Below are 115,343 nucleotides of genomic sequence, written 5' to 3' on the forward strand. Positions count from 1 at the left end.
GATTTATTATGCAAATTAAAAATTGAAAACTTTTCACAAAATCCGTATTATTTAGTAAAATACGCACCTAAAAAAGTAAATTATCAATCTTTAATGCGTGATAACACCTTTGATATAGTCTATATTGATGAAAAACATGTTTGGGAAAATGTTGCCGATATTATTTTACAAGGAAAGCATTTTGACAAATCAGGAAAAACCAAATTTAAACTGATTTAAGACATAGAAATTTAAGCTAAATTAAGTTATAATTTCCTTGCCTAAACAGTTTGTAGTATTTAAAGTGATCCAACACATTTTTATTAACTGCGATTGTGTGATTTACCGTGTTCTGTGGCGTCGTTTGAGCTTTGAAAAAAGCGAGAAGTTGCAGCCTTTAAAAATTACCTAGCGGTTTTCTTTGACTTTTTGGGGTCAATCTTTGTTAAACGACTGTTTGGGTTTAAAAGGAGATATAAATGAAAATAATGATTTTGGGTAGTGGTGCAAGAGAATATTCTATTGCTTTAGCCTTAAGAAGAGTAGACAAAAATTTAGAGTTTTATTTTGCTCCTGGAAATGGCGCTACCGAAAGTCTTGGAACAAATTTAAACCTAAAAGATCCAGTAGTTTTAGCAACCTATGCAAAAGAAAAAGGTTTTGATCTTTGTATAGTAGGAAGTGAAAGTTTTTTAGCTGAAGGGGTTGTAGATATTTTTAAACAACAAGGACTTGCTATTTTTGGGCCAAGTAAAGCTGCTGCAATGCTTGAAACCTCAAAATCTTTTATGAAAAGCTTTCTTAAAAAATACCGTATCAAAACAGCCAAATTTTTAAACACAAATGACATTGAAAAAGCAAAAAATTTTATATATAGTTTAACCCCTCCTATAGTAGTAAAAGCCGATGGACTTTGCGCAGGAAAAGGTGTTATCATAGCTAAAACTCATGAAGAAGCCATAGAAGAAACAGCTAAAATGCTGAGCGGAGAAAGCTTTGGAGATGCTGGAAAACTCGTTGTAATTGAAGAATTTTTAGATGGTTATGAATTAAGCATTTTTGCAGTATGTGATGGCAATGATTTTGTTTTACTTCCTGCAGCACAAGATCACAAAAAATTACTCGATAATGATCAAGGACCAAATACTGGTGGAATGGGTGCTTACGCTCCTAGCTCTTTGGCGAATGAAAGCTTGCTTAGAAAAGTTCAAAAAGATATTATTTTACCAACTTTAGCAGGTATGAAAAAAGAAGGAGCGGAATTTTGTGGTGTTTTATTTATAGGTGCTATGATCGTTGGAAATAAACCTTACGTATTAGAATTTAACGTTCGCTTTGGCGATCCTGAATGTGAAGTTTTAATGCCTTTAATCGAAGATCCTTTAGAGCTTATTTTAGCTGCTACTCAAAGACGCTTAAGACACTCAAAAATCAAAATCAAAAAAGAATTTGCAGTAGGGGTTGTATGCGCAAGTGAAAACTATCCTTACAAAAGTTCACCAAAAAGTGAAATTACTGTAAATAACATTCCTGAAAACTCTCATATTTCTTATGCTGGAGTAAGCCTAGAAGATGGCAAATTAATGGCTGATGGTGGAAGAGTTTTAGTTTGCGTTGGCACAGGAAAAAGTATAGAAGAAGCGCAAAAAAATGCTTATAAACTTTGTGATAATGTAAATTTCAAAGGAAAACAATACAGAAAAGACATCGCTCATCAGGTTCTGAAATGAAAGAAAATTTACAAGACCGCTTAGAGCGTGAAAATCTAAAAATAGCAAGTTTTGGAAAAAGAGTTCTAGCTTTTTTAATCGATGATATGGTTATTTCTTTGATTGTGTTTATCATTTTTTATGATCGTCTAATCCAAGCAAAAGATTTATTTGAAACAACTCAAATTGTAGGAAATTTTTACCTTGGCTTCATCTTGCTTCATTTTAGTTATCAAGCAATTTTTACTTATCTTTATGGGGCAAGTTTGGGAAAAATATTATGCAAAATTATCATCTTGGATGAAAATCTTCTTGATAAACCCAATCTCATTCAAAGTTGCATCAGGTCTGCCGTAAGACAAGTTAGTGCTATGGCGTTTATGCTTGGATTTGCTTGGGCTTTAAGCAATGATTTACGCAAAGCTTGGGAGGATTATCTAGCAAGGACAATAGTAGTCGATGTGGCGTAAATTTTCCCTATTGCTAGGAACTAGCATAGCTTTAAATGCAGCACAAGTTGATATTTACGCTCTTGATGCAAAAAAAGAAGGTGATATTCTTACTGCGAACAATGATGTTATTATTTTTTCTGATTTTTATTTCATCACTGCCAATAAAGCAATTTACAATGAAAAAACCGGAGATGTTGAGCTTTTTGGCGATGTTAACATCCTAAGGGGACAAAACGAAAGATCACATTCTGATTATGCTAAAATCAACCTAAATTCCAATCAAGCCGATTTTAGTAATTTTTTCTTTTCCAATAACAATCTTGAAGTATGGTTTCAAAGCAAAACAAGCCATCTAAATGATAAAGTCTTTGAAAGCAAAGTTTCAGCAGTTTCAAGCTGCAATGTTGAAGATCCTGATTGGGAAATTCGTTTTTCAAAAGGCTGGCTTAACCGGGAAACCAATTTTGTTCATCTTTACAATGCAAGATTATATGTTAAAAATACCCCAGTTTTTTATCTACCTTATTTTGGATTTAGCGCTGATACTCATAGACAAAGCGGGCTTTTAATCCCAAAAATCGTTTTAAAAAGTAGCGAAGGCTTATACTATGAACAACCTATTTATATAGCCACTCAAGAAAATTGGGATTTAGAACTTGATCCACAAATTCGAACAAACCGTGGTTTTGGACTTTATTCTACTTTAAGATTTCTTGATTCTCCATATTCAACAGGAGAATTAAATTTTGGTGCTTTTAGGGAAAATAGCTCCTATTTTCACGATGAAAATTTGAAAAATCAAACCCACTATGGAATAGAACTAAAATACTCAAGAGATGATTTAATCAAATCTTTACTCAGTGATAATTTTCAAGAAGGTCTATGGATAGATGCAACCTATCTCAACGATGTGGATTATTTAAATTTAGGAAGTAGGGATTATCGAGATCTTAACTCGCTTGTAACCTCCAAAATCAATTATTTTTTAGCTGATGAAAACAATTTTTACGGAGCTTATGCAAGATATTATATCGACACATCTAAACTTAGCAACAATACAACCTTACAAGAATATCCAAGCTTTCAATATCATAGATTTTTAAATAACCTTTTTGATGAACGCTTGCGTTATTCATTTGATGCTTCATTTCATAATTTTTACCGACCTGCTGGTTCTTATGCAAATGAGCTAAATTTAGACTTGCCTATCTCGTATCACAACGCTTTTTTTGGAGACTTTTTACACTTTACTTTTACAGAAAGATTTTATGCTTCTTTTATAAATTATAGCAACAATCCCGAAAGAAACCATGAGCATTATTTCAGAAACACTCATGATTTTAATCTCTACACCGATCTTTCAAAAGCTTATGGAAATTTCTTTCATACTTTAAATTTAGGGGTGAATTACATTTTGCCAGGAGCAAAATCAGGTAAAATCACGCAAGATTATCTTGAAGAATACGACAAAGAAAACGAACATACAAGTCTTTATGCTGTGCAATATTTCTATAACAACGAAGGACAAAAAAAACTCAAACACAGAATTTCGCTTGACTATCTCAATAAACAAAATGAATTCTATGAACTTGAAAATCTTTTAACTTATTATTTTAATGAAAACATCAATCTCAACAGCGAAGTGCTTTACTCTTATGAACAAAGTCGCTTTACCAATGTCATCAGCCAAATAGAAGTCAATACAAATTCAAAATTTAATTGGATGTTTTCTCATGCTTATCAAAACGATGAGTATGGAAAATATAGCTTTATTGGTACAAGAGCAAATTATATTGCCACACCTAATTACAATTTATTTGGTGGAATTTGGTTTGATACTCAAAGAGCTCATGCAAACATGTGGGAACTTGGCTATACCTACCAAAGAAAATGTTGGAACTATTCTTTAATGTATAGAGAAAGAATCGATCCACAACTCACAAGTGGTGGTATCACAGCTAAAAATCAAAGCGGAGTTTATTTTATTTTCAACTTCTATCCTTTAGGAGGAGTAAAATACGATTTCTCTTTAACAGAAAGTGAAAACAAAATTTAAAAAGGATGAAATTTGCTAAATATTTTAAAAAATTTTACGAATTTATTATCTGGTAAAAAAGGAAAAATAATGCAATACAGCATAGAAATTAACAAAAATACAGAAATATTTAATATAGACAAAGTCGCCAAACAAGCTGCCGGTGCTGTTTTAATGAGACAAGGCAAAAGCGTTGTTCTAGCTACAGTTGCAAGAGAAGAAAAACAAGTTGAAGAAGATTTTTTACCTCTAACCGTCCAATACATCGAAAAGGCTTATGCTGCAGGAAAAATCCCTGGTGGTTATGTCAAAAGAGAAACCAAGCCAAACGATGCAGAAACCTTAACAGCACGCATTATTGATAGAAGCTTACGCCCTCTTTTTCCAAAAGGCTATGCTTATCCGACTCAAATCGTTGTGATGGTTCTCTCAGCTGATCCTAAAGTAGATTTGCAAGTAATGAGCTTAAATGCCGCAAGCGTGGCACTTTATCTTAGTGATATACCTATGAAAGCTCCAGTATGTGGTGTGCGTATAGGAAAGATAGATGGAAATTTCATACTTAATCCAAACAATGAAGAGCTTCAAAATAGCACCCTAGATCTCTATGTAGCAGGTGTAAAAGATGAGCTTTTGATGATAGAAATGAGAGCCTTACCTGATCAAAAAGAAAATGAAATCTTTATCGAAGCTCCTTATGCTGATGTTTTAACTCAAACCACTTCACAAAATATGAATGAACTTAGCGAAGATGAAATTTTAGAAGCTCTAAATTTAGCTCAAAAAGCTATATTAAATGGTTCAAATGCTTATGAAGAAGCCTTTAGCAAACACAAAAAAAATTCTCAAATCGAACTAAAAAATGAGATTGAATATCCTGAAATTTTAGCTTTTATAGAAAATAATTTCCAAAAACAAATCAAAGAAGCCATCAACCAAATGGCAAAAAGCGAAAGAGCAAGCGAACTAAATAAAATCGCTAAAGAAATTTCAAATCTTGAAATCGCTAAAGACTGGAGTGAAGAAAGTGTCTTAAATACCTTAGCTAAAGTCAAACGCAAACTTATTCGTGAGCAAATTTTAAATGAAGGCAAAAGAGCTGATGGTAGAAGTTTAAACGAAGTGCGTCCTATTAATATAGAAACCAACATCTTACCAAACGCTCATGGTTCTTGTCTTTTCACTCGTGGACAAACTCAAGCCCTAGTGGTTGCAACCTTAGGCGGAGAAAACGATGCTCAAATGATAGACTTGCTTACAGAAAAAAATCCTATAAGCGAACGCTTTATGGTAAATTATAATTTTCCAGGTTTTTCAGTAGGCGAAGCAAGTCCTATCAAAGCTCCAGGAAGAAGAGAACTAGGACATGGAAATTTAGCCAAAAGAGCACTTTATCCAAGTGTGGATGAAAACTATCCTTATGTAATCCGCTTAGTCAGTGAAATTTTAGAAAGCAATGGCTCAAGTTCTATGGCAACGGTTTGCGGCGGATCTTTAGCCTTAAAAGCAGCAGGAGTGCCAAGCTTAAAACTTGTTGCAGGAGTAGCCATGGGGCTTATCTTTGAAGATAACAAGTATGCTGTTTTAACAGATATCATGGGACTTGAAGATCATGATGGGGATATGGACTTTAAAGTAGCAGGAAGCAAAGACGGCGTTACTGCTCTTCAAATGGATATAAAACTAGGTGGAATCGATCAAGAAACACTAAAACAAGCTTTATACCAAGCCAAAGAAGGAAGAATTCACATTCTAAATATCATGGAAGAAGCCGCCAAAAAAATCATAGTCAATGAAGAAGTTTTACCTAAACTTGAGCTTTTTAGCGTTGATCCTTCAAAAATCGTTGATATTATAGGACAAGCCGGAAAAACCATCAAAGAAATCGTAGAAAAATTTGGCGTTTCTATAGACTTAGATCGCGAAAAAGGTGAAGTAAAAATAGCAGGTAGTCAAAATGAGCAAATCAAAGCCGCAAAAGACTACATCATAAACATCACAAGCTCTCAAAAAGGAACTAAAAAAGGCTCTAAAGACAAAGATATATCAGGCTTTGAACTTGGGCAAGAATTTCAAGGTATTGTTAAAAAAATCGCTCCTTTTGGAGCCTTTGTGGAACTTAAAAATGGTGTTGATGGTTTATTGCATAGTTCAAAAAGCAAGCATCTTAATTTAAGCGAAAACCAAAGCTTAAAAGTTAAAATCAGCGAAATTAAAAACGGAAAAATTTCTGTGGATTTGTGTGAGTGAGTGAATTTCTAACTCATCCTTTTGAGCCTTTTTTTGACAAAGATTCTAAAATCTTAATTTTAGGATCTTTTCCTTCGGTAAAATCAAGACAAGATGGCTTTTATTATCAACACCCAAGAAATCGTTTTTGGCCTATACTAGAAACACTTTTTGATGTAAGATTAGAAAATATCACAGAACAACAAGCCTTTTTAAGAAAAAAACATATCGCTCTTTGGGATGTACTTCAAAGTTGCAAGATAAAAAATTCAGATGATAAAACTATAAGTTATGCAAAAGCCAATGATTTAAGCCCGATCCTTTCTCAAACCAAAATCCAAGCCATTTTTACTACTGGACAAAGTGCTTATAAAATTTTTTATTAAATTCCACCCCCGCTTAAAAGCCATAGCCCTACCCTCAACTTCTCCTGCAAATTTAAATTTTTCTTTTGAACAGCTTTTACAAAACTATGAAATAATCAAAAAATTTACAAAATAACAAACTAAGCATTACCCCCCCCCCCAAGTAAAACAAGAAAAAAGCTATTTAATATCTAGCTTTTGCGTGTTATCCTTGAATTCAAATTCCACTCTCTTAGCTCCAAAACCTTTAGCAATAGCTTCTAAAGTATCCTTAGCACTTTTATGAATTTTGCTTTCTAAATTTTGGATAAGATTTAAAGACAAGTCTTTAACCTCATCTTTGGCTTCTTTTATGAGTTTGTTTTTATCACTTTCGCTAAAACTAATCCCCGTACTATTGATAGAATCAGGCAGTAAAAAAGGTAAAAATTTAGCATTTTTTTCATCATAAAATTTCATATCTATGATGCTGTGTTTGTATCTACACTCTGGCATGATGATCTTATAAGCATCGTCCCCTAAAGGCAAAATATCAAAGTTTTTATCCCTTAAATCATACAAGAAAGTGATCTCAAATTCAAAAATCAAAGCAATCTGTCTTTCACTTAAAGACCATCCTAAAAGATTTTTCCAAATTCCATTAAAAGCACTATCTTTTTTAGTGACAATCTCTTTACTAAAAACTTGAAAAACACTTAATTCTCCTATGGATTTAAGCTGCATGATATCGCTAAAACTTTGCGTACTTTTTTCTTCTATTTTAGGGCTTTTATACTGCCTAAAAAGCACTACAAACAAAAGCACAAGCAAAATCATCACTAAAACAAATAAAATCATTTCCATTTTAAACCTTTCTAAATTTATAAACCTTGATTTGAAAAGATATATTTTTTCTCAAACGCCAAGAAAATAAAAGCATTAATGATAAAAATCAAACACACAAAAGTAAAAACAAATTCCACGCTAAAATGTGAAGCCATAATCCCTCCGCCAAAAGCTCCACAAAAATTTCCCAAAAATTGACAAGTTTGATTAAAACCAAAAATCACACTTAAATTTTTAGCACTCGCACTTTTTTTAAGCAAGGCATTCACACAAGGCAAAAGCCCTCCAAGTCCTACACCTATAAGTAAACGCACGAAAATAAGCGTATAAACATTACTTACTACAGCCTGCAAATAAAAGCAAATTCCACAAAATATCAAAGCTCCAAAAATAATCTTACTAGGCCCTATCTTATCGGCGATTTTTCCAAGTTTTGGTGCGAAAAAAAGATTGCTAATCCCACTTGCAGCCACTACTATACCCGCCCAAAGAGCCAAATTTCCACCTTGATGAATTTGCTCAACATAGATACTTAAAATCGGCATCACTCCAAAAGTACCAAATTGTATCACAAAAGTAGTGATAAAAAGAACGATAATAAGGGTTTTGTTTTCTTTCACTTTTTGAGTATTTTTCTTCGCCTCTTTTTGAATTTTTCTCTCATGGATGAAAAAATAAATCGTCACAAAAGAACAAGCGATCAAAAAAGCCACCATATCAAAAACCGTACTAATACTAAAAAATTCAGCCACAAAGCCACCAAACAAAGGCCCAAGCAAACTTCCACTTATAGAAGCCGTAGAAAGAGTTCCTAAAGCATAAGCCACTTTTTCTTTAGGTGCTATCACAGCGATAAACACAACAGCAGCAGAAGTAAAACCCGAAATTATCCCTGTTAAACCCCGCACAAAAACTACTTCTAAAGCACTATGAGCAAAGCTAAGCCATAAGGTTAAAACCGACATCCCAAAACTTGCACGAAGAAGCATATTTTTATAACCATACTTTGCACCCAAAAAAGCCCACAAAGGTGAAAAAACAGCCATAAAAAGTGGAGTGATCCCAAAAGCAAGCCCTGAGTAAAACGCTATTTCACTCGTATCAACATGTCCTAGTTCTTTGATATAAAAAGGCAAAATCGGAGCGATTTGACTAAGCCCCATACTTGTGGTAAAAACACCAAACCAACACACAAGCAAAGTTCTATTGAAATTTTCCATGGATTTATTGTATGATATTTTTTATAATTTTTAATTAAAACTCAAGGATAAAAATGAAAAAAATACTCTTTATATGCTTAGGCAATATATGCCGTTCGCCTATGGCAGAATTTATCATGAAAGATCTTGTCAAAAAAGCAAATTTAGAAAAAGAATTTTTTATAAGCAGTGCTGGAACTTCAGGAGAACACGATGGAGAAGGTATGCACTATGGTACCAAAAACAAGCTTACTCAACTTAACATAGAACACAAAAACTTCACAAGCAAAAAACTCACTCAAAAGCTTTGCGATGAAAGCGATTTTTTAATCACCATGGACAATTCTAACTTCAAAAATGTTTTAAAAAACTTCACCAACACCCAAAACAAAGTTTTAAAAATCACTGATTTTAGCCCTAGTCTAAACTACGATGAAGTCCCTGATCCTTGGTATAGTGGGAATTTTGATGAAACTTATAAAATTTTATCCCTAGCTTGTAAAAATTTACTTGTTTTTTTATCAAAATAATTTAAAACAACTATATATTACTTCTTGTTTACTTTTTAGGCTTATACTTCTAAACGAACCGAAAAACATTCATAAGAAAAACTCCTTAAAATTACACGCCTAGCTTAAATCCCTTTAGCTAGGCTTTTCTTTAGATGTTTTTATCCTTCGGATTTAAAATTTTTACTATTTTAAGTGCTTCTTAAGAAAAAACTCCAAATTTATGTGCTACAATTACGATGTTTTATTAATTTTTGACAAGGAGAATTCTCATGAAACTAGTTAAACTTAGTTTAGTTGCAGCTCTTGCTGCAGGTGCTTTTTCAGCAGCTAACGCTACTCCACTTGAAGAAGCGATCAAAGATGTTGATGTATCAGGTGTATTAAGATACAGATACGATACAGGTAATTTTGATAAAAATTTCGTTAACAACTCAAATTTAAACAACAACAAACAAGATCACAAATATAGAGCACAAGTTAACTTCGGTGCTGCTATAGCTGATAACTTCAAAGCTTTCATTCAGTTTGACTACAACGCTGTTGATGGTGGCACTGGTGTTGATAACGTAACAAATGCCGAAAAAGGACTTTTTGTTCGTCAATTATACTTAACTTATACAAATGAAGATGTTGCTACAAGTGTAATCGCTGGTAAACAACAATTAAACCTTATCTGGACGGATAACGCTATTGATGGTTTAGTTGGCACAGGTGTTAAAGTAGTAAATAACAGCATCGATGGTTTAACTCTAGCTGCTTTTGCTGCAGATAGCTTCATGGCTGCAGAGCAAGGTGCAGATTTATTAGGACATAGTAATATTTCAACAACATCAAATCAAGTTCCTTTTAAAGTAGATTCAGTAGGAAATCTTTACGGTGCTGCTGCTGTAGGTTCTTATGATCTTGCTGGTGGACAATTCAACCCACAATTATGGTTAGCTTACTGGGATCAAGTAGCATTCTTCTATGCTGTAGATGCAGCTTATAGTACAACTATCTTTGATGGAATCAACTGGACACTTGAAGGTGCTTACTTAGGAAATAGCCTTGATAGCGAACTTGATGATCAAGCACACGCTAATGGCAATTTATTTGCTTTAAAAGGTAGCATTGAAGTAAATGGTTGGGATGCTAGCCTTGGTGGTTTATACTACGGTGATAAAGAAAAAGCTTCTACAGTTGTAATCGAAGATCAAGGTAATCTTGGTTCTTTGCTTGCAGGTGAGGAAATTTTCTATACTACTGGTTCAAGACTAAATGGTGATACTGGTAGAAATATCTTCGGTTATGTAACTGGTGGATATACTTTCAACGAAACAGTTCGCGTTGGTGCTGACTTCGTATATGGTGGAACAAAAACAGAAGCTGCTAATCATTTAGGTGGTGGTAAAAAACTTGAAGCTGTTGCAAGAGTAGATTACAAATACTCTCCAAAACTTAACTTCTCAGCATTCTATTCTTATGTGAACCTAGATCAAGGTGTAAACACTAATGAAAGTGCTGATCATAGCACTGTAAGACTTCAAGCTCTTTACAAATTCTAAGAAGCTTTCAAGTCTAACTTCAAGGCGGAATTTTGCTCCGCCTTTTTTTATGCCTGATTTTTAAAACTTAAATTTATATAAAAAATTTTCCCAAGCTAAAACGCTTTAGGAAAATTAAGACTTAAACCAATTAGTGATTTTTTCAAAAAGCCCTTTTTGCTCTTGATGCATACCATCTTTGATGCCAAAACTTTCACTTAGTTTTTCTAAAAGTTCTTTTTGTTCATCGTTTAAAGAAGTTGGGAATTTGATAGAAATTTGAACGATTTGATTTCCCATGCGAGAACTATGAACATCTTTTACCCCTTCTTTTTCAAGAACAAATCTTTGTCCATCTTTAGCACCCTTTGGTAAATTTAAGGTCGCTTCACCGCGTATGGTGGGTACTTTTATACTCTCTCCTAAGATAGCTTGAGTAAAAAACACTGGAAATTCTATATATATATCATCATCATCTCTGATAAAAGTATCATCTTCAGCGGCGATGATCTTAACATACATATCCCCTCTAGTACCATTTTTTAAGATATTACCTTTAGCATTGACACGAAGCTTCATACCTGTATCTACACCTTCTGGGATATTAAGCTCGACACTATCTTTGCTTTCATTATAACCCAAACCTTTACAATCACTACATTTTTCACTAGCTTTTTCTCCAATTCCTTGACAATCAGGGCAAGTTTGTGCAAAAGTGATAAAACCTTGAGAAACCCCAACCTGTCCTCTACCTTGACACTTTGGACAAGTTTGAAGCTTTCCATCTTTAGCCCCTGTTCCATTACAAGTTTTACAAGAGCATTTATAAGTAAAGTCTATATTTTTCTTACAACCAAAAACCGCTTCTTTAAAACTTAATTTTAAATTAACGATAAAATCTGAAGGGATTTTCTCATCATTTGAACTTTTTCTACGACGCGATGAGCCAAAGCCTTCTCCAAAAAAACTAGAAAATATATCTCCTAAATCCTCAAAACCACCAAAACCTGAGCTACTAGAACCAAATCCACCGCCTTTTAAAGCATCTTTTCCGTATCTATCATAAATAGCTCGCTTTTCATCATTGCTTAAAACTTCATAGGCTTCATTAACAAGCTTGAATTTATCTTCTGCTTCTTTATCACCTTGGTTTCTATCAGGATGATATTTTAAAGCCATTTTTCTATAGGCTTTTTTTATGGTTTCCTTATCAGCATTTTGCGTGATTTCAAGAATTTCATAATAACTTATTTCCACATTATTCCTTTAAAAAATTTAAAATTTTACTAGAATTTTAATTTTAAAAATTCAAAAATATAATTTTAGCAAAAATAAAATCAATAATTTATCAAATTTTAAATAAAATTATGTAAAGATTTTAAAGACTACATAAAAATTTACAAGGACACTAGAATGATTAATGTGTTGATGATAGAAGATGATCCTGACTTTGCACAATTATTATCTGAATATTTAGCGCAATTTAATATTAAAATCACAAATTTTGAAAATCCTAAAAGTGCTTTAAATGTGGGTATTCAAGGCTATGATTGTCTGATTTTAGATTTAACTTTACCTGGAATTGATGGTCTTGAAGTTTGTAGAGAAATCCGACAAAAAAGCAATATTCCTATTATCATCTCATCGGCTAGAGGTGACTTAAGCGATAAAGTTGTGGGGCTTCAAATCGGTGCTGATGATTATCTACCAAAGCCTTACGATCCAAAAGAAATGTATGCAAGGATTATGAGTCTTATTCGTCGCACAAAAAGAGTTGAACACACTAATAATGAAAATATTAACTCTGCTTTCAAAATTGATGAAAGAAGACATGAGATCACCTATGAAGATAAGGTTTTAACACTTACTCCTGCTGAATTTGAAATTTTAGAATACCTTATCCAACAACACGGATATAGTGTTTCAAGAGAACAGCTTGTAAGTCGCTGTAAAAATCTAAAAGATAAAGATTCTAAAAGCCTTGATGTTATCATCGGTCGCTTAAGGGTAAAAATAGGAGATAGTTCAAAATCTCCAAAACATATTTTTTCTGTTAGAGGTATAGGATATAAACTGATAGGATGACAAAAAATTATTCTATTCATACCAAACTGATTATTTTATTTATTGTTACTTTTTTCTTGGTTTGTGTGCTTTTTATCGTTCTTTTAAAAATAGAAAGGAATGCCTATAATGAAGAAGAAAGTTTAAAACAAGAAAATCTTATAAAAAATTTACTCATCTCCTATGAAAACACTTCAGGTGTTGAAATAGGAGCTTATCTTGGAAACAGCGGTTTTAACGCTATACAAAATCCCAATCTTGTAAAAGCTATAAGAAATAATGGACAATCACTTTTTAAAGCAGGCGGAGAGCTTTGTACTCTTTCTTCTTTAAAATATCATAGCAATCTTTATTTTGATGTTCAATGTAAAGATTTTGATGGCTTGTATGAAGAAAATACTAGTGATAGGGTTTATAATCTTTTATTGATAGGATTTTTCTCTTTTTCTTTGTTGGTTGTTTTTATGTATTTTTCTGTATTAAAATCCTTAGAACCTTTAAAAAAATTAAGAAGACAAGTTGCCGAAGTTGCAAATGGGGAACAACCTGATTTTCTAGACTATCAAGAAGATGAAGTAGGCAAGATCGCCTTTGAATTTCAAAAAGCTTTCAAGAAAAATCAAGAATTAATCCAATCAAGACAACTTTTCCTAAGAACAATCATGCATGAGTTAAAAACCCCTATAGGAAAAGGGAGAATCATTTCTGAAATGATCAAAGAAGACAGACAAAAAGAAAGACTTATCGCTATATTTTTACGCATGGATTCTTTGATCAATGAATTTGCCAAAATCGAAAATTTATTTTCAAAAAACTACAACTTACACTTTAAACCTAGTCGTTTTAGCACTATACTTGAAGAAGCTAAAGAACACCTTATGATAGATGATTTTAATAAAGTTGTAAAAGTCGATATAAGATATGACGCTTTAATCAATGTTGATATGGAAATTTTCTCTGTAATTTTAAAAAATCTTATCGATAATGCCTTAAAATACTCAAACAATGGCACTTGTGAGCTTTTTTGTTGTAAAGAATGTTTTACCATTAAAAATCCAGGCAAACCTTTAGCAGAACCTATAGAGCATTATCTTGAAGCTTTTACAAGAGAAAAACACAATCAAGTCAAAGGTATGGGACTAGGACTTTATATAGTTTCAGAGGTATGTAAACTGCATAATTTTGATTTGATTTATTTTTATGATGATGGAAAGCATTGCTTTAAAATTTTCTTTGGAGATAAAGAAAAATAATGGTAAAAGGCCTGGAAAAATTCAATGAACTTGTTGAAAGTTTTGCAAATTTACCTACCATAGGAAAAAAAACCGCCATAAGGCTTGCTTATCACCTTTGCATAAATAATCAAATCGATGGTATGAAACTCGCACACAATATAGAAAATGCTATCCGCTTTATAAAACCTTGTGAGCAATGCGGTGCTTTAAGCGAAAATGAGCTTTGCGAAATTTGTAGCGATGAAGAAAGAAATAAAAACATTTTATGTATAGTTGAAAGCCCAAAAGATATACTAACGCTCGAAGAGAGTCAAAGTTACAATGGGCTATATTTTGTTTTAGATGAGTTAAATGAAGAAAAACTTGAAAAACTAAAGCAAATCATACTTAAGCTAAATATCTCTGAGCTCATTTTTGCATTGACACATAGCATTAATTCTGATGCAACTATCTTTTTTATAGAAGATAAATTTAAAGGCTTAAACCTAACTTTTAGTAAAATCGCTCAAGGAATTCCAAGTGGTGTGAATTTAGAAAATGTGGATTTAATCTCTTTAAATAAAGCTATGAATTTTAGAACAAAAATTTAGTAATTTTTATAAGAAATATCAGCTAATTCTTGCAAAGAAAAATCCGCAATCTTTTCATAAGCAAAACCTTCCTTGCTTAAAAAATCAAGTAAAGTTTTTTCCATGATTTTAGCCCCTTGTATAAGCTCATCTGAAAGCTTAAAACTCATCGCTTCAATACGCTTTGGCACACAAGCTAAGATGTGTGTTTTAGGCAAATCTCCTGCAAGTTCCATGTATTGTAAGGTTTGAAGCATTTCTATTTCATGGGCGCTTCCACTCCAGCTAATTTTATTAGGCATAGCATCATAAGGAAAGAAAAATACATCTCCTATACTCGCACCTTGCGCTTCTATACAGTCTAAAACGATAAGTCTATCGTATCGAGCGATGATATAGCTAAGCTGCAAAGCCAAAGTTCCACCATCAACAAAATCTAAAGTAAATTCAGAATGAGTGAATTTGTAGTTTTTTTCAAGTTGTTTGCAAAGATGAACGCCTAAGCCTTCATCCGCAAACATGATATTACCTATTCCAAGGACTAAGAATTTCAATGCTTTTCTTCTTTTACAAATTTATATCCGCTAATAATAGCATCCATAGCACCATCTTTACCTTTTACTGCGTTAAAAATCGCCATGTAAATATGTACTGGCACAAAAATCATAATCACCCACATCAAAATTCTATGATAAGTTCTTACATCGGCCAAACCGCCCATTGCAGCTTCAAGCGGTCTTAAAATATGATATAAAAGCCCACCTAAGCCCTCATGGTAAGTATGAGTATAAAGAATAAGCCCTGTAAGAATGATACCTAACATCACAAGATAAAAGAAAAAATAAGTTACAAATTGCAAAGGATTATAAACCCCTTTTAAATGCGGATGTTTTCCTAAGAAAATGTAAAATTTTACTTGTTCTATCCATAATTTGATATTAAAAATATCCCATACACTTCTGCGTTCTTTTGCGCTTACCTTATCGCAGAAAAACAAATATACTTTAAAAATAATACAAGCGATTAAAACAAAACCCACCGCTTGATGTACTAAGCGGTATTTTGCTTGCATAAAATTTACGGGTTCACCGTTACTAATAGGGCTTTGGAACACATAGGAAAGATAATACCCTGTGCCAATAAGAATCACTATAGCAATAGCTCTTACCCAGTGCGTTAAACGCAAACCTATGCTAAATTCATATTCAGCTTTTCTTTGCAATTTTTCTTCTTTGTTTTGCATGAAAGCCTCCTTATAAATTGACATTCACTTTATATTCACTTAGATTATTGCCCTTAGTATCCATTACATGCACCGCACAAGCAATACAAGGATCATAAGAGTGAATTTTTCTAATGATTTCAAGTGGTTGTTTTACATCAGCGATTTTAAGTCCTATCAAACATTGCTCATAACTTCCACCTACGCCATTTGCGTCTTTTGGACTTGCATTCCAAGTAGAAGGCACCACAGCTTGCCAATTTTCAATAACACCATTTTTAATTCTACACCAATGGCTTAATGTTCCGCGTGGCACATGCCCCATATAGCGTCCTTTGTATTCTTTAGAATTATCGATCACATAAGGAGCACAAGTACTCTGGTCTACTTTTAAATTTTCAACTAAATTATTAAACGCTTTTAAAGCATTATTTGCAACGATTTTTGCTTCAATACAACGAGCAGCTGTTCTTCCAAGTGTACTAAATACAGCATTTAAAGGAAGTCCTGTTTCTTTTAAGAACTCATCTACTACAGGAACAACATTTTGATTACCTTTAGCATAATTTACAACGATATTTGCTAAAGGTCCTACTTGCATAGGGTTTCCTTCATAGCGTGGAGCTTTAATCCAGCTATATTTACCCTTAGTATCAAACACTTTAGAATGGACATTATTTCCATGATGATCTACGCTTTCTCCATCTACAAGTCCTGTATAATTTGGATTTGTTTTGCCATCATAAGGATGTAAAGGTTCATTGTCTGCATACCAAGAATGAGTTGCCTCTTCAGTAATCTTATCTTCTTCTACTTCATAAACCTTGCTTAAATCTCCATTTTTGATAATACCACTTTCAAAAAGCCATTCATCTCTTCCGATTTGGAATTCTTTAAAGGTATAAAGATTATTTACCCCTATATCATTTAAAACACTTGCTTCATGTGCATAAGCTTTTCCTGCCATCACAAGATCAGGATAATACGCACGATTAACAAAGTCTTGCACTTCTTGGAATTTAACCATATATTCACCCATTCTTGCAGGATCGAGTAAATCCATAACGCAAGTTACACCACCAACGGTTAAGCTTTGTGGATGTGGATTTTTAGCTCCAAAAATCGCCATACATTGAGCAATGATTCTTTGAATTCTTAAACATTCTAGATAGTGAGAAAGAACGATTAAATTTTGCTCAGGACTTAAACGATAAGTTGGATGACCATAGTACGCATTAGCAAAAGGTCCTAAATTTCCTTTATCTACAAAAGTTTTAAGTCTTTGTTGCACTTCAAGAAGTTTATCCGCACCTGTTGCATAAGGATTTGAAGTGTATTTAAAAGCTTCATCGCTTGCTTTTTTAACATCAGCACTTAAAGCACTTACCACATCAGCCCAATCAAGCCCATGAAGTTGATAAAAATGCACAATATGATCGTGTAAAAATAAAGCCGCATTCATTAAAGTTCTTGTTAAAAGCGCATTTAAAGGCGGAGTAATACCTAAAGCATTTTCAACAGCAACTATACCTGCTTTATAATGTGAAAAAGTACAAACTCCGCAAATTCTTTGCGTCATAAAACCCGCATCTCTTGGATCACGCCCTTTTACTATGGTTTCAATACCACGCCACAAAGTAGAGCCCGCATAAGCTTCTTTTACCACATTGTTATCATCAACAACAACTTCAACTCTTAAATGCCCTTCAATTCTTGTAATAGGATCTACGATTATTTTTTGACTCATTTTTATTCCTTATCTTTTTGCATGGAAGATATAACTGCGTGTGCTGCTATAGCAACGCCTGTGAGTGTAAGCACACCTATACCGATTTTATCTGAAACACTATCCGCACCCAAACCAAAAACAGTATCAAATTTACGACTAGCCATAGGCTCTTCAAAAGGTCCCATAGTATCCCAAAAATTAGGCTCAGAACAACCTATACAACCATGCCCTGCTTGAATAGGCCAAGAAGTGTGCTGGTTAAATCTCTCTCTTGAGCAGTTATTAAAAGTATAAGGTCCTTTACAACCTACTTTATAAAGACAAAAACCTTGTTTTGCTCCTTCATCTCCAAAAGCATGTACAAATTCACCCGCATCAAAATGTCCGCGTCTTTCACAAAGATCATGAATTCTTAAACCATAAGCCCATTTTGGTCTATTATACACATCAAGTGCTGGTAACTCACCAAATAATAAATAATGAAGCACATTACCCACTATATTTTTTTCACTTGGAGGACAACCTGGAACATTGATCACAGTTTTACTTGTTACTTTGCTTAAAGGCTGCGCGTTGCTAGGATTTGGTCTTGCAGCTTGAATTCCTCCAAAGCTAGAACAGGTTCCTATAGCAAAAATCGCCAAAGCATTTTCACTTGCCATTTTTGAAAGCTCATAGCCTGTTTTTCCATGTGCACCTATGGTTAAAAAATGCTCCGTATCACCCATAGGGATACCACCTTCAACCATTAAAATGTATTTATTTTTATGCTTTTGAATGGCACTTTCTAAATTTTCTTCAGCTTGCCAACCTGCTGCAGCCATCACTGTTTCGTGATATTCTAAAGAAATATAATCAAAAATCAAACTATCAATCGTTGGAGTATCACTTCTTAACAAACTCTCACTACAGCCTGTACACTCAGCCATATGAAGCCACACAACAGGAAGCCTATCAGCAAGCTCAGCAGCTTTTGCCACCATAGGAGTAAAACTCGCTGGCAAAGCCAAAAATGCCGTCATAGCACCTGCCCATTTCATAAAATCCCTTCTAGAAAAACCTGACTTTTCTAATGCTTTTGTAATACTATCATTGTCTTTCAAAGAAGGAAGCTTTTCAAGAGTCGATAAACGCGACTCTATTTGATGATAATCAATCATTATATTTCCTTTACAACATGAAATTTATTCTCTATAATAATAAAATAAAGGAAGTTAAAATAAAGTTAAAAACTTACTATCATAAGCAAATATTAGCATCACTCTTAATTAAAGCTTAATCATAAGCCTTTTTTAAGTTTGCGAATCAAAAATCTTGCAGGATGAATAGCGTGGATGTATTTTTTTTCTAAACACAAGGGTTCATTATTTATCAATGCACACAAATACCTTGCCGCTAAAACACTTGTACTAAAACCCCTTGACCCATGAGCAAAATTAAAATACAAATTACAAGACATTTTAGCTGGTTTTTGCTCCTTATTTTTTGTCCATAATAAAGCTTTATATTCTTCTTTATAAAACGCTTCATCATAAGCATTTCCAACTATCATAAAGCGATCACTCGAATAAGATCTAAAACCTACTTTAGAACCTATGATTTCTAATTTTGTATTTTTATCCATAAAATCGGCTATATTTTCTATATTTTGTTTATCATCTTCTTCTTTTGATTCTAAACTTGCATTAAGCCTATCATAACTTGCACCAATTACTTGCAAATCATCTTTTACAGGGCAAATATAAGCCTTAGAAGATAAAGCAAATGGGGTATCTAAAAAAGGTTTTAGATGTGTAACTTGACCTCTTACTTTGCTTAATTTCATCTCATCATAAAAAACAAAGTCTTTTGCATCTGCACCCATAGCATAAATCAAAACCGCATAATCACTTTTAACAACATCATTTTTAAATTTTAAACTAAAACACCCATTTTCAAATTTATAAGCTTGAAATTCATGATTAAAATATATACAAGCTTTGCTTTTTTCAAAAAGATTTTTAACCAATTTTTTTGGAAAAATCACTCCACCCTCTTCTAAAAAAGCTTGATTTTTTGAAATTTTAAACAAAACATTTTCTCTTTGCGTGTCAAATCTTTCTTGCATTAAATCATTATGTGCAAACTCCACCACACCCTTAAATTCTAAATCTAAAATTTGTCTATAAAAACGACTTGCTTCTATAAAAGAAAGCTCTGAAAACTCCCCTAAATTTACCTTAGGCTTTAAGATTAAAGAGCTTAAAATTCCACTTTCATTTCCACTTGCACCCTTGCCTAATTCTAAATGTTTTTCAAAAATATCTATTTCAAAACCTCTTAAACTAAGCTCATAAGCTAAAACAGCACTTGATATACCTGCACCAATAATAGCTACTTTTTTATTTTTTAAAGATGAAAATGTTCTTGAAAAATACGCTTCTTTGTCTTTAAACTCAAGCTCATTTTCCAAATAAGCTTTAATCATTTCTCTTTTTCTAAAACCTTTGGTTTTTTCTACTCTAAAGCCATATTTTTTTAAATTTTTTTGCAAAAAACTTGCCGAAGAAAAGGTGCAAATTTGTGTATTTTTTTTAGAAAGCCTTGCCACTTCAAAGATTAAATTTTCATCAAACATTTGCGAGTTTTTATTTGGAGAAAATCCATCTAAATACCAAACATCAGCTTTAAAATTCAATTCTTTTAAAACAGCTATATCTTCAAAAACAAGATCTAAAAAACAATCTTCAAAATAAAAACGATAAATTCCTTCTTTAGCCTTAGGATAAAATTTTAAAAATTGTTCTAAAAGCTCTTTAAACTCTTCATAAAATTCTAGTTTTTGATAAATTTCTCTTAATTGTTCTTTTTCGATATAAAAAGCTTCTACGCTAATATAAAAAAGTTTTTTAGGACGCTTAGAAGGGGTAGTTTCTAAAAGGCGTTTCAAAGTAAGAAAAAAATTTAAACCTATACCAAAACCACTCTCTGCGATAATAAAATTTTCTTGATTTTTCCATTCAAAAGAATGAGTGTAAACAAATTTGCTTTCATTTAAGCCATCTTTGGAATTAAAATAAAAATCATCAAAATCCAAAGAAAAAGGAGTATTATCCTTAAAAATTAGCTTAGCTTTTTTCATCGGTTGTTATAAAAATAACTCTCAACTCCATCGGCAATACCCTTAACCAATAAATCTTGAAAAGCTTTATTGGCGATTCTTTTGCCTTCATTTGGATGTGTAATATAGCCAATTTCAATCAAAATTGCAGGCATTTGCGCACCTACTAAAACCCAAAAAGGTGCTTCTCTTACACCGCCATCTACAATTTTATACTTTTTGCGTGTTTGAGTGAGTATATTTTTTTGTACATCAATGGCTAGTTTATTTGAAGCAACGATTTTTTCACGATTTAAGAAATTTAAAATACTTTGTTTTGAGAAATAATTAATCTCTTCAAAATCCCCTTGATTTTCTTTTTCTGCTGCCTTTTTACTTCTTTCGCTTCTTGCAGGACTTAAAAAGAAAGTTTCCACGCCTTCGCTACTTTTGGCTTTTGTGGCATTTGGTGCTGCGTTAGCATGTATAGAAATAAACAAATCCGCTCTTTTATCATTGGCATATTTGGTTCTATCACGAAGATTGATAAATTTATCCGAACTTCTAGTATAAAGCACTTTATAACCGCGTTTTTTAAGTTCATTTCCAAGTTTTAAAGCCGTACTTAAAACTATATCTTTTTCTTTTAAACTTCCTTTTTTATCACTTAAAGCACCGCTATCTTTTCCACCATGCCCCGCATCGATAACCACAAGCTTTCCTGATTTGTAATTTGTATTTAAAGTTTTACTAGAACTTTGAGTTGCTTTTTTGTTTGCATTTTGATTTGTAGTTTGTATATAAAAACCTAAAGTGAGATTATTATTATCCAACTCCTTTAAAAGTTTAAATTCTTTAGGAGCACTCAAAACCACACGAACGGTTTTTGGATTGTATTGAGTAACTGTAATCACATTTTGTCCAAAAGTAAAGCTTTTTCTATTACCTTCTAACACACCCTTAAAACTTACAACATATCGGAATTTTTGATCTTTGGTATCAAATACTGCTATTTCTTTTTCATCTAAATCATCGCTTAAATTTAACACCACAGCATTAGAAATTTTATCCACATCTAAAATATATAAAGGTTTTTGATTTTCTTTTTCATTATTGGTTTTTTTATCTTGTTTTTTTGTTTCTAAAACTTTGGTTTTAATTTCTGTTTTTTGATCTTGCTTTTTCTCTGAAATTTTACTAATTTGCTCAGTCTTTTTTTGACTAGTAGTTTCTTTTGAAAAAATTATTTTTTCTTCTTTAAAAGATATATCAATAGGAATTTTTTCTTTAGCATAAACCACTATGCGTATGGTTTTGGGATTAAATTGTGAAATCACTAAACGATAGTCATCAAATTTAAACTCTTTTTTACCCCCTTCTAAAACCCCATCAAAATCACTAATAAAACGATAGTTTCCTTTTTCGTCTAAAGCAAAACTTTTTAATTGATCCTTATCCAAATCTGCATTTAGTTCAAACTCTACACCTTGGTTTGTTTTACTTGACTTTAAAACATAAATTTTATCATCGCTTTTTGCTTTAGAAACGATACTGCTCTTTGGTGCTTGCGAAGTTTTAGAATTTGTTTTTTCTGTATTTTTTATTTGTTCGTTAGATGATTTTTTTTCATTTTTTTGAACTGTTTTTATAGGTTCAAAAGTTGTTTTTTCAGTGTCTTGAGAAATATTTTGAACCTTAATATCTTTAATAACAGCCTTTCTTAAAGCATTAATACTTGCTTCACTTATACCACTTTCTTTTAACTCATTAGCATATGACTTGTCATCTAAATTTAAAGTATTTGAACTGATGATCAATCTTTTTAAAATTTCAATTTTAGTTTTTTCATCTTCATGAATAACACTTTGTATATAAAGGCTTTTGAGCTGATGGTGAAATTTTACTTGCACTTCACTTTTAGAACCGATAAAATTTTTATCAAAATTTGCAAGTTCATTTTCATAAGCTCCAAAAAGAGTTGTGAAAGCAAATACTAAAAATACAAAAATTTTAGCCATTATTCACCATTAACCAATTTTTCCATAAGTTCTTTAACACTGATAAGCTTATCTAAACGATATCCATTTGCACCTGTAAAGAAAAGTCCTGTTTCTTTTTTGCCTGACCACGCATCAAAAAGCCTATCTGCTATACAATACCCTACTTTAGTCGCCTCTTTTCCACGTCCACAAGGCGCTACACAATTGCTTATACAATTAATCTTTGGACCCATTCTTTTATCTACCAAATTTAAAAGATTGGTTCTAACTCCACGAGCAGGATAGCCCACAGGAGATTTAATAAGCTCTATATCTTCTTCTTTAGAAGCTAGCAAAACGCTTTTAAACTCTTCACTCGCATCACATTCAAAAGTTCCTATGAAACGCGTTCCCATTTGAACACCACTAGCCCCTAAAGAAATAGCATTTTCTATATCTTTTTTATCCCAAATTCCACCTGCAGCAATCACGGGAAAAGACCCCCAATTTTTAGCCTCTTCTACCACAGGAGCGATTAATTTTTCTAGCTGATAATTTGGATCTAAGCACTGCTCATAAGTAAAACCTTGATGACCTCCACTTTTTGGCCCTTCTAAAACCACTGCATCAGGCAAGCGATTGTAACGGCTTTGCCATCTTTTGCAAATAATTTTTAAAGCCTTTGCAGATGAAATGATAGGCACTAAAGCCACATCAGGAAAATCTGCAGTAAATTCAGGTAAATTTGTAGGAAGTCCAGCACCTGAAACAATCACATTAAAACCAACCTCACAAGCATCGCGTGCTATTCTTGCATAATCATTACTTGCACATAAGATATTACACCCCAAAGGTGCATCGCCACAAACTTTTCTTGCATTATTAATCAAAGCTTGCAAACCCTTGCGTGAGTAAAAATTTTCACTTCCATAAGGCTTAGCGTTTAATTCTTTACTTGCATACTTTCTTTCTTCATAATATCCTGTTCCCACAGAAGAAATAATCCCAAGTCCACCATTTAAAGAAACTGCAGAAGCTAATCTATCCCAGCTTATGCCTAGTCCCATTCCCCCTTGAAAAATGGGATATTTTATAGTATGTTTTCCTATTTGTAAGGGTTGTAAATTCATTCTTTTACCTTTAATTTTGCAAATTTTCTTTTACCTATTTGTAAGATGTATTCTCCTTGTTCCAAATACATTTGCTCGTCGCTAACTTTTTGAGAATTTACACTTACTGCATTAGCACTGATGCTTCTTCTTGCCGCAGAAGTAGAACTTTCCAAACCACATTCAACCAAAGCCTTAGCAAGCCAAATTTTTCCTTGTATTTCAAACTCAGCCATATCACTTGGCAAAGCATTTTGAGAATGAATTCTATCAAATTCAGACTTAGCATTATTAGCCTCTTCTTTGGAGTGAAAACGCTCTGTAATCTCTAAAGCTAAATTTTCTTTAGCTTTTTTAGGATGTAAATTGCTTTGTTCTATATCTTTTTTTATTTGCGCAATTTCTTCTAGACTTTTTTGACTTAAAAGTTCATAATATCTAAACATCAATTCATCACTAATACTTAAAATTTTAGCATACATATCATTAGCTTTTTCTGTAACACCAATGTAATTATTTAAACTCTTACTCATTTTGTTTACACCGTCTAAACCTTCGAGTAAAGGCATCATAATCACAGCTTGTTCTTTTCCTATGTTATAAACTCTTTGAAGCTGTCTTCCCATCAAAAGATTAAATTTTTGATCCGTTCCACCCATTTCAATATCGCTTTTTAAAGCCACACTATCATATCCTTGAAGTAAAGGATACAAAAACTCACAAATCGAAATAGGACTTTGCTCTTTAAATCTCTTGGTAAAATCGTCACGCTCAAGCATTCTAGCTACACTAAAAGTTGAAGTAAGCTCTACTATACCCGCAGCTCCAAGTTCATTAAGCCAAGTAGAATTAAACTTAATCTGTGTTTTTTCTTTATCCAAAACCTTAAAAACCTGCGTTTCATAAGTTTTAGCATTGATTAAAACTTGCTCTTTATCCAGCTTTTTACGCGTTGCACTTTTTCCACTTGGATCGCCAATTTGTCCTGTAAAATCTCCAATCAAAAACTGCACAATAGCTCCATGTTTTTGCAAAAAAGCCATTTTTGTTAAAACCACGCTATGACCTAAATGTAAATCAGGCGCTGTAGGATCAAACCCCGCCTTTATAAAGAAATTTTCACCCTTTTCATAATAATTTTTAATTAATTTTTCTATTCTTTCTTCATCAATAAGCTCTGCACAACCACGCTTAACTTCTGCTAATATTTTTTTTATATCCATAATAAACCTTTTTAACCTTCTTTATAAGCATCATTTAAAGATGTAAAATCTAAAATTTTACAACGAGATTTTAACCTATCCTTGACACTATCTGGATTGATATTATCAGGAATTTCCATTGTAATCTCAAAATAATCTACCGCCGAATTTAAATCACTTGATAAATTAATTGTTAATAAATTTATCTGCATTTTAGCTAAAAATGCCAAAAATTCCGCTAAAACACCTTTTTTATTTTCCAAAGAAAAAATCAATTTATAAGATTTAGGGATGTTAGAATCCCATTTTATAAATACCATATCTTGATTATTATCTATCATTTTATCAGCTCTATCGCAAAGCTTATGATGGACAATAGCGTTACCACCTTTAACAAAAGCTAAAACAGCATCACCTCTTTTTGGATGGCAGCAAAAATCAAAATCCACATTAGCGATTTTATGGTTACAATATAGAGTAAAATTTCCTATTTTTTGTTCTTTAATCTCATATTTATCAAACCAATATGACTTCTTGGCGTATTTTTTAAGACCATTAACTATATCTTTCAAATAGGCACTATCTGTTGCTACTTGTCTAATACGTCTGGCTAAATTTTCTTTTTCTATCCAAGTTTCAATTCTGTTTTTATCAACTCCAAAAATAAAACTTAACATATTAATAGAGCTTGCTAAATTAATCTCTCTGATTTTTTGCTTACAAAATTCCCTTATACTTGCTTTTGCTTTTCCTGTTTTAACACTATCTATCCAAGAACAGCGATAAAATTTATCATTGCTAGTAACCACTCGCACAATATCGCCATTTTTAAGCTCGGTTAACAAAGGCACTTTAATACGATTTACATAAGCACTTTTTGCATGAAGCCCTACTTTGGTATGCACTTCATAAGCAAAATCAAGAACCGTTGCACCACGAGGCAAAGTGAAAATTTCTCCCTTAGGAGAATAAACTGCGACATCTTCAACATAAAGACTATCTTTAGCATATTCATAAAGTTCAATAGCATTATAATCTTCTGCATTTTCAAGATTGTTTATACTTTGCATTGAAATATCTGTAAGCCAATCAAGACGAGGCGCAACCACACTGCCATCTTCTTTATATTTCCAATGCGCTGCTATACCAAATTCCGCAATTTTATGCATATCAAAAGTTCGAATTTGTGCTTCTATAATACTTTTAGCATCAAAAAGTGTGGTATGTATGGTTTGATAACCATTTTGTTTAGGCAAGGCTATATAATCCTTAAAACGCGAAACCAAGGGATTAAAATGTGTATGTAAAATTCCTAAAGCTAAATAACAATCACTTACTTTTTCAACCAAAATTCTTACCCCAAGCAAATCAAGAACTTCTTCAATACCAATGCCTTTTCTTTGCATTTTAAGATAAATAGAATAGCTATGTTTAATGCGTTTTTGAATTTCAAAACTACCTTGTCTAAAGCCATTGCTCAAAAATAAAAGTTCGATTTTGGAAATAAATTCATTTAAACCTAATTGCATTTCTTGATTATTGGAGTTGATATAATTGTCAATAAGCTTATACTCATCTGGCATAAGATATTTAAAACTAAGATCTTCCAAATAATTTTTTATGCTTGAAATACCAAGTCTATGGGCTATTGGGGCATATACAACTAAAGTTTCTTCGCTGATTCTTTTTTGCTTATCTTCTCTTAGAATATCAAGAGTAAGCATATTATGCAGCCTATCACATAACTTCACAATCAAAACCCCAACATCTTCAATGCTTGCTAAAAGCATATTTCTGAAAGTCAAGGCTGATTTAGTTAAACTTTTTTTAGATTTTGATGAAATGAGATTATCTTCTCTAATTTCTATAATTTTAGTAAGCCCTAAAACAAGTTTTAAAACCTCAGAACCAAACTGCTCTCTAAGTTCTTCTTTAGTACAGTTTGTATCTTCGATCACATCATGCAATAAAGCAGCTAAAATATTGCTTTTATTTTCACTTAAAAATCCAACCAGTGTTGCTACTAAAATAGGATGTACCGCATAAGGCTCTCCACTTTTTCTAAACTGCCCTTCATGGCAAAATATACAGTAATCTACCGCTTTTTCAAGAATGGCATCATGGCCACAAATTTCGAAAAGCAAAACCTTAGCAGCTTCTAAATCTTTACAATTTTTTACATTATCGATTAATTGTTCAAGCAATAATTCTTCATCGATTGGTTTCAACTAAACCCTCTAAAGTGATTTTATTTTCTGCAATTTCATATAAAGCTATATCTGCAAGTTTATTTTTATTTTTATCAAAGTCTACCAAAGGGGTTGCTCCATTTGCCAATTGTTCCGCTCTTTTTGCTACCACTAAAGAAAGGCGATATCTATCATTACCCATTTTTTCCAAAGCTTTTGCCGCTACTTCTTCTATTCTTTTATCCATAATTTTCTCCTTAATTATTTTTAACGGTTGAACAAAGGCTAGTATCACCTTGTATGATTTTAAGTAAATTACCCTCTTCAAACATATTACAAACCACAATAGGAAGTTTGTTATCTTTAGCTAAAGCTATAGCTGTATCATCCATCACTTTAATATTATCTTGCATAGCCTCATCATAACTCAAAGTATTTAAAAATACTGCATCATCAAATTGTTTTGGATCTTTATCATAAACTCCATTAACTTTTGTAGCTTTTATTACCATATCTGCATCAATTTCCACAGCTCTTAAAATAGCTGTTGTATCCGTAGTAAAATAAGGGTTTCCAGTACCTGCAGCAAAAACCACAACACGACCCTTTTCTAAGTGTCTTTGCGCTCTTCTCATAATATAAGTTTCACAAAATGCTTCCATCTGAATGGCGCTTTGAACCCTAACTTCAAGTCCAGAGCTTTCCAAAGCTTCTTGTATAGCAATAGCATTGATAACCGTAGCAAGCATCCCCATATGATCTCCACTTGTCCTTTTAATCAATCCGCCCTTAGCAGCACTTACTCCGCGAATAATATTACCACCGCCTATAACTATGCCTACTTCTATTTGATTTTTTATAAGTTCTTTAATCTCTGAAGCTATGAATTTTAAAATAGAATTTTCTATACCAAAGCCATTTTCACCTGCTAAAGCCTCTCCTGAAAATTTTACTAAAACTCTTTTTCTCTCTTGCATTATTTCTCCTTATTTAACTTGAAATTATATTTTAAATTCCATTAAATTTAGCTAATTTAAGCTAATGAGTTCCAAAGGATTGATATGAAAATTTTTTTGAGTTACTTCAAAAGTAAGATCATTTTTTATTCTACCCACTACGGCACCTTTTTTAATATTCTTACCAACTTTAATATTAGGAGCAATCTTATCTAAATGTGCGTATATTGTATGTATGCCATTATCATGTTCAACAATAACAACTCGAGCTAGCATACTAGTATCTTTAGCAAAAACTATTTTTCCATCTAGCACATTTTTAACAACTGCATCGCTTTTATTGCTTCTTAAAACTACATTCTCGTTAAAAATTTTAAGATTGTAAACAGGATCAACATAATTTCCAAATTTTTGCTTCACAGTAAAAGAATCCAATGGAGCTATGGTTTTTTTTCCTGTGTAACGCTTGACTGAACTTCCTTGATAGCTTGAACCTAATTGTCTTATTTTTTGATTATTTTTTACTATTTTAGTATCATTTTTGTTTAAATTTGCACCTTCTTTATTATTAATAATTTTTAATTGATTTAATGTTTTTCTAAGCTCTTCTTGCTGAGCTTGTAAGTCATCGAGTTTTTTTGCATATATGGTTCGATCTGTTTTTTGTTTATTAATTTCGCTAATTTGTTTTTGTTTTAAACTTTGAAGCTTGACTAATTGAGCGTTGTAATCCTTAAGACTATCATTGATTTTCTTAATCTGAGCTTGTTTATCATCAATAAGTCTGCTTACTCCCTCATAATCTTTAGAAATTTTAAAAATTTCTTCATTTAAAACTTTGTTTAAACTCCCTAAAATTTCAAAAGCCACAAAACTTTCTTCACTTTCGATATAGCCTTGAGGAATAGGTAAATCATAGGCAAAATCTTTAGCCATCAAAGATATAAGCTTACTTTCCATATTTGATTTACTTTTAAGCAAATCTTCATTTTGGCTTGTAAGGGTGTTTAACTCTTGATTTTGAGCCTTAGCACTTGCTTCAAGCTTAGAAGTTTGTGAATTTAAGCTTTCAATTTGCAAACTTAGATCTTTCAAACTTTTTTCACCATTTAAAATATCGCTAGCCAAATCTTCAAGTTTTTTATTTAACTGTTCTTGTATGCGTTTATTTTCTTCTAAACTTTTTGTTTTTTCATTTATAGCGTTTGCTAAACTTATATCAACAAACAAAAAAAAACAAAAAAAGATAAGAATATTTTTTCTCATCTTTTAACCTTAAACATAACCGTATTTACACACAACAAGCAAATAAACAAAGTAGCTAAAAAAATTAAAGTCAAATGTAAAATAAAATTAATAGGTGGAAAAATAATATCTACAGCCTTTAAACTTTCTTGGATAATAGAAAGATCAAAAATTTGGGTAAAAAAGGCAAGTAAAATAACAAAAGCAATAAAACAATCAACCACAACCACCTTATAAAGCATAAAAGATCTAAACCAAAACGGAGCTCCAAATAAACACATAATTTCAATACGATCGGTATGTTCATAAAGCCAAATTCTCATCTGTTTTAAAAACAAAACAAAGGCAAGTAAAATAATGATAAACAAAAATAACCAAAAAACAAATTTCATCAAAATAAGCAAAGAGTATATCTTATCATGGGTTTTGGAAAAAGTTTCAACCTTACTAACACCTACAATATTTAAAAGTTGATTTTTAATCGAATTTAGTTCATTTTGATCGGGTAAAGAATTTAATTTTAAAGTATAAAATTTTGGCAGAGAATCTTTTAAAACTTTCAAATTCTTTTCAGAAACATCATTTTTCAAACGATCAATTAAATCCTTAGGATCTAAAGATTCAAGTCCAGCAAAAAATGGTACTTTTGTTTTTACTACATTCTGATCAAGTTCAGTTTTGCTGACAACTATAATATTATAATCTTTATTAACAAGTTCTTCATAATGCTTTAAAGTTGCATTTGTAATCAAAATAAATTCAAAAGCAAACATCATAAAAAGTAAAGGTAAAATTAAAGATAAATGTGTTTTAAAAAATTTCATTCATTTTTCCATTTTCTATATTAAAACGACGATAATCCACTCTTAAATTACTAGGAATTCTATGTGTTACCACTATAACACAAGTTCCTAAAAGCTCTCTAGCAGACTTTAAAAGAGTCCATATAATATCAGAAGAATACTCGTCCAAATTTCCCGTTGGCTCATCGCAAAGCAAAAGCTTTGGATTATGAGCTAAAGCCCTAGCCATAGCGACGCGTTGTTGCTCACCACCGCTAAGTTGATTAGGCAATTTATCTGCTTTAAAAGTTAAATTTACATGCTTTAAAAGCTTAGTAGCTTGATCATGGCATACTTTTTTGCTATAACCTTTAATCATTAAAGGCAACATAACATTTTTTTCAACACTATATTCTTGTACAAGTTTATAATCTTGAAAAATAATCCCTATTCTTTGACGCAATTTTAAAAGTTCTAAATTTCCAATTTTATTCATCAAAGATCCACATACTTCAAGTTTACCAGAAATAGGTTCTAAATCTCCATAAAAAGACTTTAAAAGCGTACTCTTACCACTCCCACTTTTACCCGTAATAAAAACAAAATCATCATCCTTAAAAGCAAAACTTGCTTCTTTAATAACTAATTCATCATAACCTAAAGTAAGTTTATTTGCTTGGATTAAATTAGGCATCCTTTTTCCTTAATTTCCCTTTTTAAATTTTTAAATTATGCTTTATTTTTGCTTAATTTTCAAGAAAAATTATATTTTAAACTGAACTTTTAAAATTTCTTTTAATTCATTTATCGCTTTAATATTTTCTTGAATTTTAAATGGTTCTTTAAAAGCAAAATCGATCGTTTTATCAAGATGTAAATAACAATGTTCAGGCTTATTAAAAGCTCCAAAAGCAACCTTTAAAAGCAAATTCTCATCTTGTTTGTAGATGCTTTCAAAATGCAAGAAAAAATCATCTTTTTTTATAGTAATATTTTTAAAGTTCTGCTCTATTTTTTTCAAATCTTCTTTAGAAAATTCAACCGATGAGAGATTAAATTCATTTAACTCATAGTTTCTACACTCTTGATTAAAATTCCACACCCAAAGATCATATATATTTTTTTCTTGCTTTTTCCATCTATCTTCATATTTGCTTGAAATTTCTAAATTTTCATTTTTTCTAAGACTAAATTTTGGAACAGGAAAAGTCAAAAATTGTTCTAGAGTAAAATTAAAATACTCAAAACTATCTGTTCTAAGTTCAAAACGACCATTTTGGGTTAAAACCCTAGCACATTCTTTGCAAAAATCTTTCCCAATAACTCGCCTATGAGGCTTTTTGTCCCAAGGAACAGGAAAATGTAGAAAAATCTTTTCAACTGATTTTGATTTTAATACACTCAATAACAATCTCGCATCACTTTGGATTAGCAAAATATTATTTACATTTTGTGCTTTAGCAAGTTTAGCCACTTGAGTTAAAGCTGGGTTGTAAATTTCCACCCCTAAAATTAAAACATTTGGATTTTCTTTTGCTTGATAAAGCAAATGTCTTCCTGATCCAAAGCCTATTTCTATATAAATTTTACCTTGAAGCTTAGACAAAAGCTCATCAAAATTATCAACGATAAATGGTGTTTTTTCAATTAAAGCATTGTTTTTAAGTCCAAAAGCTTCATTGATAATATCCTCACAAAAACCTTCTTTAAAGATTTTTAAAGCCTTTTGCAAATAACCTATTTTAGAAGGTTTTGTATGTTTGTCGCCTTTAATCACAAAATCATTTTGTGCTTTTTTAATCTGCAGAAAAAAACTCTCTTCTTGAACCTTTGTATAAATAAGACTAACATTATCATTCTTAGCAAGCCAAAGAAATTCAACATCATCCTTACTATAAGGCAGATTTATTTCTTTGATCTTTTTACTTTTAAAATTTGGCACTACTGAGCCGCCTTAACTTTGCTTGAAGGTTCTGAACGAAGTCCAGCTGAATCAATAGCAATAACTTCATAACTATATTCCACCCCTGGTAAAGCTTTTACATCTTTTAATCGCTTTTCTTTAATGCCTTTAAAAACTGCATTTTGCTCCCCACCATAGCGTCTTATTTCATACTCAACAGCTCTAGTATCATTATCACTCCATTCTAAATTTATCCCTTCACTTGTGCTTTGGGTCAAAATAATACTAGGAGCCAAAGGGTTGCCTAAAGTTTTACCTTCTACACCATCTTTTGGCATAGGACTTTCAAGACCATCTTTATCGACCATTGTTACTTTATAATACTTGCTTTTACCTGCTCCTTCTACTATATCCTCATAAGAATTTTTATCAGTCTTTGCCAAAACATTAAAAGGAAGGAAACTTGAGCTCGTAGAATAAACTTTATAATAAGAAAAATCTTCATACGTAGGAGCATCCCAAGTTAAAATGATTTTATTAGAACCATCTGTACTAGCACTTAAATGCTCAACTTGAGGAGGTAAAGCCTTGCTTGTAGAACTTACAACTTGACTTGGCTCACTCTTTATCCCATTAAAACTCACAGCAATAATTCTATAACTTGAATTTTCATTAGGTTTTAAATCACTATCGATGTATTCAGCGTTTAAACGATTTTTTACTTCTGCAATTTTTTTAAATTCTTTATCATCACCTTTGGTTCTTTCAATAATATAAGAATCAACCCTAAAATCAGAATGCGGACGCCAAATAAGTTTAATACGATTAGGCAAATTAGTCACAGCTTGAACAAAAGGAACAGCTTCAAGTCTTGGAGCTGTGCTCACTTCTATAACCTTGCCATCTTCTGAAATTTGTCCTTGCTCATTAAAGCTTTTCATCATATAACGATACTTAGTACCAGGCTCTAATTTAGTATCTACATAATGGGTTTGAAACTTATCTTTAATAGTGCCTACAAGTTTAAAATCAGGATTTTCATCACTAGAACGATACAAATAAAATCCTTTAATATTTTCATTATATAAAGGCTCCCATTCAAAAGCAATATTACTCATATCACTAAGACTTTTTAAACTTTCAACCTTTGGCAAGCTTTCATTTACAGCAGGCTCTTTACTTGAAGCTAGCGAATTCATTTGCGAAACACTACAAGCGCTAAGCAAAAGAGTTAAAAAACTCGAGTAAAAACTCAAGCGAAATCTTTTCATCATTCTCTCCTAAATTAATTTGTTCAAACATAATATTTTTAAAATCTTCCATCAAAGGTGCTTTAACAAAAATTTGTTCTTTGGTTTTTGGATGGATAAAATACAAAAAATAAGCATGTAACATTATTCTACAATCATACTTACCCTTATAACCATACAAACTATCACCTAAAATATAGCGATTTAAACTAGCCAAATGCGCTCTAATTTGATGAGTTCTTCCTGTAAAAAGCTTAGCAGCCATCAAAGTTAAATTTTCAGTTTTTACTACATTTATAAAAGCTGATTTTGCGTTTTTACTGAATTTATTTTCCTTATCTATGGCTATTTTTTTAATAGCATTAGAAGGCGAACGCATTAAAAATTTTTCTACTATAATTTTATCTTCTTTTAGTGGCAAATCAATTAACGCAAGGTAAATTCTTCCCATGCTTTTATCTGCAAGCTGTTCACTTAATTTTTGATGGGTGAAATTATTTTTCGCTATTAGTATAGCTCCGCTTGTATCTTTATCTAATCTATGGACAAGACCAGCTCTTATCTCTCCTCCTAAATTTGATAAAGTATATTTTTTTTCTATTAACCAATCCACCAAAGTGGCATTTTTAACGCTACTTGCTCCATGAACGACTAAATTTGAAGGTTTATTTAAAACAAGCAAGTCTTCATCTTCGTATAACACATCAATATCAAAATCCACTTCAAACTGAGGTTTTATCTCATTGCAAAGCTTTAAACTTGCAATAGAAATAATATCACCATTTTTAAGCTTAAATGAATTTTTATCTTGAATTTTATCATTAACCTGTACACAATCTTTTTCTATAAGTAAAGCAACTTGATTGCGACTTTGGTTTAATTTTTTAGCCAAAAATACATCAAGCCTTGAATTTTCATCTACTAAAAAAGTTTGCATTTTTTCCTTAGAGGTTTTGATAAATTTAAAATTTTAGTTTATAATTATAGCTTTATATTACCAACTGAAGGCAAATTTTGTTTAGATTAGATAGAAGAATTTTAACTCATTTTGACTATATGCAACCCATTTTATTTTTACCCATAATTCTTATTTCATTTTTCTTGATCTTTGAAGCTAATCCTTTTTTAGCAGAAAAACAGTTTGTTTATGCCTGTGTGGGATTGTTTGCTTTTATAGTTTTTTTCTTCTTCCCCATAAGGAAATTTATTTGGATTATTCCTGTTGCTTATTGGATTAATATTTTTTTATTGCTAAGCGTAGATATTTTTGGGATTGAAAAATTAGGTGCTAAAAGATGGCTTGAAATTCCTTTCACTCACTTTACTATACAACCTTCTGAAATTTTTAAACCTAGTTTTATTTTAATGCTTGCTTATCTTATTTATCAAAATCCTCCTCCAAAAAATGGATACAAGCTTAAACAATTCATCAAACTTAGCTTTTATATCATCTTACCTTTTTTGCTAATTGCAAAAGAACCTGATTTAGGAAGTGCTATGGTTTTACTACTTGTTGGTTTTGGAGTGCTTTTTATCATGGGAGTTCATTATAAAATTTGGTTAAGTATTGTTATAGCTATAAGCGTTAGCTCTCCTATTATTTATACACATCTTTTAAAGCCCTACCAAAAGCAAAGAATTCATGATTTTATTTCAGAAAAACCAAGTTATCAAGTAACCCAATCAATGATAGCTATTGGAAATGGTGGTTTAACTGGAAAATCTCAAGATGAAGCTACACAAACTCATTTTAAATTTTTACCTATTTCAACTAGCGATTTTATCTTCGCTTACATGATAGAAAGATTTGGATTTATTGGGGGATTGACATTAATTATATTTTATATTTTACTTATTTTTCATCTACTTAGTTTAAATTATAAACTTAAAGATGATTATTTTGCTAGAGTTGCTATTAATTGCGTTGCATTATTTATTTTTATTTACGCGGCAGTAAATATCTCAATGACTATAGGTTTTGCACCAGTAGTTGGAATCCCTTTGCCTTTTTTTAGTTATGGTGGAAGTTCTTTTACTATTTTTATGATTTTTTTTGGAATTTTACAGCATTTAATCACTTTTAGATATTTTTGGACGGATATAAAGGCTAAATAAAATATTTTTAAGCATTAATAAGATATAATTTTATCTTTTAATTCAACTTAGGCGGATTTATAGCTCAGTTGGTTAGAGCAACCGGCTCATAACCGGTTGGTCGCAGGTTCGAGTCCTGCTAAATCCACCATTCTACATATAAGCTATAGACTCTTTCTTTAAAAAATAACTTTTAGTTCTTTAAATATTTCAATCTTATATAAAAAAAGTATGTGATGTGATTTTTTGAAAGATAAAGTGGTGGTTAGAGGCAGAATCGAACTGCCGACACGCAGATTTTCAGTCTGCTGCTCTACCGACTGAGCTATCCAACCACAATGTTTGATAAATTAAAAATGTAATTGTATCTTTTTTTCTTTAATTTAAGTTTAAATACAAAAATAAAATTTTATTTCCCTTAAAGTTTTAATAAGATAGAATACCCGCTTTAGATCATTATCAAATGGAAATTTTTTGAAACAATTTGGACTAGATAGACGAACTTTTAAAATTTTACTAGCTGGTTATATTATTATTGCATTGTTTGGGGCTTTATTGCTACATTCAAGCTGGGCACATACAACTCCTATTGATTTTTTAGATGCCTTTTTTACAAGCACATCTGCTGTTAGTATGACAGGATTAGTAGTTAAGAACACTGCGGTTGATTTTACCTTAGCAGGACAAATTATTATCTTAGCTTTGGTGCAAATTGGAGGCTTGGGATATATGGGTATAGGTTTATTTGTTTATATACTCATACGCAAAAAAGTTGGTTTTAGTGCAAGAAATTTACTAAAAGAGTCTTTATTTTATCCATCAATGGATGGTTTATTTAAATTTTTTAAAAAGGTTTTGCTGTTCATTTTTACTATAGAATTGATAGGTGCTATACTTCTTGCCATGCGTTTTACCCTTGAAATGAATTTTAAGAAAGCTTTATGGTTTGGAATTTTTCATTCTATTAGCGCTTTTAATAATTCTGGATTTACTATATTTGAACATGGACTTATAGCTTATAAACATGATATAGCAATTAATCTTATTATCACTTCTTTGATTATTATTGGAGGGCTTGGATATTTTGTTTTGGTTGAATTATACTTTTTTCAAAGAAAAAAATTGCAAAATTTAAGCCTACATACAAAAATGGTTGTTGTTGCAAGTATTTTTCTTATTTTCTCTTCAACGCTTATTATTTTTGCTTTTGAATACTCGAATCCTCAAACTATAGGACATTTTTCATTTTTTGATAAAATTTTAAGCTCATATTTTATCGCTATTAATTACCGCACAGCAGGATTTAATACCTTAGATATGGGACATTTGCATGATGCAAGCTTATTTTTTGGATCATTGTTTATGGTTATTGGTGGTGCACCAGGTGGAACAGCTGGGGGTATGAAAGTAACAACTGTAATGGTTTTATTGCTCTATGCTTATTGGAGTATCCGCGATGGAAGAGTTAGAATTTTTGGACATGAAATTCCAAGAGAAACTATATCTAAAGCTTTTATTATAGCTGTAGGTTCAGCTGTTTATATAGTAATAGCTGTTATTTTGCTTTCCTTGCTAGAGTCAAAATTTGATTTTATAGCCTTGCTTTTTGAAACTTCTTCGGCTTTTGCAACCGTAGGAATTTCAGTAGGAAATGGTGGAACTTTATCTTTATGCGCTTTGTTTAGTGATCCTAGCAAGGTGATTATCATCATTATGATGCTAAGTGGTAGGATAGGTGTTTTTGCTTTTTTACTCTCGGTATTCAAACAAGACAAAGCTATTCATTTAAAATTCCCTGAAGGAAAGGTTAATTTATAAAGGTAAAATCGTGAAAAATCTTAATTATGGAATCATAGGACTTGGAAAATTTGGATCAGTTGTAGCAGATGAACTCATTGCTGGAGGTCATACTGTTATCGTTGCGGATAAAGATGAGGAAGCTTTAAAAAGTATACAAAATCCTCCAAGTTATGCTTATATTTTAGATTCTACAAATATTTCAGCCCTAAAAGAAGCAGGCTTTCATGATGTTGAAGTTGTTATTGTTAGCATAGGAGAAAATGTTGAAAAATCAATCCTTACTCTTATGGCGCTTAAAGATATAGGTGTTAAAAATATCATTGCTAAAGCAACCTCTAATATCCATGGTCAAATTCTTTCTAAGTTAGGTGCAACAAAGGTTATTTATCCTGAAAAAGAAAGTGCTAAAAGACTAGTAAAAGAATTTTTAACTAAAGATGCTGATTATGAAGTTTTTGATCTTTCAGCAAATACTATACGAGCTATTAAGATCAATATAGATGAAAAATTAGCAGGAAATTCTTTAAAACATGTAGCACAAAATATGAAAGTGATTTCTTATAAAAAATTAAATAGTGACTGGGAAATACTACCTGATTTAGAAACCACGACAGTTTATAGTGGAGATGTCGTAATACTCCTTGGAACAGTTAAAGAACTTAGAGAATTTGAACACTAAGCAAGATTTAAAGCCTTACAAGCCTTTACAAAACGCTTTAAGGCTGTTTTTTCTTTGGTAGAAATTTTATGATATATAACTTCATCTAAATAATATCTAACATCTTTTATATCTAAATCCCTTGTTTTGGCATAATTTTGCAGTATATAATAAGGAATTTTAATCTTTGTTTTTGGAAATTTTTTCAAAATTTGTTTATATAAAGCTTTTTTTTGCACACAAGAAAATCTAGCAAAAACAAAAGGCAATCCTGTTTTTTCGTGCCATTTTGCACATAAATCGATATATTTAGAAGGATCTTTTAGATAAAGCTTTAAAGCCTTATCACCTATAATTACTTTTCCATCTTGTTTTAATACTTTAGCCAGAGCGTTTGAAGTTGCTGAACTTGGATCTTTGGCATTTGATGTATTTTTTTCTACTAATACACTTAAAACTCTTTTATTAGCACAAATACCCAAATCTAAATTTTTATATTTTTTTCTAGCACTTTCTATGCTTGAAATGATAGCTGCATCAATTCTTCTATAAAATAAATCTTTATTTAGCTTACTTGGAACTCCTTTTTTATACTCCATACTTGCTTTATAACCATTAGGTAGGGGATATTTCTTAAGATATATATGTAAAGGTAAAAGATTAATATAATCAATTTTTCCAAAAATCATCTCTTTTAAAGAGTGTTAAACACTCTATCTCCTGCATCTCCAAGCCCTGGGATAATATAACCTTTTTCATTTAAACCTTCATCAATACAAGCCACAAAAACTTCTACATCATCATGCATTTGGCTAAATTTTTTCAAACCTTGTGGAGCAGCAAGTATGGATATAAATTTTATTCTTTTAACTCCTTGGCTTTTTAAAAAATTACAAGCCTCTATAGCAGTCCCACCTGTAGCAAACATAGGATCTATAACAATAGCAGTGCGTTTTTTTGCATCTTTGGGAAGTTTTTGAAAATAAAAATCCGCCTTTAAAGTTTCTTCATTTCTCACAAACCCCAAAAACCCAACACTTGCATCAGGAATCATCTTAAAAACACTTTCAAGCATTCCTAATGCAGCCCTTAAAATAGGACAAATCATAATCTTTTCATCAAGTTTTTTTACTGTAGTTTTTTGTATAGGTGTTGAAATTTCAATTTCTTTTAAAGAAAAATCTTTACTCGCTTCAAAAAGCAAAAAAGATGAAATTTCATCGATTAACATACGAAATTGAAAGGGCTTTGTCTCTTTAGCCCTTAAAATTCCTAATTTATGTTCGATCAATGGATGATTGATACAATGAATATTTTTCATTTTAAGCTTTCAAAATAAGCTTTCTCATCAAAATTTTTCACCTTAGCCACACCATCTTTTACCGCAGCTGCTGCTACAGCTGTACTTACTGCAGCTTTTACTCTTTCATCAAAAGGTTTTGGTATAACATAATCTCTTCCAAATTCTAAAGTGCTTAAATTATAAGCTTTTTTAACCGCATCGCTTACAGGAAGTTTTGCAAGATCTGCTAATGCTTTAGCAGCCGCTACTTTCATATTTTCAGTGATTTTACTTGCACGCACATCTAAAGCCCCACGGAAAATAAAAGGAAAACCTAAAACATTATTGATTTGATTTGGATAATCACTTCTTCCTGTTCCTACAATCGCATCTTTTCTAAGTCTAGCTACATCTTCAGGCATCACTTCAGGAATAGGATTTGCCAAAGCAAAAATCACAGGATCTTTTGCCATGCTTAAAACCATTTCATCATCAAGAATTTTTGGTGCACTAAGTCCTAGGAAAACATCAGCTCCTTTTAAAACTTCTTTTAAAGTCTTTTCCTTAGAATCAACAGCAAATTCAAGCTTTTGAGGAGTTAAATCATTTCTATCTTTAGAAATCACTCCTTTGCTATCTACTAAAATAATATTTTCGACCCCTAAATTTCTATACATTTTAGCACTTGCTATACCTGCAGCACCTGCGCCACTTACAACCACCTTAATGTCTTTAAATTTTTTACCACTTATTTCCATAGCATTCATAAGTCCCGCAGTTGAAATAATAGCCGTTCCATGTTGATCATCATGCATTACAGGAATTCCTAAATCTTGCAAAGCCGCTTCAATTTCAAAACATTTTGGCGCAGCAATATCTTCTAAATTGATCCCGCCCACAGTTGGAGCCAAAGACTTGCAAAAATTTACAATCTCTTCTATACTATGAACATCAATTTCTATATCATAAGCATTGACATTTGCAAATTTTTTAAACAAACAAGCCTTACCTTCCATAACAGGTTTTGAAGCCTGTGCTCCTATGTTTCCAAGTCCTAAAACAGCAGAACCATCACTAACTATAGCTACTAAATTAGCCTTATTTGTATAAGTATAAGCAAGCTCATTATCTTTAGCGATTTCAAGGCAAGGTTCTGCAACTCCTGGGCTATACGCCAAAGATAGATCATGGCTTGTAGCCATTGGCTTACTTGGTACAATATCAATTTTCCCACCTAAATGGTATTTTAAAGCTTCTTCTTTTAAATTCATTTTATTTTCCTCTAACTTTTAAAAAATTTTCTATTCTTTTTTTACACTCATCAACCTCTAAAAATTCTAATACTTCAAAAATACTAGGACTTACCGCACTCCCTGTTAAAGCTATGCGTATAGGCTGAGCCAAATCTTTTAACTTTGCTTCTTTTTTTTCTAAAAAATCATTTGTAAAATCTTCAAAATCTTTACCTGTTTTTTGATCTTTAAGTGTATTAGCAAATGCTTGGAGCAATTCTAAATTATTTTTGTTAATAAATTTTTGTACTGCATTTTCATCATAATTTTGCGGCGCATTAACTATACTTTTTGCACCATTGATAATATCATGCAAGGTTTTTGCACGCTCTCTTAATAAATCAAGTAAAAATCCTGCCTTTTCATAAACAGATAAATCAAAGCCAAGATCCTTAAGCTGACGGTTAATCTCTTCAAAAGGCAAAGTTTTAATATAATGAGCGTTAAGCCATTCAAGCTTTTTAGCATTATAACAAGATGCGCTTTTATTAATATGATAAGGATCAAAAAGTTTTTTCAAATCTTCTAATGAAAAAACCTCATCATCACCATGGCTCCAACCTAAACGCACAAGAAAATTAAGCAAAGCTTGAGGTAAAATTCCCATTTCTTTGTATTCCATAACATCAGTTGCCCCATGTCTTTTTGAAAGCTTTTTACCATCTTCTCCATGTATCATAGCCACATGAAAAAATTTAGGAATTTTAAAACCCAATGCCTCATAAAGCACAATTTGTTTAGGAGTATTTGAAAGATGATCATCTCCGCGAATCACATCACTTACCCCCATTAAAGCATCATCAATAACAACAGTAAAATTATAAGTTGGAGTTCCATCACTTCTTGCAATGATAAAATCATCCATTATATCCTCTGCTTTAAATCTCACCTCGCCTTTAACCCCATCTTCAAAAACAATCTCACCGCTTTGAGGTGCTTTAATACGCACAACAGGCTCTATACCCTGAGGTGGCGTGCCTGTAAATTCTCTATATCTTCCATCATATCTTGGGCGCTCTTTGGCAGCTTCTTGCTTGGCGCGCAATTCTTCTAATTCTTCTTTACTCATATAACAATAATACGCCTTGCCTTCATCTAAAAGCTTTTTAACATATTCTTTATAAAGATCAAAACGCTCTGATTGGTAAGTTACTTCTCCATCATGTTCTAAACCGCACCATTTAAAAGCTTCGATAATTGCTTTAGTAGCTTCTTTGGAATTTCTTTTTAAATCCGTATCTTCGATACGAAGTAAAAAATTTCCACCATTTTTTCTAGCGTATAAATAATTATAAAGAGCTGTTCTAAGTCCACCTATGTGCAAATACCCTGTTGGGCTTGGAGCAAAACGCGTTGTAAGTTTTTCGTGCATTTTTTGCCTTTTCTTAAATTTTTATTGATATAATGCGATATTTATACTTAAATAAAGGTTTGAAATGAAAAAAATTTTATTAAGTTTTGCATTTTTTGCAAGTTTAGCTAGTGCAAATACCATTAATGCTATAGCTGTAGTTGTAGACAAAGAGCCTATCACAACTTATGATATAGATCAAACTATGAAAGCACTTAAAATTGATAGAAATAAAGCTTTAGGCGTACTCATCAATGAAAAAATGGAAATTTCACAAATGAAACAACTAGGTATTGTAGTCAATGATCTAGAGCTTGATGATGCTATAAATAAAATGCTTGCTCAAAACAAAACGACTTTAAATGCTTTCAAAGCAAATTTAAAATCCAAAAATCAAAGCTATGAACAATTTCGTGCAAATTTTAAAAAAGACTTAGAAAAAAGAAAGCTTTATGAAAAAATCGCAAGTATGGCAAAAACTGATTTTAGTGATGATGGAGCAAAAAAATTTTTCGAACAAAATAAAGATAAATTCACTTTTTATACACAAATTAATGCAAATATTTATCTATCAAACAATCCTCAAACTTTAGAAAATATCAAAAATACAAAAAAAACAATCCTTAAACCACAAAATGCATCTTTAAACACAAGTAATGCCGATCCAAGACTTTTAGGGCTTTTATCACAAATTCCTGTTGGAGGCTTTTCCCCTGTTTTAAATGGAAAAAATGGCTATGAACTCTATGAAGTTAAAAGCAGAGATGGGGCACAAACTCCTGAATATGAACAAGTTAAAAATGAAGTTTTAAACGCTTATGTAAGTGAACAAAGACAAAATTTTATACAGGATTATTTTGATAAACTCCGCTCTAAAATCAATATAGAATATTTAAGATAAAAATTACAATTAAAATTTCCCTTTAATAGGGAAATTTTAATGTCTTGCAAGATAATTTGTATCGTAATTATTATTAATAAAATCAGGATTTTCCATCATAGAAAGATGAAAATCTTTGGTTGTTTTTATCCCACTTATAAGCAACTCATCTAAAGCTACTTTCATTTTTGCAATAGCTTTATTGCGATCTTCTGCCCAAACTACAAGTTTGCCTATCATAGAATCATAATAAGGAGGCACGCTATAGTCTTGATAACAATGACTTTCCATTCTGACATTGCGTCCTGCTGGTGGAATGTATTTAGTAATCTTACCTGGACTTGGCAAGAAAGTTTTGGAATCTTCGGCTGTGATTCTACATTCTATAGAATGCCCATTTAATTTAATACTTTCTTGAGATGGTAAAGCATAACCTTCTGCTACTTTAATCATTTGTTCTATGATATCAATCCCACTTACCATTTCACTTACACAGTGTTCAACTTGCAAACGCGTATTCATTTCTATAAAATAAAAATCCAAATTTTTATCTACCAAAAACTCAAAAGTTCCCGCACCTTCATAGCCTATAGCTTTAGCCGCTTTAACAGCAGTTTCATGAAGCCTAGTACGTGTTTTTTCATCAAGTAAAATTGCAGGGGACTCTTCTATAAGTTTTTGATGGCGTCTTTGCATAGAACAATCTCTTTCGCCCACATGGATCACATTACCAAAACTATCTCCTATAACCTGCACTTCTATATGACGTGGATTTTGTATGTATTTTTCCATATACATAGTTCCATCACCAAATGCTGTCATAGCCTCACTTTCAGCCGACCAATACGCTTTTTCAAGATCTTTTTCATTTTCAACCACACGCATACCACGACCACCACCACCTGCGGCTGCTTTTAAAATCACAGGATAGCCTATTTCTTTGGCAAGTTTTTTAGCTGCTTCAGCTCCGGCTAAAGCTCCATCACTTCCTGGGATTACAGGTACGCCTGCTCTTTGCATTACTTGTTTAGCTTTTGATTTATCACTCATTAAATTCATAGCTTCTACAGAAGGACCTATGAATTTAATGTTATGTTTAGCACAAATTTCAACAAAATTTTGATTTTCGCTTAAAAATCCATATCCTGGAAAAATCGCATCTGCTTCAGCAATTTCAGCTGCTGTAATAATAGCTGGGATATTTAAATAGCTTTCAGAACTTCTTGCTTTGCCTATACAAATGCTTGCATCAGCGTATTTTAAATACAAAGCATCTTTATCTGCTTCAGAGTACACACAAATTGCTTTTTTACCCATTTCTTTAATCGTTCTTAAAGCACGCAGTGCTATTTCTCCACGATTAGCAATTAATATGCTTTTAATTTCCATTTTATAATTTCTCCACCGCAAATAAAGGCATTCCAAATTCTACAGGCTGACCATCAGCAACTAAAATTTCAGCGATCCTACAATCAAATTCCGCTTCAATTTCATTCATGATTTTCATCGCTTCGATAATAGCTATAGTATCGCCTTTTTTAACCGTACTACCTACTTTTACAAAAGGTGCTGCACCTGGACTTGGAGCTTGATAGAAAGTTCCTACCATAGGGCTATTTATACTTGGTTTGTTTGATTTTACACTTTGACTAGGTTGAGCTTCGTTTACAACGCTTACATTGATAGGTTGTGGAGCTGGAACTGGAGGACAAACAGGAGCTGGAACATCACAGCACATATCTCTTTCAAGTTCTATTTCAAAACCATCTTGTTCTTTGATCTTAATTTTACTAATATTTGCTTCAGCAAAAAGGTTTACTAACTCTTTAATTTCTTCTTTTGTCATAAAATTCTCCTACAAAATTTAAGAACTTAACCTTGTATTATATAAAAAAACTTGAAATTTAACTTTAAAAAAGAAAAAAATCATAAAAAATATAGATTTTTTAGGTTATAATCCTTACAAACAATTACAAATATTAAAAAGGTTAAAAATGGGCTTAAAAGCGGATAATTGGATAAGAAAAATGGCATTAGAACACAAGATGATCGAACCATTTTGCGAAGCAAATATAGGAAAAGGTGTGGTAAGCTATGGACTTTCAAGCTATGGTTATGATATACGCGTAGGACGTGAGTTTAAAATTTTTACCAATGTTAATTCAACTGTAGTGGATCCAAAAAATTTCGTAGAAGAAAATGTAGTAGATTTTGAAGGTGATGTATGTATAGTTCCTGCAAATTCTTTTACCCTAGCTAGAACTATAGAGTATTTTAAAATGCCTGATGATGTCTTAGCTATTTGTCTTGGCAAAAGCACTTATGCAAGATGTGGTATCATCGTCAATGTTACCCCTTTTGAACCAGGTTTTGAAGGACATATTACTATAGAAATTTCAAATACTACGCCTTTACCTGCAAAAATTTATGCTAATGAAGGCATAGCACAAGTGTTGTTTTTGCAAGGCGATGAAAAATGTGACACCACTTATAAAGATAAAAAAGGCAAGTATCAAGCTCAAACGGGCATAACCTTGCCAAGAATTTTAAAATAGGAACACTTGTTGCTTTAATTTTAAAAAACTTAAGCAAAGGAAGGCAAAATGTTTAACAAAAAAAATATCTTAATCACAGGCGGAACAGGCTCTTTTGGAAAAACCTATACTAAGGTTTTGCTAGAAAATTACAAACCTAATAAAATCATCATTTATTCTCGTGATGAGCTTAAACAATTTGAAATGGCAAGCGTTTTTAACGCTTCTTGCATGCGTTATTTCATAGGAGATGTAAGAGACAAAGAGCGTTTAAGCACTGCTATGCGTGATGTGGATTTTGTTATACATGCTGCTGCGATGAAGCATGTGCCTATTGCTGAATATAACCCTATGGAATGTATAAAAACAAACATCCACGGCGCGCAAAATGTCATAGATGCTTGTTTTGAAAATGGGGTTAAAAAATGTATCGCTCTTAGTACGGATAAGGCTTGCAATCCTGTAAATTTATACGGTGCAACCAAACTTGCAAGCGATAAGCTTTTTGTCGCTGCAAACAACATAGCAGGTAACAAGCAAACACGCTTTGGTGTTACAAGATATGGCAATGTTGTAGGTTCAAGAGGTTCAGTGGTGCCTTTCTTTAAAAAACTCATCAGCGAAGGAGCTAAAGAACTTCCTATCACCGATACGAGAATGACTCGTTTTTGGATCAGCCTTGAAGATGGAGTAAAATTTGTACTGAGTAATTTTGAAAGAATGCATGGAGGAGAAATCTTTATCCCTAAAATTCCTTCGATGAAAATCACCGATCTAGCCCATGCTCTAGCTCCTAATTTAAGCCATAAAATCATAGGCATAAGAGCAGGAGAAAAACTACATGAAATCATGATTTCAAGCGATGATAGTCATTTAACCTATGAATTTGAAAACTACTATGCCATAAGCCCTAGCATTAAACTTGTAGATAAAGATAATGACTTTAGTATCAATGCCCTAGGCGAAAAAGGACAAAAGGTAAAAGATGGTTTTTCTTATAGTTCGGATAATAATCCTTTATGGACAAGCGAAAAAGAACTTTTAGAAATCATCAATCACACCGAAGGTTTTTAAAATGCTTACTTATTCTCATCAAAACATCGATCAAAGCGATATAGATGCGCTTACAAAAGCTTTAAAAGATGAAATTTTAACAGGGGGTAAAAAGGTAGATGAATTTGAAGAAGCCCTTTGTGAATATGTGGGCGTAAAACACGCTTGTGTATTAAACTCAGCCACTTCAGCCCTTCATCTTGCCTATACAGCACTAGGCATCAAAGAAAAAATCGTTTTAACCACTCCTTTAACCTTCGCTGCTACGGCTAATGCGGCCTTAATAGCTGGAGCTAAGGTAGAGTTTATCGACATTAAAAACGATGGCAATATTGATGAAAAAAAACTAGAAGCAAGACTTTTAAAAGATAGTAAAAATATAGGAGCTATTAGCGTGGTGGATTTTGGGGGAAATAGCGTTGAAATAGATGAAATTTCAAGCCTTGCTAAAAAATACAATATCCCTTTAATCGATGATGCAAGCCATGCTTTAGGTGCCTTATATAAAAGTGAAAAAGTAGGAAAAAAAGCCGATCTTTCTATCTTTTCTTTTCATCCTGTTAAACCCATCACTACTTTTGAAGGCGGGGCTGTGGTGAGTGATAATGAAGAGCTTATCACCAAAATCAAGCTTTTAAAAAGCCATGGTATAATTAAAAAAAGGCTTTGGGATAGCGATATGGTAGAACTTGGCTATAATTACCGCTTAAGCGATGTTGCTTGTGCTTTAGGGATAAACCAGCTTAAAAAACTCGATCACAATCTTGAAAAAAGAGAAGAAATCGCAAGTTTTTACGATAAAGAATTTGAAAAAAATCCTTATTTTTCCACGATAAAAATCAAAAATTATAAAAAAAGCTCAAGACATTTATACCCTATCTTGCTTTTTCCTGAATTTTATTGTCAAAAAGAAGAACTTTTTGAAAGCTTACTTCATACAGGAATTGGCGTACAGGTACATTATAAACCAACTTATGAGTTTAGTTTTTATAAAAAACTCTTAGGAGAAATCAGACTCCAAAATGCGGATAATTTTTACAAAGCCGAGCTTAGCATACCTTGTCATCAAGAAATGAATCTAAAGGATGCAAAATTTGTAAAAGATACTTTATTTAGCATTCTTGAAAAAGTTAAAAAGGGATATTGTGGATAAGCTAGACTTTAGAAGTCAAGATTTTAGCCAAACTGGAAAGGCTATGTATGAACTAGCTTGTGAACTTTTTCCTATCCCTAGAAGTATCACAGGGCAAGGTTTTAGAGATAGCTTAGAAATTTTAAATAAAACTCTGGGCGGGGGGGGGGATACTCAAATTTCACTCTATAAAAAGTGGTACAAAGGTTTTTGACTGGATAGTCCCTGATGAATGGAACGCCAAAGAAGCCTATATCATCACTCCAGAAGGAGAAAAAATTTGTGATTTTAAAAAGCATAATCTACACCTTCTAAACTATAGCGAAGCTATCGATAAAGAAATCGAACTAGAAGAACTTCAAGATCATCTTTACTCCATAGAAGAAATGCCCGATGCTATTCCTTATGTAACGAGTTATTACAAAAGGCGTTGGGGATTTTGTCTCACGCATAATGAAAGAAAAAAACTTAAAAAAGGCAAATACAAAGTTTATATCGATGCAAAACATGATGAAAATGGGGTTTTGGACTATGCTGATTTTATCCTACCTAGTACGCAAAATTCAAAAGATGAAATTTTAATTTCAACCTATCTTTGTCATCCTTCCATGGCAAATAACGAGCTTAGTGGCCCTGTGGTGGCTATTTTCCTAGCAAAATGGCTTTTGAGTTTAAAAGAAAGAAAATATAATTACCGCTTTGTCATCATCCCTGAAACCATAGGGTCTATAGTCTATCTTAGCAAACATTTAGAGCATTTAAAAAAATATGTTAAAGCAGGCTTTGTGCTTTCTTGCTTAGGCGATGATCATGCTTACTCACTCATACATACACCTAAAGAAAACACTCTAAGCGATAAAGTTGCCTTGCATACGCTTAAAAATAAAGAAAATTTCAAAGCTTTTAGTTTTTTGGATCGCGGAAGCGATGAAAGACAATACAATGCTCCGCTTGTAAATCTTGGCATTGTAGGAGTATGTCGCACAAGATACGGTGACTATGATGGATATCATAACTCAAAAGATGATCTCAATTTTATCTCTGAAAAAGGCTTAATGGGTGGACTTTCAAGCATACAAGAAATGATTTTAAATCTAGAAATCAACGCTGTATATGAAAACACCATAGTATGCGAACCCAATCTTGGTAAAAGAGGACTATATCACACCCTTAGCACTGCTAATGACATTCCTTTGGCTTGTAATTTTTTGGCTTACTGTGATGGGGAAAATGATATCATCGATATAGCCAATATCTTAAATATGCAAGCTTATGAATTTAAAGAACTTTTGGAAAAAATAAAATTTTATGGACTGGTAAAATGAAATATTTTTTAGAACACAATGGCAAAAAATACTCCGATAAGGATTTAATAGATGCTTTTTATCAACTAGGTATAAAAAGGGGTGATATTTTATGCGTACATACAGAACTTATGAAATTTGGCAAAGCTTTGCTTACTAAAAATGATTTTTTAAAAACCTTACTTGAATGCTTTTTTAAAGTGCTAGGCAAGGAAGGCACTCTTCTAATGCCAACCTTTACTTATAGTTTTTGCAAAAATGAAACTTATGATAAAGTGCATTCTAAAGGCAAAGTGGGAGTGCTGAATGAATTTTTTAGAACTAGCGGGGGGGGGTTAGGCGAACTAGCGACCCTATTTTTTCCTTTGCTGTGAAGGGTGCTAAAGCGGATATTTTTTTAAAAGAAAACTCAAGCTGTTTTGGAAAGGATAGTGTATATGAAATTTTAACTAGGGAAGGTGGGAAATTTATGCTTTTAGGCTTGAATTATGGACACGCCCTAACGCATTATGCTGAAGAGAGAAATACCAGCTTTTGCAGGTATTTTAAGGAATTTAAGGGCTTGGTGATTGACGAGCTAGGACAAAAAAGAGAAAAAAGGATAAATTATTATGTAAGAGACTTGGAAAAAGCCTATGTATGCAGCCTTGATAAGATAAATGAAATCGTGCGGCAAACAAGGTATTACAAAAGCATAAAATTTGCAGGAGATTTTCTAGAAAGCTATGATGCTAAAGAATATGTCAAAGCCATAGGCAACGCCCTTAAGCAGGATAAATTTGCCATATATGAAAAGCTTCTTTTATGAAAAATATTTAAAGGTAGTTTATGAAATATTTACTTGAATTTGAAAATAAAAAATACTCCACTTACGACTTCATAGAAACTTTTTACAAACTAGGACTACAAAAAGGCGATACCTTGTGTGTGCATACTGAACTTTTTAATTTCGGTTTTCCCTTGCTTTCTAGAAATGAATTTTTACAGACTATATTAGATTGTTTTTTTGAAGTTATAGGCAAAGAAGGCACTTTGATCATGCCAACCTTTACTTATAGTTTTTGCAAAAATGAAGTTTATGACAAAATAAATTCCAAAACAAAAATGGGAGCATTAAATGAATATTTTCGCAAACAAACAGGAGTAAAACGCACAAACGATCCTATATTTTCTTTTGCTATAAAAGGAGCAAAAGAAGAATTATTTTTAAAAGATACAACAAGTTGTTTTGGGGAAAATTGTGTTTATGAGGTTTTAACCAAAGAGAATGGAAAATATATGACATTTGGAGGCCAAGGACACACACTAACACATTATGCAGAAGAACAATTTAATGTATTTTACAGATATCATAAAATTTTCTCTGGAATTTTAATTGATGAAAACAATATATCATACAATAAAACCATTAGTTATTATGTTAGAAAACTTGACATATCTTCTGAACCCAATTTAATTAACATTATCAATATTGTTAATAATACTAAAAATTTTAAAAAAAACAATTTTGCAGGAGATCATATAAATATTTACAACGCTAAAGAATATATAGAAATTTTATGGAAAAAATTAGATATAAACCAAACAATTCTAATAGAAAATTATGATACAATATATTAATTTTCAACATTCTCAAGAAAGTGGTATACAATGGAAAAACAATTTTATGAAATTTTAGAAAATATACTTGAAACCAAAGTAGATGAAAATACAAATTTAAGCATGGAAAACTGCAAGAACTGGACTTCTTTAGCTCATATTGATATCATCATGAGTTTAGAAGAAGAATTTGAAATCAAATTTAACAAAGAAGATTTAAGTCTCTTAAAATCTCAAAGCGCTTTACTAGAAAAAATTCAAACCCTAAAGGCAGAAAAATGAAAGAAAATATTGAAAAATTATTTCAAGCCATCGCTCAAAAAAATCCTATCCATTCTAAATATCTTAAAAAAATTGAATTTTCACAAGAAGACGAAGAAGAATTTGATAAATTAATTTCTTATTATATTCAAGATGGTATCAGTATAAAAGAACAATGCGATTGTTATTTATTGATCCTTAACGATACTTTAGAAGAAACAAAATTTTTCATAGAAAATGGGGCTTATCGTTATTCTAGCTTTGATGAAGTTAAGGATAAAGTTTATTTTAATGAAAGCTATATGAAACAATACATGATAGGCTTAGCTCTTTCTTCTTTTGTTTGGATAGCTCATATTAAAGTGAGAAAGTATTTTTCACAATATTTAAAAAATTTTACTCCAAAAACAACTTATTTTGAAATAGGCCCTGGCCATGGAGAATATTTTGCAAGAGCGGTTAAAAGTGGTAAATTTTCCGCCTTTTATGGACTTGATATCTCTCCAACAAGTTGCGAACTTACTCAAAAAATGGTAAAACAACAAGTAGGGGGATTGATTACAAAATGTGATTTTTTATGTCAAGATTTTTTTACTTATGATTTTGATAAAAAAGCTGATTTGATAGTGATTGGAGAAGTGCTAGAACACGTAGAAAAACCTCTTGAATTCCTTAAAAGATCTAAAGAGCTTCTTAGCGATGGAGGGGAAATTTTTGCAACTATTCCTATCAATGCTCCTGCTATTGATCATATTTATTTATTTTCCCATCCTGATGAAGTTAAAGATTTGATAGAAAAATCAGGCTTAAAATTTAAAGCTTATGAATGTTTTATGGCAAATGATTATAGTTTAGAAAAAGCATTGAAATTTAAAAATGCTATCACTATGGCAGTAGTTTTAAATGCTTAATAAAACACTCAATTTACCCCTTCATCATATAGGCGTGGCTTGTAAAAATTTAGAAAAAGAAAGGGAATGTTTTTTTAAACTAGGTTTTTATAAAGAATCAGAATTTATAGATGAAAAACAAGGGGTAAGAGGCGAATTTATCATTCCTTGTAATGAAGCATTTCCACAGTATAGATTCGAACTTTTGCAAAATTTAAACGATAAAGGACCACTAGATAGCTATTTGAAAAATAATACCAAAATGTATCATTTAGCCTATGAAAGTAAAAATATCGCCCAAGATTTAATTCTTTTGGAACAACAAGGAGGCATTTGTATTGTTCCTATTATGCAAGCAAGCTATTTTGCTAAACTTTGTTTTATCATGATGCCAAATAGGCTTTTAATCGAACTTGTGGAGCTAAAATGAATCTTTTTTCACCTCATTTAAAACGCAATAAGCTTATAAAATTTGCCAAAGAATTAGACTTTAGTAAAAGTCAAGATCTTCTTATTAATGTCCATAGAAATCATGCTTTTGAAGGAGTGCAAAGTATCATTGCTCCTTTTTTACATTTTGCTAATTTAAGAGCTGAGTTTAATTTCAGCTCTTATGATGATAGCTTGAGTTTTGATAACTTTAAAGAAGCTAGTTTAGAACTTTTATGGCTAGATTTAACCCGCTATAAAAATAATGTGCAAAATTTTATAGAAGAAAGACTTTTAGAACTAAGAAAAATTTCACAAAGCCCTATTTTAGTCCTTAGTTTAGGAGAATTTAAAACAGATAAAAAAATTTTAAATTGTGAAATTTTTAACATAGAAAAACTCATAAAAGAGTATTTTGATGAAGAAGATATTTTAGACTTAGCTAAAGAAGAACTTACAGGCTCTAAGCTTAATAATAAAGCCTTGATTTTCTTGGCACAAATTTTAGGACTTAGTCTCATCCCTGCACTTGTAAAACCCGCTCTTAAAGCTCTTGTACTTGATCTTGATAATACCTTGTATCAAGGAATTTTAGGTGAAGAGGGTATAGATAATCTTAATTTAAGTCCTTTACACAAAACCTTACAAGAAAAAATTAAAACTTTTAAAAAACAAGGGTTTTTACTTGCCCTAGCTTCAAAAAATGAAGAAAAAGACGCAAAAAAACTTTTTGAAATAAGGAAAGATTTCATCTTACAATGGGATGATTTTGATGTTAGAATGATCAATTGGGAGCCAAAAGGTGAAAATATCTTAAAAATTGCTAAAAAATTTAATATAAATACTAACGCTATGCTTTTTATAGATGATAATATCGCCGAGCTTGAAAATACCAAAATTACAGGCGTTAAAACACTTTTATGCGATGAAAATATACTTTATAAAATCAAACTTTTTCCTAATCTTTTAAAACTTTCAAATACCAAAGAAGATCAAATTCGTGCCAAAGATATAGCAGCCAATGCTTTAAGAGAAGAGCTTAAAAGCTTAAGCGATGAAGAATATTTTCAAAATCTTGAAATCAGCTTAAATTTTAGCAAAAATGATCTGCAAAATATCCCTCGCATTAGCGAACTTTTAGGCAAAACCAATCAATTTATCGCTAATTACACACGCTTAAATCAAGAAAAAGTCGCACAACACATGCAAAAAGAACTCATTGTAAGTGTGAGTATGAGTGATAAATTAAGCGATAGTGGGATTATCGCTATTTTTGTTTTTTCTTGTAAAGAAGGAAATTTATTTATCGATGATCTTTGCATTTCTTGTAGGGCTTTAGGTAGAAAACTTGAAACTAGAATGTTTTTTAAAGCCTTTGAACTAGCTTTATATTTCTTTGATCTTAAAAACAATAATGCAAGGCTTTACTATCAAAAAGGCGAAAGAAATATGCCATTTTTGAGCTTTTTAGAACAAATTTCCAAAGAATTTGAAAAAAACTCAGCCCTTATTCCATTTCAAAATTTAAACTTCAAAGGACTTATAATCCATGAAAACTAGATTTGATAAAGCTAAAATTTCAGGCATTTGCGTAAGCGTACCTGAACATAAAATTTGCATTGATGATGAGTTAGAAAGCGTTTTTTCAAACGATATCAAAACCCTTAAAAGAATGAAAAAAGTCATAGGTTTAAACACGCGTTATATTTGCGATGAAAACACTTGCGTAAGCGATCTTGGAAAACACGCAGCCAATACACTTTTACAAGGTTTAAATATAGATAAAAATAGCCTTGATGCACTCATCGTAGTAACTCAAAGTCCTGATTTTTTCATGCCTTCTACGGCTTGTTATTTACACCAACTTTTAAATTTAAGCTCTAAAACCATAGCTTTTGATCTAGGACAAGCTTGTGCAGGGTATTTATACGGCTTATTTGTCGCTCATTCTTTAATACAAAGTGGCTTAGGTAAAATTTTGCTCGTTTGTGGGGATACTTTAAGCAAATTCATCCATCCTAAAAATATGAATTTAGCTCCAATTTTTGGCGATGGAGTAAGTGCAACTTTGATTGAAAAAACGGATTTTAATGAAACCTTTTTTGAACTTGGAAGCGATGGAAGACATTTTGATAAACTCATCATTCCAAAAGGTGCGATGAGAATACCTAAAGCAGATATTTTTAACGATGATTCGCTCATGCAAACTGAGGAGTTTAGACAATTAGAAAATCTTTACATGGACGGAGCAAATATTTTTAATATGGCTTTAGAATGCGAACCTAAAAGCTTTAAAGAAATTTTAGAATTTTCTAAAGTAGATGAAAAAGACATTGCTTTTCATCTTTTTCATCAATCTAATGCGTATTTGGTTGATTGTATTAAAGAAGAGTTAAAACTTAATGATGATAAAGTTCCTAATTTCATCATGGAAAAATACGCTAATTTAAGCGCTTGTTCACTACCTGCCCTACTTTGTGAACTAGATACTCCAAAAGAATTTAAAGCGAGTTTGAGTGCTTTTGGTGCAGGGCTTAGCTGGGGAAGTGCCGTGCTAAATTTCAAGGATTTATACACAAAAGATATTTTAATTTACACAAAGGAGAAATAATGACAAAAACTGAATTTTTAGAAGAGCTTAAAGAAGCTATGCATAGAGATGAAGACTTAAATGAAGATATGCTACTTGATGATATAGACGAGTGGGATAGTTTGGCTTTTGTATCTGTGATGGTGCTTTATAAAAATCTTTTTGCTTTAAAAATCACAGCCGAGGATTTGAAAAATTGTCAAAAAGTGAGCGATTTAATCAATTTAGCAAAGCTTGATTAAAACCTTTAAGGTTTTAATCTTTTATCGTTAATTCAAATTTATCTCCCACATCTTTAAATATAAACACTTTATTTCCACAAGGATAAGAGATGGAATTCTCTTGCATGAAAGATTTTCTTTTTTGCAATTTTTCAAGCATTAAAGGAAGTTCTTTTCTAAATAAGGCTTTATCAGGTATACCACAACCATGATCTAAATTTTTAATAAATTTTCCATCAATTTTATTTTCATCTATCAAATTTAAGCTTACATCGTAACCTAAAATTTTTAATATTTGCATGGTTTGTTCTTTAAAATTTGCTGGAGTTAAAGGATCTTCTTTACTATGATAACTCACATAAATAATATTTTTATTTTTTTGACTTTGTAAAATTAAATGATCTTTATTTAACAATGTTCTAATAAAATAATTTTCATTATTAAAAAAATAAGGTGAATTTTCTTTACGCGTCCAGTGGGTTTTTAGAAAACAACTCACAAAAAAATGATCGCCCTGCATATACATATCCCCATTAGTATCTTTGCTTTTAAATTCCAACTCTCTACCAACAATATAATTAAGCGGTGGAACAGCCGAACCTGAATTATCAATCACACCATCCACATACCAAGGAGCTATTTTTGCTATAAGCAAGGCTAAGTATCCTCCATAAGACCCCCCGCCATAAATTTTTGGTAAATCTGCAAATTTTGGAAAGCGTTTAACTAAATCTTTTAAAGCATTGATATGATCAATAGCTGCCATAATGCCAAAATTTTGATATTCTCCACGCGAAGGAATAAAAGTTGCACTTAGTCTTTCTTCAAAATCATAAGGCAATCGATTTAACATTTTTAATTCTGTCATAATCTCGCTCAAATATTCACAATGACTAACTACAGTATTATTGGCTAATTGATCACATGGAATATTGTATTTACGAAGCACTTTTTCTATTAATTTTAAATCATCTTTTGTAAAATCTGCTAATGTTGAATACTTTTCAACATCCGAACGCCTTTGACAAAAACAATGATAAAAAACATGTACTGCTACAACATCAAAATTTTTAGCAATATAATTTCTATAAGAGTCTAAAAAATATATATTTGCATTAGCTCCATAGCCTCCTATCATAAAAACTATAGCTTTAATCTCTTTTTCATCATCATAACTTATACGGTATTCAAGTTTGCTAGTTCTTTTCATATTTAATTCTACATCATCACAAGAATCGATTTCAAAGCTTTGGTTTATGAGCATATAAAGGCCTTTTTTATTAATTTATCGATATTATATTACAAAAAATTAAAAAGGTAAATCATGACAACTCATATCTATGATTTTTTAGAAAAAAGTTTAATCAAATTTAGCGAAAAAACTGCTTTTGTAGAACCCTTTGCCAAAGAAAGAAAGGAAATCACTTACAAAGACTTTGATCTCTTTTCTAAAAAACTAGCCAGTGAAATTTTAAAAACTTTAGGAAATGATAATCCTACTCAAGCTCCTGTTTTAATCATCTTGCCTAAAGGGATTGATTGTTTGATTTCATTTTTTGGAGTGGCACTCAGTGGAAATTTTTATACACTTTTAGATGAAAAAAGTCCTAAAGAAAGAGTAGAAAAAGTCATAGAAGTTTTAAAGCCTAAACTTTTTATCACTTCAAAGGACTTAAATTTTAACTTAGATTTACCTACGCTTTATACACAAGACTTTGAAAGTTTTAATATAGATGAGAGTTTGCTAAAAAATGCTAAAGAAAAACACATAGATACTAATTTACTTTATGTTTTCTTTACTAGCGGAAGCACAGGTATTCCTAAAGGAGTAAGCATAGCACATAAGAGTGTGATTGATTATACTTTTTGGGTGTGTGAGACTTTTAAATTTGATGAGAATGAAATTTTAGCCAATCAAGCACCATTTTATTTTGACAATAGCATTTTAGATATTTTTTCAAGTGTAAAATCAGGAGCAACTTTACACCTTTTACCTAATCATCTTTTCGCCTTTCCAAATAAAATTTTAGAATGTCTTGAAAAAGAAAAAGTAAGCACTATATTTTGGGTACCTTCGGTGCTGATTTATTTTGCAAATACTGAAGCTTTGAATAATTTTAGTTTAAACGCCTTAAAAAAGATACTTTTTTGTGGTGAAATCATGCCCAATAAACAGCTAAATATTTGGCGTAAACACTTACCCAATGCTTTATTTGCCAACCTTTATGGTCCAACAGAAATCACTGATGTATGTTCTTTTTATATCATCAATCGTACTTTTAAAGATGAAGAACTTTTACCTATAGGCAAAGCATGTAAAAACACAGAACTTTTAGTTTTTGATGAAAATATGAATTTCATAAGTCCTAAACAAATAAGTGTTAAAGGGGAGCTTTTTGTGCGTGGAACTTCTTTGTCTTTAGGGTATTATAATGACAAAGAAAAAACCAAACAAGCTTTTATTCAAAATCCTTTACATGATAATTATTTAGATTTACTCTATAAAACAGGAGATATCGTTTCTTATAATGAATTTGGAGAGCTTTTATGCTACGGAAGAGCAGATAATCAGATAAAATATATGGGACATAGAATAGAACTTGGAGAAATAGAAAGCGTGATAAATTCTCATGTGAATATTAAAAACAGTGCTTGTATTTTTAAAGAAGATATTATTTGTTTTTATGAAAGTGAAGAAGAAATTAATTTTAAAGCTTTTTTGAAAGATAAATTACCTTCTTATATGATCCCAAAAAATTTTATTAAACTCGACAAATTTAAGCTTAATCAAAATGGTAAAATTGATAGAAAGGTTTTAAAAGAACTTGTTTAAATAAATATTTTATAATTTCAAAAAACTAAAGGAGAAAAAATGCAAGAAATCAAACAATTTTTTATCAATATAGAAAGAACAGATATTAATGAGAGTATGGAAAATCTAGTAAGTGAAGATTTTATCGATAGTATCGATATCATGGCTTTGGTTGCCGAAATAGAAAAATTTTATAAAAAACCCTTAAAAGCAGAATTTATCACACCTGAAAATTTTGAAAGCTTTGAAAATATCAAAAAAATGCTTGAAACTGCAATGAAAGACTAATCTTTCCTTGCAAGTTCAAGCTGTTCTTTTAAAGAACTGATGATTTCATTTTTAGAAACAATAATTTGTGCTATAAAATCCGCCACATCATCCCAATCTTTGCTTAGTGTATGAGTTAAAGTATAGTTTTGTTCGTATTCTTCCCAATTTACAGGAGCAAAAAGAGAATTTTTATGCGGGAAATATTTGTTTTTTACCCATTCAAGTGAAGAAGCAAAATAATCCACATAAGCTTTAGCAATATCTTTTTGCACTGCAAATTTTAATCTTTTTTCTTTGCTACCTTCAAATTTTCTTCTTGCCATAAAAAGCAAAGAATTAAGATTATCCTGCTTTAAATCTTTTTGATTTAATCTTGACATAAGCTCCATTCCTAAAAGATTAAAACTTTCATTTTTGGTTTGTTTTAAAACAAAACTCTCATCCCATTCAAGTCCTAAATGATAAACAAAATCCTTAAGTAAAGTCCCTCCTACATAATCCTCCCTTAGAAGTCTTACTATCAAATTTTCTTCTCCAAATACCTCAGCATGAGTTTTGCAAATCCATTCATAGTCAAAAATATATTTTCTAGGATGATCTTGCGGAGCAAAATCAGCAGAATAATACCCCATATTGTTTTTATGATCTTGAGAACAATGTGAGTTTAAATAACCCAAAGTATCTCTAAAATACACAATAATATAAATTTGAGTAAAACCTAACTCTCTCATAATCTTTTCTAAAATTTCTACATGTTTTTTGGTAGAAAAATCCCAAACTATACCCTCAGCTGAAAAAATAAATTTTTTATCTTTATGTAAAGCACTTTCACTTTTAAAATTTTCTATAGCTCTAAGAAGTCTTTCATTTGTGATATGACTTAAAACACTCTCTTTTTTTAAAATATCTTCTTTTTGAACCAATTCTAAAACCATATCCACCAAAGCCCAATGCCTATTTGCCACTCTAAGACTTTTTGGGTAAATATAAGCTTTTTGCAAAAGCTTTTCTTCGTTTTGCATCAAGAAGCCTTGTTTTTCTTGATTTCCTGTATTAGTAGTTCCTATATGTAAATATGCTGTCATTTTATATCCTTTATCTTTATTTTAATTTATCATCTCTAACTCAAATTTATCTTCTAAATCCTTAAACACAAATACTTTATTCCCACAAGGATAAGAGATAGAATTTTCTTGCATAAAAGATTTTCTTCCTTGTAGTTTTTCAAGCATTAAAGGAAGTTCTTTTCTAAATAAAGCCCTATCAGTCATTCTAAGTCCATGCTCTAAACTTTTTACAAATCTACCATCTATATCATTTTCATCCTTTATTAAATGTAAAGTTGCATCATATCCTAATTCCTGATAACACTTATAAAGTTCTATTTTATTTTGCACTGGCGCACCCATATCTTGTATACTATGATAGCTTACAAAAATGGTATTTTTATTTAAATTTGATTGAATTTGAAGATGGTTTGAATTTAAAACTGCTCTGATTAAATAATTTTCATCACCAAAATAATAAGAAGAATTCATATTTCTATTCCAGTATTTATATACAAAACAATAAAGTCTATAACCACTTCCTTCGAAATAAAATTCCCCTTGATTCATTTCTCTTCCTAAAATGCACGCCAAAAATGGCAAGCAAACACCTGAATTATCAATCACACCATCCACATACCAAGGAGCTATTTTTGCTATGAGTAAAGATAGGTATCCTCCATAAGACCCCCCCCCCCATAAATTTTTGGTAAATCTGCAAATTCTGGAAAACGTTTAACTAAATCTTTTAAAGCATTGATATGATCAATAGCTGCCATAACGCCATAGTTTTGATAATCTCCATTGGGTGGGATAAAATCACAAGAAAGTTCTATTTTTTGGCTTTCATCAACCAAACCTGCTTGTTTCATTTCATTAACTTTTTGCTCTATAAGAGGAATAATTTGTTCAAAATTATCTTTATTAACCGATAAATGTCCTAAATTAATATTTTTTAAAATGCCATTTACACGCTCTAAATCATCTTGATTGGGAATAAGCTTTGGATTATACTTTTGATCAATACTTTGTCTTGCACAAAAACAATGATAAAAAACATGTACCACTACAACATCAAAATTTTTAGCAATATATTCCCTATCAAAATCTAAAAAAGAAATATTTGCATTAGCTCCAAAACCACCCGCTATAAAAACTATGGCTTTGAGATCTTTTTCATCATCATAGCTAATGCGGTATTCAAGTTTGCTAGTTCTTTTTATATTTAATTCTACATCATCACAAGAATCAATTTCAAAGGTTTGATTTATGAGCATTATTCCACCCCGTTTGCATTATTTTATTGTATTTTAAAGACAATTATACTTAAATTTTAGTAAAATAAAACACAAAAAACAAGGCTTAACTATGAAAAATCTTTGTATCATCCCTGCTCGTGGTGGATCAAAAAGAATTCCTAGAAAAAATATCATTGATTTTCTAGGTAAACCTTTAATCGCTTATAGCATAGAAAATGCTTTAAATTCAGGTATTTTTGATGAAGTAGTACTTTCAAGCGACGATGAAGAAATCATAGAAGTAGCCTTAAAATACGGTGCAAAAGCTCCATTTGTGCGTGATAAAAATTTAAGCGATGATTATGCTTCAAGCACTGCTGCAGTGCAAAATGCCATAGAAATTTTACAAAGCCAAAATCAAATTTATGATCATGTCTGTTGTCTTTATGCTACTGCTCCTTTGTTAAATAAAGACATTTTAAAACAAGCCTATGAAAAATTTATACAAAATCAAAGCAAGTTTTTATTTGCTGCTACTGAGTTTGAGTATCCTATACAAAGGGCATTTTATCTAAATGAAAACAATCAAGTTTATATGTTTGATGAAAAACATTATAAAAGTCGTTCACAAGATCTAACAAAAGCTTATCATGATGCAGGAGCTTTTTATTTTGGTACAAGCAAAGCTTGGCTTGAGGAAGATTTTATATTTAAACCTCATTCTAGCGTGTTTGTATTGCCAAAAAATTTAGTTTGCGATATAGACACCATACAAGATTTGAAATTTGCAAAAATACTTTATAAGGTAAATCATGAAAGTGCTTTTTAGAAGCGATAGCTCCAGTCAAATAGGCTTTGGACACATTAAACGCGATTTAGTCTTAGCTAAACAATATAGCGATGTAAGTTTTGCTTGCTTGCCTTTAGAAGGCTCCTTGATCGATGAAATTCCTTATCCTGTTTATGAGCTTAGTAGCGAAAGTATCTACGAGCTTATCAATCTCATCAAAGAAGAAAAATTTGAACTTCTTATCATTGATCACTATGGCATCAGCGTAGATGATGAAAAACTGATCAAGCTTGAAACAGGGGTGAAAATTCTAAGCTTTGATGATGAAATAAAGCCTCATCATTGTGATATTTTACTCAATGTCAATGCCTATGCAAAAGCAAGTGATTATGAAGGTTTAGTGCCTTTTAAATGCGAAGTAAGATGTGGTTTTTCTTATGCTTTAATCAGGGAAGAATTTTATCAAGAGGCCAAAGAAAATAGAGAAAAAAAATATGATTTTTTCATTTGCATGGGTGGAACTGATATAAAAAACCTTTCTTTACAAATTGCTAGCGAATTACCTAAAACAAAAATCATCAGCATTGCAACCAGCTCTTCTAATCCCAATCTTAAAAAATTGCAAAAATTTGCAAAATTACATAACAATATTAGATTATTTATCGATCATGAAAATATTGCAAAATTGATGAATGAAAGCAATAAACTCATCATTAGTGCAAGTTCTTTAGTCAATGAAGCCTTGCTTTTAAAGGCAAATTTCAAAGCTATTTGTTATGTTAAAAATCAAGAATCTACAGCAACTTGGCTTGCTAAAAAAGGGTATGAAGTGGAGTATAGGTATTGATAAAACTTAAAAATTTCACAGAACTTAATTCTCAAGAAATAGAGCTGATTTTTAAATGGCGCAATCACCCCGATATCAATCAATTTATGAAAACAAAATATATTGATTTTGAAGAACATTTAAGATTTTTAAAAAAATTACATCAAGATTCTAGCAAAAAATATTTTTTAGTTTTTCAAGATGAACAGATTATCGGCGTAATTGATTTTGTCAATATCACAACTAAATCTTGTGAATTTGGACTTTACGCAAAACCTAATTTAAAAGGCGTAGGACAAATTTTAATGAATGAAATTATAAAATACGCTTTTGAAAACTTAAAAGTACATACTCTTAAAGCTTATGTTTTCAAAGACAATCGCAAAGCTTTAAAATTATATCAACAAAATCATTTTACTATTTATGATGAAGATAAAGATTTTTACCATATTTGCCTAAAGCAATCTGACTGCAAAGCCTTGCCTAGCTAATTCTTCTTTTACATCTTTAGGGGTATACTTAGAAAAATGAAAAATATAAGCACCCGCTAAAGCATCAGCACCCAAATTTAAAGCCTTAACTCCATCACTTGGATTGCTAAGTCCTCCATTGATAATAAGAGGAATTTTAAGTTTATTTTGAAAGATCTTTAAAAGTTCTAAATCATAACCCTTTGCTTTTCCTTCAAAATCCACAGAGGTTAAAAGAAGCTCTCCAGCTCCTTTTTTTTCATATTCTAAAGCAAGTTCTAAAGGACTTTTTTCAAGTAAATTTCCCCTGTCATAAACACAAAATTGCCCTCCTTTTCTTTTAACATCTATAGAACAAACTATACATTGAGAACCAAAACGATTAGCCGCTTTACTTATAAAATCCATATCTTCTAAGGCCTTAGAATTGATAGAAATTTTATCCGCACCTAAATTTAAAATCTTTTGTATATCTTCAAGGGTTTTTATCCCGCCACCTATAGTTAAAGGCATAAAACATTCTTTAGCAAGATCTTCTATACTTTCAAAATCTATTTCTCCACTTTTTGAAGCATCTATATCTAAGATAATAAGCTCATCAACATTGCGTGCATTATAAATTCTCATTGTTGAAGTTAAATGCCCTATAGTGCGAAAATCTTTAAATTCTATACTTTTAACAAGTTGTCCGTTTTTTAACAAAACACAAGGGATAATTCTAGTTTTTAACATTTAAAGCCTTGCAAAATTTTCTAAAAGTTTTAAGCCTAAATTTTGACTTTTTTCGGGGTGAAATTGTGTAGCAAAAATATGATCTTTTTGTAAAGATGCAACAAATTTATGTCCGTATTGTGCTTTAGCACTTACAAACTCATCTTTACATTTCACATAAAAAGAATGCACAAAATAAAAATCACTCTTATTATCTATGCCTTGATACAAAGGAACTTGTTTTAAAATTTCAAGCTCATTCCAACCCATGTGTGGGATTTTTAAATTTAAATCCTCTTCAAATTTGACTACTTCACCTTCTATAAAACCAAGTCCTTCGCAAACTCCACCTTCATAGCCCCTTTCTAAAAAAAGCTGCATTCCCAAACAAATGCCTAAAATAGGTTTTTTTTGCACCAAAACTTGCTCTTTTAAAGCTTCTATAAAACCAAGTTCTTTTAAATTTTTCATCGCTTCTTTAAAAGATCCCACTCCAGGTAAAAGCAATTTATCTGCTTTTTGCAAATCTTTTGGATTTTTAGCTATGAAATTTGTAGCTCCTATTTTTTCAAAAGCCTTAGCAACGGAGTTTAAATTTCCCGCCTTATAATCAATGAGTGCTATCATTTTAAAACACACTCGTCTTTTCTTACCAAAGAACCATCATAATCTCTTATAAATTTACCATTTTCATCACGTTTAAAAATTTTTTTATTGGTAAAAGAATCTACTATTTTTTGAAATTCTTCCTCGCTAAAACCACTGAATTCAAGGTATTTTTTAATAGCCTTTTTAGGGGGCTTGCCATCGTATTTTTGTACCAAACGCACCCCTTCTTCACGGCTGATATAACCTAAACGAATATCCAAACAAGCATTATCCGTTGCTCTACCAAAGCCGTATTTGCAGTATTTTAAATAATCATGCACATGATTAGAATAACAATCTAAATTTTCAAAATTTTCATAAGTAGTCTCAACAGGATGATCTAGAGTTAAAAAACCATATTTTTTAGAAATTTCAAGAATTTTTTTATAATCCCATTTAAAATAATACCCTAAAAATAGCCCAGTAACCCCTACTCTTTGAAGTTCTTCATCACTTGGATAAGTATATAAAAACAAATCTTTTTCAGTGATACCATTTACCCCAAGCATATCAGAAGCACGATTTCCTAAAAGCCCGCCAAATTCTTCAAGCCACTCTCTGCCTAAAATATTTTTATTTTTACTACTCGCAGGACCGCCATACTCTATCTGCGGACTTTCTCCCCAGATGATCAAAGGCACTCCAAAATTTACCGCTATGCGTGGAACAGAAGTAAAAATTCCCAAATGGTTTTGCCACTCATTATCCCCTGTTCTTATAAAAGCTTCACGGGCAAGTTTTTGATAAACTTTTGGATCACGCTTGATATGGATCAAATCCACGCCAAGATGATTTAAATTGTCTAAATTTTTGTGCCCTATTTTCGTAGGTACGCTAGGCTCAAAACACACACACAAAGGATTAAGTCCAAGTTCAAGCATTTTAACCACTTGAAAAGTAGAATCTTTTCCGCCACTTACTCCGATAACACAATCATAAACAGGATGTTTTTTGTATTTTTTTATAAGCTCAAAAAATTCTTTTTCTCTTTCTTGCCAATTAATATTTTGATTTTTAGCTTCTTGAGAACGACAAGCATCACAAACACCTTCTTCATCAAAATGTAAATCAGGCTTAGTATCTGGCATCACACATTTTTTACAAAATTTCATAAATTTCCTTTAATTAGTCTTAAATATATATATCGTTATAATTAAATTTTATTTTATGATTTTATATATTTATATTATATAAAAATTAAAAAATGCATGAATTCTATAATTTAAATCCATATGGCATTTTTTGAATGAAACCAAGCAAAATCATAACAAAGTTGTAATATTTATATAATATAATTATATATCATTTTAGTCAGGAAATTTACCAAAGAAAGAAAAGTATGCAAATAGGAAATTTTAACACCGATAAAAAGGTTTTTATCATAGCAGAACTTAGTGCAAATCACGCAGGAAGTCTTGAGATGGCACTTCAAAGTATAAAAGCTGCCAAAGAAGCAGGTGCTGATGCGATAAAAATTCAAACTTACACTCCAGATAGCATGACTCTAAATAGCAACAAAGAAGATTTTATTATTAAGGGTGGGCTTTGGGATAAAAGAAAACTTTATGAGCTTTATCAAAGTGCAAAAACCCCTTATGAATGGCATTCTCAAATCTTTAAAACCGCACAAAATGAAGGCATACTTTGTTTTTCAAGTCCTTTTGCCAAAGAAGATTTAGAATTTCTAAAACGCTTTGATCCTATAGCCTATAAAATCGCTTCTTTTGAAGCTAATGATGAAAATTTCGTGCGTTTAATCGCCAAAGAAAAAAAACCTACTATCGTTTCAACGGGCATTGCTACAGAAGAAGAACTTTTTAAAATCTGTGAAATTTTTAAAGAAGAAAAAAATCCTGATTTAATCTTTTTAAAATGCACTTCGGCTTATCCTACTGCCATAGAAGATATGAATTTAAAAGGCATAGCAAGTTTAAAAGAAAAATTTAATGTTGAAGTGGGACTAAGTGATCATAGCTTTGGTTTTTTAGCCCCTGTTATGGCAGTAGCACTTGGAGCTAGAGTGATAGAAAAGCATTTTATGTTAGATAAAAGCATAGAAAGTGAAGACAGTAAATTTAGTCTTGATTTTGATGAATTTAAAGCTATGGTAGATGCAGCAAGACAAGCTGAAAGTGCTTTAGGCGATGGTAAGTTAGATCTAGATGAAAAGGCGCTTAAAAACCGTGTTTTTGCAAGAAGCTTATATGCAAGTAAGGATATCAAAAAAGGTGAAATGTTCAGCGAAGAAAATGTAAAATCCGTGCGTCCTTCTTTTGGACTACATCCTAAATTTTATCAAGAACTTTTAGGAAAAAAAGCTACTAAAGATATAGAATTTGGTGATGCTTTAAAACAAGGAGATTTCCAATGACCTTCACCCCTACTCAAAAAGAACTCTTTAATAAAAACATTAAAGCTTTAAGCAATATTCTTTTAAAAGAAAGTTTAAAAGAAATCAAGTCTAGTAAATTTGAACTTATCTTAGGTAAAGATAATCTAGATATCAATTTAAAAGATAATTCAGGGGGGGGGTATAATGAAAATTTACTTTATCAAGATCCCATTAAAGAATTGCAAACTATGCTAAACACCTATAATGACAAATACCTACTTTATCCTGTATTGTATTTTTATGGTTTTGGAAATGGAATTTTATTTAAAGCTTTATTGCAAAATAAAAATCATCAACATATTGTTGTTTTTGAAAAAGATATAGAAATCATTTGGATAATGTTTCATATCTTAGATTTTTCAAATGAATTGCAAAGTGCAAGATTGATGGTTTTGCAAACAAGTTCTTTGGATATAGAATTTTTTTCTAATTTTTGCTCTAGCAAACCTTTCTTTCAATTTTCTAGAATTTATTTTTTAGAACTGATGAGTCATTATTATGAAAGATTTCATGAAGATATTTTAGGATTGAATAAAAAATTAGCAGAAAATTTTAAAAATTCTATTGTTTCTTATGGTAATGATCCTCTTGATGCTCTTCAAGGCATAGAACAATTTGTTTATAATCTTCCTCAAATGATTACTCATCCTAGTTATAAAGAATTACTTTCTAAAAGAAAGGGTATAAGTGATACAGCTATCATTGTTTCTACAGGACCATCTCTTACTAAACAATTGCCTTTATTAAAAAAATATGCTAATAAAGCTACGATTTTTTGTGCAGATTCTTCTTATCCTATTTTAGCTAAGCATGGTATAAAGCCTGATTATGTGCTTTCCTTAGAAAGAATTCCTTTAACTTCTGAATTTTTTAACAATGATTTTGGGGAATTTGATAAGGATATTTTGTTTGTTTGCGCAGGGGTTGTTCATCCAAAAACAATTGAATATTTAAAAAATAAAACTTTTATCATAACTCAAAAAATTCTTGCCTTTCCATATTATATAAATCTTAAAAATTTTTGCTATGCTGCTGTAGGATTTAGTGTTGCACATATGGCTTATGAATTTGCAACTCATCTAAGTCATAAAAACATCATTTTTATAGGACAGGATTTAGCTTATGCTGAAGATGGATTTTCTCACACTAAAGATTATAGCAATCTTGATAAACATGAAGGACATTTTCAAAGAGATAAGGGTAAATTTCAATGTTTAGCTTATGGAGGAGATGGCAAAGCTGAAAGTTCCGAAGTTTGGACTATGTTTAGATTTTTTTTGCAAGATACCATTTCAAGAAATATTATTTCAACCACCTACAACTGTACCGAAGGTGGAGCAAGGATAGAAGGAACTATAGAAAAACCTTTTTTATGGGCTTGTGAGAATTTACTTGATAAAGATTTAAATAAACCTTTTGAAAAATTAGAACCTTTAAGTTTAAATAAACAAAATGAATTTTTACTTAAGGCTTATTATAAAGTTTATCAAAGTATTAAACATTGTAGAGATTTTAGTAAAATACTCAGCAATGATTTTGAAAATATACAAAGTATATATTTAAATTTAAACAAAAAAGAAAATGATTTAAACTTGGCTATTAGAAAAATAGATGAATTTAAAAATAAACTTGAAGATATAAAACAAATGCAAGATTTATATGAAATTTTAAGCACTTTACTAATCCAATTTGAACTTAATCTTGCTAGAATTTATGTTTTAAATCCTAAAACCAAAGAAGATGCTTTTAATAAAAGCATTCTTTGGATAAAAGAACATTTAGAATTTATGGAATTAGTTTATGGACATATTAAAGCACAAGAAAATGCTTTGATTAAAAATATACTTCCTTTAGAAGAAAAACTTAAAGAAAGAAAATTAGATAAATGGATGGAAAGGGTGAGAAGGTGAGAAATATTTTAGTTACAGGTGCTGATGGTTTTATAGGTTCTCATCTTTGTGAAAGTTTGGTCAAAAAAGGTTTTAAAGTTAGAGCTTTAAGTCAGTATAATTCTTTTAATTTTTGGGGACATTTAGAAAAAAGTCCTTTTTTAAAAGACATGGAAGTTATAAGTGGAGATTTAAGAGATAGTTTTTTTTGCGAAAAAATCACCAAAAATATAGATGCGATCTTTCATCTTGGCGCTTTAATCGCTATCCCCTACTCCTACACAGCCCCACAAAGCTATGTGGATACCAATGTCAATGGCACTTTAAATATGCTCGAAGCAGCTAAAAAAAACGAGATTTCACATTTTATCCACACCTCAACAAGCGAAGTTTATGGCACAGCCTTTTATGTACCTATCGATGAAAAACACCCTTTACAACCTCAAAGTCCTTATTCTGCAAGCAAAATCGCTGCAGATATGATGGCGCTGAGTTATTATAATTCTTTTAATTTAAATGTCAATATTGCACGCCCTTTTAACACCTATGGACCAAGACAAAGCGCAAGGGCTATCATACCTACCATCATCACACAAATTTTAAGTGGAGCAAAGGAAATCAAACTAGGAGATTTAAGCCCTAAAAGGGATTTAAATTTTGTGCTAGATACTTGCGAGGGTTTTATCTCTCTTTTAAATTCAAAACATTTTGGAGAAGTTTATAATATAGGCTCAGGAGTGGAATACTCCATGCAAGAAGTACTTGATCTCATACAAAAAATTTTAGATTCTAAAGTAAAAATCATCCAAGATGAACAAAGATTGCGTCCTAAAAATAGCGAAGTTTTTAGACTTTGTTGCGATGCAAACAAGCTTAAAAAAGCTACAAATTGGCAAAGCAAAACAAGTCTAGAAGAAGGCTTGAGACAAAGCATAGAGTATTTTAAAGAAAATTTAGAAAATTATAAAAGTGAGCTTTATAATGTTTAAAAAAGAAATTTCTTTTATAAAAAGTCTTTTTAATAAAGAAAGTATCGCCCTACATGAGCCTTGTTTTATAGGCAATGAGAAAAAATATCTTTTAGAGTGCATTGATAGCGGTTTTGTTTCAAGCGTGGGAGAATTTGTAACGCGTTTTGAAGAAGCTTTAAAAGAAAAAACCAAAACACGCTTTGTCATCGCTACAAATACAGGCACAGCAGCCCTTCATATCGCTTTACTAGCTAATGGTATCGATGAAAACTGCGAAGTCATCACTCAAAGCATAAGCTTTGTCGCTACGGCCAATGCTATCGCTTATACAGGTGCAAAACCCGTTTTTTTAGATATAGATGAAAACACTCTAAGTTTAAGTCCTAAGGCTTTAGAGCATTTTTTAGAAAATCAAACTTATCAAAAAGATAATCTTAGCTATAACAAAACCACACACAAACTCATCAAAGCTTGTGTTATTATGCACACCTTTGGTTTAAGCGCTCATATAAAAGCCATCAAAGAACTTTGTGAAAAATACCACATCCTTTTAATTGAAGATGCCGCAGAAGCCTTAGGAAGCACCTATGAAAACAAGGCCTTAGGCACTTTTGGAAAGTGTGGAATTTTAAGCTTTAATGGCAATAAAATCATCACAGGTGGATGCGGTGGGGCGATATTAAGCGATGATGAAAATTTAGCCAAACTTGCAAGACACCTTAGCACCACAGCTAAAATCCCCCATCCTTACGAATACGATCATGATAGGATAGCTTATAATTACCGTCTTTGCAATATAAACGCAGCAATCTTGCTTGCAGGACTTGAAAATTTAGAACTTTTTTTAGAAAACAAAAGAGAACTTGCTAAAATTTACAAGGATTTTTTTAAAAATCACGATAAATGTAAATTTATCGATGAAAAAAGCAATGAAAAAAGCAATTTTTGGCTCAATACCTTGCTTTTTAAAGATGAAAATTTAAGAAATATCTTTTTAGAAGAATGCTTGAAAAATAATATTTTCGTCCGTCCTATATGGAAAAGCTTACCGAGTTTAAAAGCTTTTCAAAACTGTCAAAGCAATGAGCTTATAAACACTAAAAATTTAGAAAAACGTTTGGTTAATTTACCTAGTAGCGTTAGAATAGCAAATAAAAAGGAATGATGCGTTGCAAAATTTAATTCAAAGCATTAAAAAAATTTTAATAAGAAAAAATATGAGAGTAGCGGGGGGGGGGGGATTTGATTTTTTTACTTCTTCTTTTAGGAGAAGTGCGTGAAAAATGTCATCATCATAGGAGCGGGTGGCTTTGCTAGAGAGCTTTATTCTTATTTAAAAGATGCAAATTACGAAATTATAGGCTATATTGATATACAAGAAAATAATTTTTTTGACTTAAAATATCTAGGCAATGAAGATAACTTCGATAAAAAGTTGATTCAAAAAGCATCTTTTGCTTTAGGTGTAGGACAAATCAATTTAAGAAAAAAATCCTTGTAAAACTTTCAAAAAAATCATGTAATTTTATCACTTTTATACATCCTCAATCTTTTGTTTCAAAAGAAGCTAAAATAGGACAAGGGGTTATAGTGTGTCCTTTTGTAACCATTAATGCTAATTCAAATATAGGAGATTTTGTGCTTTGTAATATTTATTCAAGCATAGCTCATGGTTGTAAGGTAGGAGAAGGAAGTATTTTAAGCCCTTATGCTACACTTAATGGAAATTCAAGCATAGGAAAAAATTGTTTTTTAGCTACTAGAGTTAGCCTGTTGCCTTGCGTAAACTTAGAAGATAACTGCATAGTAAGCGCAGGTAGTATTATTAGCAAAACTACACATCCAATCAACTTATTTTTCATAAAAATATAATTAAAACAAGGAAAAAACAAGGAAAAAAACTAATATCATAGACTTTGGTTTAATGGGTAAGCAAATAAGTGCTTTATTTTATTTGTTAGGCCATGAAATAGGTGTTTATAATAAAAGCAAGCTCAATATATACGAATTTGAAAAACAAATAAAACTTCTACAAAGAAAAATAGATTTTTCTAATTTTAACGCCGGAAAAATAAACATTTACCAACATATAGAAGATCTTAAAAATAGCTTGACTATAGAAAGCTTAAATGAAGATTTAAATTTAAAAAAAGAAATCATGCAAATTCTTAGAGACAATAATAATATAGTTTTTTCGAATTCAAGTTCTTTGAGTATGGATGATTTAAACTGCGATTTTATACATTTTTTCAATACTATTTATATCAAATTAATAGAACTTTGTGATTCTAATTTAGAACGATTTACCCCATTGAAAGATCTTAAAAAATTAGGATTTCATATCATTTGCAGTAAAGGCAATCGAGGAGCTTTAGCAAATTTACTTTTGTTCAATGAAATTTCATCATTTTTTAAAATTATAGAAAAATACGATTATAATTTCAAAGAATGTCAAACAGTTTATGATTTGCTTTATGAAAAAAGAAATTTGTTAAATATTATCGACACTATAGGCATAGAACTTTGTGATAAAATTTGTAAGAATTTAAAAGAAGATGATGAAAATTTTTACCATCCAAAAATCTTTAAAAAGGCCTTATAAAAAGGAATTTTAGGTAGAAAAATAAAACAAACATAAGTGATATTTTATAAAATAAGCAAATATTAATTTAATATTTTATACAATCTAATATTTTTATTAATATTGAAGGGATGGGGAATGATTTATTGTGATCACTGCGTGATGCCAAATACTAGACCTGGTATTAATTTTACAAAAGATAAAGAAGGTAAAAATATCTGTTCAGCTTGCATCAATCATAAAAATAAAGAAAATATTGATTATAAAGCAAGATTTAAAGAGCTTGAAGCCTTATGCGATAAATACCGCAGAATGAATGGAAAATTTGAATATGATTGCGCTATTGCCGTAAGTGGAGGTAAAGATTCGCATTTTCAAGTGCATATCATGAAAGAAAAACTTGGAATGAATCCTATTCTTTTTAGCGTTGAAGATAATTTCACCATGACTGAAGCAGGTAAGAAAAATCTTAAAAATTTAAGTGAAACTTTTGGTTGTCATATTATTAGCTTAAAGCCTGATATCAAAACTCAAAAAAAAGTTATGCTAAAAACCTTTGAAAAATATGGAAAACCCACTTGGTTTATTGATAGACTGATTTACAGCTATCCTTTTGCTATGGCTTTAAAATTTAATACACCTTTATTGGTTTATGGAGAAAATGTTAGTTATGAATATGGAGGTAGTGATGCCAAAGAAACTCCTAGCGCCAAAGAAATATTTTTAAATGGCGTAGCTAGTGATTTAAATATAAATGAATTTATAGATGATGAAATCAAAGAAGAAAATCTACAACTCTTTTTTAATCCCAATGCAAATGATATCAACAAACTTAATCCTATTTATCTAAGTTATTTTATAAAATGGAATTCTTATAGCAATTATATTTTTGCTAAAAGTCGTGGTTTTACTGATCTAGAAGGCGAATGGTATAGAACAATGTGTGCAGAAAATTTTGATCAGGTTGATAGTATAGGCTATATCCTACATGCTTGGATGAAATACCCTAAATTTGGTCATGCTTGTGCGAGTGATTACGCAGCTCGTTTCGTGCGTTATGGACTTTTAAGCAGAAAAGAAGCTATTGAACTTGTGCAAAAAAGAGATCATAAGCTTGACAATAGATGCGTTGAAGATTTTTGTAATTTCATAGGTATTAGTAAAACTACATTTTGGAAAATAGTAGAAAAACATTACAATATGGATTTATTTTATAAAAATGATTTTGGAGAATTTAAATTAAAAAACAAATTACAATAAAAATATAAAGGAAAAAAATGCAAAACTCATTAGAAGCTTATACAATGAAATATAATGAAAATGGATACGGATTACTTTTTCCAGATGCTCATGTAGTACGTTTTTATGAAAGAATTTTAAAATACAAACTAAATAAAATAAATGGAAATTTACTTGATTTTGGTTGTGGCAATGGTGTACATTCAGCGTATTTTCAAAGCAAAGGGTTTAAAACCTTCGGAATAGATATAGTTCCAAGTTTAAAAGAAATTTGGGAGAAAAATATTAGAGGGGGGGGGGATATTGTAAAATTATAGAACCAAATTCTAGCATCAAAGGACTTTTTGATGAAAATATGGATATTATCTTTGCAAATCAAAGTCTTTACTACATACCTCTAAAAGAACTTAAACAAAATATTTTAGAATTTTACGAACTTTTAAACACAGGTGGAATACTTTTTGCTACAATGATGAGCAAGAAAAATTATTATTTCTCCCACAGCCAAAAAGAAGAAAAAAATGGCTTGAGTAAAGTTGAAATCAAAGGTAGACTAAACGAAACGAGTTTTATACATTTCATCGATAAAGTCGAAGATCTAGAAAATCTTTTTCAACCTTTTGAAACTTTATTTCTAGGAGATTATGATCCTATTAATTTTTATAATTTTGAAGGATCAGCACACCATTATGTTTATATAGGTATTAAAAAATAAAATTTTGCCTTTATTTTAAGGCAAAATAAAGGCAAAACTATGAAAAAAACCCTCATCATCGCAGAAGCAGGAGTTAATCACAATGGTGATTTAAATTTAGCTAAAAAGTTAATAGAAATCGCAGCAGATTCAGGCGCTGATTTTGTTAAATTTCAAAGTTTTAAAGCCAAAAACTGTATCAGCACAAAGGCTAAAAAAGCACCCTATCAGCTTAAAACCACAGCTAGTGATGAGAGTCAGCTTCAAATGGTACAAAAACTCGAACTCGATATTAAAGCTCATAAAGAGCTTATCTTACACGCAAAAAAATGCAATATTGCCTTTCTTTCTACTCCTTTTGATCTTGAAAGTGTAGATCTTTTAAATGAGTTAGGCTTAAAAATCTTTAAAATTCCAAGCGGAGAAATCACCAATCTACCCTATCTTAAAAAAATTGCAAAGCTTAATAAAAAAATCATACTTTCAACAGGTATGGCAAATTTAGGCGAGATAGAAGAAGCTTTAAATATGCTTTGTAAAAATGGCGCTAAACGCCAAAATATCACTCTTTTACACTGCACTACAGAATACCCTGCCCCTTTTAATGAAGCCAATCTTAAAGCCATGCAAAGCTTAAAAGACGCTTTTAAGCTTGATGTGGGTTATTCTGATCACACTCAAGGCATACACATTTCTCTAGCTGCAGTTGCCTTGGGAGCTTGTGTAATAGAAAAGCATTTTACTCTAGACAAAAATATGTCAGGGCCTGATCATAAAGCAAGCCTAGAACCTCATGAACTAAAAACGCTTTGTACTCAAATAAGACAAATACAAAAGGCTATGGGTGATGGCATAAAAAAAGCAAGCAAAAGCGAAAGAAAAAATATCAACATAGTAAGAAAAAGTTTAGTCGCTAAAAAAGATATACAAAAAGGAGAAATTTTTAACGAAGAAAATCTTACTACCAAACGCCCAGCAAATGGTATAAGTGCTATGAGATATGAAGAGTTTTTAGGTAAAATTGCTACAAAAAACTACAAAGAAGATGAGCTTATCTGTGAGTAAAAGAAAAATTTGTATAGTCAGTGCAACAAGGGCTGAATGGTATCTTTTAAGAAATTTATGTCATGAAATTCAAAACGATAAAGATCTAAGCCTTCAAATCATCGCTACAGGAGCGCATTTAAGTCCTGAGTTTGGACTGACTTATAAAGAAATAGAAAAAGAATTTAAAATAACTAAAAAAATCCCTATCCTGCTTGCAAACGATGATAAAATAAGCCTTTGTAAAAGTATGAGTTTAGCTTTTAGTACTTTTAGCGATGCTTTTAAAGACTTAAAGCCTGATATGGTGGTCATTTTAGGCGATCGTTATGAAATGCTTAGCGTAGCAAGTGTATGTCTATTGATGCACATACCTTTAGTGCATTTATGTGGCGGGGAGCTTACTTTAGGGGCTATCGATGATAGTATAAGACACAGCATTTCAAAAATGTCACATTTACATTTTGTAAGTCATGAAATTTATAAAAAAAGGCTTTTGCAACTTGGAGAAGAAGAAAAAAGGGTTTTTAATATAGGTTCTTTAGCTTCTACTATCATAAAAAATATGAATTTTTTAAACAAAAAAGATTTAGAAAAAGCCTTAGAAATGAAACTAGATAAAGAACTTTACTTAATCACTTATCATCCTTTAACCTTAAATGTAAAAAATACTCAAAAAGAAATTAAAACCTTACTTAAAAAACTTGATACCCTTAAAAACGCAAGTTTGATTTTTACCAAAGCAAATGCCGATGAAAATGGACTTTTAATCAATGAAATTTTGCAAAATTACTGCCAAAAAAACTCACACAAGGCTAAACTTTTTGATAATCTTGGCTCACAAAAATACCTAAGTCTTATGAAAATAGCCAAGGCCATGATAGGCAATTCTTCAAGTGGTATTAGTGAAAGTCCTTTTTTTAAAACTCCTTGCATTAATATAGGCGATAGACAAAAAGGGCGTTTAAGAACTCAAAATATCATTGATTGCGAAATCAACGATCTTGATCAAGCTTTTGAAAAATTAGAAAGCAAAGAATTTAAACAAAATTTAAAAAATTTTAAAAACCCTTATGATAATGATAAAAATCCCAATAAAATCATAAAAACTTGCCTAAAAAATGTAAATTTAGATACAATTTTACATAAAAATTTCATCGATTTATAAGGCTTAGTGTGGATATAAACAAACTCAAACTCACCCCTGATTCTAGCATAAAAGAAGCTTTAAAAATAGTCGGGCAAGAACGCGTTAGATTAGGCATTATAGTTGATAAAAAGGATAAATTTTTAGGAGTCATTAGCGATTCAAACATCAGAAAAGCTTTAATTAGTGGCAAAACTTTAAAAGATAGTATCAAAGATATTTACACTAAAAATCCCATCACCATAAAAGAAAACACAAGCAAAGAACAGCTTTTAAAAATTTCTGCTAAAACCGATATTTACGACTTTCCTGTTTTAGATGAAAAAGGGCAAATTCTTTCTATAAAATCTATCTCATCACTTTTAAAAGCCAATCCAAACTCCATTATCATCATGGCTGGAGGCTTAGGCTCTCGCTTAAAAGAGCTGACTAAAGATACTCCAAAACCTATGTTAAAAGTAGGCAAAAAACCCATTTTAGAAAGCATAGTCCAAAGACTTAAAAATCAAAATTTTGAAAATTTTATCTTTTGTGTGAATTATAAAAAACAAATCATAGAAGATTATTTTCAAAAAGGGCAAAAATTTGGGGTTAAAATTTCTTATATTAAAGAGCGTAAAAAACTAGGTACAGCAGGGGCTTTAAGCCTTATAAAACAAGAATTTAAAGAAAGTTTTATCGTTATGAATGCAGACATTTTAACCGAGCTTGATTTTAATGATCTTTTAAAAGCCCATAAAAAATCAAAAACTTTAATGAGCGTTTGCGTGCGTGAGTTTGAGCAACAAATTCCTTATGGAGTAATCACCCAAAAACAAGGTTTTATAGAAAATATAGAAGAAAAACCTACCCAAAAATTCCTAGTAAGTGCAGGGATTTATGTACTTGAAAATGAAATTTTAAATTTAATTGCTAAAAATAAATACCTAGACATGCCCGAACTCATCAAACTTGTTCTACAAAAAGGCAAGGTAAATACCTATATCATCAACGATTATTGGATTGACATTGGAAGACCAGATGAGTTTTTAAAAGCCAATGAGAATTTTAAATGAAAGTCTTAATCATAGGCTTTGGAAGCATAGGAAAAAAGCATTTTTTAGCCTTAAAAAATTTAAATCATGAAGTAAGTTTGCTTTCTTTAAGTGCTAAAAAAGAAGAATTTAAAAACACTCCAATTTATCGCTCTTTGAAAGAATGTGATTTAAACGAATTTGATCTTTTTATCATCGCAAATATCACCACAGAGCATTTTAACACCTTAAAAACTTTAGATGAGCTTGTAAAAGATAAAACCATACTCGTAGAAAAACCTTTATTTAAAAAAAGCCAAAATTTCACAAGTTCAAAAAATCACATTTATGTAGCATATTTACTGCGTTTTCATCCTGTGATTGTCGCTTTAAAAAGGCTTTTAAAAGGTGAAAAAATTTATTTTGCTAGTTTGATTTGTAATTCTTATTTGCCCCATTGGAGAGCTTTAGACTACAGGCAAAATTACAGCGCTAAAAAAGAGCTAGGTGGCGGGGTTTTACTCGATCTCTCTCATGAAATCGATCTAGCCTTTTTTCTTTTTAAAGACTTAGAGCTTATATACTCCCAAAATGCTAAAATTTCAGAGCTTGACATAACAAGCGATGATTTTGCCTTTTTAGCTTTAAAAAATTCACAAGAAGTTAAAATTCATATAGAACTAGACTATTTTTCTAAATTTAACAAAAGAGAAATTATCATCCATACTTTAGAAAAAAGCTTTAAAGCCGATTTGATAAACAATAAAATCGAAATTTATCACAAAAATCAAAGTCAAAAAATCTTAAATTTTGAAAATGATACGATAAAAACCCTTCAAAATTTACATCAAGCAGTCTTTGAAAAAGACAAAGAACTTTGCGATCTTGAGCAAGCTTTAAAAGTGCTTGAACTTTGTGATGAAGTAAGGAAAAAAAATGGCTGAAATTTTATGCACCATTTGTGCTAGGGGTGGTAGCAAAGGCGTTAAAAACAAAAATATTAGAAAGATTAACGAACTTGAAATGATAGCTTATAGCATTATACAAGCTCAAAATTCAAAGCTTTTTAAACACATAGTCATAAGCACCGATAGCGATGAAATCGCAAGTGTAGCCCAAAAATATGGCGCTGAAGTTTTTTTCAAAAGAGAAGCTCATCTTGCTAATGATCGGGCTGCAAAACTTCCTGTCATGCGTGATGCCTTGCTAAGAAGTGAAGAGCATTTTAAAATGCGTTTTGAAACTCTCATAGACTTAGATGCTTCAGCCCCGCTTCGCTCAAGCCTTGATATAAAAAAAGCTTATGAAAGTTTTGTTGAAAATGATAATTCCAATCTCATCACCGCAGTTCCCGCTAGACGCAATCCTTATTTTAACCTCGTAGAAATACAAAATAACAAGGTAGTAAAATCCAAAGAAGGAAATTTTACCACTCGCCAAAGTGCCCCAAAATGCTATGATATGAACGCTAGTATTTATATCTTTAAAAGGGATTATCTTTTAGAAAATGATAGTGTTTTTGGTAAAAACACAGGGCTTTTTGTAATGGATGAAAGCACAGCTTTTGATATTGATAGCGAGCTTGATTTTAAAATCGTAGAGTTTTTAATCTCTTTAAAAAATTTATCGCCAAAGGATTTTTAATGCTTGAAAATAAAATCATCTTTATAGCAGGAGCTTGTGGGCGTATAGGTAAAGCGCTTTGTCAAAAAATACTTCTTAGCAAAGGTATCCCTATACTCGCAGATATCAACAAAGAACGCTTAAATAAATTGCAAGAAAATTTAGAAACAAATTTTAAAACAAAACTTTTAAGCTTAGAACTTGATATCACTAAACAAGAAAGCTTACAAACCGCCCTTCAAAAAAGTCAAGAAAGATACGGCAAAATCGATGCTTTTGTTAACTCAAGCTATCCTTTTGGCAAAGATTGGGGTAAAACGCCTTATTATGAACTCAAATACGAACAAATTTGCGAAAGTTTAAATTTACATTTAGCAGGCTTTATGCTAGCCGCTCAAGAATTTGTGAAATTTTTTAAACAACAAGGCTATGGTAATATCATCAATCTTAGCTCCATCATGGGAGTTTATGCGCCAAAATTTGAAAACTATGAAGGCACTTCCATGCAAAGCTCTTTAGAATACAGTGTGATAAAAGCAGGGATTAATCACATGAGCTCTTGGCTAGCTAAAGAGCTTTTTAATCAAAACATACGCGTTAATACTCTAGCAAGCGGGGGAATTTTAGACAATCAAAACGAACTTTTTTTAAAAGCTTATAGAAAATGTTGTGCGAGTAAAGGCATGTTAGATGCAGATGATATATGTGGAACTTTGGTGTTTTTACTTAGCGATGAGAGTAAATTTATCACAGGGCAAACCTTAGTAGTAGATGATGGATGGGGCTTATGATGACCTTCACCCCTACTCAAAAAGAACTCTTTAATAAAAACATTAAAGCTTTAAGCAATATTCTTTTAAAAGAAAGTTTAAAAGAAATCAAGTCTAGTAAATTTGAACTTATCTTAGGTAAAGATAATCTAGATATCAATTTAAAAGATACAAGTGATAATACTTTTCTTTATGAAAATGTTATTGATGAATTAAACACTATGCTAAACACCTATAATGACAAATACCTACTTTATCCTGTATTGTATTTTTATGGTTTTGGAAATGGAATTTTATTTAAAGCTTTATTGCAAAATAAAAATCATCAACATATTGTTGTTTTTGAAAAAGATATAGAAATCATTTGGATAATGTTTCATATCTTAGATTTTTCAAATGAATTGCAAAGTGCAAGATTGATGGTTTTGCAAACAAGTTCTTTGGATATAGAATTTTTTTCTAATTTTTGCTCTAGCAAACCTTTCTTTCAATTTTCTAGAATTTATTTTTTAGAACTGATGAGTCATTATTATGAAAGATTTCATGAAGATATTTTAGGATTGAATAAAAAATTAGCAGAAAATTTTAAAAATTCTATTGTTTCTTATGGTAATGATCCTCTTGATGCTCTTCAAGGCATAGAACAATTTGTTTATAATCTTCCTCAAATGATTACTCATCCTAGTTATAAAGAATTACTTTCTAAAAGAAAGGGTATAAGTGATACAGCTATCATTGTTTCTACAGGACCATCTCTTACTAAACAATTGCCTTTATTAAAAAAATATGCTAATAAAGCTACGATTTTTTGTGCAGATTCTTCTTATCCTATTTTAGCTAAGCATGGTATAAAGCCTGATTATGTGCTTTCCTTAGAAAGAATTCCTTTAACTTCTGAATTTTTTAACAATGATTTTGGGGAATTTGATAAGGATATTTTGTTTGTTCTAAAATCCTATGTCCACCCTCATACTACAAAATATCTTCAAAAAAATAATAGAAATTTTATGCTTGTATCTACATATGCAAGTTTTATAAATTATTTAAAACTTGATGATTTTGGGTATTTTAATATGGGATTTAGTGTAGCTAATATGAATTTTTTACTTGCTATACATTTAAAGCATAAAAATATCGTTTTAATAGGACAAGATTTAGCTTATGCTAAAGATGGACTTTCTCACACTAAAGATTATAGCAATCTTGATAAACATGAAGGACATTTTCAAAGAGATAAAAACAAATATACCACTCAAGCTTACGGAGACAATGGAAAAGTTGAAAGTTCTTTTGTTTGGACTCTTTTTAGACATAATTTTGAACAAGATGTGGCCAATGCAAAAAAAAATTATTATATTACCACCTACAACTGTACCGAAGGTGGAGCAAGGATAGAAGGAGCTATAGAAAAACCTTTTCTATGGGCTTGTGAGAATTTACTTGATAAAGATTTAAATAAACCTTTTGAAAAATTAGAACCTTTAAGTTTAAATAAACAAAATGAATTTTTACTTAAGGCTTATTATAAAGTTTATCAAAGTATTAAACATTGTAGAGATTTTAGTAATAAATTTATTAAAAGCTATGATAAAATAAAAAATTCTTTTATGAGTTTACAAAATTCTCAAGAAAATAAAACCCTTATCAAAGAGATCATTAAAGATATAGATAAAATCAAAACTCAAATCGATGAGCTTTATAATACTCAAAAAGATTTGATGCAAATTTTAGGTCCCCTACTAACTCAATTTGAACTTAATCTTGCTAGAATTTATGTTTTAAATCCTAAAACCAAAGAAGATGCTTTTAATAAAAGCATTCTTTGGATAAAAGAACATTTAGAATTTATGGAATTAGTTTATGAGCATATTAAAGCACAAGAAAATGCTTTGATTAAAAATATACTTCCTTTAGAAGAAAAACTTAAAGAAAGAAAATTAGATAAATGGATGGAAAGGGTGAGAAAGTGAGAGAAGAGCTTTTTTTAAAAAATACTCAAGCTTTGTTTGAGGTCGATGAGTTTTTAGCTTGTACACTGAGATCACTTAAATACTTAACTTTTGCACTTATCCAAGATGAAAATGGAATAAATTTTAAAAAAGATGATATTTTTCTTTATGAAAATCCCAATAAAGAGCTTTTAGAAAACCTTACTCTGTTTAAAACCGAATATAACAAATATCCTGTTTTGTTTTTTTATGGCTTTGGAAATGGAATGTTTTATAAAACTTTATGTAAAAACAAACAACATAAACACATTATCATTTTTGAAGACAATCTTGAAATTTTAACTTTAGCTTTTCATTTATTTGATTTTAGCGAAGAATTAAAAAAAGAACAACTAATACTTTTTTATACTCCAAATATTAATACAGCACAACTCACCACACTTTTTACTTATGAAATCATTCAAAAAAGTGTAAAAATTTTTAATCTTTTTATCCATAATGATTTTTATCAACAATTTTATAGCACTCAAATACAAAATATAAATACTCAACTGATAGAAATGATACGATTTATCGTTTTAAACAAAGGTAATGATCCACATGATTCTTTAGTTGGAATCAAACATACCCTAGATAATCTCCCTAAAATGTTAAATCATGGAATTTTTCAAGAATTTCTCAAAGAAAGAAGAGCTAAGGTTGAAAATGCTATCATTGTTTCTACAGGACCAAGTCTTATAAAACAACTTCCTTTATTAAAAAAGTATGCTAATAAAGCTACGATTTTTTGTGCAGATAGTGCTTATGTTATCCTTGGAAAATACGGTATAAAGCCTGATTATGTTTGCATGCTAGAACGTGATGATATAGTTTCTAAATGTTTTAATAATGATTTTGGCGATTTTAACAAAGGCATACTTTTCATACTTGCTTCTGTGGTTCACAAAGAAGTATTAGATTTTTTAGAAAAAGATCAAAGAACTTATATGCTTGTACATCGCCCTTTAAATTTTGCAGCTAGTTTAAAACTTGATGAATATGGATATCTTGGAGTAGGACACAGTGTTTCAAATATGATCTATGAACTAGCAGGAGCCTTAAGATTTGAAAATATCATTTTTATAGGACAGGATTTAGCTTATGGCGAGGATGGAAGTTCACATCCTAAAGAGCATATACATGGAAGTCAAGGTGAAGAAATCAGAGGAGAAAAATATACACTAGCTTATGGAGGAAAAGGCAAAGTAAGAACACAACTTACTTGGAATTTGTTTCGTCAAGCTTTTGAAAAAGATATATTTTGGGCAAAAGAAAAACTCAATATCACCACCTACAACTGCACCGAAGGTGGAGCAAGGATAGAAGGAACCATAGAAAAACCTTTTTTATGGGCTTGTGAGAATTTACTTGATAAAGATTTAAATAAACCTTTTGATTTTCCAAAATTTCTAGATAAAAAACTAGCCAAAGAAAAATTAGAAAAAACAAAAAAATATCTCCAAAAAAGCATTTTAGAATCCAAAGAATTTATAAAAAAAACTCAAACTCAGCTTCAAAAGCTTAGATACACTTTAGAAAAAAATGACAAGAATTTTCAAACTCTTGAAAAAATCAAAAATGATCTTTTAAATCTTTTTAAAGAATTTAAAAAACTCAAGCTTTTTAATGAACTTTGTCAAGCTATTTATTTTCATAACGAATGCGAAATTTTAAAATTTGAAGTTTTAAACACAAATAAGCAAAAAGAAAATTTAATAGACTTTTTAAAAATACAACACAATTGGTTTATCCAAGGTTTAGGATATCTTGATACTCAAAACAAAACCATAGAAAAAAGTTTAGAAAATTGGAATTTTGACGATATAATCAAAAAATAATTAGGATTTCCAATGACCTTCACCCCTACTCAAAAAGAACTCTTTAATAAAAACATTAAAGCTTTAAGCAATATTCTTTTAAAAGAAAGTTTAAAAGAAATCAAGTCTAGTAAATTTGAACTTATCTTAGGTAAAGATAATCTAGATATCAATTTAAAAGATAATTCAGGGGGGGGGTATAATGAAAATTTACTTTATCAAGATCCCATTAAAGAATTGCAAACTATGCTAAACACCTATAATGACAAATACCTACTTTATCCTGTATTGTATTTTTATGGTTTTGGAAATGGAATTTTATTTAAAGCTTTATTGCAAAATAAAAATCATCAACATATTGTTGTTTTTGAAAAAGATATAGAAATCATTTGGATAATGTTTCATATCTTAGATTTTTCAAATGAATTGCAAAGTGCAAGATTGATGGTTTTGCAAACAAGTTCTTTGGATATAGAATTTTTTTCTAATTTTTGCTCTAGCAAACCTTTCTTTCAATTTTCTAGAATTTATTTTTTAGAACTGATGAGTCATTATTATGAAAGATTTCATGAAGATATTTTAGGATTGAATAAAAAATTAGCAGAAAATTTTAAAAATTCTATTGTTTCTTATGGTAATGATCCTCTTGATGCTCTTCAAGGCATAGAACAATTTGTTTATAATCTTCCTCAAATGATTACTCATCCTAGTTATAAAGAATTACTTTCTAAAAGAAAGGGTATAAGTGATACAGCTATCATTGTTTCTACAGGACCATCTCTTACTAAACAATTGCCTTTATTAAAAAAATATGCTAATAAAGCTACGATTTTTTGTGCAGATTCTTCTTATCCTATTTTAGCTAAGCATGGTATAAAGCCTGATTATGTTTGTATGTTGGAAAGAACTGAAATTACTGCTGAGTTTTTTAATCATGATTTTGGGGAATTTGATAAGGATATTTTGTTTGTTTGCGCAGGGGTTGTTCATCCAAAAGCGATTGAATATTTAAAGGGTAGAAATAGAAAATATCTTATCACGCCAAGATATTTATATTTTCCAATCTATATAAAGCTTAAATATTTTGATTTTTTATACAATACACCTAGCGTTGCACATATGTCATATTTTCTTTCGGTTCTACTCAATCATAAAAACATCATTTTTATAGGACAGGATTTAGCTTATGCTGAAAATGGCAATTCTCATCCTGATGATTACCAAAACTCAGCTAATTATGAAAGTCAAATGTATAAACATATTTTAACCGAGGCTTATGGTGGGAAAAAAGAAATTAAAACTCATGAAGTTTGGATATTTTTTAAACAAATCCTAGAAGCAATGATTATTAAGTATCACATCACCACCTACAACTGTACCGAAGGTGGAGCAAGGATAGAAGGAACTATAGAAAAACCTTTTTTATGGGCTTGTGAGAATTTACTTGATAAAGATTTAAATAAACCTTTTGAAAAATTAGAACCTTTAAGTTTAAATAAACAAAATGAATTTTTACTTAAGGCTTATTATAAAGTTTATCAAAGTATTAAACATTGTAGAGATTTTAGTAAAATACTCAGCAATGATTTTGAAAATATACAAAGTATATATTTAAATTTAAACAAAAAAGAAAATGATTTAAACTTGGCTATTAGAAAAATAGATGAATTTAAAAATAAACTTGAAGATATAAAACAAATGCAAGATTTATATGAAATTTTACAACCTCTACGTACTCAATTTGAACTTAATCTTGCTAGAATTTATGTTTTAAATCCTAAAACCAAAGAAGATGCTTTTAATAAAAGCATTCTTTGGATAAAAGAACATTTAGAATTTATGGAATTAGTTTATGGACATATTAAAGCACAAGAAAATGCTTTGATTAAAAATATACTTCCTTTAGAAGAAAAACTTAAAGAAAGAAAATTAGATAAATGGATGGAAAGGGTGAGAAGGTGAGAGAAGAAAATAATTTTAACAAAAATTTAAAAGCTTTAAGCGGTTTTGAGTATAATAACTTACGCAAAAAACTTGAGGATCTAAAAGAGCTTAGAGAATTTACTTTCACTCAGGGAAAAGATAATCTTGATATCAATATCATAAAAAAAAGAAATTTAAAAAAAATGTATCAAGATCCCATCAAAGAACTTGAAAAAAATTTAGAATATTTTAAAGATTTTGCACGCTATCCTGTGCTTTTTTTTTATGGTTTTGGAAATGGAATTTTATATAAAATTCTACTTCAAAATCAAGCACTTAAAAGAATAATCATCTTTGAAAAAGAATTAGAACTTATCTTTTTAGCTTTAAATTTCATAGATTTTAGCAAAGATTTAAGCTTAGGGCGACTCATTATTTTACATCATGATGATATTAATCTTCCTAAAATGGATAAAGTTTTTCGTTTGATAGGGGATTTGTTTTATCGTTCTTATAATCTACACATTGCTAATGATTTTTATGAACACTATAAAGAAGATATTTTAAAACTTAATAAACTCAATATGCAAACCATCAAAAATCACAATCTTATGCATGGTAATGATCCTAAAGATGCCATGCAAGGCATAGAACAATTTGTTTATAATCTTCCTCAAATGATTACTCATCCTAGTTATAAAGAATTACTTTCTAAAAGAAAGGGTATAAGTGATACAGCTATCATTGTTTCTACAGGACCATCTCTTACTAAACAATTGCCTTTATTAAAAAAATATGCTAATAAAGCTACGATTTTTTGTGCAGATTCTTCTTATCCTATTTTAGCTAAGCATGGTATAAAGCCTGATTATGTTTGTATGTTGGAACGCGATGAAATAGTAGCTGAATGTTTTAATAATGATTTTAAAGATTTTGATAAAGACATCATTTTTCTAGTAGCTTCTTTGGTGCATAAAAAAACCATTTCTTATCTTGAAAAAAATCAAAGAAAATACATTTTAATCATAAAAGGCCAGCCTTTTGCTAGATACTTGGAGCTAGACGATTATGGATATATTAACGCGGGTATGAGTGTATCTCATATGGCTTATGAACTGGCTGAAAATTTAGGACATAAAAACATCATTCTCATAGGTCAGGATTTGGCTTATGCCAAAGATGGGCAAACACACTCTCAAGGTTTTATCCATGCTAATTTACACAATGGAGACTATAAAAGGGACTTAGATAAATTTAGCACTACAGCTTATGGAGGAAATGGAAAAGTTCAAAGTTCTGAAATTTGGACACTTTTTAGACAAATTTTTGAAAATTTCATTGCTTTTAGCAAAAGTAAAACTTATAATTGCACCGAAGGAGGTGCTAGGATAGAAAGCGCTATAGAAAAACCTTTTAAAGAACTTTGCGAAGATTTACTCAAAAATAAAAAAGATAAAAAATTTAAAAAATTACAAGTTTTAAATACTAAAGAACAAGTAAAACTCGGATTAAAAATCTATCAAAAAATCAAAAAAAATATGAATTTATCCTTGAATTTTAAAAAAGAGTGTAAAAAAGTTCAAAAACAAATTCACAATCTTACCCATGGAAAGAACAAACTCTCTCTTGAACAAATAAATCAAAATATAGACAAAATCAAAGAAAAACTTTCAAATAAAAAATATCTCTTTTTGCAAGAAATTTTAGGCCCTACTTTACATCACGAACAAAGTATATTAACGCCTTTATATCTTAAAGATATCAAAGATGACTCCGATAAACAAAATAAACTTTTTGCTTGGGTTTATGCACACGAAGCTTTGATGGAAAATATCATAGAACTTTTAGAAGCTCAAGACAAAAGACTTAAAATCGCTATTTTACCTTTGCAAGACTTTTTAGAAAAGAAAAAAGCACTTTAAAAGCTTAGATGCATAAAAGCATCTAAGAAATTATTGAAGAAGTTTTAAAACATTTTGCTGCACTGCATTAGCCTGACTCATAGCATAAGAACCTGATTGCGCAAGGATGTTATATTTAGAAAAATTTGCACTCTCAGCTGCAAAGTCCACATCTCTTATGGTTGATTCAGCTGCTTTAACGTTTACTTGAGTAACAGTAATGTTGTTTATAGTAACTTGAAGCTGATTTTGCACTGAACCAATGTCGGCTCTGATTTGATCAAGATTTGTTGTGGCTGTTTCAGCTATATCCATCACAGCCATAGCACCTTTAAGTGTAGTTACACCTGCTGTTTCATCTTTAGCTCCAAGAGAGTTACCTGCTGAAGTTTTCATAGTTGCAAACTGAGAAAGCGTTGAACCACTAGAAAAACCAGAACCTTGTGAAACATTATATATTTTAGAAATAGCTGAAGCAGAAGAAATCGCTATTGCATTAGCAGTAAGTGTAGCAGAATAACCCTTACCACTACCTACAGAATAACCCGAACCTGCAGAAAACCCACTGCCCTCAGCACTCATATAATCAGCAATAGAAGAAGCAGCTAAAACCAATCCTTTGTTAACAGAACCAAATCCCATAGCATCGGCAGTATTAGCATCAAGCTGTCCTTTTGATTCTCTTAAAGAAACAGAAACTTGAGAAATAAAATTACTTGCTCCAAAACCTGTAAAAGAAAGGCCTGTTCCGCTGATTGAAATATCCTTACCATCGTTTTTAACCAAAGATAAACGACCATAATTTTCCATCATGTCTTTATTGATAAAAGCTCCACCACCGATGCTTCCTTCGATTTTAATTCCTCTTCCTTCTCTTGAGGTAAGTAAAAGCTGTCCATTAGCATCGATCGAAGCTTCAACTCCTGTAGTATCTTTAACTGAATTGATTGCAGAAACTAAAGCTCCATTAGCATCACCATCTTCATAGGCTACTTGACCAATTTTTACTCCATTGATAGCAAAAGTATCTGAAGTAGTTCCAGCCCTAACTGCAGCCATACCTCTAGTTTCTACTGTAAAAGTAGCTCTAACACCGGTTTGATCAGCACTCTTATTGATCTCTTCAGCTAAGGCTCCAAGTCCTGTTCCAACTGAAGTTGAAATCACAACTTTTTGAAACTGAAAATCATCTATACCGTTGTAGTTTTTAAGAGTAAATTGCACTTCGCCACTAGATGAAATTCTTCCTCCTGTTTCAAAGCGTGTTAAACCTATCTTAGAAGATTGAGTTGCTCCTATGGTAGCTTTTACAGTTTGATTTGAACTTGCGCCGATTTGAAATTCTTGATTGATAAAATTTCCACTTAAAAGTTGCTTACCGTTAAATGAAGTAGTATTTGCGATATTGTCAAGTTCTTCCATTAAACGGTTGATATCTGCTTGAAGCATGGTTCTTGTTTTTAAACTTTGTCCATCTTGAGCCGCTTGAGTTGCCTTAGTTTTGATTGTATCTAAGATTTTAAGTTGCTCATCCATAGCCTTATCAGCAGTTTGTAAAATACCTATAGCATCGTTACCATTGTTGATAGCTTGACCTAAAGTGGCTGCTTGTGAACGCAAACTATCTGCTATCGCCATCCCTGAAGCATCATCTGCTGCGGAGTTAATTCTAAGACCTGAACTAAGTCTGCTTAAAGACTTATCCAGCTCTCTAGCATTAACAACTGAATTTGCATGTGCGTTTAATGCACCGATGTTGGTGTTTATCCTAAAACCCATTTTAAATCCTTTCAAAATATTACATCGAAAAGATTAAAGCAAAAAGTGTTCCAAGTTTAGTTTGATTAAAAAATTTTAGAGTTTAAAATAAAAAAGCCTAGTTTAAACTAGGCTTGGATTTGTATATATTGCAGCTTTTGTAAACTACTGTAGTAATCTTAAAACATTTTGTTGAACAGAATTAGCCTGTGCCATGGCATAAGAGCCACTTTGAGCCAAGATATTTGCTTTAGAGTAGTTTGCACTCTCAGCTGCAAAGTCCACATCACGAATTTGTGATTCTGCTGCTTTAACGTTTACTTGAGTAACAGTAATGTTGTTTATAGTTGATGTAACTTGATTTTGCACTGAACCAATGTCGGCTCTGATTTGATCAAGATTTGTTATAGCTGTTTCAGCTATATCCATCACAGCCATAGCACCTTTAAGTGTAGTTACACCTGCTGTTTCATCTTTAGCTCCAAGAGAGTTACCTGCTGAAGTTTTCATAGTTGCAAACTGAGAAAGCGTTGAACCACTAGAAAAACCAGAACCTTGTGAAACATTATATATTTTAGAAATAGCTGAAGCAGAAGAAATCGCTATTGCATTAGCAGTAAGTGTAGCAGAATAACCCTTACCACTACCTACAGAATAACCCGAACCTGCAGAAAACCCACTGCCCTCAGCACTCATATAATCAGCAATAGAAGAAGCAGCTAAAACCAATCCTTTGTTAACAGAACCAAATCCCATAGCATCGGCAGTATTAGCATCAAGCTGTCCTTTTGATTCTCTTAAAGAAACAGAAACTTGAGAAATAAAATTACTTGCTCCAAAACCTGTAAAAGAAAGGCCTGTTCCGCTGATTGAAATATCCTTACCATCGTTTTTAACCAAAGATAAACGACCATAATTTTCCATCATGTCTTTATTGATAAAAGCTCCACCACCGATGCTTCCTTCGATTTTAATTCCTCTTCCTTCTCTTGAGGTAAGTAAAAGCTGTCCATTAGCATCGATCGAAGCTTCAACTCCTGTAGTATCTTTAACTGAATTGATTGCAGAAACTAAAGCTCCATTAGCATCACCATCTTCATAGGCTACTTGACCAATTTTTACTCCATTGATAGCAAAAGTATCTGAAGTAGTTCCAGCCCTAACTGCAGCCATACCTCTAGTTTCTACTGTAAAAGTAGCTCTAACACCGGTTTGATCAGCACTCTTATTGATCTCTTCAGCTAAGGCTCCAAGTCCTGTTCCAACTGAAGTTGAAATCACAACTTTTTGAAACTGAAAATCATCTATACCGTTGTAGTTTTTAAGAGTAAATTGCACTTCGCCACTAGATGAAATTCTTCCTCCTGTTTCAAAGCGTGTTAAACCTATCTTAGAAGATTGAGTTGCTCCTATGGTAGCTTTTACAGTTTGATTTGAACTTGCGCCGATTTGAAATTCTTGATTGATAAAATTTCCACTTAAAAGTTGCTTACCGTTAAATGAAGTAGTATTTGCGATATTGTCAAGTTCTTCCATTAAACGGTTGATATCTGCTTGAAGCATGGTTCTTGTTTTTAAACTTTGTCCATCTTGAGCCGCTTGAGTTGCCTTAGTTTTGATTGTATCTAAGATTTTAAGTTGCTCATCCATAGCCTTATCAGCAGTTTGTAAAATACCTAAAGCATCGTTACCATTAGATATAGCTTGACCTAAAGTATTAGCTTGAGATCTTAAACTATCTGCTATCGCCATCCCTGAAGCATCATCTGCTGCGGAGTTAATTCTAAGACCTGAACTAAGTCTGCTTAAAGAAGCATCTAAACTTTTACTATTTAAATCAGCGTTTGCTTTAGCATTTAAAGCTGCAACATTGGTGTTAATACGAAATCCCATTTTAAATCCTTTTAAAAAAATTCAAGCTCATCCATGAACTTGTTAAATGCTATATCGTGCAATCAAAAAAATATTTTATACTTTAGCAATAAAATTTCATACTTTTGACAAAGACTTGTATTTTTGCTCTAATTTTTCCATAAAATAAAGCAACCATTCATGGTAAGCTTTAATATAAGCTGTAATAAAATGCGTTTTATCTTGTATATGAAGTTTTAATACATCGGAAATTAATTTTCCACGATAAGCAAAAGCTCCTCTTAAAACTTCATCCTGTATAAACTCATCTGTATCTAAAGAGTGATTAAAATTTTCTATGTTTTGATAGACTTTTTCTAAAAATTCCAAAGGCAAGATAAAATCTTTACTGAGTATATTTTCTAAAATTTGTTTTAAAGCTAAAGCATCGTCTAAAAATCTTTTAGCATTTTCTTGATCTTTTTGTATTTTTTCTTTGAATTTAGCTAGTAGTTTATCACTTCTATTTTTAGTTAAACTTTTTGGAAGTTCAAATTTAGGTTTTTCTTTTGTAAGGAGTTTTTCACAACATTCTTTAAAAGAAAGTTCTTCAGTGAAATTAATCCTTGCTCCACCTTCAGTAGCATTGTAAAACTTTGCTTTTTGTTCGTTGCAAGCAAAAAGGTATTCTAATTTTATACGATAATCATTCCATGCAATATGAGTTAAAACTTCTCCTTTGCCTCCATAAGCTTGGGTTTTTAAGGTAGGCATATTTAAGGTATGATCAATTTTTTCTCCTAAAACAAATCCTTTTGAGTGTGAATTTCCTTCTTCATCAAAAGCTAAATCTTGCCCTATCATAATAATATTTTTAAATCCTAAAGCCAAAGCTAAAGTATAAGAAAAATGACTTACATGAGTACCTGTATCAATATAGCCAAAGTCATTAAGGTTAAAGCGTTGATATAAAAGCTTATTTCTTAAAACTATAACGCAATGAAAATTTTTCAAAAAATGAATTAATTTTGGATTAGTACTACATCCAAAAGCTAAAATACTGTCTTGTAAATTTTTATTTTTGAAAAAAACCAGAGGTAAATCTTCAAAGTCAATATTTAAAATATAATCAGGTATTATACCTTCTTTTTCAAGCATACTTAAAGCTCCATCAGCACAAAATATCACTGCTTTATCTTGATAAGCTTTAAGCAAAGAAAGTTGTTTAGTAAGAGAAGGTCCTGCAGAAACTACTATAGCATTTTCAAATTTGTTTTTTCTTTCGTTTAAGATTCTTTGAAAAGGAATGCTTTCAAGCATAGAGGGGATGTTTTGCAAAAACTGGCCATAAGTCAACAAAGGCAAAGAACAAGAAATATTAGCATTTCTTACTGCTACTCCTATGGTTTTTAAACACATTTCATTTAAAAACAAAATCTGTTTTTCATAAAAACGAAGATAATAAGAAGCATTGATCAATATTTCATACAAGCTTAAATACTCTAAAATACTTTGTTGATCAAAAATCATAGCAATATGAATTTCTAAATCCTTGGCTGTTGCATCAAACAATATCACTTGATAAGTTTTTAGCTCTTCACTCAAATCCAGCGTGCTTAAAGCTAAGATAAAAAGTTCGATTTCACTTTCAAATACAAAAAGATGTTTATAGTGTTTGGATAAATTTTTAATAAGTAAAGCATTGCCTATACCATAAATACATATAAAAGGATATCTAGGAGTTTTTTCTAAAATACTTTGATAGAAAAAATTTATTTCTTCTTCTAAATTTTCATACATAAAAACATTATGAGTTTTATCATAGATATTTAAATTTTCATCTATATTAAAACGAGAGCAAGTTTTATTTTGTATAAAATTTAAAAGTTTATTTCCTAAGGGTTCATTTACCCCACTTAATAAAGCTTGTATGTTTTTTTCTAGTAGATTCATGGAAGTTCCTTAAGAGAATTTATAATAATATTTATTCTTTGCTCTAATTTTTCCATAAAATAAAGCAACCATTCATCATAAACTTTGATGTAAGCACTGATAAAACTAGCATGATCTAAAATATTTTCTTTATAAACTAAGCTTATCTTAAGTCCTCGCTCATGAATCACTGCTTTTAAAATACCATCCTGTATAAACTCATCTGTATCTAAAGAGTGATTAAAATTTTCTATGTTTTGATAGACTTTTTCTAAAAATTCCAAAGGCAAGATAAAATCTTTACTGAGTATATTTTCTAAAATTTGTTTTAAAGCTAAAGCATCGTCTAAAAATCTTTTAGCATTTTCTTGATCTTTTTGTATTTTTTCTTTGAATTTAACTAGGAGTTTATCGCTTCTGTTTGGGGTTAAACTTTTTGGAATATCAAACTTGGGTTTTTCTTTTGTAAGGAGTTTTTCACAACATTCTTTAAAGGAAAGTTCTTCAGTGAAATTAATCCTTGCTCCACCTTCAGTAGCATTGTAAAATTTAGCTTCTTTACTGTTGCAAGCAAAAAGGTATTCAAGTTTTATGCGATAATCATTCCAGGTTATATGGGTTAAAACTTCGCCTTTACCTGCATAAGCTTGGGTTTTTAAGGTAGGCACAGTTTTTTCTCCATTAAATTGCTCGCCATAACTAAAACCTTTTGAGTGTGAATTTCCTTTTTCATCAAAGGCTAAATCTTGTCCTATCAGGATGATATTTTTAAATCCTAAAGCCAAAGCTAAAGTATAAGAAAAATGACTCACATGAGTGCCTGTATCGATATAGCCAAAGTCATTGAGGTTGAAGCGTTGGTATAAAGGATCATCTCTTAAAATCACACTTTTATTACCCACTAAATGAACCAAACTAGGATGCGTGGTGCATGAAAGTATATTTAAGGAAAGTTTATTTTCTTTATTTTGAAAAAATTTCATTGCTAGATCAGTAAAATCTAAATTCGTCACATAATCAGGCGCTATGCCTTCTTTTTCAAGCATGCTTAAAGCCCCATCCGCACAAAAGATCACCGCTTTTTCTTGATAAGCCTTAAGTAAAGGAAGTTGTTTGGCTAAGCTTGGTCCTGCAGAAACCACTATGGCATTTTCAAATTTGTTTTTTCTTTCGTTTAAGATTCTTTGAAAAGGAATGCTTTCAAGCATAGAGGGGATGTTTTGCAAAAGATGAGAATAACACTCAAAAGCGATATGTAGGCTAGAATTTAAATTTCTTACTATTACTTCTATATTTTTCTCACAAAGTTCATCTGCTTTATGCCAAATATCTTCATAAAACTTTTTGTAATAAACATTATTTACAAACATTTCATATAAACTTAAGTACTCAAACATATCTTTCATATCAAAAAGTATAAGCAGTTGAATATCTACTCTTTCTTCTTCGATATCCACAAGATAAATTTTTCCACTACAAAGCTCTTCACTCAAATCTATCGTGCTTAAAGCTAAGATAAAAAGTTCGATTTCACTTTCAAATACAAAAAGATGTTTATAGTGTTTGGATAAATTTTTAATAAGTAAAGCATTGCCTATACCATAAATACATATAAAAGGATATCTAGGAGTTTTTTCTAAAATACTTTGATAGAAAAAATTTATTTCTTCTTCTAAATTTTCATACATAAAAACATTATGAGTTTTATCATAGATATTTAAATTTTCATCTATATTAAAACGAGAGCAAGTTTTATTTTGTATAAAATTTAAAAGTTTATTTCCTAAGGGTTCATTTACCCCACTTAATAAAGCTTGTATGTTTTTTTCTAGTAGGCTCATTAGGTTTCCTTAAAATTTATCTATTTTTAGTGATATTTTGTCATCTTTTTCGCTAAATTGATACAACAAATCCTCACAAGGATAAGAGATACATTTTTCTTTATAATCTTTTTTTAGATTTTGTTTTATTTTTTCTAACATTAAAGGAAGTTCTTTTTTAATCAAAAGTTTTACTGGAATTCCCATGCCATGATTTAAGTTTTTAATAAATTTTCCATCAACTTGAGATTCTTTAGTAATAGAACACAAAGTTGCATCAAAGCCAAGTTTCTCAAGCTCTTCATAAAGCATAGTTTTTTCTTTTAAAGAAACATACTCATCATATAACGAATGATAACTTATAAAGCAAGTTTTTAAATATTTTGATTGTTCTAAAAGATGATCTTCCTCTAAAAGATTTCGAATTTTTCTTCTTGCGGGAGAAAAAAAACAAGGCGATGAAGAATTACTTGTCCAAAAAGTTTTTGTCGAACAATGTGTTTTAATATGATGAAAAAAATCAAAAGTAGCAAATTCGCTATACTGTATAAAATCTATTTCCTTTCCAAAACCTACAACTCTCCATAAAAACTTAGCGTATGCAGAATTATCCAACACTCCATCTATTAACCAAGGTGCAATCTTAGCCGCCAAATGTGCTAAATATCCCCCGTGAGAACTACCTATCATAATAACTGGTATACCCCCCCCCATAGTATCAAAAGGAGCATGTTTTTTAAGGTAAAGTGTGACATTTAAAAGATCTTGAGCTTGCATAATCCCAAAATTTTGATATTCGTTTTTTGCAGGTTGTAAACTCACATGTAAATTTAAAAAATAATTTGGTGTAAAATTACCTTTTTGCTTGCCTTCAATTATTTGATTATTTACAAAATGAAAAATCTCACTCATTTGTTTATAGTCTTGAATTTTATCAACATCATAAGGAAGCTTGATATCCGCAGCTTCACAACTTACTTTTAAAATAAACTTGTCTATATCATCTAAATAAAAAGTTGATCCAGTTTGAGGACGATTACCAATACAATGATAATTTACTCCAACTACAGCAGTATTAAATTGCCTTACCATATAATCACCAACATATTGGATCGATGATATATCATCGCCCATACCTTGTACCACAAACACCAAGGCTTCAGGTGTTTTTTCATCATCATACCAAAGCTTAAATTCAAGCTTTGATTCTCTTTTTATATCAAGTTCTACATCATCACAAGAGTCAATCTCATAAGTTTTACTCACTATCATTACATTCCCCCTATTAAAAGATAAGTTTTACTCGCTAGGTTTTTAAAATTTTCATTCTTACTTAAGATCACACAAGCTTTATTACTAGAAGAGCTTGTAAAGTCTATATTTTCTAAATCTTCATGACTTTGATTGGCTGCGTTAATGATAGCATTTTTACTTGCTTCATTGCTTGAAATTCCCATGAGTATAAAATCAGCTTTATTTATAAAAAGAAGTTTTAAGCATTCTTTATCATCGCCTACGCGAAAATTTACTTCTTTTGTGCCATTAAAATTGCCAAGATCGACATTTTCAACCCCACTTACATTACTCATCGTTTTTATAGAGCTTAAATGATCATTTTTTAAAGTATAAATGCTTATATCATTAATCAAAGTTTTAAGGTTATTTAAAGACTTACTAACTTCAGCTTCATCCTTGCTTGAACTCATTTTTGGTAAAGCAATAGCGGCTAAAATTCCTAAAATAACAATCACAAAAACAAGTTCTAATATGGTAAAAGCTTTTTTCATCTATATCCTTGAAAAATTTTTATTTTTAGGGCTTAAAATATCTTCTTCTATGCTTACAAATTCCTTTTTTTCATAAGCATCAACCGCAGCTCTTGCTATCATCAAAGCATTATCAGAGCAGAATTTTAAAGGAGCTAGTTTTAAATTTGCATTATATTTTTGACATAAATTTTGCAAACGCGAACGCAAGTTAAGATTTGCACTAGCTCCTCCTACAACGCCAAAATTTTTAAATTTATAAAGATTAAAAATTTTTTCTAATTTATCCATGATATGATCACAAGCTGTATTTTCAAAGGCATAAGCTATTTCTGCTTTTATATCATCGTTTAAATTTTCATGCTTTAAAATTTCCAAACGCACTGCATTTTTAAGTCCTGAAAAACTATAAGCGAGTTCTTTAGAATGCTTTAAAGGTATGTTAAAAGAGATATTTTTAAGTTTGGCGTTTTTTGCTAAATTTTCTATGATGACCCCACCAGGATAACCTAAATTCATCATTTTAGCCACTTTATCAAAACTTTCTCCAAAGCTATCATCATTTGTACTTGCTAAAAGCTCTAAGTTTGCATCATCTTTAAGATAAAGCACCATAGTATGCCCACCACTAACAAGTAAAACTCCCATATCTAAAGAAATTTTTTCTTCTAAAAAAAGACTATAAATATGACCTTTAAGATGATTTATAGGGATTAAGGGTAAATTTAGAGCACTTGCTAAGGTTTTTGCCATAGAAATTCCACTGAGCAAAGAAACGCTAAGCCCAGGTTCATTTGTCACAGCTATGGCACAAAGATTTTTAAAATGCTCTTTGCATTGCTTAAGTATCTTTGGCAAAGCCTCGCTATGAAGTCTTGCAGCAAGTTCAGGCACCACTCCCCCATAGATGCTATGCTCTAATTCTTGGGAAATTTTTTTATGAAATTTACATTCTAATGTATTTTTATCAATGATAGCTATAGAACTATCATCACAAGAACTTTCTATAGCTAGGATAAGATTTTTCATTCAAATTCCACTAAAATAGAACCTAAGAATTTATCTTTTGATCTTGCCATTTTAAGAGTGTTTAAATCCAAATTTTTAGCATTTTTGATCAACTTGCTATTGGTATTTGCCTCTAAAAGTTGTTGCAAATTCGCCCCTCTTAACTCATAAAATTCCACTCTATAAATTTTACCTGCCATGTCTAAAGAGTATTGTGTTTGCATATTTTTTTTATGAACTAAAATACCACTTTCATCTTTTCCATGATCAAAACCTATGATATTTACGCGCACATTAGTTATCTTTGGGATAAGAAAATTCTCTTTTACTTTTACCTTGGTTCCAAAAGGAACGGTGGTTTCATTGCCATCAACTTGAAAAGTTACTTCATTAAAAGCATCGCTAAATTCTAAATACTCAGGATATAATCTTGTTTGAAAACGATTGCCATATTGGATATAAAAAGAATTTCCTTCTGCGATAACAGCCGTAAGTTCATTGCTTGTGTTATAATTTAACTCTTTATTTACCGGAAAAGGCACATAGTTGATAATCTTTCTTGGATTTTTTAAAGAAAGTAAAATTCTATCATTAAAAAGCTTCACTTCAAGCTCTCGGTTTATGGCTTTATCAACCCCTTGTGGAGTGAGTTCAAAATCTCTGCTAAATTCAATTCCTGCGGTTTTTAAATAATTTTCAATTGCCAAAAGATGATAATAAGCTCTTAAATTTACAGGCAGATTTTTACTTGCTTCATTTGCAAAAGCGGCTTTGTGATTTGAAATCACAAAATAAGTTAAAGCTTTAAGCATTTCCGTATCGCCAAGCTCTTGGGTTTTGGTGTTTTTAAGATGATAAGCATGCTTTGGATCAGCAAGTGAAGAATTGACACTATTTACGGTTTGAGTGGCGATATTTTCAAGATCAGGGTATTTGCTTGCATTGATTTCACTTGTGTCAATCACGCTTGAATTTCCCCAACGCTTAGGATTTTGCATCGCATCGATATAAGTAGGTTTATAAAAACCCCAACCATCGTGAAGATTGATCACCATACTAACTTCAGGAAGTAAAATAAGCTCTTTAATGCGTTGCACGGTTTTATAATCAGGATCCTTTGGGCTAATGCTTGCAAATTTACGGTTTAAATCCCCATTATTCCCACGCGAACGCTTGATAATGCTATCAAAAGCTAAATTTGGAGCCACTATAATCTTACCCTTGGTGATATTATAATCACTCAAAAGCAAACTTGCCGCATGAAATCCACCAGGCTCATCACCTTGAATTCCACCAAAAATTAAAACTGTATTATTATCATCTAGACTTTTTCCATTTTCTCCTACGCTAAAGTCTAGCTCTAAAGCAAAAATGCTTGTTATAAAAAATAAAATTGTTAAAAAAATTTTCATTTTAACTCCTTAAATACTCTCTTGTTTTAAAATCATACTCAAAAACCTCTTCTATACTTGAAATTTTAGGCACTCCAAAATGATCAAGGGCTTTAAAAATGCATTTAGTGATATCTAAAAATCCACTTTTATTTTCTAAAAAATTATAAACACCAACTTCATTAGCAGCATTGATGATAACACCTAAATTTGGCTCTTTTAAAAATGTATTTTTAAGCTTAAAAATAGGATATTTTTTTGTGCTGATTGGATGAAATTTTAAAGCAGGCATTTTGCTAAAATCAACAGCCTCTAAAATAGGCGTATCTTGTTTTTCAAATATAGCATCTGAAATAGCTAGTTTCATATCTGCTTTTGAAAAATACGCCGTGCTAGCTCCATTTTTAAATTCACACATTGCATGCACTAAAGATCTTGGTTCTATTAAAGCATCAATTTCTTTAAAATCATATAAATGATAAGCCTCTATAATCTCAAAAAGCTTATTTGCCATAGTCGCACTATCTATAGTGATCTTTGCTCCCATGTTCCAATTAGGATGTTTTAAAGCATCTTTGACACTGACTTGATTTAAATCTTTGATTTTATACCTATAAAAAGCTCCACCACTTGCTGTGATATAAAGTTTTGCTATATTTTTTTTACCTTCGAGTAAAAATTTTAAAGCTGCATGCTCACTATCAACGGGTAAAAATTTAGCCCCTTTCAAAAAACTCCCAGCTACTACAAGACTTTCTTTGTTAGCTAAAGCTATGTTTTTGCCAAGCTCTTTAGCCTTTAAAGTGCTTTTAAGTCCTGCAAAACCTACAATGGCATTGAGTAAAAGCTTATCTTGACATTCTGTTAAAATTTGCTCTAAACCTTCTTGCCCTATAAAAACTCTATCGTGTTTAACTAAATGCTTATTTTTTGAATCTTTTATGGCAACAAATTTGGGTTTAAACCTTGCGATTTGCTCATTTAAAAGAGCGATGTTATCCCCACAAGCTAAAGCAGAAATGGGAATGTTTTTTAAAGCAGCAAGTTTAAGAGCATTTACTCCTATACTGCCCGTACTTCCAAAAAGTATCATAAAAGAGCAACCATCACAAAAGCAGCAATGATCACCGCATCGATCCTATCGAGCACGCCCCCATGACCAGGGATAAGATCTCCACTATCTTTTACACCTGCTTCTCTTTTAAAATAACTCTCAAGCAAATCTCCAATCACTGCAAAAATCGCTACAAAAAACGAACAAAGCAAAGAAAGCCAAAAACTATAAACAAAAACTCCCAAAATAGTTCCAATAACACTCGCACAAATCAAGCCACCTATAACACCTTCTAAGGTTTTGTTTGGACTTGTTGGAGAAAAAGGAGTTTTACCCATAAGTTTTCCGATAAAATACGCCCCACTATCACAAGCTGCAACGATAATGATAAGCCAAAAAAGTGCAAACATACCCTGATCTAAATACACTTGCCAAAGTGCTAAAATAGGCAAACCAGGATAAATATAAATAAGAGCTGGTTTTAAGGAAGCCTTTTTATAAACCAAATATCCAACGACTAATAACAAAGCTAAAATCCCAAAAAGCAAAGCTTTATGCGATAAACTTCCCAAAATAAAAGCTATAGCCAAAGGGATAATAGAGATATTTTCTAAAGCAAAAAGTTTTTTTGCTTCACTAAAAGATAAATACAATAAAACCGCAAAAACGATAAAATTGATAAAAAATTGATCAATCAACGCGATAATAATAATAGCCCCTATCATCACAAGAGCTGAAATAATTCTAGTTGTATTAAACATATTTTTCCTTATATACTAATATCTAAGCGATGAATGCTTTGTGCGTCTTTAAAATTTGGATCTTTAGACTCATCTTCTTCATTTTTCTCATCATCACTAGTTTTAGCTTCTTGATTGTGTTTTTTCTTTTTTTCTTCTTGTTCGGCTTTTTCTTTGATCTCTTCTTTGATTTCATGAGTCTCATTGACTTTTTCAAGCTTGTTTAAAGTTTTTTCTTTTTCATTAAATTCAGCCATATTTAGCGTAGCTGCAAAACCTTCTTTTGCAAGCTCATTGCTTGCTTGTGTAGCTGGATAAGCCATATTCTGATTTATATAATTGATATTTCCTAAAGGGCTAACTGGCATTTTAATCCTTTGTGATATTAATACTTTTAAAATTTGTATAATTTACAAACGCCTTTTGCTGAACCTTGACAAAATTTTTTAAGGTATAATCGACCCAATACGAACCTTTCTTTAACTTAGAAAAGCTTACACAAAACCTTGCAGCAAATTCTATCACATCGAGGCTGATTTTTTGCTTGTTTGATACAATCAAAGCATGTGCGCTAGGAATATCCCTTACATGAAGCCACAAATCATCTTTTTTAGCATTTTTAAGTAAAAATTCATTGCCTTTTTCATTTTTACCCACGCAAATTTTAAACTCGTTAAAATAAAAATTTGCCACAAGATCTTCTTGTTTATGATCTTGATTTTTTTTGCTATTTTTTTTAGGTAGTAAAATTTCAAGCTCTATCTCACTCTTAGCTTGAAGCAATAATTCTTTCAAACTCAAGGTAAAATCTAACTTTTCTTTTAAATTTTGTCTTTGTATGTTTAAATTTTTAGCTTTTTGTTCTAATTTTTTAGCATTTTTATAATATAAATTAGCGCTTTGCTTAGGATTAAATTCAAGCTTAAATTCAAGCTCTTTGCCTTCAAAATCATCAAGCTTAAACTCCCTTTCATAATCTTTTAAAACACTCAAATTTGCAAACAATACATCAGCCCTTTTTCTGTATTCTAAAGCTTTTAAGAGTAAAGAATTTTCTTCATCTAAACTAGAAAAAAGTTCTTGTAAATTTTGTATTTTTTTATCCACTTGTGCAAGTTTTAAATTTTTTATTTGTTTGATTTTACTCTCATAAATGCTTGTAAATTTGCGAGAAAAATAATCTGCAAAGTCTTTAATTTCCTCAAAATTTTCATCCATTTTATAAGGCTTTAAAGACTCTAAAATCACATTAGGTTTTACAACACGATAACTTTTATCAATGTGTCTTAAAGCCTCTATGATCAAATCTTTTTCATCTGTAAGAATAACATTGGTATTTTTACCCGTAAATTCAAAATAAATTTTGCTCTCATAGCTTTTATAAGCCTTATTAGCTTTTACACTAAAACATAAAATACGATTGCCTTCAAGGACTTTAACTTCCTTTATAAAAGCATTGCTAAAATACTTTTTAAGCATAAAATCAAAAGGTGCATTATAATTTTTTGCATTAAATTTAGCTGTATAAATCGCACTCATTGCACGAGTAAGATCAAAAATAAATCTTTCTCTATCAAAGCTTAATTCCAAAATATTGTCATTGATACGCTTGATAAAATCGATTTTTTTAAACTGAGAAAAAAAAGTTTGTAATTGTAAAAGTTCTGTGTATTTCATAAAAGAAATTATAAAATATTTTGGCGAATTTTGTGGTAGAATTACATTAAAAAGGAAATTTGTGCAGCTTAATGAGCTAAATTGCGTGATTTTATGTGGTGGTAAATCTAGCCGTATGGGACAAGATAAAAGCAAATTGATTCTTAAAAATCAAAATTTAACTCAATTTCAAGTAGATAAATTTTCTAAAATTTTTAAAAATGTCTATGTGAGTGCGAAAGAAGACAAATTTGAAAACCATTTTAGCTTGATAAAAGATTCTTTAGAATTTGAAGTTTACTCTCCTATGCTTGCGCTTTACTCTATACTTTCAAATTTTAAAAATGAATTTGTTTTTGTTTTAAGTGTAGATAGTCCTAAAGTAGGTGAAAATGAACTTTTAAAAATGCTTCCTTTTTTAGAACAAAACTATAAAATAATCATAGCAAAAACCCCTTTGCATAAACATCCCCTATGTGGCTTTTATCACAGCTCTTTAGCTCAAACTTGTAAAAATTTCTTAGAAAAAAATGAACAAAAAATAGGACTTTTATTTTCTGAGATTAAAACCAAATTTGTAGAATTTGAAGATGAAGATGCTTTTTTAAATCTTAATTTTTATGAAGAATATGAAAAATTTAAAAGCAAGTTAAAATGAGAAAAATTGCTTTATTTTTAAGCTTATGCGTTTTTATATGGGCTAGTGATTTACAACAAGCTTTAGAGTATGAAAAACAAGGCGATTATAAAAAAGCTATGGAAATTTACAAAAAACTCGCTTTAAAAAATTCATCTGTTTTGATTTCTCAAGAACAAAATAACTCAAGCGAAGCAACACAAATGCAAAATTCTATCACTATAAAAAAAGAAGAAAAACAAGACTTTTCTCGCTTAGCTTTGGCTAATTATCTTGGTGAAAATGAAAGTTTTAATCCCCTTGGCATTAGCTCTTATAAGATGAATTATTTTTTACCTTTTGCTTATAGTTTTAATTCTTTAGGAGTAAATAATAATAAGAGTGAGGCGAAATTTCAACTTAGTGTTAAAAAAAGACTTTTTGAAAATTTACTAGGACTAGATGAAAAATATTATATAGCCTATACTCAAACTTCTTGGTGGCAAATTTATGAGCATTCTTCTCCTTTTAGAGAAACCAACTATCAACCAGAATTTTTTATAGATCTTCCTTTATATCTTAAAGATTATGAATTTTTTAACAATCTACGCGTAGGTATATTGCATGAAAGCAATGGCAAGGGAGATGAGAATTTACAATCTCGCTCATGGAATAGAATTTATGTATCTACTGCTATTTTATATAATAAATTTTTATTTGTTCCACGCCTTTGGTATAGAATTCCTGAAAACAAAAAAGATGATGATAATCCTGCCATCTTGCATTATATGGGAAATTTTGATGTGAATTTAGCGTATTTAAGCGATGATTATTTTATCAATCTTATGCTAAGAAACAATCTTAAATTCCACAATAACAAAGGCGCTATACAAGTTGATCTAGGATATGATATTTTAATAACGGAATTTATTGGTATGTACAATACTTTAATGGCTATGGAGAAAGCCTTATAGATTATAACAAACACTTGCAAAGACTTTCCACTGGATTTTTGATTTCTTACTAAAATATCCTTTGTAGTTTTATCATTTCTTAAAACAAATTTCATTACAATTTCATTTTTGATAATTATTATTACTATAAGGAAAGATTTGTTTTTTAAGCATATATTGAGTTTAAAAGTGCTTATAGCTTTACTATTATTCTTTGGAATGATAAGTTTATTTATAGGAGTTATCAGTATCAATGTAAAAGATATTCTTAATCTTAACTCCACTCAACTAGAAATCATAACTCTCACAAGAATTCCTAGACTTATAGCGATTTTACTCACAGGAATGAGTCTTAGTATATGCGGGCTTATCATGCAACAACTCACGCAAAATAAATTCGTTTCTCCAACTACAGCAGGAACTATGGATTGTGCTAAATTTGGCATACTTATTTCTTTAATATTTTTTGCTGGAGCGTCTTTTTTTACTCAAACTATCATTGCTTCTGTATTTGCACTTTTGGGTTCTTTTATATTTATCCAAATTTTAAGAAAAATCAAACTCAAAGATGTGATTTTTGTACCTTTGATAGGCTTGATGTTTGGAGGCATTATTAGTGCTATAACTACTTTTTTTGCCTATGCTTTAAATTATATACAAAATATCCAAGGCTGGTTACAAGGCAGTATGGCAAATGTTATGCAAGGAAATTATGAATTGCTCTACATTTCTTTGCCACTTTTTATACTTGCTTATTTTTTAGCTCACAAAATCACCATAGTTGGCATGGGCGAAGATATAGCTTTAAATCTTGGAATTTCTTATAATGGGATATTATTTTTAGGCTTGATGATTGTAAGCATTATCACTAGCTTAGTGATTGTAAGCGTTGGAATTATCCCTTTTTTAGGGCTAATTATCCCAAATTTAGTAGCTCTTTATCTAGGTGATAATCTTAGAAAAAATCTTATCTATATAGCACTTTGTGGAGCTTTGTTTTTACTTGTTTGCGATATCATTTCAAGACTTGTCATCTTTCCTTTTGAAATGCCTTTAAGTATCACTACAGGTGTTTTAGGATCTTTAATCTTTATCTTTCTTTTGCTAAAAAGGAAAGTTTATGCGTAAAAAAATGCTAATTTTAAGCTTTTTAACACTTGGTATGATAGGGATTTTTATACTTGTGGGTTTAAATGGCTTTGATGAGTATGCTTTAAAAAGTCGTTTTTTACAAATTGCGGCTATTATCATAGTAGCTATTTGTATCGCTGTTTCAACAGTGATTTTTCAAACTTTATGCAATAACAAAATTCTAACCCCTGCCATCATAGGATTAGATTCTTTATATATGTTACTTCAAAGTGCTCTTATCTTTTCTTTTGGTGCAGCTAATTTAAGTGTTTATAAAAACGATATCAATTTTTTAATCACTCTAGTTTGTATGGTGGTTTTTTCACTAGGACTTTATAAGATTTTATTTAGTAGTGATAGAAGTATTTATCTTATCATGCTTTTAGGTTTAGTTTTTGGAACACTTTTTAGCACTTTAAGCTCTTTTTTTGAAGTGCTAATCGACCCTGATGAATTCATGGTAATACAAGGAAGAATGTTTGCTAGTTTTGATAATATTGCTTTTGATGTTTTAATTCTTGCTTATATTATTAGCTTTTTAAGTTTTATATGGATTTTTCGCTATATGAAATTTTTAGATCCTTTAAATTTAGGCAAAGATTTAGCGATAAATTTAGGGATAAATTATCAAAAAATTTCAAAACAATTAATGATTATCATAGCTATTTTAACTTCTATTAGCACCGCACTTGTAGGTCCTATAACCTTTTTAGGGCTTTTGGTGGTAAATATCACTTATGAACTATTTAAAACTGCAAAGCATAGTATTTTGCTAAGCGCTTGTATACTTATTAGTATTTTGGCTTTACTTGGAGGGGTGTTTTTTGTCTCTAGAGTTTTTGATTATAATGCCACTATAAGCGTGGTTATTAATTTCTTAGGTGGGATATATTTTATCTATCTTGTATTAAAGGGTAATAAATTATGATTAAACTAAAAAATATCACCAAATTTTATGATAATAAAGTCATTATTTCAGATCTTAGCCTTGATTTTCATAAAGGCAAAATCACTTCTATAATAGGAGCCAATGGCGCTGGAAAATCCACTCTTTTAGCTCTAGCAAGTCGTTTGATAAAACCTAGTAGTGGAGAAATTTATATCGATGGAATGAATTTAAAAAATTATAAAGAGCAAATCTTAGCACAAAAAATTTCCATTCTCAAACAACAAAACAATATCAATTTAAGATTAAAAGTTGAAGAATTAGTCGCTTTTGGGCGTTTTCCGCATTCTCAAGGAAGACTTAATACAAACGATAAAATCAAAATCAATGAAGCTTTAGAATACATGGAACTTAGCAACTTAAGAAATGAATTTTTAGATACATTAAGCGGGGGACAAAAGCAAAGAGTTTTTATAGCCATGATCATCGCTCAGGATACTGAATTTATAATGTTTGATGAACCTTTGAACAATCTTGATATGAAGCATAGCGTACAAATCATGCAACTAATGAAAAATTTAGTCAAAGACTTTAACAAAAGTATAGCTGTTGTATTACATGATATTAATTTTGCTTCGATTTATTCTGATGAAATCATAGCCTTAAAAGATGGGAAGCTTTTAAAACAAGGCTCAAAAGATGAAATCATCAATCAAGAAAATTTAAAACAAATTTATGATATGGATATACCTGTAAGTCAAATTAATGGTAAGAAAATTTGTATTTATTTTTAAAAAGGAGAAAATATGAAAAAATCTTTAGTTTTTGCATTTTTTGCATTTTTTTTAAGTCTAATCTTAACAGCTTGTAATTCAAACTCAAATGAAAACAACGCAAGTTCTACAACAAAAACCAACACTGCTACGGTGAAAGTTTTGCCTATTAGTATGAGCAATGAGGGTGATAGTTTTTTAGTGAAGGATAGTCTAGGAGAAAATAAAATCCCTAAAAATCCTTCTAAGGTAGTGATCTTAGATCTTGGAATTTTAGATACTTTTGATGCTTTAAAATTAAATGATAAAGTCGTTGGCGTTCCTGCTAAAAATTTACCAAAATACCTACAACAATTTAAAAACAAACCTAGTGTAGGTGGAGTACAACAAGTTGATTTTGAAGCCATTAATGCTTTAAAACCTGATCTTATCATCATTTCTGGACGCCAAAGTAAATTTTATGACAAATTAAAAGAAATAGCTCCAACTTTATTTGTAGGTCTTGATAATGCAAATTTTTTAAGCTCTTTTGAAAACAATGTCTTAAGCGTTGCAAAACTTTATGGTTTAGAAAAAGAAGCTTTAGAAAAAATTTCAGATATTAAAAATGAAATTGAAAAAGCCAAAAGTATAGTTGATGAAGATAAAAAAGCTCTTATCATTCTTACAAATTCTAACAAAATTTCAGCCTTTGGTCCTCAATCTCGCTTTGGGATTATTCACGATGTTTTAGGGATTAACGCGGTAGATGAGAATATAAAAGTAGGCACACACGGAAAAAGTATCAATTCTGAATTTATATTAGAAAAAAATCCTGATTATATTTTTGTTGTTGATAGAAATGTCATCTTAGGCAACAAAGAACGTGCTCAAGGCATACTCGATAATGCACTTGTCGCTAAAACCAAAGCAGCGCAAAACAAAAAAATCATCTATCTTGATCCAGAATACTGGTATTTAGCAAGTGGAAATGGACTAGAGTCTTTAAAAACTATGATTTTAGAAATCAAAAACGCTGTAAAATAATATAACTTCGCAAGGGCTAGTCTCTTGCTTCGATACTTAATAAAATACTTGGGATTTTCAAGAAAGTTTTAGTGGCGGACAGAGAGGGATTTGAACCCTCGAGACCCGTTAAGATCTGCACCCTTAGCAGGGGTGTGGTTTCAGCCACTCACCCATCTGTCCAATAAAGTAAAGTATGATTATACAAAAAAATAAATAATACCTAGCTTAAAAAGCTAGGAAAAATCAAAGGCTAAGATAAGCCAAAAGCAAAGTTACAACAACCCCTACTCCAAGAACTGCAAATTGTTTACTTCTATCTTTTTTATTTGCAAACAAAGTAATCATAAGCCCTGAAATATAAAGCATAAATAAAGTAATACCAAAACCTACGCTAAGCACAGAAAAATACCAAGCACCCTTATCTTTATGAAGCATAATCATATCTCCAAGTAAAGATCTTGTTTTTAAGGTAATATTGTATTCATTAGTAGAATTTTGAGTTATATTAGCACTATAATGAGTTCCACCTATTGTTATACCTTTATCTTTACTTTTAATTATATTTGTATTAGATGGTACTTTTAAACCATTTGTTTTTAAATACTCTATTAAAGCTTCTCTTTCTTTACCACTTTCTATAACTTTTGACAATTGATACTGCTCAACTTTTAAGCCCACATCTTGATTAATACCAAAAATATACGCTATACCCGTTAAAGCAAAAAGCAAAGCACAAGGCAAAAAGAACAAACTAAGATAGATATGAACCTGTCTAAACAATTTATTTTTATTGATCATTTTAACTCCTTTTTGATTATCAAAATTTGTGATATTTTGACAAAACAAAGTGAAGCAAAAGTGAATTTTAAATAAAAAGTTTATATTTTTTAAAACAAAGAAAAGAAAAAGCCCTATGATTATAGGGCTTAAGAATTATTTTTTATCAATCACTTGATAATTATAAGGAGCAAGCTCTTTATCATGCTCTAAAAGTTCTTTTGGAGGATTGCCATTAACATCTTTTTCATCTGCATAGTAACGCTCTCCAGCTTTATGATTATTAACATCTACTTTATAATAAAGCTCTCCTGGATTAAATTTTTGAATATCTTCAAAACCTAAATTTGAAGTTTTAAAATCTTTAATTCCATTTGCCGCTGCAATTTCTACAAGTTTAGTTTGTCCCATTCTTGCCATATCAACAGCTTGCAATAACATTCTTGAAGCTTCGCGAGGATTATGAAAACCAGTTGAGTTTTCAGCATTAACAAAATCTGCTCTCATTTGAGCTTTACGATGAAGTTCTAAAACTTCTTTTAGCTCTTCGCTAATTTTTTTCGCATCAGCTTTTCCATCGCTTTGGAATTTTTCCATATTGCCTAGTTCATCACGTAGTTTTTTAGTATCCATAATCAAACTAACAATTGCATACTCTGCCGTTCTTTGATCATGCGCAACGCTATTTTGTATGTCAAGCACTTGAGCTTTTAAATAATCTTCGCTTTGTTTATGACAAGACTTGCAAGCAGAGTTAATATCTCTTAAAGGAGAGGTGATATTGTGTTGAGTAACCTTTTTAGCCCCTTCTCTAACATAAGGCATATGACAATCCACGCAACTTACTCCATTTGCAGCATGCACACCGCCACTATAAAGTTCACTTTCTGGGTGTTGAATTTTAATAATTTGTGCCCCTGTTAATTTATGAATAAAATCAGCTCCAAATACTCCACGAACTTTATCATAATAATCATCTAACATTTCAATTCTAAATGGTTGCCCTTTTTTCCACTCACTCCAAGGAAAAGTTAAAACTATACCATCGGTTTCAATCTCTTTAGCTTTATTACCATCTCTCCAAAATTCATACTCATCATAATTTTTCTGAGTTCCATTCCACCATTTTTTAGAACTATCATCTACAATAGTTTCACCCATTACTTTTACTTTTTTCCCTGTTGGTTTAAAATAGTATTCAACATGGCATTGAGAGCAAACTAAAGTTCTCATTTCTTCTCTTGTAGCTTTTACGCCTTGCACTGGATCTTTTTCATATCCTCTAGAAACTAAAGCATTAATAGCTGCTGGACGAGTAAGTCTTAAACTCATATCATTTGGATTGTGACAATCTGCACAAGTTACACCCATTCTTTTACCACCATGTGGACCTGCATGTTCAGGTGAATTTTCCACTATACCATCAACGGCTGGGATATTTTTAATCATAGTCCAATAATTTGTAGAGTTAAAAGCAGTAAAATCTCCTTTAGCAACATTTTTTATAAGCCATGGAGTCCATCCACTATGACAATTCATACAAGCTGCGGGCTGGCCTTTAAAAGCAGCAAGGCCGTGAGCATTAAGAAAATCTTTGTTGTTTCTTGCTGTTTTCATTTGATCTACTTGAACCCAAAAATGCCCTCTTTCTTCATTGAAATCAAGGCTAAAAGGATATCCTGCCCAAAGTATGGTTAATTGGGGAAAGCGAATCAATTTTGAATAAGCTAAATTACCACCAAATTCAGTAGCCTTAGGCTCTTCTTTTTCAACCGTTAAATACATTTTTAGTTGCTCTGGAAAAACCTTACCCCATTTGTCAAAATTTGGATCATCATCACTAAGCAAAGAAAAATCAGCATTTGCTGCAATGGCATTTTTATTTGCTTCATCTTCTTTTTTTTGATTGATATCATTATTTAGCCATAAAACTCCCGCTATAAGTAAAACCAAAACGACAATACCTAAGCGTAAAATATTTTTTTTCATTCATCTTCTCCTTATTAAATTCCGTGTTTATGTCCAACATCTTTATGACAAGAAGCACAATTTAATGACTTGTCTGCATGTGGATTTGTTGTAGCATTGATAGCCGTTTGAGCAAAATCTGCATGACAGCGTATGCAGTTTTCTTGCACCATTTTTCTGCTTTTTTCAGTCGCACTCAAATTTGTAGGCAACTCATCAAGTTTAAAAGTAAAAGCATAAGCATGCCCTAAACCACTTTGAGCCTTAGCTATCCACTTAGCTACAAAATTATGTGGCAAATGGCAATCCACGCAAGTTGCTCTTGGTTCGCCTTTGACTTTTTGAGAGTGTGGTCCTGCCATGTATTCGTTATAAACTTCATTCATAATATGGCAGTTATTACAAGATTCACTTGCATTGCTTAAATAAGATGTGCCCTTAGCGTTATAAAAGGTATAAAACCCAACCGCAAAGAAAACAAAAAGCAAAACAAGAAAAATAGTAAAAAGATTCGAAGTTTTCTTCAAAATTTTCCTCCTTAAAATTATCATTTCTTAAAATCTTCAATGAAACAACAATGTCACAGAATTTCCCAGAAATAAATTTTGTGATTCTAACATAGATGAATTTAATATAATTTTAAAGATATATTTACTCTTAATTAACCTAAAAAATTTAAAACTTTTATTCAATAATTTCAAAATAAATGATAAAATACAACTAAAAAAGGAAAAATTAATGCAAACAAGTCCTGATATGTTTATCAATCGCGAACTTTCTTGGCTTCGCTTTAATTCTCGTGTTTTAGACCAATGTTCTAAAAATTTACCTTTGTTAGAAAAATTAAAATTTATAGCTATATATTGCACTAATTTAGATGAATTTTATATGATACGCGTCGCAGGCTTAAAACAACTTTTTTCAGCTGGAGTTAATGCAAGCAGTAGCGATGAAATGACCCCGTTACAACAATTAAAAGCTATACGCAAATACTTACACCAAGAAAAAGAGCTTTTGGAGCGTTATTTTAATGAAATCACAAGTGAATTAGAAAAAGAAAATCTTTTCATAAAACATTATGAGAATTTAGATGAAAATTTAAAACAAAAATGTGATGAGTATTTTTTCTCCAATATTTTTCCTGTTATTGTTCCAATAGCTGTTGATGCTACTCACCCTTTTCCGCATTTAAACAACTTATCTTTTTCACTAGCGGTTAAAATTTGTGATAAAGCACATCCTGAACTTGTAAAATTTGGAATGATTAGAATTCCAAGAGTTTTACCTCGTTTTTATGAAGTAAGTGCAAATATTTATGTTCCTATAGAAAGTATAGTCCATCAACACGCAGAAGAAATTTTTCCAGGCTATAAACTCTTAGCTTCAGCAGCATTTAGAGTGACTAGAAATGCAGATATGGTAATAGAAGAGGAAGAAGCTGATGATTTTATGATGATTTTAGAACAAGGCTTAAAACTTCGCAGAAAAGGAGCTTTTGTAAGATTGCAAATTCAAAAAGATGCAGATGAGCAAATCGTAGAATTTCTTAATACTCATATGAAAATTTTTCATAAAGATGTTTATGAATATTCTATTTTACTCAATCTCCCTAGCCTTTGGCAAATCGCAGGAAATAAAACCTTTACACATCTTTTAAGCCCACTTTACACGCCTAAAACTTTACCACCTTTTGATGAGAATTTATCTATTTTTGATGCTGTAGAAAAAGAAGATATACTCATCATACAACCTTTTGAAAGTTTTGATCCAGTTTATAAATTTATTAAAGAAGCAAGCAAAGATCCTGAAGTAATTTCCATAAGAATGACACTTTATAGAGTTGAAAAAAATTCCAATATAGTTCAAGCTTTAATTGATGCTGCAAGCGATGGAAAACAAGTAACTGTGATGGTAGAATTAAAAGCACGCTTTGATGAAGAAAACAATCTTCATTGGGCGAAAGCTTTAGAAAATGCCGGAGCTCATGTTGTTTATGGCATTACAGGTTTTAAAGTCCACGCTAAGGTTTCTCAAGTCATACGCAAACAAGGAGATAAACTTAAATTTTATATGCATTTAAGTACGGGAAATTATAATGCAAGCAGTGCTAAAATCTATACTGATGTGAGTTATTTTACAAGCAAAGCAGAATTTGCAAGAGATACGACAAGCTTTTTTCACATCTTATCGGGCTTTAGTAAAAATCGTCGCCTTCAAACTCTTTCAATGAGCCCAAATCAAATCAAAGAAAAAGTTTTAGAAATGATACGCATTGAAACAAGCAAGAAAAATGAAGGTGTCATTGTAGCTAAAATGAATTCTCTTGTGGATAGTGATATCATACAAGCGCTTTATGAAGCAAGTATGGAAGGAGTGCAAATCGATCTTATCATACGCGGAATTTGTTGCTTAAAACCTGATGAAGAATACAGCAAAAACATACGCGTTAGAAGCATCATAGGAAAATACTTAGAACATGCTAGAGTATTTTATTTTAAACATAGTGAGCCAAATTATTTTATATCGAGTGCAGATTGGATGCCAAGAAATTTAGAACGCCGTTTAGAACTTATGACTCCTATATATGATGAAAGAAGCAAAGCTAAATTAGCTCAATTTTTACGCTTGCAACTTAGTGATAATGTTTTAGCTTATAAGCTTAAAAATAATGGAGAATATGAAAAAATTCCTTCTTCTGAAAAAATCATAGATTCTCAACAAACCTTAGAAGAATATGTAAGTAAAATTTATAAAACACTTAAAAAAGATACAGATCAAAGTCGTGCAACGCACTTAGCTTCCAAACTTTTCAAAGAAAACTAAAAGTTTTTAGGGTTTTTTACTCTAAAGACTTATTTACTTGTTTGTTATAAAAAAGGGCTTTAAGATAAAGCCCTAGGAGATTTCCCATAGAAATAAACAATTATTTCTAAACTATAAAAAGATTTAGAAATGATTTTTAAGATTAAAATTTATACTTAAGTCCTACTTGACCACTTAAGTAAGTTTCATTTTTATTATCTACTTTACCTGCTAGTATTTGTTTAGCACCAAAGCCAAGATTCATACTGAGTTGATTTGTAAAATCTACATTACCCCCTACGATAATTTGTCCGTATGTTTTTTTCTTGTTGTTAGCTTCTACACTAGTAAAGAAAGCATTATTTACAGCTAGGTTAGCTGTGTAATCATCACCACTATTGATAACAAATTGTTCTATTTTTGGAGTTACAAAAATATAAGAGTTTTCATTCATATATTTTCTAAATTCAGCACCCACTTCAATACTTACAGAATTGTTTTTCATAGAATCAATATCTTTAGCAATAGCACCATTTTCTGTATGAGATGGAGTATAACTAAAATAATAATTTACTCCCGCAAAAGGTTTAATAAATAAAGTATTATCACTAAAGTCAAACACACGACCTGCATTAGCACTAAGTCCTAAGAATTTACTTGTATAATCTGAGTTATATGCACCATCTATTTGAACATTGTCTTGTTTAGTTGGAGAAACTTGAGCATAAGCTTTAAGATTAAGTTCCCATTGTGGAGCTATATTGATAGTAGAATACATACCTAATTGGAAGTTATCACTTTTTTGTTCTAGATTATTGTCTTTGATTTTAGCATTTGCATAAGTAAAATAAACACTCCATAAAACATCATCATTAGCTTGTTTATCTACACCTATAGTAGCACCATACATTGCACCACTATCTCCATCGATAATGTTAGCACCACCAAAAGCATTAGCCCAAACACTATTGGTATATTCATTTACATAGCTTGGTCTCATATCGCTATCTAAAGCAGCAAATTTAAGGCCATTCATTTTAGAAGCATAAGTTCCAAAAGGATTGTTTAACATTGCTACACGAGAACCTATAGAAACATCATTAGAAATATTCATAGTGGTATTTACTGCACTAGAAGCTGAATTTAGATTAGATACAGATTTACCTGTATTGTCTGTATCTTTTTTGATATCTAAAGCTAGTTTTACACCTTCTCTACTTGCTAAATCTGCTCCTATACTTCCTAATTGTTCTGTGATAGAACGAAGTGCTAGGATAGAAGCTTTATCATTAGAGTTAAGATTTCAATTTGAATTTTTATTTACTAAATCAATGTATTTTTCATCATCGATTTTACCGCCGTTTTTCTCAGCTTCTTCTAACATTGTTTGAAGTTCAGTTTTTTGTTTTTCAAGAGCTTCTTTGGCTTTTGCCCATTCTTCATCTTGATCGGAATCAAATTCATTTTCAAGCAATTTATCGATAGTATCTATATCTACTTGAAGTTGAACTAGCTTATCTTTAGCCGCTGCAGTAGCACCTCCATTGATCACTAAGCATTTATTGCCACCGCAGTTTTGAACGCTAAGTTTATAATCTACTAAGCCTTTTTCTCCATCGCCGTATTTATCTTCATCGCTAATATCTATTATAGTTCCTGCTTCCAAAGGATCTTTGCCTTGAACATCGGTTGAGATATAATCACTTGCGAATTTTAAAAGTAATGCACCCGCGTTATTATTTGATTTTTCTTCTAAGATATCTTTGTTAAAATCTTTAGCTTGAACTATTACTACATTATTTGCTTCTAAGTCTGTATAAGAGCGTTTCATAAGTCCAAAATTTGAATTTGTAAGATTTGCAGCTCCATTTACCTTAACAAAATTTCCATAAGTAGCAAAAAGAGTTTTATCGGCAGTAAAATTTCCATTTATAGTTAAACTACCATTAGCACTTTTTCCTTCAACTGTTCCATTATAAAGAATTATACCCGAGCCTTTTTTCATCCTCGGTAATGGCTTCATCTAATGAACTAGTCATAGTTAAATCTCCATTAATCACCGAAGGTGCAAAAGCTTGTAAAACTATATCTGTTGTTTTAACCTCTTTAGCAGTAGCGTTTAGATTTGTTACATAAGCAGGATGTTCGCTATTATTGTGTTTAAAGCTTAAAGTATTGTTTTTGCCGATACCAATGTTAAATCGATAATCAGCGCTATCATAATCATCGTTTGGTAAATCCCAAACACTCATTTTGATACTTAAATCTTGCCCTTTGTAATTATCAGGATTTTTGAGATTGATATCCTTACCATTTTCTTCAAAATAATTTCCTATATCTGAAGACTCTGTAAGATTGATTTCTTGCGCAAAAGCACCTGAATAAAGCAAAGTTGCTACACCTAAGCTTAGCAATATCTTGCTCGAAGCATTTTTCTTCATAAGTTTCTCCTTCAATAAATTTAAACTGAAGGAAAATTATACCCCCCCCCCTAAAAATAAGCTTAAAAATAAAACTATAAATTTTTAATGAAAAATTATAAAACTTAATATATCAAAGTTTTAAGGGTAATAAATCGATCTTAACTTCATATAAAAAATTCTAAAAATTTGAAATAAACTTATGATTTACTTAAAATTAGCGTGATGGTGGAAGCGAGGGGAATCGAACCCCTGTCCAAAAATAATCCCACAAAGACCTCTACATGCTTAGCAAAGATGACTACTTCACCCTACTTCGCTCATCTTCCAAAACTCAAAAGCAAGGCTAAGACTTTATTTCACCTCAACGCTTGTCAAACGCAAGGCTACACTATCAAAGATGACCGAAAATTAAGCTAGATAGTATGACTTAAATTTCAGGCTCAACTGAACTTACGCAGCTTTAGCGTAAGCAGGAGCGAATTTAACGTTGTTTGCGTTTAATTTTATTTGGGCTTT

Annotated in this window: 100 protein-coding genes, 3 tRNA genes, 1 other RNA gene and 7 pseudogenes (2 of these 111 only partly in view); 58 read left to right on the plus strand and 53 right to left on the minus strand. The window is 31.0% G+C overall.

Annotation, left to right across the window (positions count from 1 at the left end; translation table 11 throughout):
• The 6 genes and pseudogenes from OT390_RS06365 to OT390_RS06390 all read left to right on the plus strand — a co-directional run.
• On the plus strand, positions 1–219 hold the 3' end of the coding sequence (locus OT390_RS06365) for a hypothetical protein (RefSeq protein WP_002898452.1). The gene continues 1,242 nt to the left of window position 1, outside the view; the window shows 219 of its 1,461 coding nt (coding positions 1,243–1,461); the start codon falls outside the window, past its left edge; the stop codon is at positions 217–219.
• 239 nt (positions 220–458) lie between these two features.
• Positions 459–1,709, plus strand: coding sequence for a phosphoribosylamine--glycine ligase (gene purD, locus OT390_RS06370; RefSeq protein ID WP_002853212.1), 1,251 nt, complete (start codon positions 459–461; stop codon positions 1,707–1,709).
• On the plus strand, positions 1,706–2,158 hold the full coding sequence (locus OT390_RS06375) for an RDD family protein (protein ID WP_002853161.1): 453 nt from the start codon (positions 1,706–1,708) through the stop codon (positions 2,156–2,158). Before purD ends, OT390_RS06375 begins: the two co-directional genes overlap by 4 nt.
• The gene (locus OT390_RS06380; protein WP_394535908.1) at positions 2,148–4,196 is read left to right on the plus strand and encodes an LPS-assembly protein LptD; all 2,049 of its coding nucleotides are present in this window, start codon (positions 2,148–2,150) and stop codon (positions 4,194–4,196) included. The genes OT390_RS06375 and OT390_RS06380 overlap by 11 nt, the downstream gene beginning before the upstream one ends.
• Before the next feature lie 69 nt (positions 4,197–4,265).
• Positions 4,266–6,425: a polyribonucleotide nucleotidyltransferase gene (locus tag OT390_RS06385; RefSeq protein WP_032586771.1), complete on the plus strand. Its 2,160-nt coding sequence runs from the start codon at positions 4,266–4,268 to the stop codon at positions 6,423–6,425.
• Positions 6,422–6,905, plus strand: a pseudogene (locus tag OT390_RS06390) (DNA-deoxyinosine glycosylase). Before OT390_RS06385 ends, OT390_RS06390 begins: the two are co-directional and overlap by 4 nt.
• 44 nt (positions 6,906–6,949) lie before the next feature.
• Here OT390_RS06390 and OT390_RS06395 read toward each other — a convergent pair.
• Both OT390_RS06395 and OT390_RS06400 read right to left on the minus strand, forming a co-directional pair.
• Positions 6,950–7,612 carry a DUF4230 domain-containing protein gene (locus OT390_RS06395; protein ID WP_002875861.1) on the minus strand — a complete coding sequence of 221 codons (663 nt, stop codon included), beginning with the start codon at positions 7,610–7,612 and terminating at the stop codon, positions 6,950–6,952.
• A 17-nt stretch (positions 7,613–7,629) separates the two neighbouring features.
• On the minus strand, positions 7,630–8,814 hold the full coding sequence (locus OT390_RS06400; RefSeq protein WP_032586734.1) for an MFS transporter: 1,185 nt from the start codon (positions 8,812–8,814) through the stop codon (positions 7,630–7,632).
• 53 nt (positions 8,815–8,867) lie between these two features.
• Here OT390_RS06400 and OT390_RS06405 point away from each other — a divergent pair, with 53 nt between their 5' ends.
• Entirely contained in the window at positions 8,868–9,323 is a 456-nt protein-coding gene (locus OT390_RS06405; protein ID WP_002858269.1) for a low molecular weight protein-tyrosine-phosphatase, read from the plus strand.
• 251 nt (positions 9,324–9,574) lie between these two features.
• The gene (locus OT390_RS06410) at positions 9,575–10,849 is read left to right on the plus strand and encodes a major outer membrane protein (protein WP_052792722.1); all 1,275 of its coding nucleotides are present in this window, start codon (positions 9,575–9,577) and stop codon (positions 10,847–10,849) included.
• A gap of 114 nt (positions 10,850–10,963) precedes the next feature.
• Here the strand turns inward: OT390_RS06410 and dnaJ are convergent, their stop codons facing one another.
• Positions 10,964–12,085, minus strand: coding sequence for a molecular chaperone DnaJ (dnaJ, locus tag OT390_RS06415; RefSeq protein WP_002853203.1), 1,122 nt, complete (start codon positions 12,083–12,085; stop codon positions 10,964–10,966).
• Positions 12,086–12,241: 156 nt separating this feature from the next.
• Between dnaJ and OT390_RS06420 the strand changes: the two genes are divergently transcribed.
• The 3 genes from OT390_RS06420 to recR are packed head-to-tail and all read left to right on the plus strand — an operon-like array spanning position 12,242 to position 14,717.
• On the plus strand, positions 12,242–12,913 hold the full coding sequence (locus tag OT390_RS06420) for a response regulator transcription factor (protein WP_002853168.1): 672 nt from the start codon (positions 12,242–12,244) through the stop codon (positions 12,911–12,913).
• Positions 12,910–14,145 carry an ArsS family sensor histidine kinase gene (locus OT390_RS06425; protein ID WP_032587236.1) on the plus strand — a complete coding sequence of 412 codons (1,236 nt, stop codon included), beginning with the start codon at positions 12,910–12,912 and terminating at the stop codon, positions 14,143–14,145. The genes OT390_RS06420 and OT390_RS06425 overlap by 4 nt, the downstream gene beginning before the upstream one ends.
• Positions 14,145–14,717, plus strand: a complete 573-nt coding sequence (recR, locus tag OT390_RS06430; RefSeq protein WP_002853446.1) for a recombination mediator RecR — start codon at positions 14,145–14,147, stop codon at positions 14,715–14,717. The genes OT390_RS06425 and recR overlap by 1 nt, the downstream gene beginning before the upstream one ends.
• Here the strand turns inward: recR and OT390_RS06435 are convergent.
• The 17 genes from OT390_RS06435 to OT390_RS06515 form a co-directional block, all read right to left on the minus strand.
• Positions 14,714–15,250, minus strand: coding sequence for a HyaD/HybD family hydrogenase maturation endopeptidase (locus OT390_RS06435; RefSeq protein WP_002859319.1), 537 nt, complete (start codon positions 15,248–15,250; stop codon positions 14,714–14,716). The two genes, recR and OT390_RS06435, sit on opposite strands and share 4 nt — an antisense overlap.
• Positions 15,247–15,939 (minus strand): Ni/Fe-hydrogenase, b-type cytochrome subunit, encoded by a 693-nt coding sequence (gene cybH / locus OT390_RS06440; RefSeq protein WP_002855770.1) that lies wholly within the window; start codon positions 15,937–15,939, stop codon positions 15,247–15,249. The genes OT390_RS06435 and cybH overlap by 4 nt, the downstream gene beginning before the upstream one ends.
• A 10-nt stretch (positions 15,940–15,949) precedes the next feature.
• Positions 15,950–17,665 carry a nickel-dependent hydrogenase large subunit gene (locus OT390_RS06445; protein WP_002859321.1) on the minus strand — a complete coding sequence of 572 codons (1,716 nt, stop codon included), beginning with the start codon at positions 17,663–17,665 and terminating at the stop codon, positions 15,950–15,952.
• Positions 17,666–17,667: 2 nt separating this feature from the next.
• Positions 17,668–18,807 carry a hydrogenase small subunit gene (locus OT390_RS06450; protein ID WP_002860472.1) on the minus strand — a complete coding sequence of 380 codons (1,140 nt, stop codon included), beginning with the start codon at positions 18,805–18,807 and terminating at the stop codon, positions 17,668–17,670.
• A gap of 119 nt (positions 18,808–18,926) precedes the next feature.
• On the minus strand, positions 18,927–20,768 hold the full coding sequence (gene mnmC / locus OT390_RS06455) for a bifunctional tRNA (5-methylaminomethyl-2-thiouridine)(34)-methyltransferase MnmD/FAD-dependent 5-carboxymethylaminomethyl-2-thiouridine(34) oxidoreductase MnmC (protein WP_394535910.1): 1,842 nt from the start codon (positions 20,766–20,768) through the stop codon (positions 18,927–18,929).
• Positions 20,765–22,744: an N-acetylmuramoyl-L-alanine amidase gene (locus OT390_RS06460; protein ID WP_406611468.1), complete on the minus strand. Its 1,980-nt coding sequence runs from the start codon at positions 22,742–22,744 to the stop codon at positions 20,765–20,767. Before OT390_RS06460 ends, mnmC begins: the two co-directional genes overlap by 4 nt.
• Positions 22,744–23,835, minus strand: coding sequence for a nitronate monooxygenase (locus OT390_RS06465; RefSeq protein WP_002857924.1), 1,092 nt, complete (start codon positions 23,833–23,835; stop codon positions 22,744–22,746). The genes OT390_RS06460 and OT390_RS06465 overlap by 1 nt, the downstream gene beginning before the upstream one ends.
• Positions 23,832–25,037, minus strand: a complete 1,206-nt coding sequence (tyrS, locus tag OT390_RS06470) for a tyrosine--tRNA ligase (protein WP_002859323.1) — start codon at positions 25,035–25,037, stop codon at positions 23,832–23,834. Before tyrS ends, OT390_RS06465 begins: the two co-directional genes overlap by 4 nt.
• 11 nt (positions 25,038–25,048) lie before the next feature.
• Positions 25,049–27,244 carry a bifunctional (p)ppGpp synthetase/guanosine-3',5'-bis(diphosphate) 3'-pyrophosphohydrolase gene (locus OT390_RS06475; RefSeq protein ID WP_038401541.1) on the minus strand — a complete coding sequence of 732 codons (2,196 nt, stop codon included), beginning with the start codon at positions 27,242–27,244 and terminating at the stop codon, positions 25,049–25,051.
• Positions 27,228–27,452: a DNA-directed RNA polymerase subunit omega gene (locus OT390_RS06480; RefSeq protein WP_002853464.1), complete on the minus strand. Its 225-nt coding sequence runs from the start codon at positions 27,450–27,452 to the stop codon at positions 27,228–27,230. Before OT390_RS06480 ends, OT390_RS06475 begins: the two co-directional genes overlap by 17 nt.
• 10 nt (positions 27,453–27,462) lie before the next feature.
• Entirely contained in the window at positions 27,463–28,182 is a 720-nt protein-coding gene (gene pyrH / locus OT390_RS06485) for a UMP kinase (protein ID WP_002858454.1), read from the minus strand.
• A 51-nt stretch (positions 28,183–28,233) separates the two neighbouring features.
• Positions 28,234–29,427, minus strand: coding sequence for a murein hydrolase activator EnvC (locus OT390_RS06490; RefSeq protein ID WP_032592484.1), 1,194 nt, complete (start codon positions 29,425–29,427; stop codon positions 28,234–28,236).
• Positions 29,424–30,230: an FtsX-like permease family protein gene (locus OT390_RS06495; protein ID WP_002853622.1), complete on the minus strand. Its 807-nt coding sequence runs from the start codon at positions 30,228–30,230 to the stop codon at positions 29,424–29,426. The genes OT390_RS06490 and OT390_RS06495 overlap by 4 nt, the downstream gene beginning before the upstream one ends.
• Positions 30,217–30,882, minus strand: coding sequence for a cell division ATP-binding protein FtsE (locus tag OT390_RS06500; protein WP_002853534.1), 666 nt, complete (start codon positions 30,880–30,882; stop codon positions 30,217–30,219). Before OT390_RS06500 ends, OT390_RS06495 begins: the two co-directional genes overlap by 14 nt.
• Positions 30,883–30,951: 69 nt before the next feature.
• Positions 30,952–32,130, minus strand: coding sequence for a tRNA (guanosine(46)-N7)-methyltransferase TrmB (trmB, locus tag OT390_RS06505; RefSeq protein WP_002887891.1), 1,179 nt, complete (start codon positions 32,128–32,130; stop codon positions 30,952–30,954).
• Positions 32,130–33,365 (minus strand): fibronectin type III domain-containing protein, encoded by a 1,236-nt coding sequence (locus tag OT390_RS06510; RefSeq protein WP_079463181.1) that lies wholly within the window; start codon positions 33,363–33,365, stop codon positions 32,130–32,132. The genes trmB and OT390_RS06510 overlap by 1 nt, the downstream gene beginning before the upstream one ends.
• On the minus strand, positions 33,310–34,278 hold the full coding sequence (locus tag OT390_RS06515) for an RluA family pseudouridine synthase (protein WP_002858282.1): 969 nt from the start codon (positions 34,276–34,278) through the stop codon (positions 33,310–33,312). The genes OT390_RS06510 and OT390_RS06515 overlap by 56 nt, the downstream gene beginning before the upstream one ends.
• A gap of 77 nt (positions 34,279–34,355) precedes the next feature.
• On the opposite strand from OT390_RS06515, the gene OT390_RS06520 reads away from it, so the two are divergent.
• Positions 34,356–35,456 carry an FtsW/RodA/SpoVE family cell cycle protein gene (locus OT390_RS06520; protein ID WP_032586745.1) on the plus strand — a complete coding sequence of 367 codons (1,101 nt, stop codon included), beginning with the start codon at positions 34,356–34,358 and terminating at the stop codon, positions 35,454–35,456.
• 53 nt (positions 35,457–35,509) lie between these two features.
• Positions 35,510–35,586, plus strand: a tRNA-Ile gene (locus OT390_RS06525).
• Between the two features lie 108 nt (positions 35,587–35,694).
• Here the strand turns inward: OT390_RS06525 and OT390_RS06530 are convergent.
• Positions 35,695–35,770 (minus strand) — tRNA-Phe (locus OT390_RS06530).
• Between the two features lie 139 nt (positions 35,771–35,909).
• Between OT390_RS06530 and OT390_RS06535 the strand changes: the two genes are divergently transcribed.
• Together OT390_RS06535 and OT390_RS06540 are read left to right on the plus strand one after the other, a co-directional pair.
• A complete protein-coding gene (locus OT390_RS06535; RefSeq protein WP_002859327.1) occupies positions 35,910–37,253 on the plus strand; it encodes a TrkH family potassium uptake protein in 1,344 nt (447 codons plus the stop codon).
• A 10-nt stretch (positions 37,254–37,263) separates the two neighbouring features.
• Positions 37,264–37,914, plus strand: coding sequence for a TrkA family potassium uptake protein (locus OT390_RS06540; protein WP_002853664.1), 651 nt, complete (start codon positions 37,264–37,266; stop codon positions 37,912–37,914).
• On the opposite strand, the gene OT390_RS06545 is transcribed toward OT390_RS06540, so the two are convergent.
• Genes OT390_RS06545 through gltX form a run of 4 tightly spaced genes read right to left on the minus strand, consistent with a single transcriptional unit; the run spans position 37,911 to position 41,839 of the window.
• The gene (locus OT390_RS06545) at positions 37,911–38,582 is read right to left on the minus strand and encodes an MqnA/MqnD/SBP family protein (protein ID WP_002857885.1); all 672 of its coding nucleotides are present in this window, start codon (positions 38,580–38,582) and stop codon (positions 37,911–37,913) included. The genes OT390_RS06540 and OT390_RS06545 overlap by 4 nt on opposite strands.
• 5 nt (positions 38,583–38,587) lie before the next feature.
• Positions 38,588–39,214 carry a uracil phosphoribosyltransferase gene (gene upp / locus OT390_RS06550; protein ID WP_032586747.1) on the minus strand — a complete coding sequence of 209 codons (627 nt, stop codon included), beginning with the start codon at positions 39,212–39,214 and terminating at the stop codon, positions 38,588–38,590.
• Positions 39,211–40,446 (minus strand): malic enzyme-like NAD(P)-binding protein, encoded by a 1,236-nt coding sequence (locus OT390_RS06555; RefSeq protein ID WP_002859330.1) that lies wholly within the window; start codon positions 40,444–40,446, stop codon positions 39,211–39,213. Before OT390_RS06555 ends, upp begins: the two co-directional genes overlap by 4 nt.
• A gap of 1 nt (position 40,447) precedes the next feature.
• On the minus strand, positions 40,448–41,839 hold the full coding sequence (gene gltX, locus OT390_RS06560; RefSeq protein ID WP_002871651.1) for a glutamate--tRNA ligase: 1,392 nt from the start codon (positions 41,837–41,839) through the stop codon (positions 40,448–40,450).
• 64 nt (positions 41,840–41,903) lie between these two features.
• Here gltX and salC point away from each other — a divergent pair, with 64 nt between their 5' ends.
• On the plus strand, positions 41,904–42,719 hold the full coding sequence (salC, locus tag OT390_RS06565) for a peptidylprolyl isomerase SalC (protein WP_002859332.1): 816 nt from the start codon (positions 41,904–41,906) through the stop codon (positions 42,717–42,719).
• Between the two features lie 36 nt (positions 42,720–42,755).
• Here salC and OT390_RS06570 read toward each other — a convergent pair whose 3' ends face one another.
• Together OT390_RS06570 and accB are read right to left on the minus strand one after the other, a co-directional pair.
• Positions 42,756–44,087: an acetyl-CoA carboxylase biotin carboxylase subunit gene (locus OT390_RS06570; RefSeq protein ID WP_002860484.1), complete on the minus strand. Its 1,332-nt coding sequence runs from the start codon at positions 44,085–44,087 to the stop codon at positions 42,756–42,758.
• 1 nt (position 44,088) lies between these two features.
• The gene (gene accB, locus OT390_RS06575) at positions 44,089–44,544 is read right to left on the minus strand and encodes an acetyl-CoA carboxylase biotin carboxyl carrier protein (protein ID WP_002853623.1); all 456 of its coding nucleotides are present in this window, start codon (positions 44,542–44,544) and stop codon (positions 44,089–44,091) included.
• Positions 44,545–44,692: 148 nt separating this feature from the next.
• On the opposite strand from accB, the gene dcd reads away from it, so the two are divergent.
• The 12 genes and pseudogenes from dcd (at position 44,693) to OT390_RS06635 (ending at position 54,732) form a co-directional block, all read left to right on the plus strand.
• Positions 44,693–45,253 (plus strand): dCTP deaminase, encoded by a 561-nt coding sequence (dcd, locus tag OT390_RS06580; RefSeq protein ID WP_002859334.1) that lies wholly within the window; start codon positions 44,693–44,695, stop codon positions 45,251–45,253.
• Between the two features lie 48 nt (positions 45,254–45,301).
• On the plus strand, positions 45,302–46,306 hold the full coding sequence (gene pseB, locus OT390_RS06585) for a UDP-N-acetylglucosamine 4,6-dehydratase (inverting) (RefSeq protein WP_002859335.1): 1,005 nt from the start codon (positions 45,302–45,304) through the stop codon (positions 46,304–46,306).
• 1 nt (position 46,307) lies between these two features.
• Entirely contained in the window at positions 46,308–47,438 is a 1,131-nt protein-coding gene (gene pseC / locus OT390_RS06590) for a UDP-4-amino-4,6-dideoxy-N-acetyl-beta-L-altrosamine transaminase (protein ID WP_004297641.1), read from the plus strand.
• Positions 47,431–48,742: pseudogene (locus OT390_RS06595) on the plus strand (DUF4910 domain-containing protein). Before pseC ends, OT390_RS06595 begins: the two are co-directional and overlap by 8 nt.
• Positions 48,739–49,529, plus strand: a pseudogene (locus tag OT390_RS06600) (AAC(3) family N-acetyltransferase). Before OT390_RS06595 ends, OT390_RS06600 begins: the two co-directional pseudogenes overlap by 4 nt.
• A 20-nt stretch (positions 49,530–49,549) precedes the next feature.
• Positions 49,550–50,341 carry an N-acetyltransferase LegH gene (gene legH, locus OT390_RS06605; RefSeq protein ID WP_002856586.1) on the plus strand — a complete coding sequence of 264 codons (792 nt, stop codon included), beginning with the start codon at positions 49,550–49,552 and terminating at the stop codon, positions 50,339–50,341.
• A gap of 30 nt (positions 50,342–50,371) precedes the next feature.
• On the plus strand, positions 50,372–50,602 hold the full coding sequence (locus tag OT390_RS06610; RefSeq protein ID WP_002781997.1) for an acyl carrier protein: 231 nt from the start codon (positions 50,372–50,374) through the stop codon (positions 50,600–50,602).
• Complete coding sequence (locus OT390_RS06615; RefSeq protein ID WP_002909649.1) at positions 50,599–51,492, plus strand: bifunctional 2-polyprenyl-6-hydroxyphenol methylase/3-demethylubiquinol 3-O-methyltransferase UbiG; 894 nt, start codon at positions 50,599–50,601, stop codon at positions 51,490–51,492. Before OT390_RS06610 ends, OT390_RS06615 begins: the two co-directional genes overlap by 4 nt.
• Positions 51,485–51,901 carry a VOC family protein gene (locus OT390_RS06620; protein ID WP_002854069.1) on the plus strand — a complete coding sequence of 139 codons (417 nt, stop codon included), beginning with the start codon at positions 51,485–51,487 and terminating at the stop codon, positions 51,899–51,901. Before OT390_RS06615 ends, OT390_RS06620 begins: the two co-directional genes overlap by 8 nt.
• Complete coding sequence (locus OT390_RS06625; protein ID WP_032583813.1) at positions 51,898–53,460, plus strand: HAD family hydrolase; 1,563 nt, start codon at positions 51,898–51,900, stop codon at positions 53,458–53,460. The genes OT390_RS06620 and OT390_RS06625 overlap by 4 nt, the downstream gene beginning before the upstream one ends.
• Complete coding sequence (locus OT390_RS06630) at positions 53,450–54,511, plus strand: beta-ketoacyl-ACP synthase III (protein ID WP_002860489.1); 1,062 nt, start codon at positions 53,450–53,452, stop codon at positions 54,509–54,511. The genes OT390_RS06625 and OT390_RS06630 overlap by 11 nt, the downstream gene beginning before the upstream one ends.
• The gene (locus OT390_RS06635; protein ID WP_002777644.1) at positions 54,511–54,732 is read left to right on the plus strand and encodes an acyl carrier protein; all 222 of its coding nucleotides are present in this window, start codon (positions 54,511–54,513) and stop codon (positions 54,730–54,732) included. The genes OT390_RS06630 and OT390_RS06635 overlap by 1 nt, the downstream gene beginning before the upstream one ends.
• A gap of 13 nt (positions 54,733–54,745) precedes the next feature.
• Here the strand turns inward: OT390_RS06635 and OT390_RS06640 are convergent, their stop codons facing one another.
• On the minus strand, positions 54,746–55,975 hold the full coding sequence (locus tag OT390_RS06640; protein WP_052786541.1) for a DUF2920 family protein: 1,230 nt from the start codon (positions 55,973–55,975) through the stop codon (positions 54,746–54,748).
• Positions 55,976–56,035: 60 nt separating this feature from the next.
• Here OT390_RS06640 and OT390_RS06645 point away from each other — a divergent pair, with 60 nt between their 5' ends.
• Positions 56,036–57,544: an AMP-binding protein gene (locus tag OT390_RS06645; protein WP_032586755.1), complete on the plus strand. Its 1,509-nt coding sequence runs from the start codon at positions 56,036–56,038 to the stop codon at positions 57,542–57,544.
• A gap of 39 nt (positions 57,545–57,583) precedes the next feature.
• Entirely contained in the window at positions 57,584–57,811 is a 228-nt protein-coding gene (locus OT390_RS06650; protein ID WP_002777686.1) for an acyl carrier protein, read from the plus strand.
• Here the strand turns inward: OT390_RS06650 and OT390_RS06655 are convergent.
• Positions 57,808–58,878 carry a hypothetical protein gene (locus OT390_RS06655; protein WP_025399153.1) on the minus strand — a complete coding sequence of 357 codons (1,071 nt, stop codon included), beginning with the start codon at positions 58,876–58,878 and terminating at the stop codon, positions 57,808–57,810. The two genes, OT390_RS06650 and OT390_RS06655, sit on opposite strands and share 4 nt — an antisense overlap.
• Before the next feature lie 21 nt (positions 58,879–58,899).
• A pseudogene (locus OT390_RS06660) lies at positions 58,900–60,116 on the minus strand (DUF2920 family protein).
• A gap of 91 nt (positions 60,117–60,207) precedes the next feature.
• Between OT390_RS06660 and pseF the strand changes: the two are divergent.
• The 3 genes from pseF to pseH are packed head-to-tail and all read left to right on the plus strand — an operon-like array spanning position 60,208 to position 62,184.
• A complete protein-coding gene (pseF, locus tag OT390_RS06665) occupies positions 60,208–60,906 on the plus strand; it encodes a pseudaminic acid cytidylyltransferase (protein WP_002859859.1) in 699 nt (232 codons plus the stop codon).
• Entirely contained in the window at positions 60,890–61,714 is an 825-nt protein-coding gene (pseG, locus tag OT390_RS06670) for a UDP-2,4-diacetamido-2,4,6-trideoxy-beta-L-altropyranose hydrolase (protein WP_032587224.1), read from the plus strand. Before pseF ends, pseG begins: the two co-directional genes overlap by 17 nt.
• Positions 61,711–62,184, plus strand: coding sequence for a UDP-4-amino-4,6-dideoxy-N-acetyl-beta-L-altrosamine N-acetyltransferase (gene pseH, locus OT390_RS06675; protein ID WP_032587223.1), 474 nt, complete (start codon positions 61,711–61,713; stop codon positions 62,182–62,184). The genes pseG and pseH overlap by 4 nt, the downstream gene beginning before the upstream one ends.
• On the opposite strand, the gene OT390_RS06680 is transcribed toward pseH, so the two are convergent.
• Genes OT390_RS06680 through pseA form a run of 3 tightly spaced genes read right to left on the minus strand, consistent with a single transcriptional unit; the run spans position 62,149 to position 64,634 of the window.
• On the minus strand, positions 62,149–62,895 hold the full coding sequence (locus tag OT390_RS06680) for a HisA/HisF-related TIM barrel protein (RefSeq protein ID WP_002864312.1): 747 nt from the start codon (positions 62,893–62,895) through the stop codon (positions 62,149–62,151). The genes pseH and OT390_RS06680 overlap by 36 nt on opposite strands.
• Positions 62,896–63,501: an imidazole glycerol phosphate synthase subunit HisH gene (hisH, locus tag OT390_RS06685; RefSeq protein ID WP_072236704.1), complete on the minus strand. Its 606-nt coding sequence runs from the start codon at positions 63,499–63,501 to the stop codon at positions 62,896–62,898.
• The gene (pseA, locus tag OT390_RS06690) at positions 63,498–64,634 is read right to left on the minus strand and encodes a pseudaminic acid biosynthesis protein PseA (RefSeq protein WP_032586767.1); all 1,137 of its coding nucleotides are present in this window, start codon (positions 64,632–64,634) and stop codon (positions 63,498–63,500) included. Before pseA ends, hisH begins: the two co-directional genes overlap by 4 nt.
• A 227-nt stretch (positions 64,635–64,861) precedes the next feature.
• Here pseA and pseI point away from each other — a divergent pair, with 227 nt between their 5' ends.
• From pseI to OT390_RS06780, 18 genes and pseudogenes are all read left to right on the plus strand, one after another.
• Positions 64,862–65,893, plus strand: a complete 1,032-nt coding sequence (gene pseI / locus OT390_RS06695; RefSeq protein WP_061099832.1) for a pseudaminic acid synthase — start codon at positions 64,862–64,864, stop codon at positions 65,891–65,893.
• Entirely contained in the window at positions 65,890–67,824 is a 1,935-nt protein-coding gene (locus tag OT390_RS06700) for a motility associated factor glycosyltransferase family protein (RefSeq protein ID WP_406611469.1), read from the plus strand. Before pseI ends, OT390_RS06700 begins: the two co-directional genes overlap by 4 nt.
• Positions 67,821–68,792: a 4,6-dehydratase LegB gene (gene legB / locus OT390_RS06705; protein WP_032587106.1), complete on the plus strand. Its 972-nt coding sequence runs from the start codon at positions 67,821–67,823 to the stop codon at positions 68,790–68,792. Before OT390_RS06700 ends, legB begins: the two co-directional genes overlap by 4 nt.
• The gene (gene legC, locus OT390_RS06710; RefSeq protein WP_002919387.1) at positions 68,785–69,939 is read left to right on the plus strand and encodes an aminotransferase LegC; all 1,155 of its coding nucleotides are present in this window, start codon (positions 68,785–68,787) and stop codon (positions 69,937–69,939) included. The genes legB and legC overlap by 8 nt, the downstream gene beginning before the upstream one ends.
• Positions 69,940–70,050: 111 nt before the next feature.
• Positions 70,051–70,646: pseudogene (locus OT390_RS06715) on the plus strand (acetyltransferase).
• Between the two features lie 52 nt (positions 70,647–70,698).
• Entirely contained in the window at positions 70,699–71,376 is a 678-nt protein-coding gene (locus OT390_RS06720; RefSeq protein ID WP_079346744.1) for a 3-hydroxyacyl-CoA dehydrogenase NAD-binding domain-containing protein, read from the plus strand.
• Between the two features lie 117 nt (positions 71,377–71,493).
• Positions 71,494–72,615, plus strand: coding sequence for an N-acetyl sugar amidotransferase (locus OT390_RS06725; protein WP_002860804.1), 1,122 nt, complete (start codon positions 71,494–71,496; stop codon positions 72,613–72,615).
• Positions 72,616–72,632: 17 nt separating this feature from the next.
• A pseudogene (locus tag OT390_RS06730) lies at positions 72,633–73,309 on the plus strand (methyltransferase domain-containing protein).
• Between the two features lie 39 nt (positions 73,310–73,348).
• On the plus strand, positions 73,349–74,353 hold the full coding sequence (gene legI / locus OT390_RS06735; RefSeq protein ID WP_032587115.1) for a N,N'-diacetyllegionaminate synthase: 1,005 nt from the start codon (positions 73,349–73,351) through the stop codon (positions 74,351–74,353).
• Positions 74,346–75,500, plus strand: coding sequence for a GDP-N,N'-diacetylbacillosamine 2-epimerase (hydrolyzing) (gene legG, locus OT390_RS06740; RefSeq protein WP_032587124.1), 1,155 nt, complete (start codon positions 74,346–74,348; stop codon positions 75,498–75,500). The genes legI and legG overlap by 8 nt, the downstream gene beginning before the upstream one ends.
• A gap of 8 nt (positions 75,501–75,508) precedes the next feature.
• Positions 75,509–76,534: a nucleotidyltransferase family protein gene (locus tag OT390_RS06745; RefSeq protein ID WP_032587117.1), complete on the plus strand. Its 1,026-nt coding sequence runs from the start codon at positions 75,509–75,511 to the stop codon at positions 76,532–76,534.
• On the plus strand, positions 76,531–77,436 hold the full coding sequence (gene ptmF, locus OT390_RS06750) for an L-glutamine-D-fructose-6-phosphate isomerase subunit (protein WP_032587119.1): 906 nt from the start codon (positions 76,531–76,533) through the stop codon (positions 77,434–77,436). The genes OT390_RS06745 and ptmF overlap by 4 nt, the downstream gene beginning before the upstream one ends.
• Positions 77,429–78,136: a CMP-N,N'-diacetyllegionaminic acid synthase gene (gene legF / locus OT390_RS06755; protein ID WP_032587121.1), complete on the plus strand. Its 708-nt coding sequence runs from the start codon at positions 77,429–77,431 to the stop codon at positions 78,134–78,136. Before ptmF ends, legF begins: the two co-directional genes overlap by 8 nt.
• On the plus strand, positions 78,136–78,906 hold the full coding sequence (ptmA, locus tag OT390_RS06760; RefSeq protein ID WP_032587122.1) for a flagellin modification protein PtmA: 771 nt from the start codon (positions 78,136–78,138) through the stop codon (positions 78,904–78,906). The genes legF and ptmA overlap by 1 nt, the downstream gene beginning before the upstream one ends.
• Positions 78,894–80,855 carry a flagellin modification protein PseD gene (gene pseD / locus OT390_RS06765; RefSeq protein ID WP_079854574.1) on the plus strand — a complete coding sequence of 654 codons (1,962 nt, stop codon included), beginning with the start codon at positions 78,894–78,896 and terminating at the stop codon, positions 80,853–80,855. The genes ptmA and pseD overlap by 13 nt, the downstream gene beginning before the upstream one ends.
• Positions 80,852–82,711 (plus strand): motility associated factor glycosyltransferase family protein, encoded by a 1,860-nt coding sequence (locus OT390_RS06770; RefSeq protein WP_079354740.1) that lies wholly within the window; start codon positions 80,852–80,854, stop codon positions 82,709–82,711. Before pseD ends, OT390_RS06770 begins: the two co-directional genes overlap by 4 nt.
• Positions 82,712–82,723: 12 nt before the next feature.
• Positions 82,724–84,652, plus strand: a complete 1,929-nt coding sequence (locus OT390_RS06775; protein ID WP_406611470.1) for a motility associated factor glycosyltransferase family protein — start codon at positions 82,724–82,726, stop codon at positions 84,650–84,652.
• Positions 84,649–86,535 (plus strand): motility associated factor glycosyltransferase family protein, encoded by a 1,887-nt coding sequence (locus tag OT390_RS06780; protein WP_079354724.1) that lies wholly within the window; start codon positions 84,649–84,651, stop codon positions 86,533–86,535. The genes OT390_RS06775 and OT390_RS06780 overlap by 4 nt, the downstream gene beginning before the upstream one ends.
• 30 nt (positions 86,536–86,565) lie before the next feature.
• On the opposite strand, the gene OT390_RS06785 is transcribed toward OT390_RS06780, so the two are convergent.
• From OT390_RS06785 to OT390_RS06840, 12 genes are all read right to left on the minus strand, one after another.
• On the minus strand, positions 86,566–88,293 hold the full coding sequence (locus OT390_RS06785; RefSeq protein ID WP_167843205.1) for a flagellin A: 1,728 nt from the start codon (positions 88,291–88,293) through the stop codon (positions 86,566–86,568).
• A 144-nt stretch (positions 88,294–88,437) separates the two neighbouring features.
• The gene (locus OT390_RS06790; protein WP_167843206.1) at positions 88,438–90,165 is read right to left on the minus strand and encodes a flagellin A; all 1,728 of its coding nucleotides are present in this window, start codon (positions 90,163–90,165) and stop codon (positions 88,438–88,440) included.
• 96 nt (positions 90,166–90,261) lie between these two features.
• Entirely contained in the window at positions 90,262–92,076 is a 1,815-nt protein-coding gene (locus OT390_RS06795; RefSeq protein WP_167843207.1) for a motility associated factor glycosyltransferase family protein, read from the minus strand.
• Complete coding sequence (locus tag OT390_RS06800) at positions 92,073–93,896, minus strand: motility associated factor glycosyltransferase family protein (RefSeq protein WP_061099841.1); 1,824 nt, start codon at positions 93,894–93,896, stop codon at positions 92,073–92,075. The genes OT390_RS06795 and OT390_RS06800 overlap by 4 nt, the downstream gene beginning before the upstream one ends.
• 9 nt (positions 93,897–93,905) lie before the next feature.
• Entirely contained in the window at positions 93,906–95,147 is a 1,242-nt protein-coding gene (locus OT390_RS06805; protein WP_032586798.1) for a DUF2920 family protein, read from the minus strand.
• Entirely contained in the window at positions 95,147–95,662 is a 516-nt protein-coding gene (locus OT390_RS06810; protein ID WP_002875272.1) for a type II secretion system protein, read from the minus strand. The genes OT390_RS06805 and OT390_RS06810 overlap by 1 nt, the downstream gene beginning before the upstream one ends.
• The gene (gene tsaD, locus OT390_RS06815) at positions 95,663–96,670 is read right to left on the minus strand and encodes a tRNA (adenosine(37)-N6)-threonylcarbamoyltransferase complex transferase subunit TsaD (protein ID WP_032583832.1); all 1,008 of its coding nucleotides are present in this window, start codon (positions 96,668–96,670) and stop codon (positions 95,663–95,665) included.
• Positions 96,667–98,061, minus strand: a complete 1,395-nt coding sequence (locus OT390_RS06820; RefSeq protein ID WP_002898668.1) for a M99 family carboxypeptidase catalytic domain-containing protein — start codon at positions 98,059–98,061, stop codon at positions 96,667–96,669. The genes tsaD and OT390_RS06820 overlap by 4 nt, the downstream gene beginning before the upstream one ends.
• A gap of 1 nt (position 98,062) precedes the next feature.
• On the minus strand, positions 98,063–99,133 hold the full coding sequence (gene dxr / locus OT390_RS06825) for a 1-deoxy-D-xylulose-5-phosphate reductoisomerase (protein ID WP_002898669.1): 1,071 nt from the start codon (positions 99,131–99,133) through the stop codon (positions 98,063–98,065).
• Complete coding sequence (locus OT390_RS06830; protein ID WP_002888102.1) at positions 99,130–99,855, minus strand: phosphatidate cytidylyltransferase; 726 nt, start codon at positions 99,853–99,855, stop codon at positions 99,130–99,132. The genes dxr and OT390_RS06830 overlap by 4 nt, the downstream gene beginning before the upstream one ends.
• Positions 99,856–99,863: 8 nt before the next feature.
• On the minus strand, positions 99,864–100,202 hold the full coding sequence (locus tag OT390_RS06835; RefSeq protein ID WP_002852397.1) for a hypothetical protein: 339 nt from the start codon (positions 100,200–100,202) through the stop codon (positions 99,864–99,866).
• A gap of 1 nt (position 100,203) precedes the next feature.
• Positions 100,204–101,511, minus strand: coding sequence for an NFACT family protein (locus OT390_RS06840; protein WP_002888101.1), 1,308 nt, complete (start codon positions 101,509–101,511; stop codon positions 100,204–100,206).
• A 61-nt stretch (positions 101,512–101,572) separates the two neighbouring features.
• Here OT390_RS06840 and OT390_RS06845 point away from each other — a divergent pair, with 61 nt between their 5' ends.
• The 6 genes and pseudogenes from OT390_RS06845 (at position 101,573) to ceuB (ending at position 106,875) form a co-directional block, all read left to right on the plus strand.
• Positions 101,573–102,148, plus strand: a complete 576-nt coding sequence (locus OT390_RS06845) for a molybdenum cofactor guanylyltransferase (RefSeq protein ID WP_002867312.1) — start codon at positions 101,573–101,575, stop codon at positions 102,146–102,148.
• Positions 102,145–103,133 (plus strand): annotated as a pseudogene (locus OT390_RS06850) (phospholipase A). Before OT390_RS06845 ends, OT390_RS06850 begins: the two are co-directional and overlap by 4 nt.
• Positions 103,134–103,218: 85 nt before the next feature.
• Entirely contained in the window at positions 103,219–104,187 is a 969-nt protein-coding gene (locus tag OT390_RS06855; protein ID WP_002874446.1) for an ABC transporter permease, read from the plus strand.
• On the plus strand, positions 104,180–105,118 hold the full coding sequence (locus tag OT390_RS06860) for an iron chelate uptake ABC transporter family permease subunit (protein WP_002867309.1): 939 nt from the start codon (positions 104,180–104,182) through the stop codon (positions 105,116–105,118). Before OT390_RS06855 ends, OT390_RS06860 begins: the two co-directional genes overlap by 8 nt.
• Positions 105,115–105,870: an ABC transporter ATP-binding protein gene (locus tag OT390_RS06865; protein WP_002896069.1), complete on the plus strand. Its 756-nt coding sequence runs from the start codon at positions 105,115–105,117 to the stop codon at positions 105,868–105,870. The genes OT390_RS06860 and OT390_RS06865 overlap by 4 nt, the downstream gene beginning before the upstream one ends.
• 12 nt (positions 105,871–105,882) lie before the next feature.
• On the plus strand, positions 105,883–106,875 hold the full coding sequence (gene ceuB / locus OT390_RS06870) for an enterochelin ABC transporter substrate-binding protein CeuB (RefSeq protein ID WP_032586806.1): 993 nt from the start codon (positions 105,883–105,885) through the stop codon (positions 106,873–106,875).
• Between the two features lie 72 nt (positions 106,876–106,947).
• Here ceuB and OT390_RS06875 read toward each other — a convergent pair.
• From OT390_RS06875 to nrfH, 4 genes are all read right to left on the minus strand, one after another.
• Positions 106,948–107,037, minus strand: a tRNA-Ser gene (locus OT390_RS06875).
• A 63-nt stretch (positions 107,038–107,100) separates the two neighbouring features.
• Complete coding sequence (locus OT390_RS06880) at positions 107,101–107,655, minus strand: membrane protein (RefSeq protein WP_002855904.1); 555 nt, start codon at positions 107,653–107,655, stop codon at positions 107,101–107,103.
• Positions 107,656–107,790: 135 nt separating this feature from the next.
• On the minus strand, positions 107,791–109,623 hold the full coding sequence (locus tag OT390_RS06885; protein ID WP_394535989.1) for an ammonia-forming cytochrome c nitrite reductase subunit c552: 1,833 nt from the start codon (positions 109,621–109,623) through the stop codon (positions 107,791–107,793).
• A gap of 14 nt (positions 109,624–109,637) precedes the next feature.
• A complete protein-coding gene (gene nrfH, locus OT390_RS06890; protein ID WP_010891930.1) occupies positions 109,638–110,153 on the minus strand; it encodes a cytochrome c nitrite reductase small subunit in 516 nt (171 codons plus the stop codon).
• 187 nt (positions 110,154–110,340) lie between these two features.
• On the opposite strand from nrfH, the gene OT390_RS06895 reads away from it, so the two are divergent.
• Positions 110,341–112,425 carry an RNA degradosome polyphosphate kinase gene (locus OT390_RS06895; protein ID WP_032586811.1) on the plus strand — a complete coding sequence of 695 codons (2,085 nt, stop codon included), beginning with the start codon at positions 110,341–110,343 and terminating at the stop codon, positions 112,423–112,425.
• A 142-nt stretch (positions 112,426–112,567) separates the two neighbouring features.
• Here OT390_RS06895 and OT390_RS06900 read toward each other — a convergent pair whose 3' ends face one another.
• The 4 genes from OT390_RS06900 to ssrA all read right to left on the minus strand — a co-directional run.
• The gene (locus tag OT390_RS06900; RefSeq protein ID WP_032586813.1) at positions 112,568–113,518 is read right to left on the minus strand and encodes an autotransporter outer membrane beta-barrel domain-containing protein; all 951 of its coding nucleotides are present in this window, start codon (positions 113,516–113,518) and stop codon (positions 112,568–112,570) included.
• A gap of 189 nt (positions 113,519–113,707) precedes the next feature.
• Positions 113,708–114,409, minus strand: coding sequence for a hypothetical protein (locus OT390_RS06905; protein ID WP_002902430.1), 702 nt, complete (start codon positions 114,407–114,409; stop codon positions 113,708–113,710).
• Positions 114,378–114,845, minus strand: a complete 468-nt coding sequence (locus tag OT390_RS06910; RefSeq protein ID WP_002860417.1) for a hypothetical protein — start codon at positions 114,843–114,845, stop codon at positions 114,378–114,380. The genes OT390_RS06905 and OT390_RS06910 overlap by 32 nt, the downstream gene beginning before the upstream one ends.
• Before the next feature lie 205 nt (positions 114,846–115,050).
• Positions 115,051–115,343: a transfer-messenger RNA gene (gene ssrA / locus OT390_RS06915) on the minus strand (it continues 66 nt past the right edge of the window).

The organism is Campylobacter sp. CFSAN122748 (assembly GCF_045277125.1).
Lineage (GTDB): Bacteria > Campylobacterota > Campylobacteria > Campylobacterales > Campylobacteraceae > Campylobacter_D > Campylobacter_D jejuni.

Bases quoted from the DNA above. Each gene is read 5' to 3' on its own strand.
- pseD (WP_079854574.1), top strand. From the start codon at position 78,894: ATGGGGCTTATGATGACCTTCACCCCTACTCAAAAAGAACTCTTTAAT.
- OT390_RS06410 (WP_052792722.1), top strand. From the start codon at position 9,575: ATGAAACTAGTTAAACTTAGTTTAGTTGCAGCTCTTGCTGCAGGTGCT.
- legI (WP_032587115.1), top strand. From the start codon at position 73,349: ATGAAAAAAACCCTCATCATCGCAGAAGCAGGAGTTAATCACAATGGT.
- hisH (WP_072236704.1), bottom strand. From the start codon at position 63,501: ATGATAGCACTCATTGATTATAAGGCGGGAAATTTAAACTCCGTTGCT.
- OT390_RS06775 (WP_406611470.1), top strand. From the start codon at position 82,724: ATGACCTTCACCCCTACTCAAAAAGAACTCTTTAATAAAAACATTAAA.
- OT390_RS06420 (WP_002853168.1), top strand. From the start codon at position 12,242: ATGATTAATGTGTTGATGATAGAAGATGATCCTGACTTTGCACAATTA.
- OT390_RS06910 (WP_002860417.1), bottom strand. From the start codon at position 114,845: ATGAAGAAAAATGCTTCGAGCAAGATATTGCTAAGCTTAGGTGTAGCA.
- OT390_RS06885 (WP_394535989.1), bottom strand. From the start codon at position 109,623: ATGAAAAAAAATATTTTACGCTTAGGTATTGTCGTTTTGGTTTTACTT.
- OT390_RS06445 (WP_002859321.1), bottom strand. From the start codon at position 17,665: ATGAGTCAAAAAATAATCGTAGATCCTATTACAAGAATTGAAGGGCAT.
- purD (WP_002853212.1), top strand. From the start codon at position 459: ATGAAAATAATGATTTTGGGTAGTGGTGCAAGAGAATATTCTATTGCT.
- OT390_RS06625 (WP_032583813.1), top strand. From the start codon at position 51,898: ATGAATCTTTTTTCACCTCATTTAAAACGCAATAAGCTTATAAAATTT.
- pseG (WP_032587224.1), top strand. From the start codon at position 60,890: ATGAAAGTGCTTTTTAGAAGCGATAGCTCCAGTCAAATAGGCTTTGGA.
- OT390_RS06865 (WP_002896069.1), top strand. From the start codon at position 105,115: ATGATTAAACTAAAAAATATCACCAAATTTTATGATAATAAAGTCATT.
- OT390_RS06400 (WP_032586734.1), bottom strand. From the start codon at position 8,814: ATGGAAAATTTCAATAGAACTTTGCTTGTGTGTTGGTTTGGTGTTTTT.
- legC (WP_002919387.1), top strand. From the start codon at position 68,785: ATGTTTAAAAAAGAAATTTCTTTTATAAAAAGTCTTTTTAATAAAGAA.
- tyrS (WP_002859323.1), bottom strand. From the start codon at position 25,037: ATGGATATAAAAAAAATATTAGCAGAAGTTAAGCGTGGTTGTGCAGAG.
- OT390_RS06405 (WP_002858269.1), top strand. From the start codon at position 8,868: ATGAAAAAAATACTCTTTATATGCTTAGGCAATATATGCCGTTCGCCT.
- pseI (WP_061099832.1), top strand. From the start codon at position 64,862: ATGCAAATAGGAAATTTTAACACCGATAAAAAGGTTTTTATCATAGCA.
- OT390_RS06545 (WP_002857885.1), bottom strand. From the start codon at position 38,582: ATGATTTTTGGAAAAATTGATTATATTAATCTTTTACCTTTACATATA.
- OT390_RS06645 (WP_032586755.1), top strand. From the start codon at position 56,036: ATGACAACTCATATCTATGATTTTTTAGAAAAAAGTTTAATCAAATTT.
- OT390_RS06495 (WP_002853622.1), bottom strand. From the start codon at position 30,230: ATGAAATTTTTTAAAACACATTTATCTTTAATTTTACCTTTACTTTTT.
- ceuB (WP_032586806.1), top strand. From the start codon at position 105,883: ATGAAAAAATCTTTAGTTTTTGCATTTTTTGCATTTTTTTTAAGTCTA.
- OT390_RS06630 (WP_002860489.1), top strand. From the start codon at position 53,450: ATGAAAACTAGATTTGATAAAGCTAAAATTTCAGGCATTTGCGTAAGC.
- upp (WP_032586747.1), bottom strand. From the start codon at position 39,214: ATGAAAAATATTCATTGTATCAATCATCCATTGATCGAACATAAATTA.
- OT390_RS06555 (WP_002859330.1), bottom strand. From the start codon at position 40,446: ATGAATTTAAAAGAAGAAGCTTTAAAATACCATTTAGGTGGGAAAATT.
- dxr (WP_002898669.1), bottom strand. From the start codon at position 99,133: ATGATACTTTTTGGAAGTACGGGCAGTATAGGAGTAAATGCTCTTAAA.
- ptmA (WP_032587122.1), top strand. From the start codon at position 78,136: ATGCTTGAAAATAAAATCATCTTTATAGCAGGAGCTTGTGGGCGTATA.
- nrfH (WP_010891930.1), bottom strand. From the start codon at position 110,153: ATGATAATTTTAAGGAGGAAAATTTTGAAGAAAACTTCGAATCTTTTT.
- OT390_RS06900 (WP_032586813.1), bottom strand. From the start codon at position 113,518: ATGAATATTTCTAATGATGTTTCTATAGGTTCTCGTGTAGCAATGTTA.
- tsaD (WP_032583832.1), bottom strand. From the start codon at position 96,670: ATGAAAAATCTTATCCTAGCTATAGAAAGTTCTTGTGATGATAGTTCT.
- OT390_RS06795 (WP_167843207.1), bottom strand. From the start codon at position 92,076: ATGAATCTACTAGAAAAAAACATACAAGCTTTATTAAGTGGGGTAAAT.
- OT390_RS06480 (WP_002853464.1), bottom strand. From the start codon at position 27,452: ATGGATAAAAGAATAGAAGAAGTAGCGGCAAAAGCTTTGGAAAAAATG.
- recR (WP_002853446.1), top strand. From the start codon at position 14,145: ATGGTAAAAGGCCTGGAAAAATTCAATGAACTTGTTGAAAGTTTTGCA.
- OT390_RS06610 (WP_002781997.1), top strand. From the start codon at position 50,372: ATGGAAAAACAATTTTATGAAATTTTAGAAAATATACTTGAAACCAAA.
- OT390_RS06700 (WP_406611469.1), top strand. From the start codon at position 65,890: ATGACCTTCACCCCTACTCAAAAAGAACTCTTTAATAAAAACATTAAA.
- OT390_RS06720 (WP_079346744.1), top strand. From the start codon at position 70,699: ATGGGTAAGCAAATAAGTGCTTTATTTTATTTGTTAGGCCATGAAATA.
- OT390_RS06820 (WP_002898668.1), bottom strand. From the start codon at position 98,061: ATGAAAATTTTTTTAACAATTTTATTTTTTATAACAAGCATTTTTGCT.
- OT390_RS06785 (WP_167843205.1), bottom strand. From the start codon at position 88,293: ATGGGTTTTAGGATAAACACCAACATCGGTGCATTAAACGCACATGCA.
- OT390_RS06450 (WP_002860472.1), bottom strand. From the start codon at position 18,807: ATGATTGATTATCATCAAATAGAGTCGCGTTTATCGACTCTTGAAAAG.
- OT390_RS06830 (WP_002888102.1), bottom strand. From the start codon at position 99,855: ATGTTTAATACAACTAGAATTATTTCAGCTCTTGTGATGATAGGGGCT.
- OT390_RS06880 (WP_002855904.1), bottom strand. From the start codon at position 107,655: ATGATCAATAAAAATAAATTGTTTAGACAGGTTCATATCTATCTTAGT.
- pseB (WP_002859335.1), top strand. From the start codon at position 45,302: ATGTTTAACAAAAAAAATATCTTAATCACAGGCGGAACAGGCTCTTTT.
- OT390_RS06805 (WP_032586798.1), bottom strand. From the start codon at position 95,147: ATGATAGTGAGTAAAACTTATGAGATTGACTCTTGTGATGATGTAGAA.
- legF (WP_032587121.1), top strand. From the start codon at position 77,429: ATGGCTGAAATTTTATGCACCATTTGTGCTAGGGGTGGTAGCAAAGGC.
- OT390_RS06500 (WP_002853534.1), bottom strand. From the start codon at position 30,882: ATGCCTAATTTAATCCAAGCAAATAAACTTACTTTAGGTTATGATGAA.
- pseC (WP_004297641.1), top strand. From the start codon at position 46,308: ATGCTTACTTATTCTCATCAAAACATCGATCAAAGCGATATAGATGCG.
- OT390_RS06515 (WP_002858282.1), bottom strand. From the start codon at position 34,278: ATGCAAACTTTTTTAGTAGATGAAAATTCAAGGCTTGATGTATTTTTG.
- OT390_RS06570 (WP_002860484.1), bottom strand. From the start codon at position 44,087: ATGGAAATTAAAAGCATATTAATTGCTAATCGTGGAGAAATAGCACTG.
- OT390_RS06510 (WP_079463181.1), bottom strand. From the start codon at position 33,365: ATGATGAAAAGATTTCGCTTGAGTTTTTACTCGAGTTTTTTAACTCTT.
- mnmC (WP_394535910.1), bottom strand. From the start codon at position 20,768: ATGAAAAAAGCTAAGCTAATTTTTAAGGATAATACTCCTTTTTCTTTG.
- accB (WP_002853623.1), bottom strand. From the start codon at position 44,544: ATGACAAAAGAAGAAATTAAAGAGTTAGTAAACCTTTTTGCTGAAGCA.
- OT390_RS06640 (WP_052786541.1), bottom strand. From the start codon at position 55,975: ATGCTCATAAACCAAAGCTTTGAAATCGATTCTTGTGATGATGTAGAA.
- OT390_RS06395 (WP_002875861.1), bottom strand. From the start codon at position 7,612: ATGGAAATGATTTTATTTGTTTTAGTGATGATTTTGCTTGTGCTTTTG.
- pyrH (WP_002858454.1), bottom strand. From the start codon at position 28,182: ATGCAAGAGAGAAAAAGAGTTTTAGTAAAATTTTCAGGAGAGGCTTTA.
- OT390_RS06375 (WP_002853161.1), top strand. From the start codon at position 1,706: ATGAAAGAAAATTTACAAGACCGCTTAGAGCGTGAAAATCTAAAAATA.
- OT390_RS06425 (WP_032587236.1), top strand. From the start codon at position 12,910: ATGACAAAAAATTATTCTATTCATACCAAACTGATTATTTTATTTATT.
- cybH (WP_002855770.1), bottom strand. From the start codon at position 15,939: ATGCAAAACAAAGAAGAAAAATTGCAAAGAAAAGCTGAATATGAATTT.
- OT390_RS06725 (WP_002860804.1), top strand. From the start codon at position 71,494: ATGATTTATTGTGATCACTGCGTGATGCCAAATACTAGACCTGGTATT.
- OT390_RS06655 (WP_025399153.1), bottom strand. From the start codon at position 58,878: ATGACAGCATATTTACATATAGGAACTACTAATACAGGAAATCAAGAA.
- pseF (WP_002859859.1), top strand. From the start codon at position 60,208: ATGAAAAATCTTTGTATCATCCCTGCTCGTGGTGGATCAAAAAGAATT.
- OT390_RS06840 (WP_002888101.1), bottom strand. From the start codon at position 101,511: ATGAAATACACAGAACTTTTACAATTACAAACTTTTTTTTCTCAGTTT.
- OT390_RS06800 (WP_061099841.1), bottom strand. From the start codon at position 93,896: ATGAGCCTACTAGAAAAAAACATACAAGCTTTATTAAGTGGGGTAAAT.
- OT390_RS06650 (WP_002777686.1), top strand. From the start codon at position 57,584: ATGCAAGAAATCAAACAATTTTTTATCAATATAGAAAGAACAGATATT.
- OT390_RS06790 (WP_167843206.1), bottom strand. From the start codon at position 90,165: ATGGGATTTCGTATTAACACCAATGTTGCAGCTTTAAATGCTAAAGCA.
- OT390_RS06680 (WP_002864312.1), bottom strand. From the start codon at position 62,895: ATGTTAAAAACTAGAATTATCCCTTGTGTTTTGTTAAAAAACGGACAA.
- OT390_RS06620 (WP_002854069.1), top strand. From the start codon at position 51,485: ATGCTTAATAAAACACTCAATTTACCCCTTCATCATATAGGCGTGGCT.
- ptmF (WP_032587119.1), top strand. From the start codon at position 76,531: ATGAAAGTCTTAATCATAGGCTTTGGAAGCATAGGAAAAAAGCATTTT.
- OT390_RS06860 (WP_002867309.1), top strand. From the start codon at position 104,180: ATGCGTAAAAAAATGCTAATTTTAAGCTTTTTAACACTTGGTATGATA.
- gltX (WP_002871651.1), bottom strand. From the start codon at position 41,839: ATGCACGAAAAACTTACAACGCGTTTTGCTCCAAGCCCAACAGGGTAT.
- legH (WP_002856586.1), top strand. From the start codon at position 49,550: ATGAAATATTTACTTGAATTTGAAAATAAAAAATACTCCACTTACGAC.
- pseA (WP_032586767.1), bottom strand. From the start codon at position 64,634: ATGAAATTTTGTAAAAAATGTGTGATGCCAGATACTAAGCCTGATTTA.
- OT390_RS06615 (WP_002909649.1), top strand. From the start codon at position 50,599: ATGAAAGAAAATATTGAAAAATTATTTCAAGCCATCGCTCAAAAAAAT.
- dcd (WP_002859334.1), top strand. From the start codon at position 44,693: ATGGGCTTAAAAGCGGATAATTGGATAAGAAAAATGGCATTAGAACAC.
- OT390_RS06895 (WP_032586811.1), top strand. From the start codon at position 110,341: ATGCAAACAAGTCCTGATATGTTTATCAATCGCGAACTTTCTTGGCTT.
- OT390_RS06905 (WP_002902430.1), bottom strand. From the start codon at position 114,409: ATGAAAAAAGGCTCGGGTATAATTCTTTATAATGGAACAGTTGAAGGA.
- OT390_RS06385 (WP_032586771.1), top strand. From the start codon at position 4,266: ATGCAATACAGCATAGAAATTAACAAAAATACAGAAATATTTAATATA.
- OT390_RS06465 (WP_002857924.1), bottom strand. From the start codon at position 23,835: ATGAATTTACAACCCTTACAAATAGGAAAACATACTATAAAATATCCC.
- OT390_RS06460 (WP_406611468.1), bottom strand. From the start codon at position 22,744: ATGGCTAAAATTTTTGTATTTTTAGTATTTGCTTTCACAACTCTTTTT.
- salC (WP_002859332.1), top strand. From the start codon at position 41,904: ATGAAAAAAATTTTATTAAGTTTTGCATTTTTTGCAAGTTTAGCTAGT.
- OT390_RS06380 (WP_394535908.1), top strand. From the start codon at position 2,148: ATGTGGCGTAAATTTTCCCTATTGCTAGGAACTAGCATAGCTTTAAAT.
- OT390_RS06635 (WP_002777644.1), top strand. From the start codon at position 54,511: ATGACAAAAACTGAATTTTTAGAAGAGCTTAAAGAAGCTATGCATAGA.
- OT390_RS06490 (WP_032592484.1), bottom strand. From the start codon at position 29,427: ATGAGAAAAAATATTCTTATCTTTTTTTGTTTTTTTTTGTTTGTTGAT.
- OT390_RS06810 (WP_002875272.1), bottom strand. From the start codon at position 95,662: ATGAAAAAAGCTTTTACCATATTAGAACTTGTTTTTGTGATTGTTATT.
- OT390_RS06835 (WP_002852397.1), bottom strand. From the start codon at position 100,202: ATGCCAGTTAGCCCTTTAGGAAATATCAATTATATAAATCAGAATATG.